The following is a 113928-nucleotide window of genomic DNA, read 5'->3' as shown; positions in this document are numbered from 1 at the left end:
CCTGGGCCAATCTCACCACCGACTACCCCGGCCTGATTCAGGCCGTCCAGGCGCTTAATCAGACCACCAAGTCGTTGGCGTTGCCGCGCAAACGGCTGCTTGATGCAGCGCGATTTCAAGAGCGAAACGCCACTTTGCAAACCACCGTCTCCAAGACCACTTGCATCGAGATTGCGCCCATCCGCCAATCAACATCTTCGCTTTCTTGATTCATCTGCTCGATTGATGGTGTGGGCTACTTTGCCAAGGAGTCGATGTGAAGTTCGGCTTCGTGGCGAAGCACCGAGGGGTCTGGCCGGTGAACCTGATGTGCAAGCCGCTCGGTGTCTCGCCAAGCGGCTGCTGCGCGTGGTTGGTCCGTCCCAGGAGTCAGCGCAGCCTGGACGACGAAGTGCTGGGCACGCTGATGCGCCAGAGTTTCGTCGGCAGTGACCGCACGTATGGCGCACGCCGGGTGTGGCATGACATGCTCGAACTCGGTCTTCGCTGCGGCCCCTGCCCCGCATCGTCGGCTGATCGATGCAGGCCAGCATGACCTCGCAGCTCGTAGCCGATGCGCTGATCGATGATGAACCAACCCGCGCAGGGCTGCCACGCAAAGAAGAAGCGCCGACGTGGCGAAGCGGATGGTTCGGACGCTGGCTTGGTCCGCGCACCCGGCCCGGGTCCGACGAGACGGCCGATCACCTGCTGGTCAGCCTGCTCAACATGGCATGGTTTGTCGAAGCACGCGATCCGCATACCGGTGGCCATTTGTGGCGCGTTTCCCGCTATGCACGCATGCTTGCCGCTGCGGCGGGGCTGGATGCAGTAGAGGTCGCGCGCGTCAGCCTGGGTGGGTTTTTGCACGATCTGGGCAAGATTGGTGTGCCCGATGCCATCCTGTGCAAATCAACCCCACTCATCGACGCGGAGTGGGCGGTCATGCGCACCCCTCCGGACATCGGGATGCGTTCGCTCGCGGCGCATTCCCACACCAGTCAGCGACTGGATCTCATTCCAACCGGATGATGCGCTCGGCCTGCCGCAAGCGTGGCATTTGACATGGGCGCAAGAGTCACTAACATATGAATCGATATTCATATAAACAACGATTCATTTGATGCCATGGCACTCTCCAACTCCGAGCAAACCCGCTTGGTTGCCGCGTTCAAGGTGCTGGGCGAACCGACCCGCCTGCGCATCTTGTGTGGATTGGGTTTGGAATGCCGTCCGGTCACAGACATCATCCAGGCCACCGGCATGGGCCAGACTCATGTCTCCTTTCATCTGCGCATGCTGCGAGAAGCCGGCTTGGTGCGCGCCGAGCGCCGTGGCCCATTCATCTATTACTGCCTTGCTGACCCTTCCCTGCCGGGCATCCTGCGTGAACTCGCGAATTGGCTGGATGCTCGCCAGATTCCACCAACCAAAGGCGCGTCTCGGCCTGGCCGGCCCGGCGCCGCGACGGCAACAACGACTCTGGAGGTGAGATCATGATGGGGTTCAACGGACCGTGGGGCGGATTTCCCTGGATGTGGATTTTTCCGCTGATTTTTCTGGTCATTCTGTTGATCTTTTTGTTCCGCGGCACCGGTGGACCGATGTGCGGCGGCTCCGGCATGCACCGACGCGGGCCAGGCGGTGAGTCGACCGCGCGGGACATCCTCGATCAGCGATATGCGCGCGGAGCAATCAGCGCCGATGACTACCAGCGCATGAAGAAGGATCTCGAAGCATGATGCAGGAACGTTTGTTTCCCGCCACCGCGATGCCCGATCAGGATTGGTGGCAGGCCTTGTGGCCCGAGCCTGACGGCTTGATCGCGACCTTGCGCATTGAGCCGGGCATGCATGTGGTCGATCTGGGCTGCGGAGACGGCTATTTCACCGCGGCGATTGCACGACGTGTCGGCGCGGGCCGCGTCATCGGCTTCGACCTGGACCCCATCCTGCTGGAGCAAGCTCGGGCCGTCTGTGTGCCCTATGGCCATTGCGATTGGGTGCTTGGGGATGCCATGGAGCTGAGTCGGTTGATCCCCGCGCCGGTGGACTATGTCCTCATCGCCAACACCTTCCATGGCGTGCCAGACCCGACGGCATTGGCCCGGGAAATCGCCGCCGTTCTCAAACCGCCCGGGCGGTTCGCCATCGTCAACTGGCACCCCATCGCGCGCGAACAGACCCCCGTTCTGAGTCAACCACGGGGGCCGCGCACCGAACTGCGCATGTCTGCCGCGCAGACCCAAGCCGTGGTTGAGCCAGCGGGCTTTGCCCTGGAAACACAGGTCGAATTGCCGCCTTACCACTATGCGGCCATCTTCACCCGCACCCATGGAACCGACCCAGGAGAACGTCATGCCCGCGCAACATGAACCGATCATCGAGCAGGGCAACCATTTTCATGCAGCGGTCTATGGCCCGGAGGGGGCATTGGACCGCAAGACACGCCGCCTCATCGGTCTCGGTGCGGCGCTGGTGACAAACCACCCGTAACGCCGAGACGATCAACGGCATCATCCACCAGGAGATTGACATGGAAGCGAAAGATCAAGACAGCAAGACAGGCAGCGAATCACAGCCTGAATCGGGCGGTGGTGCCAACCCGATGATGACGGGTATGGGCATGATGAGGAAAATGATGGCCCAAATGGGCTCGGGCGGCGAGGGTCCGATGGCCATGATGCAAAAGATGATGGGACAGATGCGCAATCAGCAGGCGGGCGAGGCTCCCAACCCGATGCAAAACATGATGAGCATGTGCATGGGCATGCAAGCCGAGATGCTCAGTGCGTTGCACACAACGACGTCGATGGCAGCGTTTGCCACGCCGGAGCTGCATGCGCTGTTTGCCACCTGGATGGAGAGTCTGGAGGGTGAGGCGCTTGCGGCGCTGGCCCAACAGGGCGAGGTCGATACCGCTGCGCTGGCTTCACAACTCAAGATCAGCGAGGCCAGTGCGATCCATCTCGTGGCGCAGCTTGCCACAAAGGGCAAGATCCATTTGCGCGCCCAGGCATCCGCCGCTCCGGCGAACTGAAGTTCGTCGGTCACCCGACATTGAAGGTGTCTGGTTGCCGATCGACCGTTGATGCTTCGGGCCGGTAGGGGCTAACGATTGAGCGCGAGCCCCAAGATCCCGGTGATGACGAGCACACCGAGGGCATAAAGCGTCGCGCTGCGCCGTCCCATGGCGCGCGCGACGGGGCCAAGTGTCGAGACGTTGCTGCCCACTCCGGCAACCAGCAGGATCATGGCATTGCCGGGACCCATGCCTTTTTCCAGCAAGGCATGGACAAAGGGCAGCGAGCCGAGGCTGTCCGTGTACACGATACCGGCGAACACGAGGGCGAAACCGACACCCGCGATCCCTTCGCCGCTGAGGTATCGGCTGACCCAATCCGCCGGCAGGTACACCTTGGCCGCTGCGCCAAGCAGGATGCCCGCACCGATCCAAGGCGCCAGCTCGCGAAACAGCGCGATGGCCGTACCCAAAGCCGCGCGCAGTTTCCGCGCTGGCTCGTGGAAGTCGAACCAACCGGATCCTTCTGCGGAGACCAACTCGCCAGAGTCACAACCGCAGCGTTCGGTCGCACAGGATGATTCGGCAGGCGCACAGGTGGCCGACGCCTCGGCGATGCCCTCCCTGCCAAGCGCCGGCGAGGCGGGCGCAACGCGGCTTGACCGCAGGGCCCACCCATCAACCAGCATTCCGGTTCCCCACCCTGTGAGCACGGCGGCTGCCGCGACGGCCACGCCGTTTCGAGGTCCCAGAAATATGATCAGCGCGCTCAAGCCATACCAATTGAACCAGGGGGTGGCGATGAGGAAGGCGCAGGCGGGGCCGGCACGCTGGGTCTGCCTGAACAAACTCATGGCCGTCGGAATGGCGGTACAGCAGCACAAAGGGGTCGCGAACCCGATCAATGCTCCCGCCAGATTGGCGCGTACGACACCGCCGCTGACCAGCCGCTGCAGGGCCTGCGCGCGCACGAATTGCTGAAGCAACCCAGCCACCAGAAAGCCAAAAACGGCCACCTCCGCGAACTCGACCGCATAGTCGAGTGCGGTGTGGAGCAATACAACCCAGGTTGGATTCATGACAGTTCGCGATCAGGTCTCGCTCGGTCGTGATGTTGCGCGGATCCGGAGAAATTGCGGATGCGTGCGCCATCGTCAGAACGCACCGTCTTCCATCATGGCACTGGGCTCGAACCGTGCATAGCGCAGAGCCAGACTCGGCAGCACCAGAAGGTTCAAGATCGTCGACGTCAGCAGCCCTCCCAGAATCACGGTCGCCATCGGCCCCTCGATCTCATTGCCCGGCGCACCACTCGTGAGCATCCCAAGCCCCTGGGGGCGCCCGGCGTTCGCGAAGAAACGATCTTTGGGCTACAAGGTGAACGGCAGTGCCGAGATGACCGACAAGTCATTGGTGCGAGCCTGCGGCGTTGTAGGACGCCGTGAGGTGAGCCCGCTCGTGAGCATGGTCCGGGAATCGTCGGCGACAGTGGTGAGCACAGCGATGTGCATCCCGTTTGAGAGATCGAGTCGAATTCGACGACTCCCATGGCGCTGCCGTTCGTTGACAATCTTGGAGCAAACGATGGCGATGCGCAAGCGAGATGATGATCTGGTCTTCCCCAACGCGGCGGGTATCGACGTAGGAGGGTCGAGCCACTGGGTGGCGGTACCCCGGCAAGCCTGCGACGAACCGGTGCGCGAGTTCGGTGCGATGACCGACGATCTGCACGCCATGGCCGACTGGCTGCTCGCGTGTGGGGTCGACACCGTGGCGCTGGAGTCCACCGGGGTGTACTGGATCCCGGTGTTCGAGGTGCTGGAGCAACGCGGCTTGACGGTGTTTTTGGTCGATGCGCGGCAGATGAAGTATGTGCCTGGGCGCAAGAGCGATGTGCAGGACTGCCAGTGGTTGCAGAAGTTGATGAGCCTGGGGTTCTTGCGCGCGGCGTTCCGCCCGACCGATGAGGTCTGTGTGGTGCGTGCCGTGGCCCGTCAGCGCGACGTGCTCTTGGCCGAGCAGGCCAGTTGGGTGCAGCGCATGCAAAAGGCGCTGGTGCAGATGAACATCCAGCTCACCGAGGTTCTGACCGATGTCATGGGACTGACGGGACAAGCCATCATCCGCGCCATCGTCGCTGGCGAGCGCGACCCCAAGACGCTGGCCCGGTATCGCAACGCTCGTGTCAAGGCCAGTGAGACGGAGATTGCCAAGGCCTTGACGGGCAATTGGCGCGATGAGCACCTGTTCGTGCTGCGCCAGGCGCTGGCGATGTATGACGACATTGCCCGGCACCTGGGCGAATGCGACGCCAAGCTGCAAGGACTGCTGAGCCAGCTTGGCGCGGCCAAGGTCGATCTGGGCAAGACGCCTCGTGCAGGCAGCAAGCTGCGCGCGCAGTTCGACGCACGCCAGATTCTGGCCAACTGGGCCGGCGTCGATCTCACGCGCATCAACGGCCTGGGTCTGGCTGCGGTGATGAAGATCCTCTCGGAGGTCGGCCCCAACCTGAGTCGCTTTGCCAACGTCAAGCACTTCTGTTCTTGGTTGGGGCTGTGTCCGGGCACGAAGATCAGCGGCGGCAAGGTGCTGTCAGCCAAGACCCGGCGATCCGCCAATCGGGTCAGGCAGGCGCTGAAGATGGCCGCGATGAGCCTGTCGCACAGCGACTCGGCCCTCGGCGCGTTCTACCGCCGCTTGTCGGGCCGCATGGACAAGCCGCGTGCCAATACCGCCACCGCGCACAAGCTGGCGCGCATGGTGTATTTCATGCTGACGCGTGGCGAGGCGTTCGTCGATCAAGGCCAGCAGCGCTATGAAGATCAGCAGCGCGAGCGCTCAATCGTCGCCCTCAAGCGCCGCGCCGCTGCCCTTGGCTTCCAGATCCATCCAAACCCGGTGCCAGCATGAAACCGGCCTTCAACCCATTTTGTTTCTTGAGAGATGCTTGGCCAAGGCCGAGCGTGGCGACGGGTGGCAATGGCGCGCTGCCGTCCAAGGGCTGCTGCACAGCATCTTCAAGGCGCCCCAACGCGCGTTCGCTCTCCGCCTGCGCCGTCAGGCGATGCAGCCTCGCAACAACCGTCTGGAGTTGAGCGCGGACCGTGGCCAGCCGGTCGACCTCCCCAGCCGCGAACTGGGCGGAGATCTGCTGCGCATCCTGCTGCTGCTCTGCCACGATGTTGTTCGTCGCATTCCAGATCTGTACGGAGCTTTGATAAGCGGCCAAGCCACGCTCGACTTGCGTCAAAACGTGAAGCTGCAGGACCTGGAAGCGGGCTGCCACCTCGGCACGCCGCGCATTGGCCTCGGCAATTTGTCCCTGATTTTGATTGAACACCGGCAGGCTCAGCGACAGTCCCAGCGACCAGCGCTGGTCGCCTTGGTCCCATTCATAGCCCGGGCCAAGCTGGAATTGCGCGTATTGCCTGGCCATCTCCCGGCGCAAGCCGGCCTCGGCTGCGGAATACTGATCCAGTGCAGCGCGGACATCCAAGCGGTCAAGCAATGCCGCGCGCTGCACGGCGGGGGAAGGCAACCGCTTGCGCGTAGGCGGGTCTTGAATGCCTGAAAAATCAATCCGCAGATGGGCCAGGGCATCCAGCGGTAGCCCGAGGGCGCCAGCCAGGGCTGCGCGCTGATCGGCAACCTGACCTTGCGCGCTCAGCACTCCCGCTTGGGCCTGCTGCTCCTGGATGCGTGCCATGGACAATGTGCTGGCGGTGATGGCTCCCAGCACGTCTTGCTGCTGCAGCAATTCCAGCGCTCTCTTGCGAAGGGCGAGTTCCAACTTCAGCACATGAACGCGCTGCAGCGCCGCATCGAGTCCTACGAATCGCACCCTGACTGCGCTTCGAATCGGCCAGGCAGCCGCCGCCAGTTCGAGATCGGCCGCGTCTGCCAGCGCATCGGCTTGGGCGACACGCGCTTGACGCAGTTCTGTGCTCTGCCAAGGGATTCCCAGCGCGAGGCCATAGGACCAAGGCGAGAGGCCTGCCGGTGCCAAGCTGTGGTGTTGCTCGAAAAGGTGAAGGGATGGGTTGGGCAACTGCGCTGCAGTTTCCGTTCCAGCGCGAGCCCGTTGCCATTGCGCGCGAGCGACCTTGAATTGGGGGTTGTCGTACAGAGCCAGCAGAGTCAGGCTGCTCAGATCCCAAGAAGGCAGTGGCCATGGCGTCACGGTTTGGCCATGGGCTGCCAGGAAAGCCCGCAACCCCGCTGCATTCACGTCTCGTGCTTGAAGTGCGGCGGCATCCTGCGCTGGGATGAGAGGCTGGGGTTGGTAACTCGCACAGCCGCCGAGCAGCAGAGCGAACAGCAATGCGCCACCCCAACCCCTTCGAAACTGGGCACAGGACGACGCTTTGGTTCTTCGAAGCTGGTCGCCGGCTGTGGCACGCATGGAGGGCATGGGGTTGATGGGATCCGTTCGCCACGCATGCTATGCGCGTATATGGGCAATTACGCATATTAGAAAGTAAAAAAGTTATACGATGCCGTAGCCCAACGTACAGCGACCCGCTGTTCGCATGTCTAACCGCGTTTGAAGTCGAGCCGCATCCGCAGTGAGCAACTGCGCATCCAGGTCATGGGCTTGGGCGGTTTGCAGCACCGCCTTGATCAGGGCGGCATGCTCGGGGGCAAGGCGGTAGTAGATCCAGGTTCCATCACGCCGTTCCACCACCCATCCTCCCTTGCGCAATCCAGCGAGATGGCGTGAGACCGTGTACTGAGGAGTCTGCACCGCATCCACGAGCTCACACACGCAACATTCATCCAGCGTTAACAAGTGGAGAATCCGGTAGCGCGTTGGATCGGCGAAGAGCTTGAAGAAATTGGCTGCTTTGGACATATGCGCATAGAAGCACATAGAAGCTGGCAAGTCAAAGGTTAGCGACCCACGCCGCGAGTGCATGCCTGTCGTTTCACCGGTTTGTTGCTTTCAGATGGCCAAAGCCGGCACCCAGGCGTAATAGCCGTTGAGCAGATAGACCCCGAACAGAATCAACGTGATGCCGCCAGCGGCTTCGAACAGGCGTCGGTAGGCGCCCAAGCGCCGGAGGTTTCAGCGTGAGCGCCGTTTCCGCGGCCGCAACTCCGCCATCACCATGCGCTCGAATGCTTCCAGAGCCGCCACGGCGTCAAGCTCCATCTCCTGCTCCGCCCACTGTTCCTGCCGACGCATCCAGGCCTTGAGCGCCTTGGGATTGTCGGCGCGGGCGAGCAGGTCTTCGATCTCCTGGCGGGCCTCGTCGAGGCCAAGCAGTGAAGCTTCGAATGCGCGCTGGATGCGCTGGGGATGGATCGCGCCATCGTCCAGCTCGGGAAAGGCATTGCGGATGCCGAACTCGATCTCCTTGATCTTGTGCTCGACCTCACGCAACTGGCGCTTGAGCGCAGCGGAAAACACCTTGAACTGCGCCTCGGCCATGCTGGCAAGCTGGGCCGGATCGATCATGGCGATTTCGAGTTGCAGGCTCAACAAGGTGTGCAAGTCCTGCTCGGCATGGGCCTTGTTCGCGCGCTGCAGCAACGTGGTCTTGTGCGCCTTGCGCGCTGCGTCCGTCTCGCGATCGGGGTGCAAGGCGCTGGCGAGTTTGCGATAGATGCTGCGAACGGTCTGCGCTTGCTGCGTATCCTGGCGCGGTGCGCGTGCGGGATGGGCGATCTGCTCCTTGGCGGCCGACGCCGCAGCTTCCTGGAACTGCCGAAACAGCGCTTCCTCGTCGACATCCGCGCCGGGCTGTGGCGGGAGATCGTCGAAGCCAAAGAGATCATCGGTCGAATCGTGCTGCGCCGGGCGTTCAGGCGGCGCGTAGCGCTGCATGAGAGCGCGAACCATTGCATCGTCTTCAGCCAGCAGGATATCGGCCCCGATGTCCTGCACGATCTCACGGATGCGGCGGCGATCGGTGGGGTTGAACCGGGCATCGCCATAGGCGGTGTCGAGCTTGTGGAGCAGTGCCTTGCGCACGGCGTTGAAGGCCTGCAGTCTGGGAGACTGCGCCTGAAGACAGTTGGCCTGGAACTCGGGCATGAATTGCTCCCACTGCGCCAGAGTCTTCCGGGCGCGTTCGAGCTTGCGCACGAGGGTGTTGAAGGCGCGCTGGTTTTTGCTCAGGGGCGCTTGGCTGGACGGGGGTGACAGGACCAGTTTGGACGGACGGGGTGGCATGAAAGGCAAACTTGCGGCGGAGGAGACAGCGCCATTTTGCGTGAAGGGGCAAATGGGTGAATGAGCCATGATGCACCACGTCGGCGGACTCGGAGTTTGACCCGGTACCCGATCTGCATTCGAACCCAAGCACTACAGCAAGGATCTACGACCGCGCAAAAGGAGGTTCGACGGAAGGGTCTGTGAAGCCGTTTCGGAACCTCAAAATTCCCACAGTGGGAATTTTCGTGCACCCGCAAAGCAAAACAGGCCCGCAAATGGCCTGCAAGCTATTGATTTCTTTGGGGTGGCTGATGGGACTCGAACCCACGACAACAGGAATCACAAAACGGAAACGTCCATCCAGCATCAAAGAAATCAATAACTTGCGTTGCTCCAACAAGCGGAAATCGGCTTGATTGAGGAACAAATATGGAACAACGCAAGACACCCCCGCGCAGCCTCGCCGCAGGCATCAGGACACTATCCGATCGCGCAGCTTTCCGCCTCCTGCTTGCAGGACGATGTCTGCGTCTGCGCCACCACAAGATCGAAACCCAGCCTGGCGAGACCTACCCCATGGCTGTGCTGCGCTTCGTCAAGGCCATGCCTGCGGACGCCCACGACAGCCTGCGCGGAGAAATCGACTTTCTCGAATCGCTCGGCGCCGATGGCGCCCCGAGCGAAACGATACGCGAGCGCTGGGCAGGTCGCGCCCTTCCTTTCGACAGCCCAAAGCTGCCTTTTGACAGCCCAAAGACCGAAGCGCCGGCAGGCGCGGAACACGCTGCAGTGACCAGCCCCGGCAGGGGCGGCGCAACGTCGCGCTGAATCCCATCAATAGCCGCGCATTCGCGGCAGGANTTCATTTTGCTTACAGGCGGGACACCAATTTTGATGACGAAAATTTCACGATGTGGAAATTTGTGATGCGTGCTTACGCGCCATGTCACAAGAACAGTTCTCATTTGTCCCCTCGCAAAACCCGCAGCAAGGATTTGGCCTTCGCGCCGATTTCACCGATCAGCATGAAAAGACGCGCCCGCACAGCGACGGCAAAAAACAGCAATGCATGCGAACAGCGCCCGCCTGAGGCGGGCGAGGGCCGGCACGGCCCAAGGGCCGCGCCGGGTTGTCGGGTCCGTGGTTCGCACCAGCCCTGTGCGGGGTTCTGCCGTTTGGAGCCGGGGCGACTTCCCGCGCCTTTCGGGGACAGCAACGGTCGCGCCATGCTCGCTGCGCTGCGCGTGGCACGCCCGTCGCAACCCCTCATGCCGCTGCGCGGCACCGGCTTGGAAGCTCGGCCTGTGACCCGGCTCCAAACGGCAGAACCCAACCACCACAGGAGAGCAGCCATGCGCGACACCACGACCCCGACAACCAACGAATCCCTCCGGGGGGACCCTCACCAAACGGCAGGGGTGAACAGCGTTCAGCAACGAGACGAAATCCGGGCATTGCTAGAGGCGAAAGGCTACCACCCCAGCAGCCCCTGGATCAGCATCCTGACCATGGACCCTAACGACTTGGACCCTAACGGCACCAACGGGGCCGCAGCGCGCGAAAGATTCATCCTCTGCATCCGCTGCCAGTTGGACGACCGCCGACGTGGCCGAGCGCCGAGCGCGGGATTGGACCTCGAAACTAGTCGCAGCCTCAGGTCCCTCGGCGGCCTGCTGCGCGCCTGGTGAGGCGCCCGGCGCTGAACGGCAGAACTCAACCACATCAGGAGAAGCACGATGACCGACACCCTGCAATTCCAGGACCACGGCCCCATCAACGATGCCGTCGAAATCATTGGCGAACGCCGTGGCTGGGGTATCGCCTGTGGAATCCTCCAGGCACACCTGGAACTGCTCGCCGAAGGGAAGGAAACGATCGGCGAGGCAATCGAGCGACTCGGCCAGTTCGCCAGCAGCCTGTGACCAGGAGCAAAACCATGAAGAAACGCATTCTCACCCTCGCCGCACTCGCGGCCATCATCACGACGCCAGCGCACGCCACGGGCATGATCGCCGGGGCCACGTTCCCCGAGCAGATCGTGCAGGAACTGACGCTGGTCGAGCAATACGCCACGCAGGCGCAGCAGCTCCAGGCGCAGTTCCAGATGGTGTTCAACCAGGCGCGCAACCTGCAGAACATGCCGCAGCAGCTCTGGACCAACGCGGCGGCTCCGCTTCAGCAACTGGTCCAGCTCGTCGGCAATGCCCAGGGGCTGAGCTACGCGTCGCAAAACACCGTGGCCGCAATCCAGCAGCAGTACGGAGCGCCGAACGCCGTGCTCGCCAACTATGCGCAGAGCCTGTCGCAGTGGACGGACAACCTCGATCATCAGATTGCCGGCACGCTGCAGCAATACCAGCTCAGCAGCGCGAATTTCCAGACCACCCAGTCTGCCCTACAGGCGATCCAGAACGCCAGCCAGTCGGCATCAGGGCGCATGCAGGTGCTGCAGGCCGGCAACCAGATTTCCGGGCTGATGGTCAACCAGATGCAGAGCCTGCAGGCGGACATCGACGCGGGCAACCAGGCGCAGCTCAATGCACTGAGCCTCATTGCCCATAGCAAGAACGATCCAACGCAAGGCGCAGCCGCAACCCTCAACGCCCCCATCCAACCTGGCGGATTCTGAGTCGTCGCCACGTCCCTCATCCATAGGAGCTTCTGATGAAACCCACCTTCCGCCTGTTCGCCTGCTTGCTGTCTCTGTCCGCCCTGGGTGCGTGCTCGCACGGCTCCGGTTCCACCGGCCCGAGCCCTTATTCCGGGCACGACAAGGCATGGTTCAGCGCGCACCTCAAAGAGCGCGCCGCCGAAGTGAAGTGGTGCAACAACAACGAGGGATACATCAATCCCTATCAGCCGCCACACCGGGCCGATCAGGCCAAGACGTGGGATCCCGCCTGCGATGCCGCATCGAACTCCTTCTACGACGAACAAAACAGTGCCAAACCCGGCCCTGGGGCTTTCTGATCGGGGGTTGCCATGAGAAAAACATCCATCAAGTGGGGCGGCGTGCTCGTCCTGCTGCTTGCAGGCGCGACGGCGCACGCGGCACCGGCGAACAGCGCTGGCTACCTCGACGCCATCGCCACGAACTTCCAGACCGCCTCGGGCGGATGGATGACCACGGCGCAGGGCTACGCCTTCAGCATCTTTACGGGCCTGGCCGGCCTCGATCTGGCCTGGTGGGGCATCAAGAATGTCCTCAAGAAGAACGACCTGTCCGACTTCTTCGCCGGCATGACGCTCAAGGTGTCTTCCCTGGCGTTCTTCTACACGATCATCAAGGAGGCGCCGACCTGGATGCCGATGATCCTGCAGAGCTTCACCAAAATGGGGCAAGGAATCGGGGGCGCGAGTGCGGCGGCGATGACCCCCTCGGGAATCATCGGACAAGCCTTCTCCGTGATCGACAAGCTTTGGGCCGCGTTCGAGGCGCAGCCGGGCGGGATCCTGCACGTGGGGAGCAACTTTCTGCTGGCAATGATCGTCGCCCTGACGTCGGTCATGGCGCTGATCGGTTTCAGCCTGGTCGCGTTGCAGCTTTTGATGACGCTGATCGAAAGTTACCTCGTTGGCGGCGCAGGTCTTGTGCTGCTGGGATTCACTGGATCGGGACTGACCAGCACCTTCGGAGAGACGTACATCGGCTACATGGTCAGCGTAGGAATCAAGCTGCTGATCATCTATGCCATCGCGGGGCTTGGTGGAAACCTCATCAGCAATGAGATCGCCTACATCAACCATTGGATGACGAGCAAAAAATCCCTGCCGCCGATGGATTTGCTCTCGGTCGGCACGGCGATGCTGATCTACGGCGTGATGGGCATGCAGGTTCCGGGGCTGGCTGCATCCATGATGAATGGCAGTCCGAGCATGACGCTGGGCAACGTCGCGGGTGGTGCGGCTGGCGTCGCCGCCGGCGTGGCTGGTGCCGGAGCTGCAGCCGTTGCAGGCTACGCCGGCGCCGTTGGCGCCGCGCAGGGCGGATTGAACAAGCTGGCCGGGCTCGTGGGCGCGGGCTCCGGTGGTTCGGGCGCCGCTGCTGGTGGGATTGGTGGTGCCGACAAGCTCGCGTCTCTCGGGGCCATGACCGGCGCTGGCGGCGGCTCACCAGGCGGCATCGGCGGATCGAAGCCAGGCGCTCGTTCGATGGGCAGCGTTGGCGGAGCAGGGAGCGCACCGGGCGGACCTGCTCCTGCCTCTGGTGCGCCTTCCAAAGGCGTTGCGGACGCAGGGCGCATGGGCAATTCAGGCGCTGGGGCGAGCAAAGGCACTGTGACGCCAAACACTGCAACGACCGGCACGAAAGCGCAATCCATGATGACCGACAAGCTCACGCAAGGGCAGTTGCAGACTGGCCCCGCCAGTCCGCTGTCTGCGCGGCTCAAACAGGATGGGCAAAGCGGCGCAGGCGCTTCAGCGGCTTCTTCCGGTGCCAGTCCGACGGCTCCTGCAACTGGTGGCGCGGACGCGCTCGGTGCACCGAACTTGCCGACTGGATCGGGAGCCAGTGACGCAGGAACGCATGCAGGCGAGAAGGGGGACGAAGGGAAATCCCCATGGAACGTGATGAAAGACGGGCTCGGACGCGCTGCAGGGACCAAGGACGACATTGCGCGCCACGAAGGCGGTGGCGGCGGTATCCAGATTCGAATCGGTCATTCGGAGTAAGCCATGAGAAATCAGATGCGCGATGAGTTGCTTGCTGAGTTCAGAAGTCGCTTGGCGTGGAACATCAAGCACGACAAGAAAGCTGTCTTGATCGGTCTGATCAAGCTGGTCAATGCCGCATGGATTGCAGGGCTTTGGCAGATCGGCTTCCCAACGGGAATTCCGCTGATTCTGTGGCTCGGATTCTTTGCGTCAACCATGGCGTTTGCTTGGCATCTTGAGCAACTCAGGGCACATGAGACGCTTGGCAACGCTGCCGATTCTGCACCCTGATGCAACCGCAAGCAGACAACAAGATATGAGCGAACGGACTGTGGATGTTTTGGTTGTACAGGGTATGCCATTGGCAGCCAAACGCGATCTGCGATCACGTTTCTCTGTCATTGGCGCGCTGGTCAGGCTGCGCCCGACACCCGCACGGCAAGCCGTGTTGTTTGCCTCTCCGCACCGTTGGTTTGTCGCAGCAATTTGAGCGTGGCGCCGCCACCGAAAGGATCTAAACATGAGCACCCAGAACCCTGACAACACCCCGGGGGATAAGCGCCTCAAGAAGCTGGTTGCCGCCGATGCGGTACTCGAATCCCTACTGGGTCGAGAGAAAGGGAGTGTCGTCCTGCAATACGTCAAGTCCCATGCGGGCGAGATCCAGAGACTTCTCGCGCACGGACTGTCTGCAAGCCGCATCTCCGAACTATTGGCAGCTCCGTTGGACGCACGCCCTTCTACTGTTCTGGCAGCGCTCCACGAGACTGGTCTGGTGCAAAAAAGGCCTAAGAAAAACGGGGGACGTGTCGCTGCTGCTCCCCTTGTCGAATCGCCCTCCGCGTCCACGCGCAAACAACCTTCGCCAGGCGATCACGTCGCCTCCGACTTGGCGACGAATGGCACCGATCCGAGGCCATCAGCACGCGGCAAGTTCATCGGCGAAAACACCTGAATCACACCACCACCCTGAAAGGAAACACCATGCTGAAAACTTTCCTCATTGACGGCGACAAAGGCGGCGTAGGCAAGACGCTGACCGCCCGCGCCTTGCTGTCCTATTTCTATGCCGCGCGTGAAGATGTGCGCATCGCGGCCATCGATGCAGACCAGTCAAACCCGGACGTTTGTGGGAAGGGCGGCGTCGAACGCGATCACCGCGTGTGTCTGAGCGAACTCGTTGCACTCGGGGAGAAAGACGGCTGGCTCGATCTTGCGCAATCAATGGACCCTTTGCTGGGTTTCAAGGATGACGTGCGTTGCGTCATCAACCTGCCGGCGCAGATTGGCATGCGCGCATTTATCGCCGGGGAAAGCTTGGCGGATGAGTACGCGGAGCCATACAACATGATTCCGGTCTGGGTCATCGGCCCCCGCCCAGAGAGCATCGCCGCGCTCGACTACCGCGTCAAAAATTTCCCCACGTTGTTCCGTCGCGGGGCCGTTGTTCGCAATCAGCACCTTGGCAGCCCCGATGACTTTGCCGCATGGGATGCAAGCCCGCTGCGCCAACGCCTGACGGCCGCTGGTTGGGTCGATGTGGCGCTGCCCACGATGAGCCCGCGCCTTGTCGAGATGTTGGGCAGGAAGCTACCCATTGCTGGGATGGCGAGCTCGACCGGATCGGGTGAAGTTGGCCCATTCTCGAACAGTCCCTGGAACGGTTGGCTGCCCTGGGGGTACAGACTGGCCCTCACTGCCTGGCTTCGGAAAAGCGATGCTTCCATGAGCCAGATCGAGGCGCTTGGCGATGCGTGACGGAGGCAGTCGATTCACGGTGCGCTTTCGCCCGGACGATGCGAATGCGGTTCGGCTCATGGCCGACGCATCCTTATTGACTGTTGCGGAATTTCTGCGTGGTCGCGCACTGGCCGAAGACATGCAAGTGCGCCGCCTCGCAGCGTTGCACGCCGAGCTGCGCAAGCTGGGCGGTCTGCAGAAGCATCTCGTGATGCAGCGCACCTGGTCAGTCAGCGACCGCGATCAGTTCGAATCGGTCATGCGGGCTTTCATCGTCGCGGCAAAGTCCATTCAGGACGTTCTGGATGCTCGGTAAAGTCATCCGCAAGACGAGCGCCGGAAGTGGGAAAGGCTTCGGCGACGTGGTGCGCTACGTCGCCCGGGACCGCGACGATCAGGTCGCATTGCGTGAGCGCTTTGGCGCACCGGACATGGGCACGATCAATCTGGATTGCCCACTCGACGCGCACGAGGATCGCATGAGCGCCATTGCCATCCTCGACAGCACGGCGGCAGCCGTGCAGGCCAGGCGGCAGACTGGACACCCGGCGTATCACATCGAGTTCTCGTGGAAAGAGGGTGAGCACCCCACACGCCAGCAGGTTGCGCAGGCCGCAGACCACGTGATGCGATCCGTGGGCATGGCCGAGCATCAAGCCATCTGGGCCATTCACAAGGACACCGACAACGACCATGTGCACCTGGTCGTCAACCGGGTGCATCCCGACACGCACCGCATCCAGAAGGTGCCGGGTTGGGACTGGCTCAAGCTGGACAAGGCCATGCGGGAGATCGAGGGCGTGCAAGGCTGGCGGCACGACAACGGGCCGTGGATCGCCGTGCAGCGTGAAGGACCCGGCCAGAAGCCGGAACTGGACATTGTCCGCATGAGCCGCACTGAGCGGGCGCAGCGCGGTCTTCTCAAAGACTCCGACATGCGGGTCAGCGACAAGGCGCACCGCGCCGAGCAAAACATCGGGGCCGACGCGTTCCAGCGATGGGTCGCAGGCAGCCCCGGCAGAGCGATCAAGGCAACGCTGGCCAACCCTGGCGCAACGTGGGACACCATCCACCAAGCCGCGGCGCAGTATGGCTGCATCATCCAGCCCAAAGGCTCCGGGATGATCGTCACAACGACGCTGGACGATGGCCGCGTGCTGGCCGCCAAGGCGTCACAGCTTGGACGCTGGGCAAGCAAGGCAGAGCTGGAAAGGAAGCTGGGGCCGTACCGGCCACCCGACGCAACTCAGACCGAACCAAGCCTGACCTATCAACGCGTGCTCGATGGCGGCAAGGGGCAGCTCCACGGCCCGAGCGTGCGCGGGGATCGCGCAGACAGGACAGACCGGCGACTTGAGCGTCAGGCCGCGCGCAAGGAGCTGGCCGAGCGGTTCAAGCATGAGCAAGCTGCATTGCGGGCAAGGCGCCCCGCCCTGCGCAAAGCGCTGACCGAACGGCACCGGGCCGAGCGGCAAATGCTGACAGCGGAATTGCGCCGGATGCGCGCGACGGCCATTGCCGAACACAAGCGCGACGGCATGCTCCCACAGGTGGCAATTGCTTATCAGGCGGGGGTGGCTGCGGCACGGCGCGAGGAACTGCAGAAGCGCCAGGCCGCAGAGCGCAAAGAGATCGCGGCCAAGGTCCCGCGCGCCCAGGTCTGGCGCACGTGGCTTGAGCAGCAGGCCGAGCAGGGCGACGAAGCCGCCCAGGCTGCGCTGCGCGGGATCCGTTACCGCGAGCAGCGCAAGAGCAAGGCGTATCCGCAACAAGATGGCATCGAGGGCGAAGAACTCGACCCATTGCGCAATCTCACCGTGGCCGCACTGCACGCCGAGATCGACCACAAGCGTCAACTGGTGATCTATCGGGGAAAGGATGATCGGGAGAAGTTCACCGACACCGGGCCGCGCATCGTCATGCACGACAAGGCGGACGACAGCCTGGAAGCTGCACTGCGCATCGCCGCGCAGAAGTATGGCGGCAAGGTCGCCATTACCGGCAGCAGCGAGTTCCGCGAACGCGCCGCCCGCCAGGCGGTGCGGCTCGGCATCACCGTGACCGATGACGATCTGCAGGCGATCGTTGCCGATGCGCAAGCCAAGCAGAAGCTGGCTGCGGTCAAGCCTTCCGTCTCCGCCTCGGAGCGACATGCTTCTCGACCCGCGTCGATCTCACCCATGGCTGGCCAAGGCATTTTGGGACGCTTGTCCGGCGAAGGCTGGCGGGCGCTTGAAGCGGCTGGGCGCGGGACACCACTCTCGGCCAAAGAGCGGGCCGTGCTCACCGATCCCGCTCGGACGGTGCTTATCGATGAGCGCGACAAGCTGACAGAGCTAGGGCGGGCCGCGTATGAATCAATGCAAGAAATGTTGGCTCGGGAGCGCGGGCACCAAAGCGGCGCAAGCGTATCCACAAAACCTGTGGGCAACTCCGCGCCGGCCCCGACCCAAGCCGCACCGGAGCAAGCGCGGCCTGCGGCGCCCGAAAAACAAGCAACTGCGCCTGCATCGACCAGCCACGCGCAAGCGATGGAACAAGCGATGGAACATTGGTTGGACGGCGACTGCAGCAGCGGGCCGGTCAAGGCGTTTATTGCGGCGCATGACCGGGCCACGCGCCAAGGAGTCAATGGGCACACGCTGATTGCCGAAGTCGTGGATCGAGTCGTCACCCGTCGCGGCGACGGTGTGGCCGCCGGCCTCGGCGGTTTCATGGCCTCGATCGAGAGACAGCGCAAGCGGGAGCAAGGGATGGGGCGGTGAACACAGTTTGACGTCGATCGAGCAGCGATTGCGCAGGCCCAAGCAAGTGATCGGCAACGTGGCCGGGGACGCTAACGCGGGGCCGCGCTTGGGAAGCCGAGAAAAACTATCGCAAGCACAATCAATCACTTGCGAACGCTCGAGAACGACCGCCCCGATGTGCTTACGGGCAGCTCGTTCATTGATCGCCGTTGTGCCATCTCCTGTGATCCGCTCGAACACGCTGTCGGGTGCGCACCACCGAGCCCCTGCCCCGTGAACGCCAGGCCTACGGCTGGTTCACGTTGCGGCAACGAAAGCGGGGCTGTGCAGAACACGCCCCGCCAGCGCCAAGTACACTACACTCATTTCGCACGAAATTTCGTACGAATACGACAATAGGAGTCCGCCCCATGCTACATAGCTACGCGGCAACCAATTTCCAGTCGTTCCTGGATCGCGTGGAGGTCGATCTTGCCGTCAACCAGCGCGCGCCCGACACGGACTGGATGGCGACCAGCGCATCCGGTCAACGTGTGTCCAAAGTATTGGGCGTCATCGGCGCGAACGCTTCGGGCAAGACTGCATTGCTCAAACCTTTGGCGTTTCTGGGCTGGTTTCTGAGTGCCTCGTTCCAGCAAACGCAGCCGGGAACGCCCATCCCGGTGTCGCCGCATTTCGCCAACAGCGCCGAGCCGGTGGAGCTGGAATGTACAGCCGAGATCGACGGTGAATTGTGGCGCTACGCGCTGCGCTGCACACCCCAACGTGTCCTGCACGAAGCGCTGTACCGCAAACATGACCGCTTTCGTTATGTGTTCATCCGAGATTGGCATGAGGACAAAGCTGCATACAGCGTGCGACAACAAGAATTTGGCCTCGACCCGAGCAAGGCGGTGGAAGCGCGGCCAAATGTCTCACTGATTGCCTGGGCTGCGCAGTACGGCGTGCCAATGGCGCTCAAACTCGCCACGCCCATCGTCAGCAGCAACGTGAACATGGTGGGCCGTGTCCAGACGGGCGATCTGGCCGTGCTGCAGGCCGGTAAGAGCTTTTACGAGAACCCGCCCCTACGCGAGCAGATGGAGCGCCTGCTCTGCACCTGGGATCTGGGTCTGTCGGGCCTGAGTATCCGCGAGTCCGAAGTCGCGCAGAACCTTTTGAACCCCGACATCAAGCAAAAGGTGTGGATGCCCTATGGCCGCCATGCCAGCCACGGTCAGAATTTCGAGCTGCCTTTTTTCCTGGAATCCAACGGCACCAAGAGTGCATTCTCCTTGCTCTCTTTCTTGCTGCCCACGTTGAGCAAGGGCGGTTTGGCCGTGATTGATGAATTCGAGAGTGACTTGCACCCTCACATGCTGGCGGCGATTCTCGATCTGTTTGCCAGCCGGCGAACCAATCCGCACAACGCCCAGTTAGTGTTCACCAGCCACGCCATCGAGGTGTTGAACTTACTGGACAAGCAGCAGATCATGCTGGTGGAGAAGAATCCCGATTGTGAAAGCGCTGCCTCGCGGCTCGATCAGATCAGCGGCGTGCGCAGTGATGTCAGTTTGTACGCCAAATACATGGCCGGTGCGTTTGGCGCGGTGCCCAATCTGTGATGGCGCCGCGGCATCCAATTCGCCCGCAATACCGTACCCTACTCCTTGTCGGTGAGGGCGAAACCGAACAGGCCTTTCTGCAACACGTCAAGGCGCTGTATGTGCAGCGCGGCAGCGGCTTGCGGGTGACCGTGCGTTGCGCACATGGCAAAGGCGCGGGGCATGTGGTGGACTACGCCATCCGCCAGCGCATTCATCAGTTCGATCATGTTGCCGCGCTGCTTGATACCGATGCCGGATGGAGCGCGGCAGTGCAAAAGCGTGCACGGGAAAAGCGCATTCAGGTGTTGAAGTCAGAGCCTTGCTTTGAGGCCATGCTGCTGCGCGCCATCGGCCAATCCGCAAACGGCTTGACCAAAGACTTGAAGACCCGGCTGTCGCCATTCGTCCAGGGTGATGCGCTCAATCCGCACAATTACGCGACGCACTTCGGTGTTGATGCTCTGTATGCCGGGCGAGGCATCGAGCCAACACTTGATGAATTGCTGCGCTTGCTCGCAGCGTAAGCATCGGCGACCACGCGTCAACCCAACACAAGACAACACTCCATGCCTTTTCTCGATTGGGTCAACAAAAACCAAGCCAAGGAAACGTCGCGCGACGTGCCCTATCACCTGCTTCACCAGGAACAGACCTACGGCGACGCTGCCGACAACCTGCTGATCCAGGGCGACAACCTTCTGGCCCTCAAGGCGATGATCCCGTTCTACGCGGGTCAGGTCAAGTGCATCTTCATCGACCCGCCGTACAACACCCAGAGCGCGTTCGAGCATTACGACGACAAGCTGGAGCACAGCCAGTGGCTATCGATGATGTATCCGCGCTTGGTGCTGCTGCGCGATCTGCTGGCCGAGGACGGCTCGATCTGGGTGACCATCGACGACAACGAGGCGCACTACCTCAAGGTGTTAATGGATGAGGTGTTCGGGCGCGGGAATTTTGTAGCCTCAGTGATCTGGCGAAAGAACTATGCGCCGAAGTCCAGTGCTCGGCATTTTTCGGTTGATCACGATTACATCCTGGTCTATGCCAAGGCAGCTGCCGAATGGATTCCCAATCCGATGTCACGTAGTGCGGACCAGGATGTGGTTTACAAGAATCCAGACAGCGATCCTCGGGGAAGGTGGCGGCCAGACAACTTGTCAGCACGTAATCCGTACAGCCTCGGTACGTATGCGGTAACTACTCCGGGTGGGCGAGTGATTGCGGGGCCTCCGCCCGGACGCTATTGGGCTATCTCGCATGAAAAGTTGGTCGCTCTCGACGCGGACGGTCGGATTTGGTGGGGCAAGGATGGGATGAATGTGCCCGCCCTCAAACGGTTCTTAAATGAGGTCAAACAGGGCCGAGTCCCGCAAACTTACTGGGCATGGGAAGATGTCGGACACACCCAAGATGCCAAAAAAGAAGCTGTGCTGCTCTTGCCGGATGACCCGTTCGGTACGCCAAAGCCTGAAAGATTGTTGCAAAGAATTCTGGAAATCGCATCCAACCAAGATGACTTGATTTTGGATAGCTTTCTTGGTGGGGGCACCACCTCCGCTGTAGCCCACAAGATGGGACGTCGCTGGATCGGCATCGAAATGGGCGAGCATGCCCGCACCCATTGCATCCCGCGCCTGCAAAAGGTCATCGACGGCGAGCAAGGTGGCATCAGCGAAGCCGTGAACTGGAAAGGCGGCGGCGGTTTCCGTTTCTACAGCCTGGGTGAAACCGCCTTCGACGCCCACGGTCACATCAACGCTGGAGTTCGCTTTGCGACGCTCGCCGCCTATGTCTGGCATCTCGAAGTGGGCGAGCCGGGTGCACATGCCTTCGACTCGCCCTTGCTGGGCATCCACAATGGCACGGCCTTCTACTTGCTCTACAACGGCATTCTGGGCGACCGCAGGCCCGCAGGCGGCAATGTGCTCACCCAGCCCGTTCTGCAGCATCTGAATGTGTTGGCCGCGCATGCCGGCCCGAAGGTCATCTACGGCGAAAGCAGCCGCCTCGGCCCGGCGCGGCTCGCGGCAGAGGGCATCACCTTCAAGCAGATTCCCTACGACATCAAGATGCGCTGACCGTCATGCTCGCCCTCAAGACCTACCAGCAGCAAACCCTTGATGCGCTCACCGCGTTTTTGCAGCGCTGCCGCAGCCAGCCCGTGGCCACGGCATTCGCCGCCACCCTGGCCGGACAAGAGCGTGCCGTTCCTTACCAGCCGATCTTCGGCGACACCCCCGCCGTGTGCCTGCGCATCCCGACCGGCGGCGGCAAAACCCTGCTGGCCGCGCACTGCATCGCCGCGACATCGCGCACCCTGCTCGACACTGACGCGCCCGTGGCGCTGTGGCTCACCCCCTCCGACACCATCCGCACCCAGGCGCTGGACGCCCTGGCCAACGTGCGGCACCCATACCGCCAGGCGCTCGCCCATTCCTTCGGCGACCGCGTCCAGGTGTGCGACCTTGACAGCCTGCAGACCATCAGCCCACAGGACGTGGGAAAAGCGGCCATCGTGGTGGTGGCCACCATTCAGTCCTTCAACGTCAGCAATACCGCCCAACGCAACGTCTACGCCTTCTTCGAGGAACTGGCGCCGCACTTCGACAACCTGCCGGCGCACCTCACGCAGGGGCTGGAGAAGGTGACCGCCGCCGACCTGGTGAGCCAGCCCTACCTGACCGAGAAAGACGTTGGGCGGGTGAAGTACTCCGTGGCGAACTGGCTGCACCTGCAGTGCCCGGTGGTCATTGTGGACGAGGCGCACAACAACCGGACTGAGCGCTTCTTCCAGACGCTGGGGCGGGTGAATCCAAGCTGCATCATCGAACTCACTGCCACCCCCGTTCCCGGCAACAACGTGCTGCACCACGTCAGCGCCCAAGAACTGAAGGCCGAGCAGATGATCAAGCTGCCCATCGTGCTGGCCGAACATCCGCAGGGCTGGCGCGACTGTGTGGCCGATGCCATCCGCACCCGTGATCAGCTGGAGACCACCGCGCAGACGGAGCCCGACTACATCCGCCCCATCGTCCTGATCCAGGCAGCGCCCAGGGGCAACGAGGCCACGGTCGACGTGGTGCGCCAATACCTGCTTGATGACCAGCACATCCCCGAGGACCAGATTGCCGTGGCCACCGGCGCGCAAAAGGAACTCGACGGCATCGACCTGTTCGACCGCGCGTGTCAGATTCGGTACGTCATCACGGTGGAAGCGCTCAAGGAAGGCTGGGATTGCTCCTTTGCTTATGTGCTGGCTTCCCTGCAATCCGTGAACTCGGCCAAGGACGTGGAACAGTTGCTCGGGCGCGTGCTGCGCATGCCCTATGCCCGTTCCCGGCAGCAGGAGGCCTTGAACAAGGCCTATGCCCACATCATTGCCGAGAACTTCGCCCAGGCTGCGTCCACGCTCAAGGACCGCATGGTGCAGAACATGGGCTTCGAGCGTTTCGAGGCCGCAGCGGCCTTGCTGCCGCAGGGCTGGCTCGATTTGCAAGGGGGACAAGGCCGGGTTCCGCAGGCAATTCCCGACTTCACCTTCCAGGTTTCGCAAGTCCCGGACACCCAGCACTGGCCCGAACAGGTACGGCAAGCCGTGGAGATCCGCCCGACCACACAGGGGGTGACCGTCATCCTGCGTGGTGATGTCAGCGCCGACACCTTGGCCCAGACGCAAGCCTTCGTCGAGAACACCGTGTCCGCCAAGGAACGGGACAAGGTGCGCGATCAGTTCGACGACTTCCGCGCCATGCGCCAGGCAATGCGCGCCCCGGCACAACTGGGTGAGACCTTCGTCCCCATCCCGCAGCTCTGCCTGAACCTGGACGGCCACCTGGAAACCGTGGAGCGGGAGACACTGACCGGGCTGGGCGACTGGAACCTGTCCAACCAGGCCGCGCAACTGGCCGGGTTCAACATCGTCGAGACGGTGAACACCTTCCAGATCGACGTGAACGCCGCCCGCGTCGAATACCGCAAGATCGACACCGCGCAGTTGCATCTTGACGATGCGCCCAGCCATGTGTCCGAGCAGGACCTGGTGGCGTGGTTGGATCGGGAATTACGCCAGCCCGATGTATCCCAGCCGCAACTGCAGACCTATCTGCTGCGCATGGTGCAGCACCTGCTCCACGACCGGAGCATGACCCTGACCGCCCTGGTGCGGGCGCGGTTCCAGCTTGCGCAAGCGATTGAGCGCGAGATCGAGCGGCTTCGCCAACACGCGGTGGCGCAGGGATTCCAGCTTCGGCTGCCGGAGATGAGCGTGCCGCCGGCGGAACAAGCGGCGCCGCACAGTTTTCGCTTCGAGGCCGGTCAATATCCCGCAAGGAACGTCTACCGGGGCAGCTACCAATTCGAGAAGCACTTCTACCCGGTGATCCATGATCTTCGGGAGAAGACCCCCAGCGGACGGGACTCCGAAGAGTTCCAATGCGCCCGGCTGATCGACGCCCATCCGCAGGTGAGATACTGGGTGCGCAACATCGAGCGCCAACCCAGGTGTTCGTTCTGGTTCCCAACCGCCACGGACTACTTCTACCCGGACTTCGTGACCGAGCTGCAGGATGGCCGCGTGCTGATCGTCGAGTACAAGGGCGAGCCCTACGAGACCAACGATGACTCGCGCGAGAAAAAGCAGGCCGGTGACCAGTGGGAGCGCAGCAGCGGTGGTCGCTGCCTGTTCCTGTTCGCTGTGAAGCGTGATGAACAGGGGCGGGATGTGGCCGGGCAACTCGCTGCAAAGATTGGTGGCTGATGATGGCACGCCGCCGCAAGTCCAAGAGCCTCGGCGAGATGGGGTTGACGCTACTCGCCATCGGCGTGGGGGTGCTGGTTGCGCTGACCTTTCTTCGGAGCAGCCCGCTGACGATCATGTTCGAGGTCTTCCGCCCTTGGGCGTGGCTGGCTGTTGCCCTCGGGGCGTTCTTCTTGGGCCTGCACGTCCTGCCGTCCAACCGGGGCAAGGGTTTGGACTGGACGCCTGTGGAACCGGTCTTTGGAAGCCGTCGGACCGCGCCACCACGCCCTGCCGATCAGCCTAGCGGCGTGCTGATCGACGACGACATTCGCAACCGCTGGCGTCCAGCCGAGCGCACACCCGACACACCTGCACGTCCCATCGTCTGGTCACACGCTGTGTTCGACCTGATCGAGTGGCGGTGCTTTGAAACCCTGTGCGAAGCTTTGTTGCAACACGAAGGACACATCACGTCGTCGCAAGCGTTTGGCGCCGATGGTGGCATCGATATTCGACTCTACAGCGATGCATCCAAGGCGCAGTTGACCGGCATCGTGCAGTGCAAGAACTGGTCGGGGAAGAAAGTTGGTGAAGTGCAGATTCGCGAGTTCCTCGGTCTGAAAACAGATCATCGAGTCGCTACGGCCATTTACTTCACCTCGTCTACGTTCATGCCGGCAGCACAAGAGTTGGCCAGCAGGCACGACCTCACGTTGTTCGACGGAGCCCGTTTGCTTCGTCACATTCAGACCCAACCCGCCGAGGTGCAGCAGCATCTGCTGGCCGTTGCAACGGAAGGCGACTTCTGGCGTGCCACCTGTGTGAACTGCGGTTCCAAGATGACCCTGAAAACGAACTCCACCAACGGAACCCGTTTCTGGGCCTGCGGGCGCTGCCGCCACACCATGCCTGCACGCCAGAACGAAGGGGTGGCATGAAGCGCATTCCGTGGGCCGCGGCCATCGAGGTTGGTTTGCGAGCAAATGGCGCTGTGCCAGGGAGTAGAAATGCCTACGATTGAAAGAATGGTTCTATCGAACTTCAAGAAGTTCGATAACGTTGAGCTCGAGTTTGATCCTGACCTGAACCTCCTGATTGGGGACAATGAAGCCGGCAAGAGTTCCATACTGCTTGCGCTCGAGCTCGTGATGAGCGCAAGCCGCAGCAAGGTTGAGACCGTTGGCATCGAGACGCTGCTCAACGCAGGTGGAGTGAAGGCATTCCAAGCCGGCGCGCGCACTATCGAGCGCCTGCCAGAGCTATTCGTCGAGGTCTACCTGTCGGCAGGTGTAAGACCAGAGCTGAACGGGAAGAACAACTCGAAGCGCCTCGAGCGAGATGGTCTGAAGATGACCTTCAAGCCAATGGACGAGTTCAGCAAGGAGATCGCCGAGGCCCTGGCGGAGGACCCGACGAACTTCCCCTACGAGTACTACGGCGTGCACTTCATGACGTTCGCCGGCGACGCCTATTCGAGCGTCAAGCGGCATGTGCGACACTTGGCCATCGACAGCTCCAGAATCGACAGCGACTATGCTGCACGCGAGTACACCCGGTCTGTCTTCGCTCTCCAGGCGGACGTGGCCCACCGAAGCAAGCTCGAGAACGCTTATCGGCAGAACAAGGGCGCGTTCCGAACTACCCATCTTGCCGAACTGAACGACAAACTTGACGACTATAAGTTCGCAGTGCGCACGAGCGCCAAGTCAAACCTTGAAGCCGATCTGGTAATCACGGAAGACGACATTCCGATTGAGAGCAAAGGCAAGGGACGCCAGTGCTTCATCAAGACCGAGTTCGCGCTGCGCAAGCGTGGTGGAGACAGCCGCTTGGATGTGCTGCTGCTGGAGGAGCCGGAGAACCATCTCAGCCACGTGACGATGAACAAGCTCATCGAGCGCATCGCTCAGTCGTCGAACAAGCAGCTGTTCATCGCGACACACAGCAGCCTCATCTCGTCACGCCTGGACTTGCGCAAGGCGGTCCTGCTGGGTGCCGGCGGCAAACACGCCAGGCTGAACAAGCTTCCCGAGGACACCGCCAAATTCTTTATGAAGGCGCCGGACAACAGTGTGCTGGAATTTTCGTTGTCCAAGAAGGTGATATTAGTCGAGGGTGACGCCGAGTTCATTCTCCTGGACGCCCTCTATACGAAGCACTCGGGTTCCTCGCTGAAGCGTGACGGCGTGCACGTAATTTCCGTTGGCGGGACAAGCTTCAAGCGCTACCTTGACCTTGCCAAGCTGCTGCACGTGAGAACGGCCGTCATTCGCGACAACGACGGCGATTATCAGAAGAACTGCGTTGACAACTATGCAGAGCACGTAACGGAGACCGCGAGGGTCTTCGCCGATCGCGATGCAACTCGACGCAAGACGTTTGAAATCTGTCTCTACGATGACAACAAGGCGCTCTGCGACGATGCCTTCGCTACACCTCGGCGCAAGCTAACTGCGCTTGATTACATGCTGGCTAATAAGGCAGATGCCGCGTTCGAGCTTCTGCAGAAGAAGGAAGCCGAGCTCGTGGCGCCCGCCTATATTCAAGAGGCCATTAAATGGATAAACGAGTAGTTTTCGCGGTGGCGGGCTCGGGCAAGACCACCAGCTTGGTCAATGAGCTCGACCTCCAAAAGCGAGTGCTACTGATTACGTACACCGAAAACAACTGCGTGGAAATCCGTCGCCGGGTGATTGCGAAATTTGGCTACATCCCTGAGAACATCACGGTCAATACCTATTTCACTTTCTTGAGCTCGTTCTGCTATCGGCCGCTGCTGCTGGAAGAGATGAAGACGAAAGGCATTTGCTTCGAGCGGCCCGCTGATCACACCTCGCGGCTGAAGCTCACCAACCCGGCTCGCTACGTGACCTCAAGAGGTCGCGTCTATCACGCTCGCATGGCAAAGCTGCTCGACGTCAAAGGCTGTATAACTGTACTGCAACGCCGCATCGCGCGGTACTACGACAAGGTCTTTGTCGACGAGGTGCAGGACTTCGGAGGCCACGATTTCAATTTGCTAAAGCAGATCGTCGCAGCTGACGTGGAAGTTCTTCTAGTTGGAGATTTCTTCCAGCATACCTACTCAACAAGCGTTGACGGCGCCGTTAACAAGGGACTCCACGACAGCTACGAGCGCTTCAAAGTCAGCCTACGCGGTGCTGGGCTCACGATCGATACAACATCACTTCTGAACAGTCATCGCTGCAGCTCGACGGTCTGTGAGTTCATCAGGACACAAATTGGTGTGGACATTCATCCCGCGATAGATCGCGCCACGTCTGTGTCCATCGTCCGCGACGCGAACACGGCCGCACAGCTGTATGCCAGCAGCGACACCGTGAAGCTTTTCTTCAAGGAGCAAGAGAAGTACTCGTGCCATTCGCAAACGTGGGGTGCATCCAAGGGGCAGGATCACTATCAAGACGTCTGCGTTGTCATGACGATGGTGGCCTGGAGGAAATACGAAGAGGGAGGGCTTGCGAGCCTAGCCGCGCTGTCGAGAAACAAGCTGTACGTCGCCTGTTCGCGAGCCCGCGGGGACCTCCACCTTATGCCGGAGTCGCTGCTCAAGAGGTTCATTGAGACCGCTGGGGTGCGCCATCCGGTGACTGCGTGAGCTGCGAGTGCTGAAACCGATGCTATCGGCGACCGCTGGCTGTGGCATACCGGCCGTCGCCACAAGCTGCCCCAACGGCGGCAAAGGCCGAAGATGTGACGTTCGGGGCGAGTCACTGATGCTCCGAGGCGAGACGGATTGAACACAAAGAGTCACGGCTCGGGCGCTCCCGCGACCACCTCCCCGACCGATTACACGCTGCCTCGCACCCGAATCAGCCCGCAACACCGCTTGACACCCCGCGCCCATTGCCGAATACTTGCGCCATCTCGAAAGAGATACGGGTTTGACAGCCCGGAAAACACAGAGGCGCAAGCAGCAGGCCGCGCCGTCCATGCGATGATCGCGGCCTTTGTTTTGCGCGTCAGGTAGCTCCCTTATGGGGCGGGCCTGGCGGGGAGCCGCAAGGCTCGCCGGTTCCTCTGTGCCGGTCTGTCAACCCGTCAGGTTCCGCCCCACCCGTTTGACAGCGGGCGGCGGTTCGACACCGCACAGAGGAGTTTCACCATGACGCACCCTGCAGAGGCCCGCAATGGGTCTTCTTCGGCCCGCCACCAGGCGGCCAGCAGCAACATCCCCTCACCCGATTTTTCGGACAGCTTCGCGATCAAGCGCGATGGTCTGACGGCCAGCGTGTACCGCGCCCCATCCGGGCAATGGGCCTGGCGCCTGACCGACTCACTCGATGAGGAGATCGGCGGGGGGAGCGGGTACAACGACGAAGGCGAGGCGGCCAGCGATGCAAACGCCGAACTCGACCGCCGCGATCGCCCCTTGGAGACCCGGCAGCCCAAAGGCCATGACGCCGCCCGCCTGGCGCGGACGATCACCGAGATCGATGCGATCGTACAGAGCGAAGCGGAGAGTCTGTCCGCGACGGCGAAGCTGGCGCGACGGGCGGTCATTGCTGCGCGAGAGCAGGCCAGTGGAGAGCTTTGGGGCCTGCTTGGCGATCTGGCGAGTGTGCTCAACACGCTGAGCTACCAGGCCGGGAGTCTGGCGGACACGGTTAACGGCGAGGTGAATGCCGTGGCTTGCAACCACGCCCAGCTTTTTGCTCTGTTCGCTGACTGTGGCGAGGAGCAGGCGTCATGACCGACAAGATTCTGGTCACTGCCGTGGAAGGCGCCGGCATGCTGTCGATGGGCCGTTCCACGTTCTGGCGCGCTGTCGGCGCCGGCGTGCTGCCCCCACCCGTGCGGATCGGCGGGCTCACCCGCTGGCGAGTGGCGGATCTGATGCGTGCCATCGATCCCGCCAGTCCGCCCGTCAGTCCATCGACTGCCGGCGCGCAGCGCGAATAGAGCCCCCACGAGCGCGGCAGTGCTTGCAGCTTGCGCCTCGCGCATCGCTGCGCGCGCCCGTTCCAGTCAAACACATCACGCCAGTTGCGCCAACCTCGTGCAACACGCGCCCGAATCTGGGAAGGCACGCCGATTGCGGCCTTCTACCTGAAAGGAATTTTTATGCCAATGCATACCCAAACCGCCTCGTCGAATGCATCGACCGGCACCGCACGCGGCGCAGCGCGCCGGGCCAAGCTGCCCGAGGGTTTCGATCCGCTGATGCGCTTCACTGCTGTATGCGCAGCCACCGCCCTGAGCCGCACGACGATTTACAAGCTTGTACGCGAGGGCAAATTCCCCATGCCCCTGCACCTGGGGCAGCGCGGCCAAGGCTTCGAGATGGCCTGGCCGGAGTCGGAAATACGGGCCTGGATCGACTCCCGCAAGGCCGAGCGCGACGAACGCGCTCGCCAGTTGCTCGCGTCGGCAGCGATCGCTGACGCGCAGGGGGTGTGACATGGCCCAACGCGTCACATTCGCCGAAGCGGCAGTACCGCCCCACCTGGACTTTGTGCTCCCCGGCATGCTCGCGGGCACCGTTGGCCTCATCGTCGGGCAAGGCGCGGTCGGCAAAAGCTTTCTGGCCCTGCATATCGGCATCTCTGTCGCACTGGGCAAGGCCGCTTGTACGGGCATGGGCGATGCGCTCTGGCCGGCCCCGGCCAGTGGTCCTGTTGCCATCGTCATGGGCGAAGACATTCCCAAGGTGGTCCAGTATCGATTGAACGAGTTACGGGCGGCGCTGAGCCTCGACGATCTCGCGCAAATCGATGCAGAGCTCGACGTGCAGAGCTGGACCGACGAGCAGGATGACCTGCGAGTGATCCAGCGGCAGCCCGGCGGAGTTATCGGGCATGGGCCGTTCTACGCCAAGCTGCGGGCCCTCGCTGAGGGGCGCCGGCTGGTCATTCTCGATCCCCTGGCGTTCTTGCACGACTGCGACGAGAACAACAACGGCGACATGACGACGCTCATGCGCGCCCTGGGCGGCATCGCGCGGGCCACGGGATGCGCCATCCTGGTTCTGCACCACATCGGCAAATCCAAGGACGGGGACGACTGGGAGCGGTCGCGCGGGGCGTCCAGCCTGACCACCGCGGTGCGCCTGCAGCTCAACCTGACCGTCATGAGCGCGTCGGAGGCGGACGAGTACGGCATTGCCGACGACCTCGAACGGCGTTTTTACATCCGTCTGGCGCAGGTCAAGGCCAACAACGGTAAGCCGATCGACTCCAAGTGGCTCAGAAAGCAGCCCGGCGGGCGGCTCATGGCCTATGCGCTGCAAAAACCGGGCATCGCGGACCACCGAGCTATGAAGGAGCGGCGCAATGGCGCGATCTGACCTCTCACCAGCAGCGCGCCGGGCGATGGATGCGCGTGCGGGCATTGCGCGGCAGGACATGCCGTTAGGTTTGTCGGGGCTGGTCAAGCCAGTCGTCCGCCTCAAGAAGGGCAAGGACGGCAAGCCGGCGCGTAGGGGGTACATCGAGAACCTGCGTCAATCCTGGAACGGCGGCGAGATCATTCTCAACGGCCCGGAGATCGACGCGCAGGATCTGGGCGTGCTGCTGGCGTGCGCGGCCCTGGCCCTGCGCGACGCGGACCGGCATGCCGATTTGAAACAGAGCGTGGACATCGAGGACCTGCTTGCCACTCCCCCTAAAAATCAGCCAAACGCCGCCGCCGACAAACTCACGTTTACCCTGGAAACGACCTTGGCGGCCCTTTGCCGGGAGATCGGGCGCGACCCGGAAGACGGACGGGCGCACCAGATGATCCGGGACAGCTTCGTGCGCTTGTCCAGCATCGTCACCACCGCCACAAGCGGCGCGTGCGGCGCGTTCACCCACCTGATTAAAGGCGGCGCCTGGGAAGGCCGCAACGCGGTCAGCGTGACCCTGAACTACAGACTCACGCGGGCCATGCTCGGTGAGGGTTCGTTCGGCCGCGTGCGCATGCAGGTCTTCCGCAATCTGTCGCCAGTCGGCCAGGTGCTGTACCACTGGCTCGCCTGCTGGCGCCCCGGGTACGGCACCTGCCCCCCGATTGGGCTGGACACGCTCGCAAGGCACGTCTGGGGCGAGGACGCAAAAGGGGCGACAGCAAGGGAGCGCCGCCAGCAGTTGCGCAAGGCGCTGGCCGAGCTACCGACGGACGAGTGGAGCGTCGGAATCGACCGCCAGCTTGTACGCATTGAGCGAAAAAACATTGAATTCAGCCCGGAACCCGTGTTCTTGGCTACGCCAACCCGTGTTCTTGACTACGCCTCTCCCTCGGAAAACCGGGGGCGTATAAAGCTCCCCCATGAAAGGGGGGAGAGAGAGCCGGGCTGCGCTGATGGCTCGCCCGCCTCTCCGACACACCCAACCCCTGCACCGAACCCGCCCCTGCCGGGGCTGGTCACCGCAGCATGCCCCGCACCTGCCGGCGCTCTGGCTTTTGGCCGACAACACGATGGCGATCAGACATCCGTTGCTGAAACTGGCACTGTTGCTGGCGACGAGGAAAATCGCCCGCACATCTTCGCTGGCTCCATATGCGGAAGGCCAACGTCGAAGAACAGCCTCCTGACGGGGTTGATTGCGCGGACTGTCACCTCGACACTACCGACGACTCGAAAATCCTCCACAGACGAGTCTGACGCGTATGCGGGGCATTCAAGCACCTGGGTAACGCATGGCTAACACGCTCACCTTGATCCAGGCCGCCGAAATGCTGCACATCTGCCCCGAAACTGTGGTGAACCACATCCGCCATCACGGTCTGCCGGCGGCAAAGCTGGGGCGCAGCTACACGTTGATCGATGATGACGTGATCGAATGGGTTCGCACACAATATCTCAACGGGAAAAAGCAGGAGAACGCACCATGCGTGTCTATCGGCGTGGACAGAGCCTTACTTGGTACATCGACATCACCGTCGATGGCGAGCGCATTAAGCGAAGCGCTGGCACCACAGAAAGAGCGCAGGCGGAGGAATATGCCGCCCAGGTTGCGAGTGACCTCTGGCGGGTCAAGCGACTTGGACAAGCCCCGTCCGTAACCTGGGATGCTGCCGTCGTGGCCTGGCTGCAGGAGTTCGGCCATCGGCGCTCCATCGAGGACATCAAGCTCAAGTTGACGTGGCTGACCTACCAGGGCGGACTCCAGGGCGTGGCGCTCAAGGACATCGACGCGCAGCGCGTGCGGCAGATCATGGCCGCGCGCCGCGACTGTCCGGTGAACCGGCGTGCCATCGAGCGTGCCATCGCCGCAGGCGAGAAACCGCCTGCGCCCAAGCCAGCGGCGGCCGGCACCGTCAACCTGCACATGGCCGAGCTGTCCAAAATCCTGCACTACGCGCACAAGCGGGGATGGATCGACCGCGTGCCGCCGATCATCAAGCAACCGCAGCCCGCCAAACGCATGACCTGGCTCACGCCTGAGCAGGCCGACATCTTGCTGGCCGAGCTGCCCGCGCATCTGCGCCAGATGGCCCGCTTCGCCCTGTCAACAGGCCTGCGTGAAACCAACGTGCGCATGCTGACCTGGACTCAGGTCGACATGGAGCGCGGCACGGCCTGGATTCACGCCGACCAGGCCAAGGCCGGTAAGAACATTCCGGTGCCGCTAAACGCCGATGCGTTGGACGTTCTCCGCGAGCAGAGAGGCCAGCACCGGCGCTGGGTGTTTCCGGTCTACCGCCGCGACACGAAAACGGCCGATGCGCCCACGGGGAAGATCTGCAATCACGCCTGGCGCAAGGCATGCATCAGGGCGGGAGTGCCCGAGCTACGCTTCCACGATCTGCGCCATACTTGGGCAAGTTGGCACACGATGGCGGGCACACCTGCCATGGTGCTGAAGGAACTTGGGGGATGGGCCAGTCTGGCGATGGTGGAGCGTTACACCCACCTGAGTCCCGGTCATCTGGCCGCCTGGGCCGACCGGGTCTCTGTCTCAAATCTGGAACAAGTGCCAGAACTTGGCGCAGAATCAACGCAGCGCGATGTTGGTAAGTCCGCGCAAGTTCAGAAGAAATCTTTGGGGTGGCTGATGGGACTCGAACCCACGACAACAGGAATCACAATCCTGGACTCTACCAACTGAGCTACAGCCACCGCAGAACAACTTGTCATTATAGGCAGGACATGGATGCGACCGTGCCCTCGCGAAGCTGTTTCAGGAATTGGCCAGAGGCGGAACTTTGTACAGCATCTCGACGCCGTAGCGTTTTTTCAGACTGTCGATATAGGCCTCGGTCACGCCTTGGGACAGCAACTGACTCATGGCGCCTTGCTGCGCGCGCAGTTGCTCGGCATCAGGTTTGGCCTTGCTCACACTGTCGACCGAGACGATGGCGTAGCCAGCCTGCCCCGGCAGCGTCAGGCCTGTCAATGCCGGCAGCTTTGCCACTGGAAGCTGGAAGGCTGCCGCGACCGCCGCAGCGGGGACACCGGCCGTGGCCGGTGTTTGGGATTGGGAAATTTCAACCGGCGCACCCCATGCCGGCATGGCCTTGCCTTGTCGGGCGGCAGCCAGTGCCTGTTCGCCGGCCTTGACGGCCAATGCGGCGGCCTGCTGTGCGACCAGTAAAGCGCGCACCTTGTCCTGCGCCTGGGCGAACGTCAGCGTGCTTGCCGGCTGATATTTCAAGATACGGGCCGAGGCCAGGGTGTTGGGCGCTATCTCGACCGCAGAGATGTTGCGTTTGTCGCGGATGCTGTTGCTGCTGAAGACGGCCTTGAGGAAGGCGGCATTGGCGAGCGGATCGGTCCTGCTGTCGCCTGACGCCTTGGGCGTTGGGCTGACACCCTCGGCAGTCTGCACCTCGAGGTGATACTTTGCGGCGACCTGAGCAAAACTGCGACTGTCTTCGTAAACGAGACTGCTGAACTTGTCGGCCATCTCGGGAAAACGCTTCTGTGCCTCCTGATTCTGCAATTGCGCCTGAATGCTGCTTTGAACCTGTGCAAACGGCTTTTGCTCGGCCGGCTTGATGCCCGTCAGCTCGATGATGTGAAAGCCGTATGGGGACAGCACAGGCCCAACAATGTCACCCACCTTCTTCATGGCGAACACGGCGTCAGCGAAGGACTTGACCATGGCGTTTTGCGTGAAATAACCGAGGTTGCCGCCTTGCGCCGAGGAGCCAGGGTCTTGCGAGTCGCGCTTGGCAATTTCGGCGAACTGGGCAGGATCCTTGCGTACCTCGGCCAGGATGGCCTCCGCTTTCGTCTTGGCCGCCTGCACCTGCGCCGGAGTGGGGTTGGGCGGCAGCGTGATCAGGATGTGGCTGGCCTTGCGCTCCTGCGGTGTACTGAACTCGGCGATGTGCTGGGTGTAATAAGCCTGCGCCTGCGCCGGGGTGATGACGATGCCCTGGCGCACGGCGTTCAGGCTCAGCACCACATACTGAATGTCGGCACTTTGCGGCGACTGGAACAGCGCGGTGTGGTCCTTGTAAAACGCTTCGATTTGCGCGGCGCTTGGCTGCACCTGGGATGTGTAATCCTGCGTGTTGAACAGCGCCAGACGCACCTGGCGCTTCTGGTTTTGCCAGTCGTAAAGCTGGCCGGCGATGGTTTTGCTTTCAATCACCGGCTCGGCGATGCCGTCCACGGCCTGCTGCTGCAGCAGTTGCTCGCGCACCTGGCCTTCGAACTGCGCCGTGGTCATGCCTTGCGCCGCGATGAGTTGCCGATAAGCCTCCTCGTCAAAGCTGCCATCGGGTTTGCGCAGCGCGGCGATCTGGGGAATTTGCAGAATGGCCTGCTGCACCTGGCTGTCGCTCACCGCCAGGTGCTGTTTGCGCACAGCCACCTGCAGCAAGGTCTGCCGGATCAGGCCGTCGAGGGTGCGCAGCTTGGCCTCGGGCGTGTCCAGGCTCTTGATGTCGGCCGACGCGCCCAGCGTCTGCTGCATGCGCGCAATCTCGCTGCGCTGGGCGTTGTCGAGTTGCTGCATGCTGATGGGAATGCCATCGACCTTGGCCGCGAGACTGCCGTTGTTGTTGAAGCTGTCATAGCCCTGGATGCCGAACAACACGAAGGACGGGAAGATGAGCAGGAACAAAAGAACCTGCAGCAGCTTGGTGTGCTTGCGGACGAAATCAAACATGGGGTGGCTCGTCGTGTGCGATCAACTCGCAGCTATGAATGGGAACGTCAAAAAAGAAAAGGCGAACAACCGTTGTTCGCCTTGGTATGCCGATCAAACTGCGTGACAGGCCAGCTCGATCTGGTGGGTGCTGAGGGGTTCGAACCCCCGACCTACGCCTTGTAAGGGCGCCGCTCTACCAACTGAGCTAAGCACCCGAAACCTTGGCAGCCAAGCGGCTGGTGGGCTGCATGACCGCGTTCAGCGAACATGGCTTGCCAATCCACGGTTCAGTTCAACGCGTCCTTCAAGCCCTTGCCCGGACGGAACTTCGGAACCTTGGCGGCCTTGATCTTGATGGCTGCGCCGGTGCGCGGATTACGACCGGTACGAGCCGGACGCTTGGTGACGGCAAAGGTGCCGAAACCGATGAGGGTGACCGTGCCACCTTTTTTGAGCGTGACCTTCACACCCTCGATCATCGAGTCAAGCGCGCGCGTGGCAGCGGCCTTGGAGATGTCGGATTTTTTGGCGATGTGTTCGATCAATTCTGTTTTATTCACTCTAGCCCCCTCGGAAGGATGGTTCAAAGACAGGATGTGCCGGCTTTCGAAACGGCGCAAGCCGACGCTGTAAGCGCAAGGCGCACGCAGGCGCAATGGTGATGGGTGATCGCTGGGTTAGCAGCCGCCGTGATTTTAAGAGCAGCCGCCGATTGCATTAGAACGATGCCACTCCACCGTGTCAATTCAGATTAACTGCAGCGCACGGCCTGCGCAATGGCATTGCCCAGATCCTGCGTCCTGTTCTTGCCCCCGAGGTCTGGCGTAAGCGGCGCACCGCTGCCGGGCGCGAGCACGGCTTCAATGGCGGCAACAATGGCGGCAGCGGCCTCGGGATGGTCGAGAAAATCGAGCATCAGCGCCGCGCTCCAGATCTGGCCAATGGGGTTGGCGATGCCTCGCCCGGCGATGTCCGGAGCCGAGCCATGCACCGGCTCGAACAGCGATGGAAATTTGCGCTCGGGATTGAGATTGGCCGAAGGCGCGATGCCGAGCGTGCCGCACAGCGCCGGGGCGAGGTCGCTCAGGATGTCGCCGAACAAATTGCTGCCGACGATGACGTCGAAGTCCTGCGGACGCTGCACCAGGCGGGCGCACAGCGCGTCGATGTGGAACTGGTTCCAGCGCACCAGCGTGTGTTCGGCCGCCACCGCATGCACGCGCTCGTCCCAGAAGGGCATGGTGATGGAGATGCCGTTGGACTTGGTGGCCGAGGTCAACAGCCGGCGCGGGCGCTTTGCCGCCTGCTCGAAGGCGAAGTGCAGCACGCGGTCCACACCGTGACGCGTCATCACGGTTTCCTGCAACGCCATTTCGCGCGCGGTGCCGGCGAACATGCGCCCGCCGGCATTGGAGTATTCGCCCTCGGTGTTCTCGCGCACGATGAGCAGGTCGACATCGCCCGGCGCCAAACCCGCGAGTGGCGAGCGCAGGCCGGGCATGAGACGCGCCGGGCGCAGGTTGACGTACTGATCGAATTCGCGGCGGAATTGCAGCAGTGAACCCCACAGGGAGACATGGTCTGGCACCTTTTCGGGGCAGCCCACAGCGCCGAAAAAGATGGCATCGAAGCTGGTGAGTTGTTCCTTCCAGTCGTCCGGCAGCATGCGGCCGTGGCGCAGGTAGTAGTCGCACGAGGCGAAGTCGAAATGGCGCAAGTCCAGCTTGAGATCAAAACGCTGCGCTGCGGCTGCGAGCACCCGCAGCCCCTCGGGAATCACCTCCAGACCAATGCCATCGCCGGGAATCACGGCAATGCGCAAGGGTTTCGATGGCTGCTTGTGTTGTGCATCGGACGGCATGGATCAATCTCCTCGGTCAAATCGTGAATGACGTCCGCGACATGCGGCGTCACGCCCTGGAACGCGTCACCGCCAGCACCCCGGCGGCCACCAGCGCCATGCCGGTCCAGGTGGTTGGCCCCAGGCGCTCGTCGAACAACCACCAGCTCATGAGCGCCGTGACGGGTGGCACCCAGTAGATGAGGCTGGTGACCTGCACCGCCGCACCGCGCTGAATCAACAGGTAAAGCAGGGAACTCGCGCCCAGCGTGAGGGCCAGCACCGACCAGGCCAGGGCACCGATGAGTTGCATATTGAACACCACCGGCTCGGCCTCAAGCCCCGCGAACGGCAGGCTGACCAACAAGGCCGCGCCAATCTGCACCGCAGCCGCCGTCCACACCGGCGTGGTGACTACATAGCGCTTTTGCCACAGGGTTCCGGCGCTGATGCAGCACAGGGCGAACAGTGCCAGCCCCAGATTGGTGCCCGAGAGTGTGCCCTGCTCCAGTTGCCGCGCCACCACCAGGCCCAGCCCGGCGAAGCCCAGCAACAGGCCGAACCACTGCAGCGCCCGCACCCTGTGACCGGCCAGCGACACGAGCAGGGCCGTGAGCAAGGGCTGCAGGCCGACGATCAGCGCCACCGTCCCAGGACCGATGCCATGCTTGACAGCCGCCCAGACCCCGCCGAGGTAGCCGGCCTGCATCAGCAAACCCACGATGGCCAGATGCAGCCACTGGCGGCGCGACTGTGGCCAGCGCACGCGCAGACCCGAAGCCACGAGCAGCAACAGGGCCAGCGAGGCGCCGTAGCGCAGGCAGAGAAATTTCAGCGGCGGGGCATACGGCATGCCATAGCGCGCGACGATGAAGCCGGTGCTCCAGATGACGACGAAGACCCAGGGCATGAGGCGCAGGGCAAAGCTTGCCCACGGCGCGGCTGCATCCCGAGGCGGGATGTCCAGTACGGCTTTCATTCCGACAGCTTGATGCCGGCGAGCGCCAGCTTGAAGTAATACAGCATGGACCAGAGCGTGAGCGCCGCGGCAATGTCCAGCAGCCAGGTTCCCCACACGGACGTGGGAATGAGGCCGAACAGGCGGCCGTCGTAGAGCAGGAATGGAATGGCCACCATCTGCGTGGCCGTCTTCACCTTGCCCAGCCAGTTCACCGCCACCTTGCGCGACTGGCCGATGCGCGCCATCCATTCGCGCAGCGCGGAGATGGCGATTTCGCGGCCGATGATGATGAGCGCCACCAGCGCACCGATGCGCGAGAGTTCCAGCAGCACCAGCAGCGTGGCCGACACCATCAGCTTGTCGGCCACCGGGTCGAGGAAGGCGCCGAAGGCGGAAGTCTGGTTCCAGCGGCGTGCGAGGAAGCCGTCGAACCAGTCGGTGATGGCGCTCAGGATGAAGAGCACCGTGGCGATCAGGTTGCGGTCCGGCGGCGCCAGCCAGCCATGCGGCAGCGCATACACACCGAGGATGAGCGGAATGGCTGCCACCCGCAGCCAGGTCAGGAAGGTCGGCACTGTCATGGTGCAAGCATTATTCCACCGGGCTCATGGATGAGCCCGGTGGGTGGCTGCAAACCCGCGAAACCTGCACCTTGACGGCGGCGTCGGCATTGTCAAGCGGACTGAAGGCCGGCGGGGTCTTGCCTCCAGACCGAGCCGGATGCGCAACCCTTGTCGAGGCTTTGGAGAATGGCCGCGTGGGCTTGCAACTCGGTGTCGTCGGCCAGTTGCACGGGAAGGACAAAGCCGCTTAGGTCGACCGGATCGGACTCGGCAAGCAGCTCGGGGCCGTCGAGTTCCATCACGAGGCTGTCCTGGCCTCGCGTGAGCCAGACATAAACCTCGGCCAGAAGCTCGGCGTCCAGCAAGGCTCCGTGCAAGGTCCGCCTGGTGTTGTCCACGCCGAAACGCTTGCACAGGGCGTCGAGACTGTTGAATTTGCCGGGGAATTGGGTGCGCGCCAAGGTGAGCGAATCGGTGATGCTGCCGCAATGCTGGGCGAAGGGCGGCAGGCCCAGGCGATCGAACTCGGCGTCGAGAAAACCGACGTCGAAGGCGGCGTTGTGGATGATGACTTCGGCGTCGCGCACGAAGTCGAGCAGATCGGCCACCACCTGCCCGAACAGGGGCTTGTCCGCCAGAAATTCCTCGGTCAGACCATGCACGCGCAAGGCGTCCGGATGGCTGGGGCGCTGCGGGTTGACGTAGCGCTGGAAATGCGCCCCGGACCTGCGGCGCTTGAACAGTTCGACCGCCGCCACCTCGATGATGCGGTCGCCGGATGCCGGATTGAGCCCGGTGGTTTCGGTGTCGAGAACGATTTGACGTGTCATGGCGGGTCCTTGAAAGAGCGAGCGATCAGGGCCGTTTCAGGCCGCGCGTAACACGCTGTCCACACCCCGATTGGCCAAGGCGTCGGCGGCTTCGTTACCCGCGTCGCCGTTGTGCCCACGCACCCAGACCCACTGCACGGTATGCGGCGCCAGCGCCTGCTCCAGCCGCTGCCAGAGATCGACATTTTTCACCGGCTTGCGGTCCGCCGTTTTCCAGCCGCGCGCCTTCCAGCCCGGCAGCCATTCGGTCATGCCCTTGAGCACATATTGCGAATCGGTGAACAACTGCACCTCGCAGGGTTTGCGCAGCGACTCGAGTGCCATGATGGCGGCCATCAATTCCATGCGGTTGTTCGTGGTCAGCGCCTCGCCGCCGAACAGCTCCTTGCGGGCGCCCGCGGCTTGCAGCAGCACACCCCAGCCACCCGGACCCGGGTTGCCTTTGCAGGCGCCATCGGTATAGGCATGGACGGTTTTGTCAGAGGATGTGCTCATGGTGTCGGGGGGTTGATTCAGGATGCTGGAGCGAACCCAGCGCGTCGCGTCCATGCGCAACGGGTTGCGTGGCGCGAGCCTTTTCGCGCGGCGACTTCCACACCTTGCCGACCAGGCGCATGGAGCGCACGCGCTTGGTGGCCACGAGCATGTACACCGCGCCCAGCATGGGCCACCAGCGGTCGCCGGCCTTCTCCATGAAGCGCCAGCGGTCCAGCCAGGGCTGGGTGCAGGCAGCGGGGCGGTAGCAGCCGTAACGCCCCGCCGTGACCTCGAAGCTGAGCAGGCGCAGCCAGTCGCGCACGCGTCGTGGCGAGATGAATTCGCCCTGCTGCGGCAGGTAGAGCGGGCCGCCGAGGCGGCCAAGGGCCTGGCGTGCGCCCCACAGGCTCAAGGCATTGAAGCCGGTAATCACGACTTGCCCGCCGGCGACCATCACGCGGTCGACTTCGCGCAGGCAGGCGTGCGGGTCGGAGACCACTTCAAGCGCATGCGGCAGCACGACCAGATCCAGGCTTTGCGTGGCGAATGGCAGGTCGGTGAATTCGCACACCAGGGCCTCGGTCCTGCGACCGGCAGGCACCACTTGCGCCAGCTCGGCCGCAGCCTGGCCGGGTCCGGGCTGTGCCGCGGCAGCCGTGATGAATTGCGGATCGGTGTAGATGGGCGATGGCTCGGCCTGGAGCAAATCCTGGCAGAGCAGCGGCCTGTTGCGAAGCAACTGCTGGCCGTTGGGTGCCCCCTGAACCAGCCAGCGATGCGGCATGCGGTTGTGGGACAGCGCATGCAGCGGAGCCAACCCGAGCTGCACCGCATGAAAGCCGAAGATGTCTGCCACGACGCGGTCCAGCTGCCCCTGCTCCCAGCTCAGCGCATAGCGCCCGCTCGGGGTTTTCAACCACGAGTCGAGACTTATACTCGCGCTGACTTCGGGATTCACATGCATATCGTCGCGCTGCCAGCCTTTCGGGATAACTACATCTGGATGATCCACGACACGCATCGCGCGCTGGTGGTGGACCCGGGCGATGCCGGCCCGGTCGAGGCGGCCTGCAAGGCGCAAGGGTTGGAACTCGCTGGCATTCTAGTCACCCACCACCATGCGGATCACACCGGCGGCATCGTCGATCTGCTGCGCGCCAGGCAGCTTCCGGTGTGGGGTCCGGCAGCCGAAACCATCCCCGGCATGACCCACCCGCTGCACGATGGCGACCGCATCGCCCCGCCTGGTTTTCATCTCGAGTTCGAGATCCTGCAGGTGCCGGGGCACACCCTCGGGCACGTCGCCTACTTCGCCGATGGTGGTCCGGGCAAGCGTTTGCTGTTCTGTGGCGACACCCTGTTTTCGGCCGGATGCGGCCGCTTGTTCGAGGGCACGCCCAGCCAGATGCTGCATTCGCTCGACCGTCTGAGCAGCCTGCCCGCCGATAGCCGCGTGTTCTGCAGCCATGAATACACCCTGGGCAACTTACAATTCGCGCGGCACGTCGAGCCCGGCAATACGGCGATGCAGGATTACACGCAGTGGTGCCTCAGGCAGCGCGCAGAACACCAACCGACCCTGCCCAGCACGCTGGAGCGGGAATTGCATGTCAACCCCTTCTTGCGCGTCAGCGAGCCCGAAGTCCAGGCCCAGCTCACGGCGCATGCTGGGCACAAGCCGGCCGACCGCATCGAAGCTTTCACACTGATGCGGCAGTGGAAAAACGATTTCTGAGGACGACAGGATGCACCGATTGAGACGACTGAAATTCTGGGCCCTGGCTGCCGTGGTTGTGATGGCAGCCGGTTGCGCCGCCGTCCCGCCATCATCCAATTCCTCAGCCTCCTCTTCCTGGTCGACCGACGCCTCGGCCACGGCACTCGGACAAAACCCCTCCGCCATCCAGCAAGCACCGCTGGCCACGCCGCCGGACGTGGCGCAAATCGCCCGCGACGATGCGATGGAAATGCAGGCCGCCAAACAGGCAGCCGACCATGCCGATGTGCTCTACACCAACATCTGGCAGCGCATTCGCGCCGGCTTCGCCATTCCCGACATGGACGGCCCGGCCATGGTCCCCTACGTCAACCAGGCCGTGCAGTGGTACAGCACCCGGCCCGACTATGTCGCCCGCATGACCGAGCGCTCGCGCAAATACCTCTACTACATCGTGCAGGAAGTCGAGCGCCGTCACTTGCCCACCGAGCTTGCACTGCTGCCTTTCGTCGAAAGCGCCTTCAACCCCGATGCCATGTCCTCGGCCCAGGCCTCGGGCATGTGGCAGTTCATCCCCTCCACGGGCAAGCATTTCAAGCTGAAGCAAACCCTGTTCCAGGACGATCGGCGCGACGTCATGGCCTCGACCAAGGCCGCGCTGGACTACCTCACCAAGTTGCACACCATGTTCGGCAACTGGCAACTCGCTCTGGCGGCCTACAACTGGGGCGAAGGTGGGGTGCAGCGCGCCATGACCTACAACCAGGCCAAGGGCCTTCCGGTGAGTTATGGCGCGCTGAACATGCCGATCGAGACGCGCAACTATTACCCGAAGTTGCAAGCGGTGAAAGACATCATCGCCGACCCGGCGAAGTACGGCATCACCCTGCCGGACGTGCCCGATCACCCCTATTTCAAACCCGTCATCATCACCCAGGACATCGACGTGGATCTGGCGGCCAAACTCGCCAACATGACAGTGCGCGAATTCCGCTCGCTCAACCCTTCCTACAACAAGCCCGTGATCCTGGCCGCGACCAAGCCGAAGATTCTGCTGCCCTACGACAACGCCACGGCGTTCGAGCAGGCAGTTGCCGATTACCAGGGTCCGCTGTCCACCTGGACCACCTATGTCGTGCGCTCCACCGCCACCCCGTTCCAGTTGGCACGCAACCTGCGCCTGACCGAGGCCACGCTGCGCGATGTCAACAACATTCCGCTGCGCACGCTGGTGAAGGCGGGCTCGACGCTGCTGATTCCAAAACCGCCGCAGGACGACCAGAACGTCAGCAAGCATGCGGTGGAAAACGCCGTGCTGGCCTTGGCGCCGGACATTCCCCCAGGGCGCAGGCAGCGCCTGATCGCCGGACCGAACGACACGCCCTTCACCGTGGCGCACCGCTATGGCTTGAGCCCGGCCGAGGTGGCGCAGTGGAACCACATTGCCGAAGGCGGGCGGTTTCGGCCACGCTCCATCATCGTGGTGTATTCGCGCCGGCCGGTGTTCAAGCAGCATGAGATCATTCTGGCGCAGCGTGACAAACGCCGCATCGTGCGGGTGGCCGATCGACGCAAAATCACACACACGACCAAGCGCTCGCTGCGCTACTCCATCCACACCTCGTTCCGGCATGACTTGAAGGTGGCGCAGCGCTAAGCGCCGCCTCCGGCTCCGCTCTGCAGCCGCGCCTCTTGCGCGGCAGGTTGGGCCTGTCTTCAGCCCCCGGCTGTGCCGAAACCCCCGCCTCCGGGGGTTTCGATGACGAACACGTCCCCCGCTTGCATCTCCACGCTGGCCGTGGGCCCCAGCCGCTGTATCAGCCCGCCCGCCCGCTCGACGCGGTTGATGCCCAGGGCCCCTGGCTGACCGCCCGCCATGCCGAAAGCCGCCACCTCCCGGCCATTCGACAGGATGGAAGCGGTCATCGGCTCCAGGAAGCGGATGCGCCGCACGCCGCCGTCTCCGCCCCTCCAGCGCCCCGCGCCGCCCGAACCCTCGCGGATGGTGAAGCTCTCCAATCGCACCGGATAGCGGAACTCCAGCACCTCGGGGTCGGTCAGGCGCGAGTTGGTCATATGGGTCTGCACCACCGCCGTGCCGTCGAAGCCGCCCGTGAGCCGGCCCTGGGCGTCGAACACGCCGCCGGCGCCGGAGCCGCCGGCGATGGTTTCGTAATACTGGTGGCGGGCGTTGCCGAAGGTGAAGTTGTTCATCGTGCACTGGCTGGCTGCCTGCACGCCGAGGGCGCCGAACAGGGCGTTGGTGATGCACATCGAGGTTTCCACATTGCCGGCCACGACCGAGGCCGGTGATGCGGGCGCCAGCATCGAGCCCTCGGGAATGAGGACCTGCAGCGGCTTGAGGCAACCGGCGTTGAGCGGAATGTCGTCGTCCACCAGGCAACGGAAGACGTAGAGCACCGCCGCCATGGTCACGGCCCTTGGTGCGTTGAAGTTGTTGGCCTGCTGCGGCGAGGTGCCGGTGAAATCGATGACGGCGCTGCGCGCTGCCTGGTCCACGCGTATCGCCACCGCGATGCGCGCGCCGTTGTCCAGATCGAGCGCGAAGCTGCCGTCGTGCAAGGCGCCGATCACGCGGCGCACGGCCTGCTCGGCGTTGTCCTGCACATGGCGCATATAGGCCTGCACCACCGCCAGGCCGTAGTCCGCCACCAGTTGCTGCAGCTCCTGCGCGCCTTTCGCATTGGCCGCGATCTGCGCCTTGAGGTCGGCGAGGTTCTGCTGCGGATTGCGCGCCGGGTTGTTGCCGCTCGCCAGCAAGGCCAGGATCTCGGCTTCACGCAAGCGCCCTTGCGCCACCAGCTTGAAGTTGTCGATCACCACGCCCTCCTCCTCGATGCTGCGGGAGAACGGCGGCATGGAGCCGGGGGTGGTGCCGCCGATGTCGGCGTGGTGACCACGCGAGGCGACGAAGAACAGCACGCTGCGGCCAGTGGCATCGAACACCGGCGTGACCACGGTCACATCGGGCAGATGCGTGCCGCCGTGGTAGGGGTCGTTGAGCATGAACACATCGCCGGGTCGCAGGCTGCCGGCGTTGCGCTGGATCACGGTGCGTATGCTCTCGCCCATGGACCCCAGGTGCACCGGCATGTGCGGCGCGTTGGCGATGAGGTTGCCTTCGGCGTCGAACAACGCGCAGGAAAAGTCCAGCCGCTCCTTGATGTTCACCGACACCGCCGTGTTCTGCAGTTGCGCACCCATCTGTTCGGCGATGTTCATGAACAGGTTGTTGAAGACTTCCAGTTGCACCGGATCGGCCTCGGTCTCCAGGCGGCGGGAGCTGGGCCGCGGCTCGCTGCGCTGCAGTTCGAGATGGTTCAAGGCCGTGATGCGCGCGCGCCAACCTGGTTCGATCACCGTGGTGGTGTTGGCCTCGGCAACGATGGCCGGACCATGGATGACCTGCCCGGCGCGGCAGGCCATGCGCATCACCAGCGCCGCCTCGTGCCAGGAGCCGCCGCTGTAGAACCGCAGCTTGCCCTGTGCAGGCGCATCGCCAGTCGGCAGCGCCGCTTGTTGGTACGTTGTTCCGTGCGTCGTCTCGTTCGCTGCCTCGCGGGGCATAGGGAGCCCCGTTTCGTCCACCGGCTCGCCTCCACCCACCGCTTCGGCCGACACGGCCTCGACCACCAGCGCGCGCCGGGGCATGGTGTGGGCGAATTGCCGGCCGTAAGCCTGCTCGAACGCGGCATGCATGGCTTGCGGCGTGTCGAAGTCCACCAGAATGGCCGAGTCCGTGCCCTGGTAGCGCAGATGCACGCGCTGCAGCAGGCGCATGGCCTGGAGGGCGACGCCCTGTTCCGCCAACTGCGTCTGCGCGGCTGCGGCCAGTTCGGCCAGAACGCCGCGGATGGCGGGCATTGCGGCTTCGCCCAGCATCACTTCGACACTGCGTTCGCGCATCACCGTTTGCTCTGCCAGGCCCATGCCGTAAGCCGAGAGCACGCCAGCCAGAGGATGGATGAACACGCGCTCCATGCCCAAGGCATCGGCCACGCGGCAGGCGTGCTGCGCCCCGGCGCCGCCAAAGCATTGCAGGGTGTAGCGCGTGACGTCGTGCCCGCGCGCCACCGAAATGCGCTTGATCGCCCCCGCCATGGCCTGCACCGCAATGTCCACATAGCCTTCGGCCACGCCCTCCGGGGTCTGCACGATGCCCGTCTGGCGGGCGATGTCCGCAGCCAGCTCGGCAAAGCGCGCCCGCACCACGTCGGCGTCCAGCGGGGCATCGCCGTGGGGGCCGAATACGGCGGGGAAATGCGCCGGGCTGATCTTGCCCAGCATCAGGTTGGCGTCGGTGATGGTCAGCGGGCCGCCGCGGCGGTAGCAGGCTGGGCCGGGATTGGCACCGGCCGAGTCCGGGCCCACGCGCATGCGTGCGCCATCGAAGTGCAGCACCGAGCCGCCTCCTGCCGCCACCGTGTGGATGCTGAGCATGGGCGCACGCATGCGCACACCCGCCACCTGGGTCTCGAAGGCGCGCTCGAAGCCGCCGGCGTAATGCGACACATCGGTGGAGGTGCCGCCCATGTCGAAGCCGATCACCCGTTGGTGGCCTGCCATTTCCGCCGTGCGCGCCATGCCGACGATGCCGCCCGCCGGCCCCGACAGGATGGCGTCCTTGCCGCGAAACGCATGCGCCTCGGTCAGACCGCCGCTGGACTGCATGAACAGCAGCCGCACCCCCGGCATCTCGACCGCGACCCGGTCCACGTAGCGCCGCAGGATGGGCGAGAGATAGGCGTCCACCATGGTGGTGTCGCCGCGCGAGACGAACTTCATCAGCGGGCTGGTTTCATGCGACGTGCTGATCTGGGTGAAGCCGACATCTCGCGCCAGGCGCGCTGCCGCCTGCTCGTGCGCCACATAGCGCCAGCCATGCATGAACACGATGGCCGCCGCGCGCAAGCCGGCGTCGTACGCCGCCTGCAGTTGTTCGCGCAGCGCTGGCTCGTCGAGTGCTTGCAGCACCTCGCCACCTGCGCCCACGCGCTCGTGCACTTCGATCACGCGCTGATAGAGCAACTCGGGCAGCACGATGCGGCGGTCGAACAAACGGGGCCGGTTCTGGTAGGCGATGCGCAACGCATCGCGAAAGCCCCGCGTCGTCACCAGCGCCACCGGCTCGCCCTTGCGTTCCAGCAGCGCGTTCGTCGCCACGGTCGTGCCCATCTTCACGCACTCCACCCGATCCGGCGTGATCGGCGCATCGGACGCCAGGCTCAGCAGTTGCCGGATGCCCGCCACGGCCGCATCGCGGTACTGCTCCGGGTTCTCCGACAGCAGCTTGTGGGCGAGAAGAGTCCCATCAGGCTTGCGCGCCACGATATCGGTGAAGGTGCCGCCACGGTCGACCCAGAATTGCCAACGCTCGGATGTGCTCATGTGGTTGTCATTCATGATTGCCTAAGGGATGTTGTCTCTGATTGATGTTGTCTATTTGGTGGCGTGCATCGCGACGCTCTATGCCGCACAGCTTCAGAGTGAACTCGCAGCGCGCGCCGCTTGGTCATAGAGGCCGCTCATGGTCCGGAGCATGCGCGCGGCTTCACCGAGATCCTGGTTCATCTGCACATCCAGGTTGGCGATCAAACACTGCTCCCGCACCTCTCGGTATTTGTTCACAGCATCTTCGCCCGCAGATGTCGGGCTGTAGAACACCTCCTTGCCGATCTTCTCGGTCTGTGCAAGGCCGGCGGCAACCAACTTCTTAAGGGCGTAGGCCACCACATGGACGTCCTCATAGTTGAGGACAAAGCAGATGTCGGCCAACTTCTTGTTGCGGGCGCGGTGGTTGATGTGATGCAGCAGCAATACGTCCGTGATGGTGAGATCGCGATAGCCTGCAGCCGCCATACAGCGGACCACCCAGCGCGAAAACGCATTCCAGCTAACGATCAGGCCGAACTCGAATTCGGAGGCAGCCAGGCCACGTGGAGAAGCCAGATGGGACGACGAGACGATCCCAGTGNGCGCTGTGATGCGCGCCCGCCAACCGGGTTCAACGGCAATCGTGGTATTGGCATCGGCAATGACCGCTGGCCCATCAATTCGCTGGCCGGGCGCACCGATGTTGCGCAATACGAGCGCGGCGTCATGCCAAACGCCGCCACTGTAGAGCTGGATACGATCCCGGATCGGCATCGCATCCTCTACGGCATCTTCGAGCTGACTCTCGCGTATGACGTCGCCGCCGCCAGCGGCTTCCACCGATACTGACTCCACCACAAGCGGACGCGAAGGCAGCAGGTGTGCGAAGCGCTGTTGATAGCTTTGTTCGAAGCGCTGCGTGATTTCTTTGAGACTGCCCGCGTCAACCGCCAGCACGGAATCTGTGCCCTGGTAGCGCACATGCACGCGCTGCAGTACATGGATGCGATCGAGTGCTACCCCCTGCCCGAGTAACTGCTCGCGGGCTGCGACGGACAAGCCCCGGAGCGCTTCGTCGATGTGCGCTCCCGCTTCAGCATCGAGTTCAACCTCCACGCTGCGCTCCAGTATCACCGTTTGTTCGGCCAGCCCCATGCCGTAGGCCGACAGCACACCGGCCAGGGGATGGATGAACACGCGCTCCATGCCCAACGCATCGGCCACACGGCAGGCGTGCTGCGCCCCGGCGCCGCCAAAGCATTGCAGGGTGTAGCGCGTGACGTCGTGCCCGCGCGCCACCGAGATGCGCTTGATGGCCCCCGCCATGGCCTGCACCGCAATGTTCACGAAGCCCTCGGCCACGCCCTCGGGCGTCTGGGCGCGGCCCGTGTCTCGCGCGATCCGCGCCGCAAGTTCGGTGAAGTGGCGGTGCACGGTCTCGGCATCCAGCGGCTGATTGCCCTGCGGACCGAACACGGAGGGGAAATGCGCCGGCTGGATGGTGCCCAGCATCACATTGGCGTCGGTCACGGTGAGGGGTCCTCCGCGCCGGTAGCAGGCCGGCCCGGGGTTGGCCCCAGCCGAATCGGGCCCCACGCGCATACGCGCGCCGTCGAAGTGCGGCATCGAGCCCCCGCCAGCCGCCACCGTGTGGATGCTCATCATGGGCGCGCGCACGCGCACCCCGGCCACCTGGGTCTCGAAGGCGCGCTCGAAGCTACCGGCGTAATGCGACACATCGGTGGAGGTGCCGCCCATGTCGAAGCCGATCACCCGTTGGTGGCCTGCCATTTCCGCCGTGCGCGCCATGCCGACGATGCCGCCCGCCGGCCCCGACAGGATGGCGTCCTTGCCGCGAAACGCATGCGCCTCGGTCAGACCGCCGCTGGACTGCATGAACAGCAGCCGCACCCCCGGCATCTCGGCCGCGACCTGGTCCACATAGCGCCGCAGGATGGGCGAGAGATAGGCGTCCACCACGGTGGTGTCGCCGCGCGAGACAAACTTCATCAGCGGGTTGGTTTCGTGCGAGGTGCTGACTTGTGTGAACCCGATGTCGCGGGAGATCTTCCCTGCCACCTGCTCATGGACAGCGTAGCGATAGCCATGCATGAATACGATGGCCACCGCGCGCAAGCCGGCGTCGAACGCCTCTTGCAACCGCGTGCGCAGGTCCCCTTCATCCAGCGCGCGCACGACCTCGCCGTCAGCACCCAGGCGTTCGTCAGCCTCGATGACGTGCTGGTACAGCAACTCGGGCAGCACGATATGGCGGTCGAATAGCCGCGGCCGGTTCTGGTAGGCGATGCGCAAGGCATCGCGAAAGCCCCGCGTCGTCACCAGCGCCACCGGCTCGCCCTTGCGTTCCAGCAGCGCGTTGGTCGCCACGGTCGTGCCCATCTTCACGCACTCCACCCGATCCGGCGTGATCGACGCATCAGGCGCCAGGCCCAGCAGTTGCCGGATGCCCGCCACTGCTGCGTCGCGGTACTGCTCCGGATTCTCCGAAAGCAGCTTGTGGGCGAGAAGAGTCCCATCAGGCTTGCGCGCCACGATATCGGTGAAGGTGCCGCCACGGTCGACCCAGAATTGCCAGCGCCCGGATGTGCTCAGGTTGTTGTCTTGCATGTTGCTCATCGGAATGTTGATGGTTTTGGTAGGGAGTATCGAGTGACTCTCTCAAGTAAGTCGCTGGAGATGCGCAGTGTTTCCTGGTCCCAAGGGACGGACTTCGCTGCGACGTCCAAGGTGCCCACTCAACTAAAACTGCATCAGAGTGAACTAGCAGCGCGCGCCGCTTGGTCATAAAGGCCGCTCATGGTCCGGAGCATGCGCGCGACTTCTCCGAGATCCTGGTTCATCTGCGCATCAAGATTGGCGATCAGACACTGCTCCCGCACCTCTCGGTATTTGTACACGGCCTCTTCGCCCGCAGATGTCGGGCTGTAGAACACCTCCTTGCCGATCTTCTCGGTCTGTGCAAGGCCGGCGGCAACCAACTTCTTAAGGGCGTAGGCCACCACATGGACGTCCTCATAGTTGAGGACAAAGCAGATGTCGGCCAACTTCTTGTTGCGGGCGCGGTGGTTGATGTGATGCAGCAGCAATACGTCCGTGATGGTGAGATCGCGATAGCCTGCAGCCGCCATACAGCGGACCACCCAGCGCGAAAACGCATTCCAGCTAACGATCAGGCCGAACTCGAATTCGGAGGCAGCCAGGCCACGTGGAGAAGCCAGATGGGACGACGAGACGATCCCAGTGCTTTGCCCACTTACCGTTCCAGGGGGAGTGCTCATGAGGGTTTCCACCTATTGCGCGGGAAATTTAGGAGAACACAATGAGTTTTCGATGGCGTTTCATTGATATTTTATCGACATTTCGTTGCAAGTGCAAACGGCGCCAGACGATCGGGTTTAGCCTAAATCCATCAATAGAAGCGGCTCTTCATCTGATGCTGTGCTGTCGTGCGCCCTCCAACACAGTGGTAAAAAATCCGGGCGATGTAATCGTAGCTTTGTGCCCGGATACTCAGAATTTGAAAAGCAAAAAAACCAATAATCGCCGAGTTCGATTTATGCCTTGGAGGCAGAACAAGCCAATAAACCCCCTCTAAGGTTGCCTATTAATGCAATGCAGAATAGCTTTACCCGGGGTTTTTTATAAATAAAATCGCCTCTACTCTAGGTCGATTTATTTTGACTTTCGCAAATTGGAGAAGTAATGATGAGCGACAATTCCACGACGATGCCCATGGATCCCGTAGCAAGTAGCAGCCTTTCAAGCTTCTACAGAAACATGACTACTACAGAGCGACGTACATTCTGGGCCTGCGCTGGAGGGTGGGGTCTTGATGGATTGGATTTCATGATCTATCCGTTAATCATTGTTACGATTATGCATCAGTGGTCAGTCGGTGCGGGGCAGGCCGGATTTGCAGCAACTCTGACATTACTTGCTTCAGCCGTTGGCGGTTGGGCCGCAGGCTTGCTTTCTGACCGCATCGGACGTGTGAAGACGCTCCAGATCACCATTCTATGGTTTTCACTCTTCAGCTTTCTATGTGCATTTGCACAAAACTTCGATCAACTCATGGTGCTGAGAGCCTTGCTTGGATTTGGATTTGGCGGAGAATGGGCTGCTGGCGCAGTTCTGATGGGAGAAACAATTCGGCCCCAATTCCGCGGTCGGGCCGTGGGTAGTGTCCAATCCGCCTGGGCTATTGGATGGGGTATCGCTGTTATTGCGCAAGCAATCATCTATTCAGCATTGCCAGCAGAAACTGCGTGGCGAGCAATGTTTGCCATCGGAGTTATTCCAGCACTGATGGTTCTATTTATTCGGAGAAACGTGCCTGAACCAGAAATTGCAGTTGCGGCGCGCAAAAAGGCTGTGCGCCCAAGCATTCTTGCCATCTTTGATCCTGCCGTATTACGGACAACGATCCTGGCCTCTCTTCTCTCCGTTGGCGCACAGGGCGGCTATTATGCAGTTATTTTTTGGCTGCCAGCATTTCTTCACGCTGATAAGCATCTCAGCGTCGTCGGCAGCACCCCATACCTTGCCATCCTCATCATCGGCAGCTTTATTGGCTATTTGAGTGGCGCTTGGTTAGCCGACAGGCTTGGCCGTCGCATGTTGTTCCTCCTTTTTTCCCTTGGGGCCATTGCCACCATTCTTGCTTACACGCAACTCCCCATCCCCAATGAAGTAACTTTTATTTTGGGATTCCCACTGGGCTTCTTTGCGAGTGGATATTTTTCAGGAATGGGCCCGTTCTTAACAGAGCTTTTTCCAACAAGTATTCGCGGCTCAGGGCAAGGGTTCACGTATAATTTTGGCCGTGCCATTGGTGCACTATTCCCGGCACTCATCGGCTACATCAAGTATTCGGTAGGATTTGGGAATGCCATTGCGATATTCGCTGTTGGCGCCTATGCACTCTTCTTCATTGCCGCATTTGCTCTGCCCGAAACGAAAGACCGCGTGTTGACAGCTTGAATTAGAGGTTTGCTGATCTTCAGGGATTGCAGGCCGTTGAGATGGGACTGGCTCAGTGTGGAAGTACTAACTATTGCGCTGTTGCGTCCCCCAATGCATCGGTTGGATGCGGTTGAGTTGTGCCCAGGCACTCTCGGGGGGATTGCTTGGCATTGGCGGCGGGCTTCAGGCACATGCGCATGCATGATGCGGTACAGCATCCGATCGAAGAAACAGATCAGCGCATGAGCCTGGATGCGGTTGGATAGACGCTGCGGCCATTGGGATCATTGGCTACGGTGACTTTTGGGGGATTTTGCTGCGCAAATGAGGGCGGCGGCTGTTCACCCCAGGTGGGAGAAATACGGTCCTTCCGTACCGTGGTTCGAATCCCACCCTTTCCGCCAAGTCATGAAATCAAGCTGTCTCGTGCGGCTTGATTCTGGTCCGTAAGTTGTTGAATGAACGGAAATTTATAGGATTTCTCGTCTCGCATGGATCCGGTGCGTTTTGCGGCGCTGTCCCGAACCCTGTTGAAAGTGGCCAGGTGACGGCTCCCGGTTGGAGAGGCTACGCGGCCTTGGCTTTTGCTCCGGAATCGACTTCGGCCGGCCACTCCGCATGAGCTTGCAAGACGGCGCGCAGGAGTTGCATGTCGCGGTACCCGCGCAGCTTTCGGAAACGATCCTTGGCGTCGCTCCATGCTGCGGCCACCCGGCGCATCAACATCTGCCCGTCGCGCCAGCGCTGGACGTTGCGCGTGAAGGTGGCGATGTGGCCGTTGAGATTCTCGATCGGATGGGTCGTATGCAGCGTGCGGTACAGCGCCCCGGGGATCCCCAAACGCTGCACCGTGAGTGTTGCATCGAGCCCCTCGCGCAAGCTGGTGGCTGCTCCCGGATGCTTGGCTTGCAAGGACGCCGCCAGGCGCTGCAGTTGCCGTCTGGTCAACTCGGCATGGCGACTGTCCCAGGTGTCGCGCAGCGCACGGCCTACGCTGGCATGCGGCGCCTCGGGCAGACCTGGTTGCTCGTCGCCCTGGCATTGTTCTACATCGTGCTGGGCATGTTCCTCGACGGTATTTCCATGGTGGTGCTCACGATCGGCGTGATCCTGCCAACCGTGCAGCATGCCAACATCGACCTCATCTGGTTTGGTATTTTCATCGTGTTGGTGGTCGAGATGGCGCAGATCACCCCGCCGGTCGGATTCAACCTGTTCGTGCTGCAAGGCATGACCGGGCGCGAACTCCCCTGGCTTGCCCGCAAGGCCCTTCCCATGTTCTTTCTGATGATCCTCGCGCTGGCCATGCTGTACGTTTTCCCCGGTCTCGCGACCTGGCTCCCGCAGAATATGTGAGCCGGCCGCAGCGCGACCCATCTGGGCGCCTGACGGATATCGTCACGTCTGTTGGACAATTCGACATCCCCCATCGAATTGGCGCCCATGCACACCGAAGTTCGCAACTACCTGCTCGACCTGCAATCCCGCATCCTTCACGCCCTCGAAGCGCTGGATGGCAAGAGCTTTCGGCGCGACGCCTGGACCCGCCCAGCCGGTGGGCCGCTGGAAGGCGATGGGGCGACGAGCCTGATCGAGGACGGCGGGCTGTTCGAGCGTGGTGGCTGCAACTTCTCGCATGTGCGCGGCGCGAAGCTGCCGCCATCGGCCACGCAGCATCGGCCCGAGCTGGCGGGGGCGCCGTTCGAGGCCATGGGGGTGTCGCTGGTGCTGCACCCGCGCAACCCCTATGTGCCCACCGTGCACATGAACGTGCGCATGCTGGTGGCGCAGCCCGCGGGCAAGCCGGAGGTGGCCTGGTTCGGCGGCGGCATGGACCTGACGCCCTACTACGGCTTCGAGGACGATGCGATGCACTTTCACCAGACCTGCAAGCAGGCGCTGGACGCGCTCGACCCAGGCTATTTCCCGCGCTTCAAAACCTGGTGCGACGACTATTTTTTCCTCAAGCACCGCAATGAGCCACGCGGCGTCGGCGGGGTGTTTTTCGACGACTTTGCCGACGGCGGCTTCGACCGCGGCTTCGCCCTCATGCGTGCGGTGGGCGATGCCTTTCTCGGCGCCTATCTGCCCATCGTCGAACGCCGTCGCGCGCTTGCGTACGGCGAGCGCGAGCGCGACTTCCAGGCTTACCGGCGCGGACGCTATGTCGAGTTCAATCTGGTGTGGGACCGCGGCACCCTGTTCGGCCTGCAATCGGGCGGGCGCACCGAGTCCATCCTCATGTCCATGCCGCCCATCGTGAAGTGGCGCTACGACTGGCACCCCGCACCCGGCACACCCGAAGCGCGGCTGTACGAGGTGTTCCTCAAGCCACGCGACTGGGCCGCGGCGTGAGCGACGCCACCATCGCCACCGTGGCAAAGCCACCGCGCATCGGCCTGCTTGGCGGCAGCTTCGACCCCATCCACACCGCCCACCTGCAACTGGCCCTCAGCGCCCGGCGCGAACTTGCGCTCGACACCGTGTGGCTCATTCCCGCCGGCCAGCCCTGGCAGCGCGACCCGCTGGCCGCCAGCCAGGCCGACCGCTGGGCCATGCTCGATCTCGCCATCGCCGGCCACGCCGGGCTGCGCGGCTGCGACATCGAACTCAAACGCCAGGGCCCCAGCTACACCATCGACACCCTGCGCGCCTTGCAAACCGCACACCCCGACACCGCCTTCACCTTCATCCTCGGCGCCGACCAGTTGCGTAACCTGACGAGCTGGAACGGCTGGGAAGACATCGCCGCCTGCGTCGATCTGGCCGTGGCCCGCCGCCCGGGCCATTCCGACGCCGCTCCGCCCGAGCTGCTGCACGCCCTGGCCCGTGCCGGCCATGTGCTGCACCGACTCGCCATGGACGAAATCGACCTCTCCGCCACCCGCGTGCGCGAATGCGTTGCGCGCGGCGTGCCGCTCGGCGCGCTCATGCCCGCGCCCGTGGCGCGCTATATTGAAGACCACCATCTTTACTCCACACCCACCCCGCATGGACATTCGTAAGCTGCAGCGCACCATCGTCGACGCCCTGGAAGACGTCAAGGCGCAAGACATCCAGGTCTTCAACACCGAGGCCCTGACCAGCCTGTTCGACCGCGTCATCGTCGCCAGCGGCAGCTCCAACCGGCAGACCCGGGCCCTGGCCGCCAGCGTGCGCGATCAGGTCCGCGCCGCCGGTGGCGCCGTGAAAAACCCGGAAGGTGAAGGCAGCGGCGAATGGGTGCTGGTGGACTGCGGCGATGCCGTAGTCCACATCATGCAGCCCGTCATCCGCGCCTATTACAAGCTGGAAGACATCTGGGGTGGCAAGAGCGTGCATCTCAAAGCCAAGCAGGACGCAGCGGCCATCGCCGCCACCACGGCTGCGCGCAGCGCCAGCCCTGGCGCGGCACGCAGCACCAAAGCCAGTTCCGCCGCGGCTGCGAAGCGCGTAGCTCCCGCCAAAAAACCTGCGGCCAAACGCGCTGGCGCAAACCCCGCACCCACCCGCAACGCGGCAAGCAAGGTGCCCGCCAAGCGCAGCCCCTGGCCCGGCAAGACCAAGGCCGACACCGGCTACACCACGGACGCTGCGCCAGCAGCCAAACCACGCGCCAAAAGCCCGGCCAAGACCGCCGGCAGCTCGGGGGCCAAGCCCCGGGCAACGAGCAAGACGGTTGCCAGCGCCACGCCCGCGCCGCGCAAGCGTGCTGCGAGTCGTGCCACCAGCGGCGCCATCAGCGGCAGCAAAAGCAGCGCGACAATCAGCTCAGCCTCGGCCAGCTCAACGGCGCGCAATGCGAGCAAACCGGCGGTGACGCGCCGCACCGCCGCGAAAAAAACGCCAAGCTGAAAGCCTGGCCCGCAGCACGACAAGGCTCGGTCCGCTTCACGCTTCACCTGTCTGTCCATGACCACGCACGGCGCCGCATGACAAACGCATGGCCGCCCCATGTTTTCTCGCCCCCACCGAAGGGCCGCAGCCGCAAGGCGGCAGCCTGAGGTCAGCGCCCCCAGCAGTCCGCAAACGGATTCCCCCGAGGAGGTCAAGACAACTCGGGAGCGGCCCTGCGTTTCCTTGAGAGCCCCATGAAAATCTGGTTGCTGGCGGTCGGGCAGCGCATGCCGCATTGGGTGGATGAAGCCTATGCGGACTACGCCAAGCGCCTGCCCGCCGAAACCCCGCTGGTGCTCAAGGAGATTCGCGCCGAGGCGCGCAGCTCCAGCCTCAGCGCCGAGGCGGTGATGGAGCGCGAAGCGCAGCGCATCGAGGCCGCGCTGCCGCAAAGCTGCCGCCTCATCGCCCTGGACGAGCATGGCCAGCACCACACCACGGCCAGCCTGGCCACCGAACTGCAACGCTGGCGTCAGGAAGGGCGCGACGTCGCCCTGCTCATCGGCGGTGCCGACGGCCTGGCGCCGCGCATCAAGCAACGTGCCGACGCCCTGCTGCGCCTGTCCGACCTCACCCTGCCCCACGGCCTGGCCCGCGTGCTGCTGGCCGAGCAAATCTATCGCGCCCACAGCCTGCTGTCCGGGCATCCCTACCACCGGGCTTGACGCCGCTCACCCTCAAGCCAGTGTCGTCATGCACCGCGCCACGGCCGCCGCTCGGCTGGCCCGTCAGTTGCTCGGCCTGTTGGGGCCGCGCCCTGTTCCGTGCTGGGCCTGCTGCTCGTGCTGCCAGCCTGTGCCCTGGGCATTTCTCCTGTCTGCTGGGATATGCAGCAAGGAAGATACCGCCTCTGCGTCGGGTAGACTGCCTGTAAGAATCTCCGAACGGCCTGCGCTACAGGGCCCCCACGCGAACATGGACAACTGCAATGATGGCCGGTAGCTGGTTCGCGACCTTAGGCGCGTTGGTTGGCGGGTTCATCGGCTTCCTCATGAGACCATCGGTGCCGCTCATCGGCCAACTCCCCTTCAGGGACGTGATATCGAGGGGCGCCGATCTGCAAGGCCTGGATGCGGTACTTCTTCGCAATGTGGCCCAGCAGTCATTCAACTATGTTTTGGCCGGTGCGATTGTCGGCGCTGTGGGCGGCTACGTTCTGTACCTGATCAGCAAAAAGAACTGAATCGGGCTCATCATTGGACTGTGCACGTCGCAGCATCTCGGGCACGACGATGTTCTGGAGATCTCACGCAATCGTTCGTTCGCTTCGGCAGTCGTGAAAAAACGGACGGAGCCTCCGGGGAACCCCATGCTCGGACGGCGTCAGCCGCGTGGCGGGGCGCCATCGCCGATCTTGAACACTGATGGATCGACACGTCGATACACCCGCTCAAACCGCGCCCCTTCCACCACCCCATAATCCCCCGGCGCGTATTGCAGCAGCCAGTCGCCCGCTTTGCCGTGCAGCAGGTCGCCGCCGACGCTGCGGGCGATGCGGAATGGGGTTGGCATTTGCCGGGCCAGCACGGGCAGGGGTTTGTTGATGTAGAGGCTGTCTTGCCCATCTCGTGTTGGGGCGACGGTCTGGTAGCGAGCGTCGAAGCGATCGCGGGACACGCTCCAGCGATCGCCGGTGGAGCCGGTGATGAGGGCGTCGCCCACGGTGTAGCGGTTGGGGCCTTCACGGCTGATGAGTTCGCCCGGCGCGGTGGCGAATTGCACCTGCACGGTTTCATGTTTGACGTATTGCGCGGCTTGCGGGTCGGTGCGCAGGTCGATGTTGTCGAGGGGTTCGGAGGCTTGCATCGCCGAGGGCGTGGGTTGGGTCATGGGGCTTCCAGGGCTTCCCAGCGTTCGAGGGCCTGGAGCAGCTCGTCCTCGATCTGGGCGAAGCGTTGCTGCATCGCGCTCAGCCGCTCTGGTGCGGACTTGTAGGTTTCCGAGTCAGCCAATTGCTCGGACAGTGCTTTTTGCTCGACCTCCAGCGCGGCGATGCGGCCGGGCAGATCCTGTAGTTCGCGCTGTTCCTTGTAGCTGAGCTTGCGCCGTGGCGTGGCGCCCGCGCCCGCATGCGCTGGCTGGCCCCCGAGAGCGCCGCCCCCGACTTGGGATGATGCAGCGGCGGTGGTGGGCTTGGGCTGCGCGGGCCCCGCGGCGCTGCTGCGCTCTGCACGGTCTGCCCGTTTCGCCGCAGCCGGAGTGCCGGCCTGCTGCAGGCTGCGGGCGCGCTGCGATTGCGTCAGCCAATCGCTCACGCCGCCTTCGTATTCGCGCCAGCGACCGGGGTGGCCGGGGGCGGATTCGGCGACGATGGTGCTGGTGACGACATTGTCGAGAAAGCGGCGGTCGTGGCTGACGAGGAACACGGTGCCGTCGAACTCCTGCAGCAGTTGTTCCAGCAACTCCAGCGTGTCGATGTCGAGGTCGTTGGTGGGCTCGTCCAGCACCAGCACGTTGGCGGGTCGGGCGAACAGGCGCGCGAGCAACAGGCGGTTGCGCTCGCCGCCCGAAAGCGACTTCACCGGTGAATTGGCCCGCGCCGGGGCGAACAGGAAGTCGCCCAGATAGCTCATCACATGTTTGCGGGAGCCGCCGATTTCAATCCACTCGCTCCCCGGGCTGATGGTGTCGGCCAGCGTGGCCTCGGGGTCGAGCGCGGTGCGCATCTGGTCGAAGTAGGCCACGGTGAGGCGCGTGCCCTGGCGCACGCTGCCGCTGTCGGGCGCCAGTTCGCCGAGGATCAATTTCAGCAGCGTGGTCTTGCCGGCGCCATTGGGGCCGATGATGCCGACCTTGTCGCCGCGCAGGATGGTGGCGGAAAAATCCTGCACCACGATGCGCTCGCCAAAGCGCTTGCCCACCACCTCCAGCGCGGCGACGATGCGCCCGCTGGATTGGCCCCCGTCCACCTCCAGCTTCACGCGCCCCAGGGTTTCGCGCCGCGCCTGGCGCTGCGCGCGCAAGGCTTCCAGGCGGTTGATGCGGCTGACGCTGCGGGTGCGCCGCGCCTCCACGCCCTTGCGGATCCACACCTCTTCCTGCGCCAGCAGCTTGTCGGCACGGGCTGCGGACACGGTCTCGTCGGCCAGCTCCTGCGCCTTGCGCGCCTCGTAGGCGCTGAAGTTGCCGGGGTAGCTGCGCAACTGGCCGCGGTCGAGTTCGACGATGCGGGTGGCGACGTTGTCGAGAAAGCTGCGGTCGTGGGTGATGAGCACGACGCTGCCGCGAAAGCCGATGAGCAGGCCTTCGAGCCAGGTGATGGCGTCGAGGTCGAGATGGTTGGTGGGCTCGTCGAGCAGCAGCACGTCGGGCGCGGCCACCAGCGCCTGCGCCAGCGCCACGCGCTTTTGCATGCCGCCGGACAGGCTGCCGATGCGCGCCTCGGCCTGCAGTTCCAGGCGCTGCAGGGTCTGGTCCACGCGCTGCTCCCAGGTCCAGCCGTCGAGCAGTTCGATGCGCGTCTGGATCGCGTCCAGGTCATCGTCCGGCGAGTGCGCCTCGTAGCGCGCCCGCAGGTCGCGCGCTTCGGCCACGCCATGGGCCACGGTGTCGAACACCGTGGCCTCGGCCGGAAACGCTGCTTCCTGCGGCACATACACCTGACGCAAACCCTGCTGCACCTGCACCAGGCCGTCATCGGGCTGCTCCAGGCCGGCGATGATTTTCAGCAGCGACGATTTGCCGGTGCCGTTGCGGCCGATGAGGCCGACACGCTCGCCCGCCTCCAGCGCCATGGCGGCATGGTCGAGCAGGGGAACGTGGCCGAAAGCCAGGCTGAGGTCGGAGATGGAGAGAACGGCCATGGGGAGCGATGAAGGCCGGCGGAATGACGGCGCGCGGGCATTGTGCCACCGGGCTGCGCGGCGCTGCTCGCGGTGGCCATGCCCGGTATGATCGGCCGTCCCCAACCCCTGGCTCGCCAGTGCCGCAGACGCACTCCGCAATGCACGCTCCCAAGCACGCCAAGCCCTTCGTCTACCTCGCCTCCGCCAGCCCCAGACGGCAGGAATTGCTGCGCCAGATCGGGGTGGACTTCGTGCTGCTGGCCCCCGACGCCAAGGAGGATGCCGAGACGCTGGAACGGGTGCGGCCAGGCGAGTCGGCCCGCGCCTATGTGACGCGCGTCACGCGGCTCAAGCTGCAGGCCGCGGTCGCGCGCCTGGCGCATCGCGGCCTGCCGCCAGCGCCCATTCTGTGTGCCGACACCACCGTGGCGCTGGGCCGGCGAATCGTCGGCAAACCGTCCGATGCCGCCGAGGCCGCGGCCATGCTCAAGCTGCTGGCCGGCCACACCCACCGGGTGCTGACGGCCGTGGCGCCGCAATGGGCCGATGCGCCAAGCTCGCAGACCTCGGGCCCGCACAAGGCGGGCTCACACAGACGCGAAGCGCTGAGCACCAGCCGAGTGCAATTCGCAGCGCTGTCCGACGCGCAGCTCGCGGCCTATGTGGCCAGCGGCGAGCCCTTCGGCAAGGCTGGCGCCTACGGCGTGCAGGGCCGGGCGGCGGCGTTCATTCAACACATCGGCGGCAGCTACTCGGGCATCATGGGGCTGCCGCTGTTCGAAACCACCCAATTGCTGCGACAAGCTGGAATCCCGCTATGAACAACCCCGGTCTGCAGGAAGACTTGCTGATCAACATCACGCCGCAGGAAACCCGCGTGGCCCTCATCGCCCACGCGGCGGTGCAAGAGCTTCACATCGAGCGCACGCTGGAGCGCGGCCTGGCCGGCAATGTCTATCTGGGCCGCGTGGTGCGGGTGCTGCCAGGCATGCAGTCGGCCTTCATCGACATCGGCCTGGAACGCGCCGCTTTCCTGCATGTGGCCGACCTGTGGCAGCGCATGCTGGGCAGCAACGGCGAGGGGCGGCAGAACGCGCCGCCGGTTCCCATCGAGAAACTGGTGTTCGAAGGCCAGTCGCTGCTGGTGCAGGTGATCAAGGACCCGATCGGCGCCAAGGGCGCGAGACTGTCCTCGCAGATCAGCCTGGCCGGGCGGCTGCTGGTGCATTTGCCGCAAGACGAACATATTGGCATTTCGCAAAAAATCGAGGACCCCGCGCTGCGCGACGCGCTGCGTCAGCGCCTGACCGCGCAGGCCCAGGCGCACGACCCCAACGCCAGCCTGGGCTTCATCGTGCGCACCAACGCCGAGGATGCGAGCGACGCCGAGCTGCTCGACGACATCAGCTATCTGCGCAAGACCTGGAGCACGATCGACGCCCGCATGCGTCAGGCGCAATCCCCCGCCCTGCTCTACCAGGAACTGAGCCTGGCGCAGCGCGTGCTGCGCGACCTCGTCACCGACGCCACGCGCAGCATTCAAATCGACTCGCGCGAGAACTTCGAGCGCCTGCAGGCTTTCGCCGCGGAGTACATGCCGCGTGTGGCCGGCCTGCTGCAGCTCTACCGCGGCGAGCGCCCGCTGTTCGAGCTGTACAACGTGGACGCCGAAATCGAAAAAGCCCTGGGCCGGCGCGTGGACCTCAAATCCGGCGGCTATCTCATCATCGACCAGACCGAGGCCATGACCACGGTGGACGTGAACACCGGCGGCTTCGTCGGCGCGCGCAACTTCGACGACACCATTTTCAAGACCAATCTGGAAGCCGCGCAGGCCATCGCCCGGCAACTGCGCCTGCGCAATCTGGGCGGCATCATCCTGCTCGACTTCATCGACATGGGCAGCGCCCAGCACCGCGCCGCCGTGCTCGACGAGCTGAAAAAATCGCTGGCGCGCGACCGCGTGAAAGTGTCGGTCAACGGCTTCTCGCAACTCGGCCTGGTGGAAATGACGCGCAAGCGCACCCGCGAATCCCTCGCCCACCAGCTGTGCGAACCCTGCCCCATCTGCGCCGGCCAGGGCCAGGTGAAAACCGCACGCACCGCCTGCTACGACATCCTGCGCGAAATCCTGCGCGAGGCCAAGCAGTTCAGCCCGCGCGAATTCCGCATCGTCGCCTCCAACGCCGTGGTCGATCTCTTCCTCGAAGAGGAAAGCGCCCACCTCGCCGAACTGTCCGACTTCATCGGCAAACCCATCGCCCTGCAAGTCGAACCCGGCTACGTCCAGCACCAGTTCGACATCGTGCTGCTGTAGGGCCCATCAAGGGGTTCGGGGCACCCGCCCCAGCATGTAGAACTCGGCGTTGGGCATCATGCCGGTGAGTCCGGCCATGCGGTTGGAAAGTGCGAAGAAGGCTGCGATGGCGCCGATGTCCCAGATGTCTTCCTGGCTGAAGCCTGCGGCATAGAGGGCCTCGTCATCGGCCGCGTCCACCGTGTTGGCCTGCTGCGCCACCTTCAGGGCGAACGCCAGCATCGCGCGCTGGCGCGCAGTGAGCGCAGCCCGGGTCCAGTCGGTCGCGAGTTGGTCGGCAAGCAGCGGCGCTTTCTCGTGGATGCGCAAAATCGCACCATGGGCGACGACGCAATACAGGCAGTGGTTGGCGGCGCTGGTGGCGACGACGATCATCTCGCGTTCACCCTTGCTCAGACCCGAGGGCTTGAGCATCAAGGCGTCGTGATAAGCGAAGAAAGCGCGAAATTCATCGGGCCGATGCGCCAGGGCGAGAAACACGCTGGGCACGAAGCCGCTGCGCTCCTGCACGGCGAGAATGCGCTGGCGGATATCGTCCGGCAGGTCGGCGAGTTCGGGGACGGGGAAACGGCTGATGCGCTCGGTCATGACGGGACTCAGGTCTGAGGAAATCTTGATTGAAGCCCTTGCGCCGGCTGAACGCAAGGGCTCTGCAGACGCAAAAAAGCCCGCACGAAGCGGGCTTTTCGGTGCCTGAAATCAGACCGCCGCTTATTGCGCCAAGCTGGTCTGCGTGGCTCCGGCCGGACAGGTTGCCGCGTCGCCAGCGACCTTGCCGACATTGAGCAGGAAGCTCTCGAACGGTTTGATCGCACGCATGGCCACCAACTTCGGGCCCTGGAACTCGAGCTTGCCGCTCATCATGGCCCACATGGGCCCCGGGTCGCCTTTGCCCATGGCTTCCCAGTTCTTGGTGCTGGCGTGCATCAAAAAGTCCACGTCGAAGTTGGCCGGTGTGTTGGGGACGCCGCCGTAGGTGCAAAAGGCCTTGCCATCCTTCGGCACGATCTTGAGTTCCACCATCGAGCCTTTGCCGCAATCGGTCCGGTACAACTCCACCACCTTGTAGCCACGGCCCTTGTCATCGCGCAGCCATTCGCCGGCCAGGCCCTCGGTGAGTTGGGTGGTCTGGTTCCAGGTCTGGCAGAAGTTGGCCGTCCATTGCGGTGACATGAGCACGGGAGCGGCAGCCTGGGCTGCCACGGTGGCGGTCGTGAACAGGGTGGCCAGGGCCAAGCGCACCAGGGTTTGACGGTGGTTTGCAGTGATGCGATGCATGGGTATTGTCTCCTCGGTTGTGAAACGGGCGCAATGGCCCGGGCAAAAAGGGGATGCAGGCAGACGGCTTGATTCAGCCCAAGGCGGAATCAGCCTGAATGGAAGGTTCAGCCCTGCGCCGAAAATCGGTGGTTCTTTTCATCGGTGAACAAGCCAACGCTCATCACCGCAACGACCGCCGCATTGATGAAAAACGGCGGGTCGATTTCCACGCCCATGCTGACTCCTCCAGGTTGTCCATTTAGTTCCGGGAGTATGCAGTTGTCAGCGCATCTTGCCACTGGGGACTTTCCAGAATAAGCACGGGATGGATGACCGTGAAACCACGGCTGTTGACGCCATGCCCCCTCTTGGGCGCACGGCTGGCCACGCCCTGCAGCAAGGCAAGGCATGACGCCTGCGGCAGGACCACACCGCAGGGCGCTGGCGTCGCCCATGCCGGGCGCACCAACCCGGTGGTATCGCCCCGAGACTCTTGCGTCAGGCGTATTGCGCCAGGGTTTGGCGCATTTTTTTCATGGCCTGAACTTCGATCTGGCGAATGCGCTCGGCCGACACGCTGAACTCGGCGGCCAGGTCGTGCAGGGTCTTGCCGCCGGTGCCGTCGTCGTTCACCGCCAGCCAGCGTTGCTCGACGATGCGGCGGCTGCGTGCATCCAGGGTTTCCAGAGCCTGCTCCAGGCCTTGCACCTGCAGGCGCTCGCGGCTGCGAGCTTCCAGCACGGCATCGGGTTCGTGGCTGCGGTCCGAGAGGTAGGCGCCGGGGCCGAATGACTCTTCGCCATCGTCACCCACGGGCTGCAGTGAGACTTCGCTGCCGCCCATGCGTTGCTCCATCTCGATGACGTCGGAGCGCTTGACCTGCAAGGTCTTTGCCACCGCATCGATCTCGGCGTCGTGAAAGCTCTCGAAGCCCTGCTTCATCGAGCGCAGGTTGAAGAACAGCTTGCGCTGCGCCTTGGTGGTGGCCACCTTGACCAAGCGCCAGTTGCGCAGGATGTATTCGTGGATTTCCGCCTTGATCCAGTGCAGCGCGTAGCTGACCAGACGCACGCCTTGCGACGGGTCGAAGCGGCGAACCGCTTTCATCAGGCCGATATTGCCTTCCTGGATCAGGTCGGCATGCGGCAGGCCGTAACCGAGATAGTGGCGGGCGACCGAGACCACCACACGCAGGTGCGACATCACCAGTTTCCCGGCGGCGTCGCGGTCTTCGCGCTCACGCCAGGCCAGCGCCAGCGAGCGCTCTTCTTCAAGGCTCAGCATGGGCATGCGGTTGGCGGCGGCGATGTAGGACTCCAGATTGCCCAAGCTGGGCACCTGGGCGGGAAATCCGACGGCGAAAGAGGCCCCCGCCACAGGGGCCATCCCCCGTGTAGGTTGCAGGGCAAGGGCATTGGTGCGGGCCATATGCATACTCCTCTGTCTATTCAGGATTGGAATTTTAGCACTCAGGCCATCAGAGTGCTAAGCGCCTGCCGGAGTTCCGCATCAGGCCCCGCACTGGGCCATCATCAAACCTGCGCGGCTGCAGGATGGGACGACGCGAGCGCCGGCTGGGTGAGCGTGCCCAGGGCCTGGCGCTGCCGGCCTTGGGCATCGAAATTGGCGGCATCCAGCCATTGGACATAAGCCCGCCGCAGGGCTGGCCATTCGCGGTCGAGCATGGCGTACCAGGCGGTATCGCGGTTGCGCCCTTTGACCACCGCCGCTTGACGGAACAAACCCTCGAAGCTGAAGCCCAGGCGCTGCGCCGCCCGGCGCGAGGGGGCATTGAGGGCATTGCACTTCCACTCCACGCGCCGGTATCCCAGCGCAAAAGCGTGGTCGAGCATGAGGAACAGCGCCTCGGTGGCGACCGGGGTGCGCTGCAGGCGCGGCGCGAAGGCCAGATGGCCGATCTCGATGCAGCCGTTGTTCGGGTCGATGCGCAAGTAGGCGGCCACGCCCGAAGCCTGGCCGGTTGCGGCCGCGACGATGGCGAAGAAGAGCGGATCGCGCGAGGCCTGGCTTTCCCGCACCCAGTCGGCGTAGGCCGCGGCGTCGGCAAACGGGCCGTAGGGTAGATAGATCCACATCCGCCCAGCGCTGTCTTCGGCGTTGGCCGCGTGCAAGGAAACGGCGTGGTCTGCCATGTCCAAGGGCTCCAGCCTTGCGCGCAGGCCGGCAAGTGGCGTGTGTGCGGGCGACGGCGGCGGCTTCCAAGCCGACACCACGGGGCCAAGCGGCAAGTCTGGCGCATCGGCCACGGTGCTGGATGGGCTGGTGTGCGGGGCGGTCTGCATGGTCGTGAAGGATGGCTGCGCGCGATTCGGGGAAGAAAAGAGCAGTCGGGGCGAGGCAGCCGCCTCAACCCACCAGCGCCTGGGCAAAGGCGCGGGCGTCGAAAGGCTGCAGGTCGTCGAGCGATTCGCCCACGCCGATGAAGTAGATGGGCACCGGGCGCTCGCGCGCGATGGCCGCGATCACCCCGCCCTTGGCGCTGCCATCGAGCTTGGTGAGGATGATGCCGCTCAGTCCCAGGGTCTCGTCGAAGGCGCGGAGTTGCGCCAGCGCGTTCTGGCCGTTGGTGGCGTCGATCACCAGAATGGCTTCGTGCGGCGCACCCTCCATCGCTTTGGCCGTCACGCGCTTGACCTTCTTCAACTCGTCCATCAGGTGCAACTGCGTGGGCAGGCGGCCGGCGGTATCGACGATGACCACGTCCATGCCGCGCGCGCGGCCGGCGGTCACGGCGTCGAAAGCCACCGCAGCCGGATCGCCGCCCTGCTGGGCGATGACCTGCACCGCGTTGCGCTCGCCCCAGGCTGCGAGTTGTTCGCGCGCGGCGGCGCGGAAGGTGTCGCCCGCCGCCAGCAGAACCTTGCAGCCGGCCTGCTGCAAATGCCGCGTGAGCTTGCCGATGGTGGTGGTCTTGCCCGCACCGTTCACGCCCACGAGCATGATGACCGTGGGCGTTGTTTTGCCGATGTCGAGCGGCCGCTCCAGTGGCTGAAGCAACTCGGCCAGCACATCGCGCAGCAGCTCCTTGACCTGCAGCGGCGTCTCGGCGCGCGCGGTGCGCACCTTCTTGCGCAACTGTTCCAGCACGAACTGCGTCGCCGGCATGCCGGCGTCAGCCAGGATCAGCGCCGTCTCCAGTTCCTCGTACAGCGCCTCGTCGACGCGACTGCCGCCGAACAGGACGGAAATGCCCGAACCGGTCTTGCGCAAGCCCTGGCGCAAACGCGAAAACCAGCCGGACGCAGCCTCGGCGTCGGCACCGCCTCCCGCTGGACCGATCAACTCCGGGGCAGGCTGGGCCGCGCCCGGGTTCGCTTCATCGTCGCGCCTGACGGCGCCCTGCTCCACCCTGCTTGCGGACAAGGGGCCTTCGACCACGGGAACGGGCGCTGCAGCTGGCGCGGCCAGCTGCGCTTCCTGCGGATGGGCCTGGGCGGATTCGGGCGCTGCGGGCTTGCGTTTGAAAAAACGGAACATGGACGAAGAAGGTTCGGTGGTGGCATGCGCCCGCATGCGGGCGCATGCGGTGGGCCTTATTGTCGCCTGCCACCGTCAGCCCGTGCCAACCCCGAGCGCATGCGGCTATGCTCCCCGGCGCCAACCTTTGTTCGGACACACCGCCATGCCCGGAAAACCTTCATCTGCACCCAAACCCCGCAGCCCGCAGCCCAACCGTGGGCCGGGTGAGGTCCGCATCATTGGCGGCCGCCTCAAGCGCAGCAAGCTGGTGGTCGCCCATCACCCCGGGCTGCGCCCCACGCCCGACCGCGTGCGCGAAACCCTGTTCAATTGGCTGGGCCAGGATCTCACCGGGCTGCGTTGCCTCGATCTGTTCGCCGGCAGCGGCGCGCTGGGCCTGGAGGCGGCGTCGCGCGGCGCGGCCTGGGTCGATCTGGTCGAGCGCGATGCCCAGCTCGCCAAGGCCTTGACCGGGGCCTGCGCCCGGCTCGGCGTGGCCGCGGCTCGCGTCCATGCACAAGACGCGCTGCAGTTCGCCGCGCGCTGCGCCAGGGGCAGCTATGACATCGTGTTCATCGACCCGCCGTTCGCGCTGGCCGCCAGCGGCCTGCACGCCGCCGCGCTGGCTGCTGCTTCGCGCCTGCTGCCCGCTGGCGGCATGGCCTACATCGAAGCGCCTGATGCGCGCCAGCTGGCCGCCTGGACCGACGGCGGCGTCTGGAGCGTGTACCGCCAGGACCGCGCCGGTCAGGTGCATTACGCCGTGCTGCAGCGCAAGGCCGAAGCCGGCGCCGCGGAATAAACTGCCGCCGTGCACCAACCCTGGAGTTCACCATGCTGACGGCCGTCTACCCCGGCACTTTCGACCCCTTCACCCGTGGGCATGAAGACCTGGTGCGTCGCGCCAGCAAACTCTGCGACCGGCTGATCGTCGCCGTGGCTGGCGGACACCACAAGAACCCGCTCTTCAGCCTGGACGAACGCCTGGACTTGGCGCGCGCCATCCTCACGCCCTACAAGAACGTGGAGATCGAGGGCTTCTCCGGCCTGCTGCGCAACTTCGTGCTGGAGCGTGAAGCCGGGGTGGTGATACGCGGCCTGCGCGCGGTCAGCGACTTCGAGTACGAGTTCCAGATGGCGGGCATGAACCGCCAACTCATGCCCGACGTGGAAACCATCTTCATGACCCCCGCCGATCAGTACCAGTTCGTATCCGGGACGTTCGTGCGGGAAATTGCCGTGCTCGGTGGCGACGTGAGCAAATTCGTGGTCCCCTTGGTGACCGAGCGCCTGGCCGTGAAGCTAGCCGGGCGTTTGCCGAACTGAGGTCTCTGCCATGGCTTTGTGGATCACCGACGAGTGCATCAACTGCGATGTCTGCGAGCCCGAGTGCCCGAATCAGGCCATTTCGATGGGACCGGACATCTACGAAATCAACCCCGACCGCTGCACCGAATGCGTCGGGCATTTCGACACCCCGCAATGCGTGCAAGTATGCCCGGTCGATTGCATCCCCGTTCGCCCCGACCGCGTGGAAAGCCGCGACGTGCTGATGGTGAGGTACCGCAGCCTGGTGGGGCTTCAGCCGCCGCGAACCGTGGCGGCCGAAGCAGGCGTCTCAAGCCCGCAGACCGACTGACCCGAACTTGCGGCCATGGCGGCGCAAACTCGCTTTCAGCTGCCGATTTGACGCCTCAGGACGCGGAAATGCCGCTCACCGCCTTGCGCGTGTCGTGTTTGCGCGCCGCCTTGCGAGCGCGCTCCTGCCGGAGCCAGGCACGATGCTGGGCAAGCGCGTGTTTGCGAGCCTGCAGGGCTTCCTGCTTCAAGGCCTTGCGCCGCGCCGCTTCACGTTCGGCGTTTTCACGGTGGAGTTGGTCGGCAAGACGCTGGTCGCGCGCGGTCTGGGCGCGTGCCTGCTCGACTTGGGCGGGCTCGCGCGGGTCGGCCACATCGACTGGCTTGCCCTGGGGACACGGGGCATGGGAATAGGTGCTGCCGCAGCGATACACCGACTGCGCGAAGGCCGCGCCACCCTGCTGCAGCATCCAGGCGAAGAGCGGCAGCAACAGCGCCATACGAGCCAGGTGAAAGCCGGTGATGATCATCATGACAACTCCTTGTTTGCGCCCTTCGGTGGCACTGGACTCGGCCCAGGCGGTGGCGCATTGCCGCGATGCAGGTGCATCATCGCCGCCTCGAATTCGCCGCGCAAAAGCCGCGGCAGTTCGTCCAGGCCGCGCTGCAGGGTCTGTTCGATGCGATCGAGCTCGCTGCGCGGCGGCCGGCCCAGGACGAAGCCGATGACCTCGGAGCGGTCGCCCGGATGGCCAATACCGATGCGCAAGCGCCAGAACTGCGGCGTGCCGAGCTGCGCGGCGATGTCGCGCAAGCCGTTGTGCCCGGCATGGCCGCCAGCCAGCTTGAGCTTGATCTGCCCCGGCGGCAAGTCGAGTTCGTCGTGCGCCACCAGAATGTCCTCGGGCGGAATTTTGTAGAACCGCGCCATGGCGGCAACGGCGTGGCCCGAGCGGTTCATATAGGTGGTCGGCTCCAGCAGCCAGACGTCGCCTTCCGGGCCGCGCAGGCGGGCGATGTCGCCGAAAAAACCGCGCTCCGCCCGCAGGCTCAGACCCTCGCGCTGCACGATCTGATCGAGCCACCAGAAGCCGGCGTTGTGACGCTGCTGCGCATGTTCCGGCCCGGGGTTGCCAAGGCCAACGATGAGCCGGATCACGCCTGCGCTCCGGGCTTGGTCGGCATCTCGACCGTGGGCGCAGACGTGGCCCCAGCCTCGGGCTGCGGCTCGCGCGCCAGCAGGGTGCGCAGCGCATCCGTCGCGCTGCAGCGCCCACCGAGCAAATCGGCCACGGCCGCGGTGATGGGCATGGCCACACCTCGGCTGTGTGCCAGCTCCAGCACGGTTTGCGCGGTGGGCACGCCTTCGGCGACATGCCCGAGTTCGGCCACGATTCTGTCCAGCGTCTTGCCCGCCGCCAATTGCAGTCCGACACGACGGTTGCGCGACAACTCCCCGGTGCAGGTGAGCACCAGGTCACCCAGGCCGCTCAGGCCCATGAAGGTTTCCATCTGCGCTCCCAGTGCCAGACCCAGGCGGGACATTTCTGCCAGGCCACGGGTGATGAGCGCGGCGCGGGCGTTGTGCCCCTGGCCCAGGCCGTCGCTCACGCCGCAGGCGATGGCCAGCACGTTCTTCACCGCCCCACCCACTTCCACGCCGATCAAGTCGCCGCTGGCGTAAATGCGCATGCCACCACCATGCAGGGCCTGCACGGCATGGTGCATGAGACCGGCATCGGCGCTGGCAACGGTAAGCGCCACCGGCAGGCCGCGCGCCACTTCCTGGGCGAAGCTCGGGCCGGAGAGCACGCCAATGGCCGGCCGGCCCGCCCAGCCTGCGAACATCTGCTCCAGCACCGCATGGGGCAGCAGGCCGCTGCCCCGCTCGAAGCCCTTGGCCAGGATCAACACCTGTTCGACGCCGCCCGCAACCGGATGCACGGCTGCGGCGTTTGCCTGCGCATGCTCGCGCATGGCCTGCGCCACGCTGCGCAAGCCGGCCACCGGCGTGGCCAGCACCAACAGCCCTGAACCTCCTGGAGCGCCGGCATGCGCCAAGGCTGCCCCCAGGTCGGACGTGAGGCCCAGCGTCTCGGGCAAGGCGATACCGGGCAGATAGCGGGTGTTCTCGCCGCGCGTGCGCAAGCCTTGCATCAGCACCGCGTCGCGCCCCCAGAGTTGCACGACATGGCGACTTGCCGCGTGGCAGGCCAGGGCTGTGCCCCAGGCGCCGGCACCGAGAATGGTGATGTTCATACGCATGCAGGACGGGCCGGGACCGGGCGGGTCAGCGAGCCCCGGAAAACGCTGGGCCGATCATGGCAGACACCGTGGCAGCAACGCCTGCCAGGCGATTCGAAAAGGCGACGAGGCTCAGTTCAGCGCCGAGCCGTCGGGCGCGATCAGGCCGCTCGGGGCCTGGCCGGCTTGCTGGGCTTGCTGGCTTTCGTACATCGCCTGGAAGTTGATTTCGGCCAGGTGCACCGGCGGAAAACCGGCGCGGGTGATGGTGTCGGCCAGGTTGGCGCGCAGGTAGGGGTAAACCGTTTGCGGGCAGGCGATGCCCAGCAACAAGTCGGCGTGTTCCTGCGGGATGTTGCGCAGCTCGAAAATACCGGCCTGCTTGCCCTCGACCAGGAACAGGGTCTGGTCGTTGACGCGGGCGGTGATGGTCGCGGTGATGGCCACTTCGAAAATGCCCTCGACCACGGCCTGCGATTCCACGTTCATCTGCACATCCACCGTCGGCTGGGCCTGCTCCAGCAGGATTTTCGGCGCATTGGGCTGCTCCAGCGACAGGTCTTTGAGGTAGCAGCGCTGCAACATGAAGACCGGCGACTGATCGGCAACCGCGTTATTCGAGGGGGTGCTCATGCAAAAAGGCTCCAGAGGGTGGGCCCGCCTCAATGGGCGGATGAAAGCAAGGACGGAAACAGGAATCCGGCATTGTAGGAGCCGCCCGCTCACGCTTGAGCCGAAGCGAGCCGCATCAGCCCACGGCTTGCAGCAGCGCCGCCAACCCTCCGCGGGTATCGAGCGCGTACAGGTCGTCGTAGCCGCCCACATGGGTCTGGCCAATGAAGATTTGCGGCACGGTGCGCCGGCCGGTGCTCTCCATCATGTGCAGACGGGCCTGGTGGTCGAGATCGACCCGGATTTCCTCGATATGCTGCACGCCGCGCTTGAGCAACAAGGCTTTGGCGCGAACGCAGTAGGGGCACACCGCGGTGGTGTACATGCGAACCTGAGACATGAAAACTCCAGAAACTTGGCCGAGTCATCCACCGACGAGCCCAGGCCAGGACGCGGCGCAACCCCAACAAACAGGATGGCGTTCGCGATCGACAACAACAACAACGATAGGGCAGCGAAGCGCGCCCCGGCCCGCGCTGAAGCAGCCCCGAATCAACGCGAACTCAGCCTTTTTCCACCGGCAAGCCAGCGTCACGCCAGGCACGCAGGCCGCCAGCAACCGCCGTGGCACGGGTATAGCCCAGCTTGCGCAGGGTGTTGGCAGCGCGACTGGCACGCGTGCCGCTCTGGCACATCAGCAAAACCGGGGTTTCCTTGTTCTTGGGCAGGTCGGACAAGCGCTGTTCGAGCTGGCCAAGCGGCACGTTGCGCGAACCGACGCTGTGGCCGGCCGCATGCTCCTGCGGCTCGCAGACATCAATCAAGACACCTTTCTCGCGGTTGACCAGGCGCACAGCCTCGGCGGCAGTCACGCCACCGCCACCACTGCCCGAAAAGGTGGTCCACAGCAACATGCCGCCGGAAACCAGGGCAATGGCGATGAGTGACAGGTTTTCCATGACGAACTTCAAAATGCCAACTCCCAATCGGATGAAGCCGCAATTTTAGGAACATCAGCCGGAATGAATATTGCTGCGCCCGCAAGCGATTGAATGCGCAGGGTTATTACGGCCCTCGGCGCGGGTCCGTCGCACCCCTGCAACGGCAGGTTGGCATCATGATCGTGTTATCAGGCTCCACTACGATAAGGGTTCGATTCAACTGTTGAACCCCACTCCCAAGCGCAATCGACGCCCCACCATGCACAAGCTCGTACTGATTCGCCATGGCGAATCCACCTGGAACCAGGAAAACCGCTTCACCGGCTGGGTCGACGTGGACCTGACCGACAAGGGCGTGGCCGAAGCCAGGCAAGCCGGCCAGTTGCTCAAAGCGCATGGGCTGGACTTCGACATCACCTACACCTCGGTGCTCAAGCGCGCGGTGCGCACCCTGTGGCTGACGCTGGACGAGTTGGATCGCATGTGGCTGCCCACGGTGCATAGCTGGCGGCTCAACGAGCGCCACTACGGTGCGCTGCAGGGCCTGAACAAGGCTGAAACCGCCGTCAAGTACGGCGACGAGCAAGTGCTCATCTGGCGCCGCAGCTACGACGTGCCGCCGCCGCCGATGGACGAGTCGCATCGCCACGAACTGGCGGCCGACCCGCGCTACAGCCGGGTCAATGCCCAAGACCTGCCGCTGACCGAATGCCTGAAAGACACGGTGCGCCGCGTGTTGCCGCTGTGGGAAGAATCGCTGGCACCGGCCATCCGTGCCGGCAAGCGGGTGCTGGCGGTGTCGCATGGCAATTCCATGCGCGCCATCATCAAACATCTCGACGGCATTTCCGACACCGACATCGTCGGCCTGAACATCCCCAACGGCGCGCCGCTGGTGTACGAACTGGATGCGGCGCTCAAACCCATGCGCCGCTACTACCTCGACGCCCCAACTGCCGCCGCAGCCTGATCGCTCTCGCGTGGGTTGCTGGAGCCAGCGACGCGGCCAGATGGCCGGCAGGCTGGCTCCTCCGCAGCCCAACAGACCCGCGCGCCCTGGGGGCGATGTCCCGAATCTATACTGTTCCCTCTTCGAGGAATCACGCATGGCTGGCAAATTCAAAATCGCGGCTTGGGTCACGGCCGGTGTGCTCACCGGCGCCCTGGCAACCCTGCAATTGCAGGCCATGGCGCGCAGCGCCGTGTCGCCGCTGCCGCTGGAAGAACTGCAGCAATTCGCTGCGGTTTACGGCCTGATCAAGGCTGACTTTTTCGAGCCGGTCGAGGGCAAGAAACTGGTCGAAAATGCCATCAACGGCATGGTGAACAACCTCGACCCGCATTCGGAATATCTGGACAAGAAGAACTTCAAGGAATTCCGCGAAAGCACCAGTGGCAAGTTCGTCGGCGTGGGCATTGAAATCTCGGCCGAAGACGGGCTGGTGAAAGTGGTCTCCCCGATCGAGGGCTCGCCCGCGGCGCGTGCCGGCATTCAGGCCGGCGACCTCATCACCCGCATCGACGACACCCCGGTGAAGGGCCTGCCGCTGAGCCAGGCGGTCAAGCTCATGCGTGGCAAGCCCGGCACCAAGGTCGTGCTCACCATCCTGCGCAAGAGCGAGAACCGCACCTTCAACGTGACGGTCACGCGCGAGGAAATCCATGTGCAGAGCGTGCGCGGCAAGATCGTCGCTCCCGGCTATGCCTGGGTGCGCATCACCCAGTTCCAGTCCGACACCCTGGCCGACTTCATGAAGAAGATCGACGAGTTCTACAAGCAGGATCCCAAGCTCAAAGGCATGGTGCTCGACTTGCGCAACGACCCCGGCGGCCTGCTGGAAAGCGCCGTGGGCGTGGCCTCGGTGTTCCTGCCGCCGGATGTCGTCATCGTCTCCACCCGCGGCCAGATTCCCGAAGCCAATGTGAGCTACCGCAACACCCCGAGCGACTACTCCCGCATCCCCGGTGACAACCCCCTGTCCAGCCTGCCGGCCGCGGTCAAAACGCTGCCCCTCGTCGTCTTGGTCAACGGCGGGTCGGCCTCGGCCTCGGAGATCGTCACCGGCGCCTTGAAGGACTACAAGCGAGCGGTGGTGATGGGCACCCAGACCTTCGGCAAGGGCTCGGTGCAGACCGTGCTGCCGCTGGGTCCGGACACGGCGCTCAAGCTCACCACGGCGCGCTACTACACGCCCAACGGCGAGTCCATCCAGGCCAAGGGCATCACGCCCAACTACTTCGTCGATCCGCTGCCCACCGGCGACCCCTACGCCGCGCTGCGCATGCGCGAGGTGGATTACAAGAACCAGATCGGCACGGGCGTCGAATCGGCCGATTCCACCGGCATCAAGGACGAGTTGCGCAAGCAGGAGGATGCCCGCCGCTTGCTGGAAGCTGAAATCGAGAAAGACCCGAACAAATTCCCGAAATTGCCCGAGTACGGCAGCAAGGATGACTGGCAGCTCGAACAGGCGTTGAACGAACTGCAGGGCAAGCCCGTCGTGACAACCAAGCTTCTGGCCAAGGCTGACGAAAAATCCGCCAGACCCACTCCCACCGCACCAACTTCGGCCACCGTCCCTGCGTCCAAGCCCGCGAACTCCTTGGTGCCGGCCAAGAAATGAACAGGGCTTCCAGGAGCCGCAGGGCATGACCTGCCGCCCCCGGACGCCAAGGCCCGCACCCGTTGCGGGCCTTGGCGTCCGGGGGCGGCGCCGAGCCGTTGCGTTTCGCGTGGCCGGCATGCCAGGCGCTGGGATCAGAAATCGTGCTCGACCATCAACCAAGTCGACCATTGCGGCTGCGACTGGCCTTGCTGGATGGCAGCCTGCTCGCCGATGGCCAACAGCCACTGCTGCGTCAGGTGATAGGCGAATTGCGGCATCACACTGCCTTCGATCCCGCGGTGTCCGTCATCCAGAGTGCGTTGGTTGTCCACTTCGACTTCCAACTGCACGGCATCAGCCGCGCCAAGGGCATGGCCCAGACTGGCGTTGACGAACCAGCCGCTGGTGACTCCTGAGCGCCCCCACGGTCGGCTCGCCGACCCGCCCCCCGTGGGGGTCAAGGAAATTTGGGGCGGCCCTGCGTTTCCTTGAGAGCCGATGCGCCGGGTGTAGCCCGCCTCCCCCTGCGTGAACCAGGGATACCAGAGCTGCGCCCACATCACCTGGGCCGTCACCGCATTGCCCTCCCCCGGCAGCACGCTCGGGCGCGGATGAGCCCAGTACTGGCCTTCCACCTCCACAGTCAGCAGGCTGACGCGGCCTTCGCTCAGATTGCAGGTGTGCAGGGCGGCGAACTTCAAGCCCGCCGCCACGGGGCCGAAGGCGCCCTGCCCTTGCCCGAGAGGTTCGTTGGCGGTGTAGGCGGGAAGGCCCAGTTCCATGCCGAGACGCTCGCTGAACTTGCCCTCGAACTCGGGCGAGAGTGTCAGCGAACGCGGCGAGCCGTTGTTGTCGGCCTGGGCGAACCAATAGGCTGCGTTTTCCAGCCAGGGCTCCTCGATGCCGATGGCCTTGGTGATGTAGTCGTCCACATCGCAGGGCTGCACTGGCCATGGTTGAGCTTGCGCCTGCGTTCCAAACAGCATGCCGGCGAAACCTGTCGTGGCCATGATCCAACGCTTGATTCGCATCATTTCTCCAAATACGAATCATTCTTATTGATATTTGTCGGATGGGCAAGCGAGTCCATGTATCCATGCGTAACGCTGCCTTGCCGGCGCCCATGGATCTGCACGCAAGCCGATGGTGTGCGCAGCGGGCACGCCGCTTATATTTGATGCCATGAACGATGCCGAATTGCTGCGCTACTCCCGCCACATCCTGCTCGACGACATCGGCGTCGAAGGTCAGGAGCGCATCGCGGCGAGCCATGCTCTGGTGCTGGGCGCGGGCGGGCTGGGTTCGCCGGTGGCGCTCTATCTGGCCAGCGCCGGGGTGGGCCGCATCACTTTGGTGGACGACGATGTCGTCGACCTCACCAATCTGCAACGCCAGATTGCGCACACCGAGGCGCGCGTGGGTCAGTTGAAGGTCGAGTCGGCGCGTGAGGCCATGCTCCAGATCAACCCTCGGGCACAGGTGGACATGGTGCCGCACCGTGCCGACGCCGCGCTGCTGGGCGCGCTGGTCGCGCAGGCCACGGTGGCCATCGACTGCAGCGACAACTTCGCCACCCGCCATGCGCTCAACGCGGCCTGCGTGCGTCACGACATGCCGCTGGTGAGCGGTGCGGCCATCCGTTTCGACGGCCAGGTGAGCGTGTTCGACCCGCGTGCGCGCGCTGACGGTGAGCGCGCGCCCTGCTACGCCTGTCTGTTCCCGCCGGATGTGCCGGTGGAGGAAGTGCGCTGCGCCGTGATGGGCGTGTTCGCGCCGCTGGTGGGCATCGTCGGCAGCCTGCAAGCCGCCGAGGCGCTCAAGCTCATGGCCGGCGCCGGCCGCAGCCTGGCGGGCCGCCTGCTGCTGATCGACGCGCTCGACATGGACATCCACACCATCCGCATCGCCCGCAACCCGCAATGCCCGGTGTGCGGCGATGCCGCGCGGGCCCAGGGCTCGGCGGCCTCATCCTTGACCACCGCTGGCGGCTGCGGCGCCAGCCCGCAGCGCAGTTGAAGCCGCGCCGGCGCCGCCGTGACGGCAACGCCGGGCGCCCTCAAACCTCGCGCATCATCCAACCCGCCAGCGCCGTCACCACCGGGCGCGGGGTGAAGCGCACGCTGGCCGCCAGCATGCGGTTGAGCAGGCCATACACCGCCACACGCTGGCCGCGCTCCATCGCCAACACGCCGTAACGTGCCACATCGCGCGCCGTCGCCATGCGCCCGTGAAACAGAGCTGAACGCTGCTCGCCCTGGGCGCGCGCGCCGAAACCGGTTTCGGTCGCCCCCGGGCACAGCGCGGTGACGCTGATGCCGCGCCAGCGCAACTCCGCGTCCAGCGCCTCGCTGAGCGACAGCACATAGGCCTTGCTGGCGAAATACACCGCCATGCCCGGGCCGGGTTGGAAGGCCGCAGTACTCGCCACGTTGAGGATGCGGCCACGGCCTTGCCGCAGCATCGCAGGCAGCAGCAGCGCCGTCAGCCGCGTGAGCGCGCTGATGTTGAGGTCGATCATGCCCTGGGTCTGCGCGACGTCCGCCTCGGCGAAACGGCCGTAGACCCCGAAGCCGGCGTTGTTCACCAGCACCGTGGGCTCCACGCCCGCCTCGGCGACGCGCCGCGTCAGCGTCTCCGGCCCGTCTGCTGCCCCAAGGTCCAGCGCCATGCACAGGCAGCGTGTGCCATGCTGCGCTCGCAACTCCTCGGCCAAGGTCTGCAGCTTGTCATCGCTGCGCGCGCTCAGCACGAGCGCATAACCCGTCGCGGCCAACTCGCGTGCGATCTCCAGGCCGATGCCGCCCGAAGCGCCCGTGACCAATGCCCACTTGTCCATGAATGGCTCTCCTGTTGAAGGATGGGTTGAGATGGATGGATGGCGTCATTCAAGCCCCAACCGCGCGAAACCGCCAGCTAGCGCAGTGCGCAGATGCTCCACCACCAGTTGCACCGCGCGGGGCGCGCTTGGGCTCCAGGGGCGGATGGCGTAGATGCTGTCGCCGAAAAACCCCACCGGCTTCCAGTCAGGCAGGACCTGTTGGAGCCGCTGCATGTTGCGCGGCTTGGCCACGCTGAAGTCGGGAACCAGGGCGATGCCCAGGCCGGCCAGCAGGGCCTCGCGCAGAACCTCGGTGGTGTTGGCGCGCAGCGACCCACGCACCGTGACGCGCACCCGCTCGGGCGGCCGTTCGGGCTGCCCCTCGGTTTGTGATGTGCCACCGGCTTCGTTCGTGCGCTCGAACATCCACACCGCCGCGCCCGGTCGCAGATAGGTGAGGCAATCATGCCCGGCCAGATCGTCCGGATGTTGCGGCGTGCCGCGCCTGCGCAAATAGCCGTTCGCGGCCACCAGCAGCGAGCGCGTGGCGCACAGCTTCCAGGCCACGGTGCTGTCGGGCGGCGCGGCGACATGGCGGATCGCCAGATCGAAGCCCTCTTGCGGCAGGTTGACCAGCCGGTCCGACAGTTCCAGCTCGACGCGAATGTCGGGATAGCGCCGCAGGAAGTCCAGCAGATGCGGGGCGATATGCTGCCGCCCCAGCGCCACCGGGGCGGTCACGCGTACCAGCCCGCGCGGCGCCTGCGCCAGTTCGTGCGCCGCGGCCACGCCATGGGCGATCTGCGCGAAGGCTGGCACGGTGTCGTCCACCAGGCCCTGGCCGGCTTCGGTCAGGCGCAGGGCGCGGGTGGTGCGCCGCACCAACGGCACCCCCACCCGGCGCTCCAGCAGGGCGAGATGCTGGCTCACGGCGGCCTTGGACACGCCCAGGCGCTGCGCCGCCGCCGTCAGGCTGCCGGCGCTGGCAATGACGCCAAGCCAATGCACCTGCTGCCACAGCAGGTCGTCGCGGGGAGGAATGGGAGAGGTCATCGGCCCATGGATGCAGTCATCGGCCCATTGTTCACGAATTTGAACAATGTTGTCACTCCATATGGCTGTTCAGGCTCGGAGCCGAGGCCTACGATTGGCTGATTGCAAATTCAGTCCAGGAGACTCGCATGGGTGCCCCAGAAGCCTTTACCGCCACGGCCACGGTCGGCCATTTCATTCAGGGCCACGCCACGACGGGCGCCAGCGGCCGCAGCCAGCCGATCTACAACCCGGCCACCGGCCAGGTGGCGCGCCAGGTCGCCCTGGCCGATGCCAGCGATGTCGGCACCGCGGTGGCCGCTGCGCAAGCGGCGTTTCCGAAGTGGGCCGACACCCCGCCGCTGCGCCGCGCGCGGGTGCTGTTCAAGTTTCTGGAGCTGATGAACCAGCACCGCGACACCCTCGCGGCGATGATCACCGCCGAGCATGGCAAGGTGTTCACCGACGCCCAGGGCGAGGTCACGCGCGGCATCGAAATCATCGAGTTCGCCTGCGGCATTCCGCAACTGCTCAAGGGCGACTACACCGAGCAAGTGTCCACCGGCATCGACAACTGGACCATGCGCCAGCCGCTGGGCGTGGTCGCCGGGGTCACGCCGTTCAACTTCCCCTGCATGGTGCCGTGCTGGATGTTCCCGGTGGCCATCGCCGCGGGCAACACCTTCGTGCTCAAGCCCAGCCCGCTCGACCCCTCCCCCAGCCTGCTCATGGCCGAGCTGTTCAAGCAGGCTGGCCTGCCCGACGGCGTGTTCAACGTGGTGCAGGGCGACAAGGCGGCGGTGGATGCGCTGCTGGAGCACCCGGACGTGCGCGCCATCAGTTTCGTCGGCTCCACGCCGGTGGCGCATCGCATCGCGCAGGAGGCGGCGCGCTTCGGCAAGCGGGCGCAGGCACTGGGCGGAGCGAAGAACCACATGGTGGTGATGCCCGACGCCGACCTCGACCAGGTGGTCGATGCGCTCATCGGCAGCGCTTTTGGCTCGGCCGGCGAACGCTGCATGGCCATTTCGGTGGGCGTGCTGGTGCGCGGCGTGGCCGACAAGATCATGCCCAGGCTGATCGAGCGCACGCAGCAGCTCAAGGTGAAGAACGGCATGGAACTGGACGCCGAGATGGGCCCCATCGTCACCGCCGCGGCGCGCGAGCGCATCAGCGGCATGATCGCCTCCGGCGTGCAGCAGGGCGCGAAACTGCTGGTCGATGGCCGCAACTTCACCATTGCTGGGCACAAGCCAGCGAACGGGGGCCCAGAATCTCAGGGCTTCTGGCTCGGCGGCACCCTGTTCGACCAGGTCACCCCCGACATGCGCATCTACCAGGACGAAATTTTCGGCCCGGTGCTGAGCTGCGTGCGCGTGCCCGACTTCACCGCCGCGCTCGATCTGGTGAACGCCCACGCCTTCGGCAACGGCGTGGCCTGCTTCACCCGCGACGGCCATGTGGCGCGCGAATTCGCCCGCCGCGTCCAGGTGGGCATGGTGGGCATCAACGTGCCCATTCCGGTGCCCATGGCCTGGCATGGCTTCGGCGGCTGGAAGGCCAGCCTGTTCGGCGACATGCACGCCTACGGCGAAGAAGGCGTGCGCTTCTACACCAAGCAAAAAAGCATCATGCAGCGCTGGCCGGAGAGCACGCCCAAGGGCGCCGAGTTCGCCATGCCGACGGCGAAGTAAAGCAAGCGCCGAACAGTACCTCCCCCAGTCCCCCACCCCAGCCCTCCCCACTCGTGGGGAGGGCGTGTTCTCACCTCCCCCGCGCGATGGGGGAGGTCGGGAGGGCGATGGTGGCGAGGGGGCTCGACCCAAAGGCTCCTCGAGCATTGCGCGACAAGCCTTGATGGCATGCGATGATGTTGACCACCATGCGCGACACCACCTTCGATTTCATCGTCATCGGCGCCGGCACCGCAGGCAGCCTGCTCGCCAACCGGCTGAGCGCCGACCCGAGCAAAAGCGTGCTGCTGATCGAGGCCGGCGGCAAGGACGACTACCACTGGATTCACATTCCGGTGGGCTATCTCTATTGCATCGGCAACCCGCGCACCGACTGGCTCTACCGGACCGAGCCGGACGCGGGCCTGAACGGCCGCACCCTGCGCTACCCGCGCGGCAAAGTGCTGGGCGGGTGCAGCAGCATCAACGGCATGATCTACATGCGCGGCCAGGCGCGCGACTACGACGCCTGGGCGCAGCAACTCGGCGACGAGTCCTGGAACTGGAACGCCTGCCTGCCCGACTTCATCGCCCACGAAAATCACTGGCGCGGCGACGACCCGGCCGAGGCCGACCCCGACTTCGCCCGATGGCACGGCCACGGCGGCGAATGGCGCGTGGAGCAGCAGCGCCTGCGCTGGGACGTTCTCGACGCCTTCGCCCGGGCCGCGCAGCAAGCCGGCATTCCCGCCACCGACGACTTCAACCGCGGCACGAACGAGGGCGTGAGCTACTTCGAGGTCAACCAGAAGGCGGGCTGGCGCTGGAACGCCGCCAAGGCGTTTCTGCGCCCCACCTGCTACGGCCGGCCCAACTTCGAGCTGTGGACCTCGGCGCAGGTTTCGCGCCTGCGCATCGACACCCAGCCCGACGGCAGCCTGCGTTGCAGCGGCGTGGAGGTGTGGACCGGCCAGGAGATGGTGACGGCGCACGCCAAGGGCGAAGTCATCCTCAGCGCCGGGGCGATCGGCTCGCCGCAAATCCTGCAACTCTCGGGCATCGGCCCGGCCGCCCTGCTGCGGCAGCATGGCATTGCGCCCGTGGCCGATCTGCCCGGGGTGGGCGCCAATCTGCAAGACCATCTGCAGATTCGCGCCGTGTTCAAGGTGCAGGGCACGCGCACCCTCAACACCCGCGCCGCCAGCGCCTGGGGCAAGGCCGCCATCGCGCTGGAATACGCGCTCAAGCGCAGCGGGCCGATGAGCATGGCGCCCAGCCAGCTCGGCGTGTTCACCCGCAGCAGCGCGCAGTACACGCACCCCAACATCCAGTATCACGTCCAGCCGCTGAGCCTGGATGCCTTCGGTGAACCGCTCCACGGCTTCGACGCCTTCACCGCCAGCGTCTGCAACCTCAACCCCGGCAGCCGCGGCACGGTGCGCATCACCAGTCCGCGCTTCGAAGACGCCCCGGCCATCGCGCCCAACTACCTGAGCACCGAGGCCGACCGGCAAGTGGCCGCCGACAGCCTGCGCCTCACCCGCCGCATCGTCGCCCAGCCGGCGCTGGCGCAGTACCAGCCGGAGGAATTCAAGCCCGGGGTTCAGTTCCGGACGGACGAAGAACTGGCGCGCCTGGCCGGCGACATCGCCACCACCATCTTCCACCCCGCCGGCACCACCGCGATGGGCCGCTTGGACGATCCGCAAGCCGTGGTCGACACCCGCCTGCGTCTGCGCGACGGACGCGGGAGCACCATCGAAGGCCTGCGCGTGGTGGATGCGGGCGTGATGCCCGTCATTCCCAGCGGCAACATCAACAGCCCGACGCTGATGATTGCGGAAAAGGCTGCGCGGTGGATCCGGGTCGCGTCATCCGGGACCTGACCCGGTTGTCGCGCAAATGCCAAACACGGCTTTCAACAAGGCGCTGTCACCCAATCGTGCTGGTGACCGGCATGCCGATGGCTTCGAGCAAGCGTTGGCTCGGGCTTGCGATCTCAGTGCACGGGCATCGACAACGATTCAGACCAGGACCACAACGTCGCTGTGCTTGGCCAGCATCGCGTCGACAGTGACCAACCTGAGCGGCTCGACCCGTGCTTGGGCCATCAGGAGCCGGTCGAATGGGTCGTTGTGGTGAAGCGCAAGCTGGGCCACGCCGGCAGCATGCGTCGCTCTGACGGGAAGTTCCAGGAACCCGCTCGCCTCGATGGCTGCCGCCAACGCGTGCGGGTCTGTCTCGATCTTTCCCAGGCGGGCCTTGATGGCGACCTCCCAGATGGAGGCTGCCGAGACGTAGACCTCGTCGGCGGACTCGATGAGGCGGCGGGCTGGGGCTTTGAGCAGCGGTGACCCCGCAACGGCCCACAAGAAGATGTGCGTGTCCAGCAGCAGGCGCATCAGCGTCCCTCGAAGCCGGCCAGCACATCGTCGGGCAAAGGCGCGTCGAAGTCTGTCGGGACGGTCAGCTTGCCCTTCAGGAGGCCAAACTTGATGCGACGCTTCGGCTCTTGCAGCCGAGTGATGCGGACCAGGGGCTTGCCGTTGCGGCAGACCACCACATCCTCTCCCGAGGCGGCCTTGTCGACCAGTTGGGACAGCCGGGTCTTGGCGTCGTAGATGTTCACGGTTTGCACGGCAGGAGCCTCCACTCGGGATTGCATTCAGACCAAGTCTAGTCTAAGGCGACGCTGAACAAGTTCCCGTGATGCAGCGCGCCGCGCATCGGGGTGGGATGCAAGGCGCAAACCACAGCCATAGCCCAAGCTATGGCGCGGATTTGCAACGCCGCAGACCGCCCGAGGCGCGGATGCGATGCGCACGAGGGACTTGTTCAGCGTCGCCCTAACAGTATTTTCTAATTCAGGAATGAGCCTGAAGCCAGGTTGAGTTGGGTTCTTTGAAGTCGGGTTGATCGAAGTTGAAAGGGTCAGTGTAAAGAGGGTTGGGTTGTGGCTTGGACCTTTGATTGGAAGGCCCCTGCCAGGCCGCCGGAGGCCCCCCTCCAGTCTTGCTGCAAGCACTGCCCACGCGCGCCGTCTTTTCTGTTTGGATCTGAGCGGGTTGGGATGGATCCGTTCCCCGCGGCGCAGAGTGGCCCCCTGTCAGGCCTGTTGCCGTGGCGCGTTGAACCGCGCAAAGAGCGCCGCCTTGGCCTGCTGCATGGCCTGAGCGGCGGCCAGATCGGTTTGCGCAGCCGCCTGAGCCTGCAAAGCGTCTAGCGTGATGCCTGCCTTGAAGCGCACCAAGCCCTGCGCACTGAGCTGCGCCAGGCAAGCCAGGGGCGTCTTCACATCGGCGTGGGCGTAGCGCTTGACGATCTTGCCCTTGGGGCTGGTGATCTCCGTGGCAAACAAGCACGGACGATGCCCATTGAGCCAAGGGTTGAAGACCGTTTGGTAGAAGGCATTGATCCTCTGGGCATACTGCTGCGGGATGTGGCTGTACCCCATGTGTTTGCGCACCACGCTGGCGTTCTTGCTCTCGGCCAGCGCGTTATCGTTGCTGTGGCGGGAGCGGGACTTGGTCTGCTCGATCCGCAGCTTCTCCAGCATCTTGGTCACGCGGGCGTTGATGTATTCCGAGCCGTTGTCCGAATGAAAGCCTGCGATCTCGAAAGGAAACTGGGCGATGACCAGGGCCAGCACGGGCAACAGATACGCCTCGCTGATGCCCTGCACGCAAGCCTGCACCTGCCATTGGCTGACCGCATCCACGCAGGTGATGTGATACACCCCCTTGATGCCGTCCTGGTCGCCCTGGTGCACGGTATCGNGAGACGGAAAGGTCGAGCACGCTAAGGTTTGAATACCCGCGGTCAAGCAAGTCGTCCACGAGCGTGGAGGCACCCCCGCCGACATCGATGATTGATGCGGCAAATGGAACACCGGACGCCTGGATGAGCCAAACCGACTGCTCGGCATGCTCTTGGAACCAACTGACCGTGTTGGTCGGTTTTGTTGCGTAAACGTGCTCCCAGTGTTTCTTGAGTTCCATGGTGATTCCTCATTCGGTGGTGGAGGGTCAACTCGTGTTGTGGGGGGCGCCACGCCTTGTCACCCTAATCTGGCGGCAAGGGCGCCATAAAACCAGACCAATTGCGCCATTCGGCCTGGTTTTTCGGATTCCGCTCCGGGCTGGGAGGCGCTCGTGGTGAGCTTATCGAGTTTTCACGACGTTGGGTGCCACGCGGCGCCACCCTTCCACGCAGGGTTCAGTCTGGAGCTTTCTTGCGGATGCCTTCGCGCCCCAGCGTGCGACGGCATAGCCATCACGCCCCACAAACAGAACCGTTCCGCTCACTCGAGGGGTGTGGCGGAGTATTTTCTAATTCAGGAATGAGCCTGAAGCCAGGTTGAGTTGGGTTCTTTGAAGTCGGGTTGATCGAAGTTGAAAGGGTCAGTGTAAAGAGGGTTGGGTTGTGGCTTGGACCTTTGATTGGAAGGCCCCTGCCAGGCCGCCGGAGGCCCCCCTCCAGTCTTGCTGCAAGCACTGCCCACGCGCGCCGTCTTTTCTGTTTGGATCTGAGCGGGTTGGGATGGATCCGTTCCCCGCGGCGCAGAGTGGCCCCCTGTCAGGCCTGTTGCCGTGGCGCGTTGAACCGCGCAAAGAGCGCCGCCTTGGCCTGCTGCATGGCCTGAGCGGCGGCCAGATCGGTTTGCGCAGCCGCCTGAGCCTGCAAAGCGTCTAGCGTGATGCCTGCCTTGAAGCGCACCAAGCCCTGCGCACTGAGCTGCGCCAGGCAAGCCAGGGGCGTCTTCACATCGGCGTGGGCGTAGCGCTTGACGATCTTGCCCTTGGGGCTGGTGATCTCCGTGGCAAACAAGCACGGACGATGCCCATTGAGCCAAGGGTTGAAGACCGTTTGGTAGAAGGCATTGATCCTCTGGGCATACTGCTGCGGGATGTGGCTGTACCCCATGTGTTTGCGCACCACGCTGGCGTTCTTGCTCTCGGCCAGCGCGTTATCGTTGCTGTGGCGGGAGCGGGACTTGGTCTGCTCGATCCGCAGCTTCTCCAGCATCTTGGTCACGCGGGCGTTGATGTATTCCGAGCCGTTGTCCGAATGAAAGCCTGCGATCTCGAAAGGAAACTGGGCGATGACCAGGGCCAGCACGGGCAACAGATACGCCTCGCTGATGCCCTGCACGCAAGCCTGCACCTGCCATTGGCTGACCGCATCCACGCAGGTGATGTGATACACCCCCTTGATGCCGTCCTGGTCGCCCTGGTGCACGGTATCGATGCGCACAAAGCCTGCGCGTCCCTGGGGTTGCGGTGCGCGCCGCGTGCCAATGGGGTTGTTCACCGGGCGGGTCTTGGTGACATGCAGGCGCTGGGCGCGGTAGCCAGCGCTCTTGCGCAGGTTGTACAGGTGCGAGACTGACAGCGTGGCCAGGCGGGCATAGCGCGCGTCGCCATAGACGTGGTAGGCCCGCTGCAGCAGGTGCGCGATGGCCGGGCCGCAGACATCCTCATGGGCGCGGTCCATCTCCACGAGCAGCGTCACATCGCCGGGCGTGAACTTGCGGGCAAAGGGGGCTGCCGGGGCGCCGTAACGCTTGACCAGCGGCTCTGCGGCCAGGCGGTTGGCCTGCCACCGGCGCACCAGGCGCGTGAGTTGCGCGCGGCTGTAACCGCTGGTGTGACGCAAATAGGCCAGCACCACCCCGCGTTCACACTTGGTGCGTCGGGGGTAGTCAAGCCGCCGCAGAACCCGACTGATGTGGGCGTAGCGCTGCGCATCGTCGCCGTGCGGTGAAAACGCAACTTGTGCATTGGCGCTGAGAAATTGCTCGAGTTGCGCGATTGTGGTCAGTCGCGTGTCGTCCATGTTGATCACCATCCTGTGGATGATCAACCCGCTTGAAACTCAGACCCGAACCCGCCTTCAGGCTCATCCCTCGATGGAAAGACGCGCCTCGCTCAGGCTCATTCCACGTTGGACAAGGCTCTAACTTGACTGGACGGGCCACTCCATTTAATCTTGCGCACAAGCGGCTGCGTGGCGTCCAGCTCCAGAGCCTGCAGATGGGCACGGGCGGCGGCGGACAGGTTGGGACGCGGCGCCGTTTCGCCCAGCAAGGTGGCGCGCAACAGCATGGGAATGCCGCGTGCCACTGTCTTGCAGGTTGAGGCCGGTGGCAAGGTGGGTGAGGTAAGCCGGCTCGGGAATGCCCTTGCGCCTGCGCCCGGTGGTGAACAGCCAGAGGTTGCCCTCGAACACCTGCTCCACCAGGTCGCTGCGCTTCTCGGCCAGCAGCTTGGTCTGTGCATGCCAATACACCCAGCGGTGATCGAAGGTGCGGTAGGCGTAGCGCAGCAGGCGGCCGCTGGCGGTAACCCAAGGGGAGCAAGGTGGCGCGGATGGTGGCGACGTCGACCTGGTTGAGGGCAGTGTCGTAGGAGGCCTCGTCCACCCCGCCGGCGCTGTCGCGCACGTGACGGGCAGCGATGAGAAAGTCGGCCAGCCGTCGGGTCATGGGGCGTGAGCGCTGAGCTGGGAGATGCGCTTCAGAGGGCTTCGGCGCTGTAGCGCACCGCCAGGACGTGGGCCTCGCCGGGCTGCAGGGTGAGCGCGTTGTCGGCGGCGTTGGCGGATTCCACGCACAGCATGCTGCGCCAGCCCTCGGCGGTGTAGTCGCCCATCGCCGCGGCCTTCTGGCCCCAAGGCGTCCACACCACGGTGGAGGCGGAGCCTTGCTTGGCGATGTGGATGCGGCGGCGCAGGCGGGCGTCGTCGATCATGCAGGTGGACCGGGTGTCGACATACACGCGATCGGTCTCGGCGGCGAAGCGCAGCGGACCGCTCTGCTGCTTGCGCGCGAAGGCTTCGGTCTTGTCGAGGTAGGCGCAGCCGTCGAGGCCTCGGAGTTCGACCTCGGCGATGTCGCCAACGTGGAAATAGCTGTGCAGCGCCTCGCCGAGCGGCACGGGCGCTTCGCCGGCGTTGAGGGTGGTGAGTTCCAGGTCCAGCGCATCGGCCACGCTGATGCGCAGTTCCACCGGGGTATCGTGCGGCCACTGCGCGTGCGTGGCGTCGCTGAACACCAGGCGCAGGGTGATGGTGGTGGCGCCATCGGCGCTGCCGCTGTCCACCACCTCCCAGGGCACGGTGCGGGCGAAGCCGTGCGCGGGGAAGGTGGGTTCGCTGGCGTGCGGCCCGAACCACGGCCAGCACACCGGCACGCCGCCGCGTATGGACTTGCCCGCCGCAAAGCGTGCCTTCTCCGACAGCCACACCACCGGCTCGCGCTGGGCCTTGGGCCGAAAGCTGGTGAGATGCGCGCCCTGCAGGGCGATGCTCGCGCTGCCGTCGGGGTTGTCGATGTCGGCGAACACCAGACCACCTGGGCCAGCGCGAAAGCTCAGTTGGCCGGGGATGGCGAAGGCGCGGAGGGAGGAGAGGTCTTGCATGGCGCGAGGCGGAAGGTCGATGACCGCGCCATTCTGCCAGCCGAACTCGCCCGGAAACGGGGAGCGATCTCCGGGCTTGGTGCCCGAGGTCACAACTCCACGCGCGGCACGCGGGTGGACGCCCACGCGGCGACGAGCGTGAGCACGCCGGCGGCGATGAAGGCGAGGTGGAAGGCATGCGTGACTTGCAGCGTGGCCGCCTCGCTGCCGCCGTGCAACGCGGCTTGCAACTCGGCGCTGGACGCCAGGCCGAACACCAGTGCACCGAACACGGCCGTGCCGACCGAGGCGCCGATGGAGCGGGCCAGCGACACGGTGGCCGCAGCCGCACCCAGCCGGGTGCGCCCGGCCACGGTCTGGATGACGAGCTGGGACGTGGGCGTGACGGTGCCGAAACCCAGGCCGGCGAGCACACCCAGCAGCCCCACCGTCCAGCTCCCGCCGGGCAGCAGCCCGAGCAGCATCAACGCCAGTGCCGCCAGCGTCAGCCCATAGCGCGGCGGCTGGTCGGGCCGCCCGGTTTTGGCCACCAGGCGGCCGGTGAGGTTGGAACCGAGCACCAGCCCGCCGGTGAGTGGCAACAGCAGCAGCCCGGCATGCGCGGCATCGCCGTGGTTGCCCAGTTGCAGATACACCGGCAGGAAGAACACCAGCGCGAACATGCTGGCGGCGAACAGCGTGACGGTGAGGCCGGTCCAGGCAATCGCCGGCAGGCGCAGCAGTTCCAGCGGCAGGAAGGGATGCTCCTGGGCGCGCTCGCGCCGCGCCAGCAACACCCCCAGCAGCAGGGCCGTGCCGGCCATGGCCAGGCTGGGGATGGACAGCCAGGCGAAGCGGTGGCCAGCCAGGGTCAGCCACAGCAGGGCCAGCCCGGCCATGGCGGCGAACAGCAGCACGCCGGGGACGTCGTGGCTTTGGCCCTGGGCGGCATGGCGCGGGCTTTCGGACAGGCGCAGCACGCGCCACGCGGCAATCGCCGCCAGCGGCAGGTTGACGATGAACAGCCAGCGCCAGTTGAAGCTGCTGACCACCAGCCCGCCCATGACCGGGCCGGTGACGCTGGCGAGCACGAACACCACGCCGAAATAGGCCTGGAAGCGCGGGCGCTGGCGCGGCGGCACGACCTCGCCGATGAGGGCCTGGCTCATCACCATCAAGCCGCCGCCGCCCAGCCCTTGCAGCATGCGCGCGGCGATCAGCCACCACATGCCTTGGGCTGCGGCGCAGGCGGCCGAGCCGAGGGCGAACAGGCCGAGCGCCGCGACCAGCGCGTCGCGCCGGCCGTAGCGGTCGCCCAGCCGTCCGTACAGCGGCGCCATGATGGTGGAGGCGAGCAGATAGCCCACGGCGATCCAGGCGCTGTCGCGCAGGTCGCCGAGGTCGCGGGCGATGGCCGGCGTGGCGGTGGCCAGCAGGGTCTGGTCGATGGCCGCGAGAAAGATGGGCAGCATCACCGCGGTGAACAACTGCACGAAGCGGCCGAAGGGAACCGGACCGTCGGGCGCATGGGCTGCGGCTGGCGGCGCGGCGGCAGCCGCAGGAGGGGATGGCTCGGGGAGTTCCATGCCGAATCAGTTTAGGTTGGCCGGGCGCGGAACGACGCGGGATCACCAAGAAACCTGACAGCGCCCTTTGGCGGTTGGCGCCCTGCCCTGCGCTCAATCCCCCGCAGCGGAAGCCGGCAGCGGGCCGATGGCGGTTTGGCCCGTCTCGCCCCAGCCGCCGCCCAGTGCCTGGATCAGCGCCACGCTGGCGGCGTAGCGGCGGTTCAGCAGGGTGAGTTCAGCGTTGCGTGCGCTGGTGGCGGTGGTCTGCGCGGTGATGACGTTGAGGTAGGGCGCGATGCCGGCCTTGTACTGGTTTTCGGCCAGGCGCAACGACACCTCGGCGGCCTGCACCACGGCGGCCTGCTGCTGCGCCTCTTGCGCCAGGATGGACTGGGCGGCGAGGTTGTCCTGCACCTGCTGCAGGGCGGTGAGCACGTCTTGCCGGTAGTTGGCCACGGTCTGGCGGTAGGCGGCCTTGCTGGACTCGACCTGGGCGCGGCGCAGACCGCCGTCGAACAAGGTGGCGGCGAGGCTGGGGCCGATGGACCAGAACAGCGAAGGCGCGGTGAACAACTCGGCAATGCGCGTGGCCTGGCTCCCGCCCTGCGCCGACAGCGTGAGGTTGGGCAGCCAGGCGGTTTGGGCCACGCCGATCTGCGCATTGGCCGCCTGCACCTGCGCGGCGGCGGCGGCCAGGTCGGGCCGGCGCTGCAGCAACTGCACGGGAATGCCGGGCGGTATGGCAGGCACCGTGGGCAGTGCGTTCACCGCCGGCAGTGTGAAGTCGCCGGGGGCCTGGCCCACCAGCACGGCAATGGCGTTTTGCAACTGCACCCGGGTCACGCCCAGATCGGTGGCGCTGGTCTGCGCCTGCAGCAACTGGGTGCGGGCCTGGGCCACGCCGGCGGCGGTATCGACCCCGGCCTTGTAGCGGTTCTCGGTGAGTTGCAAGGCACGCGCGTAGGCCGCCACCGTGTCTTGCGCCAGGAGCACTTGCGCATCCACCGTGCGCAGTTGCAAATAGCTCTGCGCCAGCGTGCCTTGCAGGCTGAGCTGGGTGAATCGCAGGGTGGCGGCGCTGGCCGCGGCGCTGGCCTCGCCAGCCCGCACCTGCAGGCGCACCTTGCCCCACAGGTCGGGCGCCCAGCTGGCGCTGACCGAGGTGCTGACGCTGTTGAAAATGCGCCCTGGCTGCGCCACGCTGGTGCTGGCCGAGGCTGATTTGGAACGCGTCGCCGAAGCGCCCGCCGACAGCGTCGGGTAGTACGCCGCCTGGGCCTGGGCAATGGCCGCCTCGGCCTGCTCGTAGGCGGCGAGTTGCGCGGCCAGAGTCTGGTTGTGTTGCGCCACCCGGCCTTCCAGACCGCTCAGCACCGGGTCGTCGAACACGCTCCACCAGGGCCCGGCGGGCATCGCGGCGGCGCTTTGCAGCGGCGTCCAGCCCTGGCCGGCATGGGCATAGTCGAGCGGCAGCGCCACCTTGAGCGGCGGCTCGGGTGGCTGCGCGGCGCAAGCGCCGAGCAGCAGCGCCAGCGAAGCCATGATCAAGATTCGAGGCGATGGGTTTGGGGTCATGGTGTTCAGGCCGGAGTGTCGAGCGGAACCGGATTGCCGCTGCGGCCGAATTTGCGCAGGGTCCATTGCCGCAGGCGGTCGAGTTCGAGGTAGATGACCGGGGTGGTGTAGAGCGTCAGCGCCTGGCTGACGACGAGCCCGCCGGCGATGGAGATGCCCAGCGGCTGGCGCAGCTCGGCGCCGTTGCCGCTGATGAAGGCCAGCGGCAGCGCGGTGAACAGCGCCGCCAGCGTGGTCATGAGGATGGGGCGCAGGCGCAGGGTGGCAGCCTGGAAGATGGCGTCGCGCGGTCCGGCGCCATGCTCGCGCTCGGCCTGCAGGGCGAAGTCCACCATCAGGATGGCGTTCTTTTTGACGATGCCGATGAGCAGGAACACGCCGATCAGGGCGATGATGGAAAACTCGGTGTGGGTGATCAAAAGCGCCAGCACCGCGCCCACGCCCGCGGGGGGCAGGGTGGAGAGAATGGTGAGCGGGTGCAGCGTGCTTTCGTACAGGATGCCGAGCACGATGTAGATGGCGAAGATGGCCGCCATGATGAACAGCGGCTGGTTTTTCAGCGTGTCGGAGAACAGCTTGGCGGTGCCCTGGAACCCGCCGTGAACCTCGGACGGCAGGCCGATCTCGGCCATGGCCTGGTCGATCTTGCCCTGCATCTGCCCGAGTGCAATGCCCTTGTCGAGATTGAAGGAAAGGGTGGCCGAGACGAACAGCCCCTGGTGGTTCACCGCCAGCGGAGTGTTCGTCAGCTCGTAATGCGCCAGGGCCGCGAGCGGCACGCGCTGGCCCTTGCTGCCCACCAGGAAAAGATCTTGCAGCGCCGAGGCGCTTTGCTGGTACTGCTGCGCCGCCTCCATCACCACGCGGTACTGGTTGAGCGGGGCGTAGATGGTGGAGACCAGGCGCTGGCCGAAGGCGTCGTTCAGGGTCTGGTCGATGGTGGCTATGGAAATGCCGTAGCGCGCCGCGGCCGCGCGGTCGAGCACCAGGGAGAGCTGCAGGCCGCTGGCCTGCTGGTCGGTGTTGACATCGTTCATGCCGGGAATGCGCTTGAACGCCGCCAGCACCTTGGGCTCCCAGGTGCGCAGGGTGTCCAGGTCGGAGGCCTGCAGGGTGTACTCGTACAGCGCCGCCGAGGGCCGGCCGCCGGCGCGAATGTCCTGCACCGGAAACATGAAGGTCTGCGCCCCCGGCACGCTCGAGAGCGCCTTGCGCAATTGCGCGATGATGGTCTGCACCCCCCGGCGCTGGTCCAGCGGCTTGAGCTGCATGAACATGAAGCCGCTGTTGGCGGTGCTCCCGCCGGTGAACGCCAGCACGTTCTGCACGCCTTCGTTCTTGCGCACGATGGCGACGATCTGCTCCAGCTTCTTGCTCATGCCCTGAAAGGAAATGGACTGATCGGCCTGCACCGAACCGACCAACAAGCCGGTGTCCTGCGTCGGGAAAAAACCCTTGGGGACGATGGCGTAGAGATACACGCTCAGACCGATGGTGGCGAAGAACAGCAGCAGCATGAGCGTGGGATGCGCCAGCGCCCCGCGCAGGCTGCGGGCGTAGCCGCCGTGAATGGCGTTCCACACGCGCTCCAGACGCGACACGCGGGCAACACTCCCCCTCCCGGCCTCCCCCACGGGTGGGGGAGGTGAAGTCACTCCCTCCCCACTGATGGGGAGGGTTGGGGCGGGGAGGGGTTTCGCGCGCAGCCAGCGCGACGCGAGCATGGGCGTGACGGTGAGGGAGACCAGCAGCGAAATGCCGATGGCCACCGACAGCGTGACGGCGAACTCGTGGAACAGCCGGCCGACGATGCCGCCCATGAACAGCACCGGCAGGAACACGGCCACCAGCGACAGGCTCATGGACAGCACGGTGAAGCCCACTTCGCGCGCACCCTTGAGCGCCGCGTCCAGCGGCGCCATGCCGGCCTCGACATGGCGCATGATGTTTTCGAGCACGACGATGGCGTCGTCCACGACGAAGCCGGTGGCGACGATCAGCGCCATCAGCGACAGGTTGTCGAGGCTGTAGCCCAGCAGCCACATGGCGGCGAAGGTACCCACCAGCGACAGCGGCACGGCCAGTGCCGGAATGAGGGTGGCGCGCCAGTCGCGCAGGAACAGCCAGACCACGCCGATGACCAGCATGACGGCGAGCAGCAGGGTGTTCTCCACCTCTTGCAGCGAGGCGCGGATGGTGGAGGTACGGTCGGACATGATGCGCACGTCGATGCCTGCCGGAATGGAGGCTTCGAGCTGCGGCAGCGCCGCCTTCACGCCTTCCACGGCGCTGATGATGTTGGCCCCGGGCTGGCGAAAAATGATGAGCAGCACCGCCGGCTCGCCGTTCGCCAGGCCCATGTGCTGGTCGTTCTGCAGCCCTTCCCGGACCTGCGCCACTTCATCCAGCCGGATGGGCGCGCCGTTCTTGTAGCCCACGACGATGCGCCGGTACTGCGCCGGCGTGGTCATCTGGTCGTTGGCGCCCACCTGCCAGCGGCGGTCCGCGCTGTCCACCGCGCCTTTCGGCGTGTCCACATTGGCGCTGGCGATGGCCTGGCGAATCTGCTCCAGCCCCAGGCCCATGCCGTTGATGCGCGGCAGGTCCAGTTCCACCCGCACCGCCGGCAGCGCGGAGCCGCCCACGGTGACCGAGCCGATGCCGGCGACCTGCGAGATCTTCTGCGCCAGGATGGTGGAGGCGGCGTCGTACATCTGCCCGCGCGTCAGGCTCTTGGAGGTGAGCGCGAGGATCATGATCGGCGCATCCGCCGGGTTCACCTTGCGGTAGGTCGGGTTGCCGGTGAGCCCCGTGGGCAGCAGCGGCCGCGCGGCGTTGATGGCGGCCTGCACCTGGCGCGCGGCGCTGTTGATGTCCTTGCTCAGATCGAACTGAAGAATGATGCGGCTGGACCCCTGCGTGCTGCTGGAGGTCATTTGCGAAATGCCGGCAATCGTCCCCAGGCTGCGCTCCAGCGGCGTGGCCACCGTGGCGGCCATCACCGCCGGGCTGGCGCCGGCCATATTGGCCTGCACCGTGATGGTCGGAAAATCCACCTGCGGCAGCGGCGCCACCGGCAGCAGGCGAAAGGCCATGACGCCCGCCAGCAGCACCGCCAGCGCCAGCAACGTGGTGCCCACCGGGCGACGAATGAAGGGGGCGGAAAGATTCACGGCTTCCCCTCCCCGTCCGTGGAGGATGTCGGCGGGGGCACGCCTGAAGATCGCGCGGCGCCGCCCCCACCTGTGGGGGCGGCTGGGAGAGGGAGGTTCCGCCCGCCCCCCGGACCGGAACCGAAGGTGCGCGTCCGCCATGCCGCGGCGCGCGTGGCCAGGCGGTCGAAGGCGAGATAAATGACGGGCGTGGTGAACAGCGTGAGCAGCTGCGACAGCAGCAGCCCGCCCACCATGGTGATGCCCAGCGGCTGGCGCAGCTCGGCGCCCATGCCGCCGCCCACCACCAGCGGCACGGCGCCGAACAGCGCGGCGAACGTCGTCATCAAAATCGGGCGCAAGCGCAGGCGCGCGGCTTGCAGCATGGCGGCCTCGGGCGCAAGCCCCTGGTGGCGCTGGGCGTCGAGGGCGAAGTCCACCATCAGGATGGCGTTCTTCTGCACGATGCCGATGAGCAGGACGATGCCGATGATGGCGATGACGGTGAGGTTGTGCCCCGTGCCCATCAGCGCCAGCAAGGCGCCGATGCCGGCCGATGGCAGCGTGGACAAAATGGTGATGGGGTGGATGTAGCTCTCGTACAGCACGCCCAGCACGATGTACATGGTGGCCACCGCCGCCAGCAGCAGCCAGAGCTGGTTGGAGAGCGCCGCCTGGAAGGCGCTGGCCGCGCCCTGGAAGGCGATGACCACCGAAGGCGGCAGCGCGGCGTCCGCGGCCACCTGCTGAATGGCATCGACCGCCGCGCCGAGCGAGGCGCCAGGGGCGAGCTGGAAGGAAATGAGCGCCGCCGGGAACTGGCCGAGATGATCCACCGCCAGCGGCGTGGCGCGTTGCTCGACATGGGCGATGGCCGACAGCGGCACCGGCCGCCCGCTGCTGCTGGCGAGGTAGATGTTGTCGAACGCCGCCAGCCCCCCGCCACCGCCGGGCCGCCCCAAGGCGGCAGGCACCCCCTCGGACAGCAGCGAAGGCGATGCCGTTGAAGCGTGGGGATTCTGCGCCCCACCGCCGGTCGTGCTGACCCCCAGCACCACGCGGTACTGCGCCGACTGGGTGAAGATGGTGGACACCAGGCGCTGGCCGAAGGCGCTGTAGAGCGCGCTATCCACCGCGCTCATGGTGATGCCCAGACGCGAGGCGGCGCTGCGGTCCACGTCCACATAGGCCTGCAGGCCCTGGTCCTGCAGGTCGCTGGTGACGCCGGCGAGCTGCGGCAGGGTCTTGAGCTTGGCCATCAGCGCCGCGTTGGCGCTGGAAAGCTCGGCCTGGCTGGTGGCCGAGAGGCTGAACTGGTAGGGATAGCGGCTGGCGATGTCGTCGATGGTCAGGTCCTGCACCGGCTGCAGGAAGGCGCGTATGCCTTCGACCTTCGCGGCGCGCGCGTCGAGCCGAGAAATGACCGGCTGCACCCGCAGCACGCGTGCGCTCAAGGGCTTGAGGCTGATGAGCAGGCGCCCGGTGTTCATCGTCGTGTTGGTGCCGTCGATGCCGACCACCGAAGACACACTGGCCACCGCCGGGTCTTGCAGCAGCGCGTCGACCAGCGTCTGTTGCCGCTGGCTCATCGCGGCGAACGACACGTCCTGCGGCGCCACGGTGGTGGCCTGAATCAGGCCGGTGTCCTGCACCGGAAAGAAGCCCTTGGGAATGGCGATGTAGAGAAACACCGTGAGCACCAGCGTCGCCAGCGCCGCCAGCAGCACCAGCGGCTGGTGGCGCAGCACCCAGCCGAGCGCCCGGGTGTAGCCCTCGGTCAGGCGCTCGAAGGCATGGCCGGTGGCGCGGAACAGGCGGCCCTGTTCGTGCTCGGGCACATGGCGCAGCAGCCGCGCCGACAGCATGGGGGTGAAGGTGAGCGACACCGCCGCCGAAATGACGATGGCCACCGCCAGGGTGATGGCGAATTCGCGGAACAGCCGCCCCACCACATCGCCCATGAACAGCAGCGGGATGAGCACGGCGATGAGCGAGAAGGTGAGCGAGATGATGGTGAAGCCGATCTGCGCCGCGCCCTTGAGCGCCGCTTGCAGCGGCGGCTCGCCGGCCTCGATGTAGCGGGAGATGTTCTCGATCATGACGATGGCGTCGTCCACCACGAAGCCGGTGGCAATCGTCAGCGCCATGAGCGTGAGGGTGTTGATGGAAAAGCCGAACAGATACATCGCGCCGAAGGTTCCCACCAGCGCCAGCGGCACGGCCGTGGCGGGAATGAAGGTGGCGCGCGCGCTGCGCAAGAAGACGAAGATGACCAGCACCACCAGGGCCACGGCGAGCAGGAGTTCGAACTTGACGTCGCTGATGGCGGCGCGAATGGTGACGGTGCGGTCCGACAGCACCGAGAGCCGCGCCGCGGCGGGCAGTTGCTGCTGCAGGCTGGGCAGCAGCTGCTGAATGCTGTCGACCACGGCGATGACGTTGGCGCCAGGCTGGCGCTGCACGTTGATGACGATGCCAGGTTTGCCATTGACCAGGGCCGCCTGCCAGGCGTTCTCGGGGCCGGTGTCGATGGTGGCGACATCGCCCAGGCGCACCGGCGCGCCGTTGTTGTAGGCGATGATCATCTGCCGGTATTGCTCGGGCGACTGCAACTGGTCGTTGGCGTCGATGGTGAAGGATTGCCGGCTTCCGCTGATGCTGCCCTTGGGGCTGTTGACGTTGGCCCCGGTGATGGCGGTGCGAATGCTGTCCAGGCTCAAGCCCAGCGCCGCCAGGGCCTGCGCGTTGACCGTGACGCGCACGGCAGGCTTGTGGCCGCCGGACAGCGTGACCAGGCCCACGCCCGAGACCTGCGAGAGCTTCTGGCTCAAGCGCGTGTCGGCCAGGTCGTAGAGCGTGGTGAGGGGCAGCGAGTCCGAGGTCAGCCCCAGGGTGATGACGGGCGCGTCCGCCGGGTTGACCTTGGCGTAGATGGGCGGCTGCGGCAGGTCGGTGGGCAGCAGGCTGCCGGCGGCGTTGATCGCCGCCTGCACCTCCTGCTCGGCCACGTCGAGCGACAGCGACAAATCGAAACGCAGGGTGATGACCGACGCCCCGCCGGAGCTCACCGACCACATTTGCGCCAGCCCCGGCATCTGCCCGAACTGCTGCTCAAGCGGCGCGGTGACGGAGGATGTCATCACATTCGGGCTGGCCCCGGGGTAGAGGGTGGTGACCTGGATGGTGGGGTAGTCCACCTCCGGCAGCGCCGCCTGCGGCAGCAGCTTGTAGCCGACGAAACCGGCCACCAGCACCGCGATCATCAGCAGCGTGGTGGCGATGGGCCGCAGGATGAACAGCCGCGACGGACTGGGGCGGTCGGCGCCAGCCCCCCCCTCCCGGCCTCCCCCTCCAGTGGGGGAGGTGAAAGCTGCGCTGCGCGAAGCTTCTGGATGCCCCTCCCCGCCTTCCCCGCGCTGTGTGGGAGGGGTTGGCTCCCTCCCCGCCTGCGATGAGGGCTGGGGTGGGGAGTCGTCGGTCTGCTGCCCGCTCATGCTCAGCGCGCTCCGCTGGCCGCAGCCTTGGCATGCTCGCCCGGCTTTGTCTTTCCCTTTTGCGACGTCGGCGAAGCCTCCGCAGTGCGCGCCTGCACCACCTTCACTTCACGGCCATCGCGCAGGCGGTCCAGACCATCGGTGACGACCCGTTCACCGGGCTTCAGGCCGGAGACGATTTGCGTCAGGTCGCCGTCGGTCGCCCCCGTCGTCACCTTGCGCAACATCACCTTGTCGCCAGCGCCGATCACATACACATAGGTGCCAGGCGCCCCCACGGCCACGGCGGTGGTCGGCACCACCACCGCATCGGGAATGGTGCGCACCAGCAGACGAACGTTGACGAACTGGTTGGGAAACAGCGCCAGGTTCTTGTTGTCGAACTCGGCGCGCAGGTTGAGCGTGCCGGTCGCGGTGTTGATCTGGTTGTCGGCCGCCACCAGCTTGCCGCTCGCCAGCAGCCGGGTGTTGCGCGCGTCCCAGGCCTGGGCTTCGAGCTGCTTGCCGGACATGCGAGCCGTGCCGGGGCGCCCCAGGCGTGTGCCTCCCCCTTGGGGGACAAAATCCGCTTGCGGATTTGCCGGGGCACCCAGCAACCGCCCGACCACCTCGCCGATCTGCTGCTGCGGCAAGGCGAAGGTCACGTCCACCGGCTGCACCTGGGCGATGGTGGCGATCGGCGTCACGCTGCCGCCTGTGGTGCTGCTGGAACCGTTGCCCGCGCCCACCGCGCCCGAGGTGGTCACCATATTGCCCGCATCCACCGGCCGCAGGCCGGCCAGGCCGGCCACCGGGGCGGTGATGCGGGTCCAGCTGAGTTGCAGTTTGGCGTTGTCGAGCGCGGCCTTGTTGGCGTCGAGCGTGGCCTTGTACTGCGCCACGGTGGCGCGCTGGTCCGACACCTGCTGCGCGGAAATCGAGTCCTGCTTGAGCAGGGTTTCATAACGCACCAGGTCGCTCTGCGCCCCGCTCAGTTGCGCCCGGGTCTGCTCGACCTGGGCTTGCGTCTGCTCCACCGCGATCTGGAACGGACGCGGGTCGATCTGCGCCAGCAACTGCCCGGCCCTGACCATCTGCCCCTGCTTGTAATCCACGCTTTGCAGCAGGCCCGCCACGCGCGGCATGACGTTCACCAGGCTGCGCGGCGTCACCGTGCCCAGGGCACTGAGCCACACCGGTAACGGCTGCGCGCGGGCGACGGCCGCCGTCACCGGCTGCGGTGGCTGCTTGCCGGACATGCCGGGCGGACCTTTCTGGGTGTTGCTCACATCGCCCACGCGCCACCACAGCATGGCTCCTGCCGCCAGGATGGCCAACGGCAGCAACCAGGGCCAGCGACGCCCGGCCGGCCGGGCAACGGAGGTCGGAGCAGGATCGGGGCGTGGGCCGGATGGGGTCATGGGCAGGGTTCGGATGAAAGGCGAGACACAAGCAAGGCATGGTGGCCGGCCAAGGCATGGTGGCCGGCTGACCGCAGCGCGGTTGGCGCATTGTCCAATCGTTCCCGGCCCGCATGCCTCCTGGGGGTATGTGCAGACCACATTGTGAACAGGCCGCATCATGCCCGAGCCGCATGAACGCCGCGTGAGGCGTTTGTGTTGAAGTTTTGCTGGCAGGAAACCACCAGCCAAGTGGTCACGCCATGCGGCAAGAGCCGGACCTACTCGATTGATGTTTCCCCGGTCCGTGGCCGTCCGAATTCATCCCCTCCCCAACCCTCCCCACGCATGGGGAGGGGGCGGGCTCCTCCCCCGCGAGGTGGCGGAGGCCAGGAGGGGCATCCAGAAGCTTCGCGCAGCGCAGCTTTCACCTCCCCCACTGGTGGGGGAGGCCAGGAGGGAAAGCTCGGTGCGCTGCTTCGAGTCTCTCGCCTGTTCTGGAAAGCTCACTAGGAGGCTGTCGGACTTGAACCCGAGCGAATCCGATTGATCAGTGCGACGCGTTTTTTTTGACAGCGGCGCGCTGATCGAACGCTCTCGATGGTTGGCGAGACACTGTGAGGGCACATGGGGCGGCCTGGGGACTCGGTTTTGGCGTGGTCGGGGCGCACTATTGCCCTCACGCGGCTCGCAGGACGTGCATGCGCTTGATGTTCCAAGCCATGGTCACCAAGCTCCATTCGCCTTGTGCCTTGGCCAGCCCGCGCATGCTCATCTGGCGCCAACCCATCACTTGCTTGATGATGCCGAACACCGGCTCCACTGTCTGCTTGCGCAGGCCGTACAGGGCTCGGCCTGCTTGCGTGCCCAGGCGGTGTGCCATCTGCACGAGCGGATCCGTCGTCTGGGGCTCGGGCACATCGGGTGCAAAGCGCCCCATCACCGGCGTGTGATGCGACTCCCGCTTGAGCGCCAGCAGCGGCTCGATACCCGCGTCGTTGCACGCGATCACGTTGGCTTGGCTGAAGAAGCCGTTGTCCGTGATGAGCGTGTGCACCTCGCCCAGCACCGCGGGTAACGCTTGGATCTGCTGCAGCGTAGGCACAACTTCGCGCTTGTCGTTGGATGCCTGGCTCACATGCTGGGTGATCACCATCATCGTCGCGATGTCCACGCCGGCTTGTGCGTTGTAGCTTTGCTCGAAGCCCCCACCCGACACGGGCATGATGCGCGACTCTTCATCCGTGAGGTTGACCTGATCGCTGCTCCGGGGGCCGGCCTCTGGCGGCTCAGGGTCCTTGCCGCGCGGCTTCTTGCCCGCCTCGCGCTGGGCTTGGCGCTTGGCGGTCTTGGCCTCGTACTCCTGCTGCTCGACCTGATGGCGTTCGCTGGCGCGCTGCTCGATCTTGGCCTTGGCCTGCGCGATTGCGCTCAAGCGATCTGCACGCAGGGCGATCTCCGCCGGCACATCCATGCCGTCGGGTACCGTCGCGCGGTCGCTGTTCTCTGCCAGCGCCAGCAGCGTTTGTACTTCCTGGCGCAGCTGCGCCTCGATCTTGTTGGCATGAGCCCACGACAAGGCCTTGTGCTTGCTGGCGTTGGCGTCGATCTTGGTGCCATCCAGCGCGATGTGTCCGAGCTTGAGCAGCTTCATCTCGCGCGCCAGAACCAGCACCTGCACGAACAGTGCCTCCACCTCCTTCAAGAAGCGGCGGCGGAACGTCGCCAGCGTGTCGTGATCGGGGTGGGTATTGGCCGCAACAAAGCGGAACGCCACCGAGTCGTAGGTCGCCCGCTCGATCTTGCGGCTGGAGTGCACGCCGTTGGCGTAGCCGTAGATCAGCAGGCCCAGCAGCACCGCCGGATGGTGCGCCGCCGAGCCCCGGCCTGCGTACTGTCGGGCCAGATCGCCCAGATCAAGCTGCTCGATGACTTCGACCACGAAGCGCGCCAAGTGATCAGTGGGCAGCCATTCGTCCACCGACGGTGGCAACAGATATGCGGTGTCTCGGTCAACAGGGACGAAGCGGCTCATCGGCTCGGGCTCTCGGTTGTGCAGCAGCAATTGTCTCGGATAGCGTCTTCATCCGGAAGACCGCAAAGTCCGACAGTCTCCTAGGGCCTGGCCTTGCGTTCGTGTTTCCAGTACACCTCGGTGCTGCCTTCGGCTCCGGCGCGGTTGAGGCTGCGCGCCAGCACGAACAACAGGTCCGACAAGCGGTTGAGGTATTGCAAGGGGCGGGCGAGGTCGGCAAGCGCCGCTGGCGTGGCCGTGGCAGCGCCAGCCTGCGGCTGGACAGCGCGCATCACCGCCACCACCGCCCGCTCGGCGCGCCGCGCCACGGTGCGGCACACATGGGCGAGGCTGGCGGCGCGCGTGCCGCCGGGCAGGATGAATTCCTTCAGCGGCGGCAGCAGCGGGTTGTAGCGCGCCAGCGCCGCGTCCAGGCGCCGCACATGGGCGTCCTGCACCAGGGTCATGCCCGGCACCGCGAGTTCGCCGCCGAGGTCGAACAAGTCGTGCTGCACCTGCAGCAGCAGTTCGCGAATCGCGTCGTCCATCGGCTCGGTGAGCAGCAGGCCGATGTGGGAGTTCAGTTCATCCACCTCGCCCAGGGCGTGGATGCGGTCGTCGGCCTTGGAGCGTCGGCTGCCGTCGCCCAGGCCGGTGGTGCCGGCGTCGCCGGTGCGGGTGGTGATGGCGGTGAGGCGGTGTCCCATGGTTGCTTCCCTTTCAAGTCGGCGCCGCTGACGGCAACAGCGTATTCTTGTCCAAGGTGACGTTGAATGCGTCGTCGTGAGTACGCGGGCCTCGGTTTGGAATGCCATGCAGGGCGTCCAAACCAGGCAGACACGGATGCGTGCGGCGCGAGGAACCCGTTCGGCGTTGCCCTCGACAATCAGACTGCCTCGAAGGAGACCATGATGAACGCACCGGCTACGTCCCAAACGCTCACCCGCCCCACCCCACCCGCCCTGCTCGACGCCCTGGCCATGCGTTTCGGTGCGCAACTCTCCACCGCGCTGGCCGTGCGCGAGCAGCATGGGCGCGACGAGTCGCCCTTCGACGTGCCGCCGCCTTCCGCCGTGGTGTTCTGCGAAAGCACCGCCGACGCGGCCGACGCGGTGAAGCTCGCCGCCGCGCACGGCGTGCCGGTCATCGCCTTCGGCGCGGGCTCCTCGCTCGAAGGCCAGTTGCTCGCGGTGCAGGGCGGCATCAGCCTCGACCTCACCAGCATGAACCGCGTGCTCGATGTCGCCGCCGCCGACATGCTGGTCAAGGTGCAGGCCGGGGTGACGCGCATGCAGTTGAACGAGGAGTTGCGCCACACCGGGCTGTTCTTCCCCATCGACCCCGGTGCCGACGCGACCCTGGGCGGCATGACCGCGACGCGCGCCTCGGGCACCAACGCCGTGCGCTACGGCACCATGCGCGAGAACGTGCTGGCGCTCACCGTGGTGCTGGCCGATGGCCGCGTGGTGCGCACCGGCACGCTGGCGCGCAAGAGCAGCGCGGGCTACGACCTCACGCGCCTGTTCGTCGGCAGCGAGGGCACGCTGGGCATCGTCACCGAGGTCACGCTGCGGCTGTATCCCCAGCCCGAGGCCGTGGCCGCCGCCGTGTGCTCCTTCCCCGACGTGGCGCAGGCGGTGGACTGCACCATCGCCATCATCCAGGCCGGCATCCCCATCGCCCGCGTCGAGCTGATGGACCCCGGCGCGGTGCGCGCCGTCAACGCCCACGACCACCTCGGCCTGCCCGAGCAACCCTTGCTGCTGATGGAATTCCACGGCTCGCCCGCAGGCGTGCGCGAGCAGGCCCAGAGCGTGCAGGGCATCGCCGCGGATTATGGCGGCTCCGACTTCGCCTGGGCCGACACGCCGGAAGAACGCACCCGCTTGTGGAAGGCGCGGCATCACGCCTACTTCTCCGCGTTGCAAACCAAGCCCGGCTGCCGCTGCGTCACCACCGACACCTGCGTGCCCATCTCGCGCCTGGCCGAGAGCATCAACGCCACCATCGCCGAGGCCGAAGCAGCTGGCCTGCCCTACTTCGTCGTCGGCCATGTGGGCGACGGCAACTACCACATCGGCTACCTGCTCGACCCGGCCAAACCCGAAGAACGCGAATTGGCCGAACGCCTCAATGCGCAGTTGGTGCGCCGGGCGCTGAAACTCGGCGGCACCTGCAGCGGCGAACACGGCATCGGCCTGCACAAACAGGAGTTCCTGCGCGAAGAAGCGGGCGACGACGCGCTGGACGTGATGCGCGCCATCAAGCAGGCCCTCGACCCGAATGGCATCTTGAATCCGGGGAAGATTTTTGCGTGAGCAACCACCACGATCAACCCTGGTCAGACCGAAGAACGTTTTTACTGCTTCGGCAAAGTTGGCAGTGGCATCCTCACCCGGTGCGGTTCACCCACCGCAACCATGTCATTCGCATCATTGGCGCTGGTGTTATTGGCGCAAAGGAAAAGCTCTTTATGCGCAGGAAAATTCATTGCACCGATGAGCCTCTCGGCGAGGTGCGGATCATTCCTGATTTTTTGCCACCGCCCGCGCAACTTGGCCTGCGTGACGAAGGCGTCAAAGTCACCCTGGCCCTGAGCAAGAAGAGTGTGGAGTTCTTCAAACTTGAAGCGCCCCGAAATCACACGCAGTATCAACGCATGATCCGCCACTTGCTCGACGCCTATGTCGATCGGCACAGCGCAGCCATCCCCACGCAGTCACCACGCAAGAGCATGGCGAAAAGCGGCGCAGTGAAATCCAACTGATTGCACCCCATGTTCACCTACCTCATGCTCGGCACCAACGATCTGGCCCGGGCCGTGCGCTTCTACGATCCGGTGATGGCTGCGCTCGGCCATGCGCGTTGTGACACGGGGAACGATGCGTCCGATGACGAAGCCGGTTGGGGCACCTATCTCGACGACGGGCGGCAGGAACTGGCGTTGTGGCTGTGCCAGCCCTTCAACGGCCAGCCCGCGAGCGCCGGCAACGGCACCATGGTGGCGCTGGCCGCGCGCACGCGGGCGCAGGTGGATGCCTTTCACGCCGCAGCCCTCGCCCAAGGCGGCACGAACGAAGGCGCGCCCGGCCTGCGCCCGCATTACGGCCCCGACTTCTACGCCGCCTACGTGCGCGACCCCGACGGCAACAAGCTCGCCGCCGTGTGCCGCGCGGCGCCGAGCGCGTCGGGGCTTGGGGCGTAAGCAGCCAGGGCCGGCCCGCTTCGACACCACCCGATGTCCATGTCCCTGTCCTGCACGGCCCAAGCCACCCTGCCCTGCAGCGCCGAGGCCGCGTTCGATCTCTCGGCCGACCCGGTGCGTTTTCCACCCCTGTTTCGCGGCTACGGGCTGATTCCGTCCATCCGCTCCATCACCCTGCTGTCGCCACTGGCCCTGGGGTGCGAGCGGCGCGTTGCCAACAGCGACGGCTCGGTGCTCACCGAACGCGTCACCGCCCTGCAACGCCCTCACCTGCATGCCTACACCCTGAGCGGCTTTCGCCCGCCCTTCTCCTGGCTGGTGCGCCAAGGCGTTGCCAGCTGGACCTTCGCCCACACCACCGATGCCACCGGCGCCGCCCGCGGCTGCGCGGTGGAATGGCGCTACACCTTCACCCCGCGCGCGGCGCTGTCACAGCCCTTCGTTGCCTTGCTGCTGCGCTGCTGCATGCAGCCCGCCATGCAGCGCAGCCTGGATGCGATGGCGCGTGCATGCGCCGCAAGTCTCGCCACCACGCCGGTTTAGAGCCGAACTCAACACCGCATGGACAACCCCATCCTGCTCTTGCTCGGCCCGGTCTTCCTCGGCTTCATCGCCTGGGAAGCCTGGCATTTCAGGCGCATGGGCCGCAGCAACTACACCTGGGCGGACACCACCTCCAACGCCGCCCTGGCGCTGATGCACCAGGCCTCGGACGCGGTGGCCTGGCTGCTCACCTTCGGCCTGTTCGTCGGGCTCTGGCAGCATCGTCTGTTCAACATTCCCGCCACCTGGTGGAGTGTGGTTTTGCTCGTCGTCGCCCAGGACTTTTTCTACTATTGGTTTCACCGCACCAGCCACCGCGTGCGCTGGCTGTGGGCCTCGCATGTCACTCACCATTCGTCGGAGCGGCTCAACCTCTCCACCGCGTTCCGCCAGAGCCTCGCCTACCCCATCTCGGGCATGTGGCTGTTCTGGCTGCCGCTGGCGTGGATCGGCTTCGCCCCTGCGCACATCGTCGCCGTGGTCGCCATCAATCTGGCCTTCCAGTTCTTCGTCCACACCGAGGCGGTGGGCCAGCTCGGCTGGCTGGAGCATGTGTTCAACACCCCTTCGCACCACCGCGTGCACCACGCCCGCAACCCGCAATACCTCGACCGCAACTACGCGGGCGTGTTCATCGTGTGGGACAAGCTGTTCGGCAGCTTCACGCCGGAAGATCCGGCCCATCCCTGCGTCTACGGCATCGTCCATCCGATCCGCAGCCATAACCCCATCACCCTCACCTTTCACGAATGGATCGCCATGCTGCGCGACGCTGCACGCGCACGCGGGCTGCGCCAGCGGCTGGTGCAACTGTTCGGTCCACCCGACCGGGCGCTGGCGGATCAGGAGTCTGCGCCTTTGCCACGATCGAACAGCATCGGCACGACCATGCAGCCCCCTCCATAGCGCCCCCAGCAGCCCGCAAGCGGCCCCCCCGGGGAGGGGTCAAGAAAACTCGGGAACCGCCCTTCGTTGCCTTGGGAGCGGAGAGTTGGGCAGGACGTTTGCCTCGCGGTGTTGGCGGATGTCCGTCGAAGGCCTGTCAGGGCGATGCCATGGCGCCCCCGGCATCCACAGGGCTCACGCCTCGGTGCCGAGGTCGGGAATGCGGTTGAAGGCGATGCGCATGGGCGCGCTGTCGCGGGCGCGGTGGGCGCTGCCGCAATAGACGGTGTGCTTGCCATAGCGCAGGTTCAGCGCATCCACCGCCTGCCACAGGCCGCTGCGGCGGCTGTCGTCATCGAACAGGCCGGCGCTGCTTTGCGCCAGCGGCAGCAAGTCGTGCAGCACCATGCCGACCTTGAATGGCGGCGGCAGCCGCGGCGGCAAACCCGCCCAGAGCGCGGCCAGGGTGTGCAGCAGGGTCTGGGTGTCCTGCGTGTGCGCCATGCGTGCGGCCTGTTCCCAACGCTGCGATGCCTGGCCGCGGGCGGCGCAGCGCAGGCCCACGCTCATGGCGCCGGCCACCAGGCCTTCGCGGCGCAGGCGCATGGCGGCTTTTTGCGTCAGTCGGTCGAGCACGGCGCAGGCGTCGTCGCGGTTGCGCTGCTCGGGTGGCAGCACGTGGCTGTGGCTCAGGGTGCGGCGCGGGCTGGCCAGGCGTTGCACCGGCAGGCCGTGGAGCTGGTCGTGGAAGTCGTCGCCACCGACACCGCCCCAGATGGTGTGGAGTTGCTCGCGCCGCGCGCGCCACAGCTGCGCCACCGTGGTCAGCCCATGCGCGTGCAGCCGCGCCAGCATGCCGCGGTTGATGCCGGTGAGGTCGTCGAGCTTCATGCGCAACAGCGGGCCGGGCAGGTCGGTGTCGTCCAGCACCACCAGGCCGTCGGGCTTTTGCAGGTTCGACGCCTGTTTCGCCAGGAATACATTGGGCGCAATGCCCACCGACACGCGCAGGCATTCACCCAGCGCCTCGCGCAGCCCGGCCTTGATGCGCAGCGCCAGCGCGGTGGCGCGCTCGCGGCTGCTCCAGCCCATGGGCAGGCCGCAGGCCATCTCGTCGATGGACAGCACCCGCTCCACCGGCGCCACCCGGTCCACCGCGGCGATGGCGCGGTGGTGGAACTCCACGTACAGCGCATGCCGCGCCTCGACGAACACCATGCCGGGGCAGAGCTTGCGCGCCTCGGTCACCTGGGTGCCGGTCTTCACGCCGAAGGCCTTGGCCTCGTAGCTGGCGGCGATGCAGCAGGTGGTGTCGGCCATCATCGGCACCACCCCCACCGGCCGCCCGCGCAGCTCCGGCCGCGCCTGCTGCTCCACCGAGGCGAAGTAGGCATTGAAATCGACGAGCAGACAACGCAACATGGCCAGCACCCCAAACCCCGGCGCACCTGCCACGGCCCGCCATGGGCGTGGCGTTGAGCAGCCGGAAGGCCATGTTAACTGTTTTTATATACAGTCTTTAGCGGGTGCCCTGCCTCTTTGAGCGCCCCCAGGGTCGGCTCGCCGATCACGCCCCACGTAGGGGTCAAGGAAACTTGGGGCGGCCCTGCGTTTCCTTGAGAGGCCGCATCAACCATGCGCGGTGGAATTTCGCGTCCCAAAGCCCGACAAATGGCACCGTGGAGCCTGCCTTGCAGTCCGTTCATGCTCCGGCGGCGTCAGCAGAGCGGTCAGGCCGTCGCGGTTGGCGATGCGGACCTGGCGCTGCATCACCTCCAGGAGCCCATCGCGATGGAGGTGCGTCATCAACCTGCTGACCGTCTCCAGCTTCAAACCCAGATAGCTGGCGATGTCTTGCCGCGTCATGCTCAACACGAAGGCATCGGGCGAGAGCCCGCGCGCCCTGTAGCGTTGGGACAGATCGAGAAGGAAGCGCACCAGCCGCTCCTCGGCATGCATGCTGCCCAGGGCGAACTGGTTTTGCTGGGCGTTCGCCAGCCGGTTGCCGATCAGGCGATGAATCTGGTGCTGCAGGGCCGGCGATGAGGCGGCGTGCCGTTCCAGGATGCCGACATCGATTTCGCAGGCCTCGCTGTCTTCCAGCGCCACGCCATCGGTCGCGAAGGTTTTCATGGCGAAGCTCTCCAGCCCCATCAACTCTCCCGCGACGTGAAAGCCAACGATCTGTTGGCGTCCATCGGGGCTGCTGACCACCGGCTTGAACGAGCCCGCATGCACCGAGTAGAGTTTGTTGACCGGCTGGCCCGCCTTGAACAGCGCCTCGCCCTTGTGCATGCGCACCGTGGCTTGCATGATGTCGCGCATGCATGCCGATTCATCTTGAGGCAGTGCGATGGGCAGACAGAACCGGCTCTGGAAGCACTGCTCGCAAGGATGCGCTGCCGCGTTGCGACGACTGGGCGCAGGCATGATTTTCATCGGTGGCTCCCTGGCTGGACGGGAACGAACATCGCACAACTTGAATGTGATGTCCATCGTCGCCCATCCAGAAAGGACCGTGACGTCGGGCTGAACCATGGCGAATCCGCCGGCGCACGGTGTCCTATTCGCGCATCGTCGCCGTCGCCATGTCAGGCACTACGGCTTACAGCCCTTCGGGCCGGCGGCCGCATCGCACTTTCTTGGTTCTGCCTCACTTTGGCGTGGCCGAATCGCAGCCACCCGTCCCGCGCGATGCCCGCGGCACTCATTTGATCAACGCGAACGCCACCGTCGGCCATGCAACGCCCAGGCCGATGAAGATTCCGGCCAGCACATCGGTCGGATAGTGGTGGCCCGCGATGATCCGGCATACCGCGAGCAGCGCGACACCCAAGGTTGCCAGCGGCCACAGCCACGGCGCGTTGTGAACGATCGGCACAACGACGCAGGTCAGCGTCATGCAATGACCACTTGGAAACGCATAGCGGCCGAGTACACGCGTTCGCGCCGCAAGCGCCGGGTCGCGGTCGAAGGGGCGCGGGCGTTTCAGTCCGTGCTTCAGCAGGACATGCACGATGTGCGCAAGCAGCGTCGCCAAAACCGCTTGGCCGATCATCTGCCAGGCATTCCCACGCGCCAGCAGGTAGACCGCCACCGCGATCGGGAGATAGATCCAACCGTCGGCCAAGACGTTGACCATGCCGACGCCGAACCGCACCCAGCGCCATCGCCCCAGCGCAGCGAAGCGCCTGACGACCGGCAGTTCAAGGGTGTCGAGACGGTTCCAGCGTGGAGGCAATAAATAAGCATTCATGTTGGCGCGCACCCATGCTAGTTGAACCCAACCCATCGGCGCGGCCGCTGGAAAGCTATCCGTTCACACCCTTGATGTCACCGCCAGGTTGGGGCTCAATCAGAAACGTCCAGTGATTCGATGAACGGCTGCGCAGTGCGCCGTCAAGGACCGGCATTGCTTGACATGGGGGGGAAGCCCTTGTAGTTCAAGCAACCGGACCTGCGCGGCTTTTCGCGCAGGTCCGGTTGACCGTAGGGTTGGGCACCATCGGCACCTCACAACCGTAGATGGTCGCCATTTTTCAATCCATTGCGGACGACTGGCTCCCATTGTTTCTCGTTTCGTCTGCTTGCGGCGGAGATTGCAAAGGGCACAAGGTTCTTGAACAGAGGGAAGGGATCTGGGGTATTCATGACTTGGAAATGAAGATGAGGCTGAAGTGAAGACCCCGAATTTCCAACTTTGCCCAAAAGATCACCGTTGCGCGCGATGTCGCCGGGACGTACGCAGACGGAACCTTTCTTCAGATGTGCATAGAGCGGGTAGACGTCGCCGCATTTCAGAATGACGTAATTTCCTCCCAAGGCTGAGAATGGTGGAACCATTTTCGGACCAAATAGCATGAGCCGAAACAAGTCTCTGACCATACTGATGCGCTCCCTATCCGGTGCGCCATCGCTTGCCGCGACTACAGTTCCGTCCATGACCGAGAAAACAGGTTGATCCCATGCCAGAGTATTCTCGACTGTAATGGTGGAGGTAACGTGGCGGAGCAGACTCACATCTTTGTACGGCGACTTATTGTCATCAACAGCCAAGAAGTCAAACGCGAGTTTCGCGTGGCCTGGTGGGTTCATTATTGCCCATTGTCCATGCACAGGAGGATTGAGGACAAGAGACTGGCGCATCTTATGGTGTCCGACGTTCAAATTGAGGGACGCGCCGCTTTTGGCGCGTCCCTCTCGAATGCACGGTTAGCCGCCGCCATGACGAAAGCAGAAAAAATAACGATGTCCTGCAAGAAATGGATGAACCATGCCCAAAAAATACCATTTGTTTCGATCATCGACTTTGCCAGCAACCAGCCAAGAAACCCCGCCATTAATGCACCAACTATACCGTTAGGCATGCCACGAAGGTGCGGCGCGCCAAAGGCCGCAGCCGAAAAGAGGAGAATGTAGTTGGTATCAACGGAACCAACGAGCGGAACAATAATTCCGAGACGGTAAACCACCTCTTCCGAGAATGAATTAGTGAGGGAAAACAGTAGAACCCACGGCAGATAGGGAAGGGCTTGTTTTAGACCTTCTCCAGATTTACGGAACTGCAAATAGACGAAGGTCGATGTAGCGAGAGTGATAAAAAACGAGAGACTGGCTCCTACGCTAGCCCATGACTGATTATCCGAGATTCCCAGCCATGGCACTCCCTTGGCAGGTGCGGCAATTTTACCCGGTGTAAGGAACGACCAAAGATTTGCAGCATTCACGGAATAGAGGCAAAACAAAACCACCCCAGCCACGCTCAATAGTAGAGCTTGATATTTAGATTGGGTATTGATGTATTCCAGGACGCTTACAGAATATGGCGACTTGTTCGCGAAACGACCGAGGTTGAGGATAACTGCTGTAGCCCCAAGGACAATAACAGACGCAAGGGTGACTTCCATCCTTTTCTTCCTCCCTAGCGGCTAACGAATGAAAGGGACTTCCCCGTCCCGAACTGGGCGCCTTGCGGCAACCGGCAACTGAGTGCCACGATGGGAAGCGCTGTTTCTCATCAACGCATCCGGAAGGGGAAGACCATGGTGATTCTGAGCGTTGGCATTGATCTTGCCAAGTCTGTTTTTGCGGTGCACGGGGTCAACGAGGCTGGCAAAGCCGAACTACTGCGTCCGGCCGTGCCGCGCGACAAGCTGCATGAGCTGATCGCGGCGCTGCCGCCTTGCGTGATTGGCATGGAAGCCTGCTCGGGCGCGCACCACTGGGCCCGGCTGTTTCAGGCGTCGGGCCACACCGTGCGTCTGATCGCGCCGAAGTTCGTCACGCCCTACCGCATGAGCGGCAAGCGGGGCAAGAACGATGCGGCCGATGCTGCGGCGATCTGCGAAGCTGTGCGGCGCCCGCACATGCGCTTTGTGCCGATCAAGACCCTGGAACAGCAGTCTCTGCTGATGGTGCACCGGGCCCGGCAAGGCTTTGTCGAGCAGCGCACAGCCACACTCAACCGCATTCGCGGCTGCTTGAGCGAGTTCGGCATCGTGCTGCCGCTCAAGGCCGCCACCGTGCGCCGGCGTGCCTGCGACTGTCTGGAGGACCTGCCGGGTTACGCCAACATCGTCATTGGCGATCTCCTCAGCGAGGTCACCCGACTGGACGAGCGCATCACGCAGTACGACCAACACATCAAGGCCATGGCCAAGGAGGACGTGCGGGCCAAGCGCCTGATGCAACTCAGCGGTGTAGGCGAGACCACGGCAACCTGCATGTTGGCCATGATCGGCAACGGGCACGACTTCGATTGCGGTCGGCAGTTCGCCGCCTGGCTGGGTTTGGCGCCGGGCCAATACAGCTCGGGAGGCAAGACCCGGCTGGGGCGCATCACCAAAGCGGCGGACAGCGACTTGCGCATGCTGCTGATCCTGGGGGCTAGAGCCATGCTGGCGGCGGCCAAGAACAAGACCGATGCCACCAGCCGATGGGCTGTGGCCCTGGAGGCACGACGCGGCTACTGGAAGGCGGTGGTGGCCATTGCGGCGAAGAACGCACGCATGGCCTGGGCGGTGTTGCGTCAGGGCGAAGGCTTCGCGCTGCCGTCTTGAGCGCCGGGCCAGACAACGTGTCACGATGACATCAACTTCAGGAGAATTGCTTTCGACCGCCGCGTGACGGCAGGCGTTGATGACAACAGGTTTGGACCTGCGCGGGGCGTGACCGATGAACTCAAGGGCGGCCAGATTGCCGACTAACGAATGGGTCCCCCGCGTGCGGTTCTCATCAGGGTCCGTGGCAAATGACATGCCACACGAATGACCGTTTGTAGTTTGGCCAGTCCGCACCTTGTTGTTCCTCTTCGTCCCCTATGCCCGGCTGGTTGGCTTTGAATCAAGATGGAAAGATGGCCCGCTGCGCGGGCCACACCTCAACTTTTGCTTGACGTATGGGGAAGCCCTTGTAGTTTGATGCTAATCGTGCTCGGCTGGCTTTGAGCGCATCGAACGCGGTGTTTGCTGGCGATTTTTGTATCGAACTGTTTCGCGCCAGGCATGGGCTTCCCGCGATGCATGCGGCGTTTTTGCCGCGCCCGCACCGCCGCGCCACGCGCTTTACCCCCATCCCGATCAAGACAGCTTTGCCCGGCGTTCACGCCTGCGTCGGGTTTGTCCCTCATGCACTGCAACATGGGCTGCGCTATGGTTTGAAACAATCCATAAAACCAACTTGCGTTCACAAGCCCGCAACCATGAATGCCCCCATCCCCCAAGACCTCGCCGCGCGCGCGAGGCGCCAAGCCGAGGTGGTGGCCGCCCTGACGGACGTGCTGCCTGCCTCCTGCCTGCTGTGGCAGCGCGAGGATGTAACCCCCTACGAATGCGACGGCCTGTCCGTCTACCGGCAGAAGCCGATGGTCGTGGCGCTGCCGGAGACCGAGGCCCAGGTGGCCGCGGTGTTGCGCGTTTGCCACCACCTGCACGTGCCCGTGGTGGCGCGCGGCGCGGGCACCGGGCTGTCGGGCGGGGCGCTGCCGCATGCCGAGGGCGTGCTGCTGGCGCTCTCGCGCTTCAACCGCATCAAGGCCATCGACAAGCTGGCGCGCACGGCCACGGTGGAATGCGGCGTGCGCAACCTGGCCATTTCCGAAGCCGCCGCGCCCCACGGCCTGTACTATGCGCCCGACCCCTCCAGCCAGATCGCCTGCACCATCGGTGGCAACGTGGCGGAGAACTCCGGCGGCGTGCATTGCCTGAAATACGGCCTCACCGTGCACAACGTGCTGCAAGTGCGCGGCTACACCGTGGAGGGCGAGCCCATCACGGTGGGCAATCTGGCCGGCGACTGCGCGGGGCCGGATCTTCTGGCCGTGGTCATCGGCAGCGAGGGCATGCTGATGGTCGTCACCGAAGTCACCGTCAAGCTCATTCCGAAGCCTGTGCTGGCGCGCTGCATCATGGCCAGCTTCGACGATCTGCGCAAGGCCGGCGACGCCGTGGCCAGCCTGATCGCCGACGGCATCATCCCGGCCGGGCTGGAGATGATGGACAAGCCCATGACGGCGGCGGTCGAGTCCTTCGTCCACGCCGGCTACGACCTGGACGCCGCCGCCATTCTGCTGTGCGAGTCCGACGGCACGCCGGAGGAGGTGGAGGAGGAAATCGGCCGCATGCTCGCCGTGCTGCAAGGCTGCGGCGCCACGGCCCTGACCATCAGCCGCGACGAGGCCGAGCGCCTGCGCTTCTGGAGCGGGCGCAAGAACGCCTTCCCCGCCTCGGGCCGCATCTCGCCCGACTACTACTGCATGGACGGCACCATCCCGCGCAAGCGCATCGCCGACATGTTGCTGGCCATCCAGGGCATGGAGCGCGAGTTCGCGCTGCGCTGCGTCAACGTGTTCCATGCCGGCGACGGCAATTTGCACCCGCTGATCTTGTTCGACGCCAACCAGACCGGCGAACTGGAGCGCGCCGAGGCCTTCGGCGCGAAAATCCTGGAGGCCTGCGTCGAGATGGGCGGCTCCATCACCGGCGAGCATGGCGTGGGGCTGGAAAAAATCAACTCCATGTGCGTGCAGTTCAGCCCCGAGGAACTCGAACAGTTCCTGG

General features: G+C 64.6%; 108 protein-coding genes, 2 tRNA genes and 6 pseudogenes (2 of these 116 running past the window's edge). 61 read left to right on the top strand and 55 right to left on the bottom strand.

Annotated elements, in window-relative coordinates:
* The 8 genes and pseudogenes from THIX_RS08490 to THIX_RS08465 all read left to right on the top strand — a co-directional run.
* Nucleotides 1–209: the final stretch of a spherulation-specific family 4 protein gene (locus THIX_RS08490; RefSeq protein ID WP_112485889.1), read on the top strand. 826 nt of this gene lie to the left of the window's left edge; 209 of the gene's 1035 nt are visible here — the last part of the coding sequence; the start codon falls outside the window, past its left edge; it ends in the stop codon at nucleotides 207–209.
* Between the two features lie 26 nt (nucleotides 210–235).
* A pseudogene (locus THIX_RS22950) lies at nucleotides 236–493 on the top strand (IS3 family transposase); the annotation flags it as partial.
* Between the two features lie 38 nt (nucleotides 494–531).
* Nucleotides 532–1011: an HD-GYP domain-containing protein gene (locus THIX_RS23755; protein ID WP_199195254.1), complete on the top strand. Its 480-nt coding sequence runs from the start codon at nucleotides 532–534 to the stop codon at nucleotides 1009–1011.
* Between the two features lie 96 nt (nucleotides 1012–1107).
* Nucleotides 1108–1479: a helix-turn-helix transcriptional regulator gene (locus tag THIX_RS08480; RefSeq protein ID WP_112485888.1), complete on the top strand. Its 372-nt coding sequence runs from the start codon at nucleotides 1108–1110 to the stop codon at nucleotides 1477–1479.
* Nucleotides 1476–1721 (top strand): SHOCT domain-containing protein, encoded by a 246-nt coding sequence (locus THIX_RS08475; RefSeq protein ID WP_112485887.1) that lies wholly within the window; start codon nucleotides 1476–1478, stop codon nucleotides 1719–1721. Before THIX_RS08480 ends, THIX_RS08475 begins: the two co-directional genes overlap by 4 nt.
* Nucleotides 1718–2353, top strand: a complete 636-nt coding sequence (locus THIX_RS08470) for a class I SAM-dependent methyltransferase (protein ID WP_199195253.1) — start codon at nucleotides 1718–1720, stop codon at nucleotides 2351–2353. The genes THIX_RS08475 and THIX_RS08470 overlap by 4 nt, the downstream gene beginning before the upstream one ends.
* On the top strand, nucleotides 2337–2474 hold the full coding sequence (locus THIX_RS23360) for a hypothetical protein (RefSeq protein ID WP_158540836.1): 138 nt from the start codon (nucleotides 2337–2339) through the stop codon (nucleotides 2472–2474). The genes THIX_RS08470 and THIX_RS23360 overlap by 17 nt, the downstream gene beginning before the upstream one ends.
* 40 nt (nucleotides 2475–2514) lie before the next feature.
* A complete protein-coding gene (locus tag THIX_RS08465; protein ID WP_199195252.1) occupies nucleotides 2515–3018 on the top strand; it encodes a hypothetical protein in 504 nt (167 codons plus the stop codon).
* A gap of 71 nt (nucleotides 3019–3089) precedes the next feature.
* Here THIX_RS08465 and THIX_RS08460 read toward each other — a convergent pair whose 3' ends face one another.
* On the bottom strand, nucleotides 3090–4079 hold the full coding sequence (locus tag THIX_RS08460) for a permease (protein WP_112485886.1): 990 nt from the start codon (nucleotides 4077–4079) through the stop codon (nucleotides 3090–3092).
* 75 nt (nucleotides 4080–4154) lie between these two features.
* Complete coding sequence (locus THIX_RS24575) at nucleotides 4155–4280, bottom strand: hypothetical protein (RefSeq protein ID WP_256359971.1); 126 nt, start codon at nucleotides 4278–4280, stop codon at nucleotides 4155–4157.
* A 304-nt stretch (nucleotides 4281–4584) separates the two neighbouring features.
* On the opposite strand from THIX_RS24575, the gene THIX_RS08455 reads away from it, so the two are divergent.
* Nucleotides 4585–5910 carry an IS110-like element ISCARN20 family transposase gene (locus THIX_RS08455; RefSeq protein ID WP_086558138.1) on the top strand — a complete coding sequence of 442 codons (1326 nt, stop codon included), beginning with the start codon at nucleotides 4585–4587 and terminating at the stop codon, nucleotides 5908–5910.
* Here the strand turns inward: THIX_RS08455 and THIX_RS08450 are convergent.
* From THIX_RS08450 to THIX_RS08435, 3 genes are all read right to left on the bottom strand, one after another.
* Nucleotides 5852–7402, bottom strand: a complete 1551-nt coding sequence (locus tag THIX_RS08450) for a TolC family protein (protein ID WP_233224465.1) — start codon at nucleotides 7400–7402, stop codon at nucleotides 5852–5854. The two genes, THIX_RS08455 and THIX_RS08450, sit on opposite strands and share 59 nt — an antisense overlap.
* An 84-nt stretch (nucleotides 7403–7486) precedes the next feature.
* Nucleotides 7487–7852 carry a metalloregulator ArsR/SmtB family transcription factor gene (locus THIX_RS08445; RefSeq protein ID WP_158540833.1) on the bottom strand — a complete coding sequence of 122 codons (366 nt, stop codon included), beginning with the start codon at nucleotides 7850–7852 and terminating at the stop codon, nucleotides 7487–7489.
* A gap of 213 nt (nucleotides 7853–8065) precedes the next feature.
* Nucleotides 8066–9175: a hypothetical protein gene (locus THIX_RS08435; protein WP_146748481.1), complete on the bottom strand. Its 1110-nt coding sequence runs from the start codon at nucleotides 9173–9175 to the stop codon at nucleotides 8066–8068.
* A gap of 411 nt (nucleotides 9176–9586) precedes the next feature.
* Between THIX_RS08435 and THIX_RS08430 the strand changes: the two genes are divergently transcribed.
* The 25 genes and pseudogenes from THIX_RS08430 to THIX_RS24805 form a co-directional block, all read left to right on the top strand.
* Nucleotides 9587–9985, top strand: coding sequence for a hypothetical protein (locus THIX_RS08430; protein ID WP_112485882.1), 399 nt, complete (start codon nucleotides 9587–9589; stop codon nucleotides 9983–9985).
* A gap of 115 nt (nucleotides 9986–10100) precedes the next feature.
* Complete coding sequence (locus THIX_RS23350; RefSeq protein WP_158540832.1) at nucleotides 10101–10247, top strand: hypothetical protein; 147 nt, start codon at nucleotides 10101–10103, stop codon at nucleotides 10245–10247.
* A gap of 262 nt (nucleotides 10248–10509) precedes the next feature.
* The gene (locus tag THIX_RS08425) at nucleotides 10510–10845 is read left to right on the top strand and encodes a hypothetical protein (protein ID WP_146748480.1); all 336 of its coding nucleotides are present in this window, start codon (nucleotides 10510–10512) and stop codon (nucleotides 10843–10845) included.
* Nucleotides 10846–10893: 48 nt separating this feature from the next.
* Nucleotides 10894–11079 carry a hypothetical protein gene (locus tag THIX_RS08420; RefSeq protein ID WP_112485880.1) on the top strand — a complete coding sequence of 62 codons (186 nt, stop codon included), beginning with the start codon at nucleotides 10894–10896 and terminating at the stop codon, nucleotides 11077–11079.
* Nucleotides 11080–11093: 14 nt separating this feature from the next.
* Nucleotides 11094–11786: a P-type conjugative transfer protein TrbJ gene (gene trbJ, locus THIX_RS08415; RefSeq protein WP_112485879.1), complete on the top strand. Its 693-nt coding sequence runs from the start codon at nucleotides 11094–11096 to the stop codon at nucleotides 11784–11786.
* Between the two features lie 35 nt (nucleotides 11787–11821).
* Entirely contained in the window at nucleotides 11822–12127 is a 306-nt protein-coding gene (locus THIX_RS08410) for a hypothetical protein (protein ID WP_112485878.1), read from the top strand.
* Between the two features lie 12 nt (nucleotides 12128–12139).
* Nucleotides 12140–13831: a P-type conjugative transfer protein TrbL gene (gene trbL, locus THIX_RS08405; protein ID WP_112485877.1), complete on the top strand. Its 1692-nt coding sequence runs from the start codon at nucleotides 12140–12142 to the stop codon at nucleotides 13829–13831.
* Nucleotides 13832–13834: 3 nt separating this feature from the next.
* Nucleotides 13835–14104: a hypothetical protein gene (locus tag THIX_RS08400; RefSeq protein WP_146748479.1), complete on the top strand. Its 270-nt coding sequence runs from the start codon at nucleotides 13835–13837 to the stop codon at nucleotides 14102–14104.
* 229 nt (nucleotides 14105–14333) lie between these two features.
* Entirely contained in the window at nucleotides 14334–14768 is a 435-nt protein-coding gene (locus tag THIX_RS22945; protein ID WP_146748478.1) for a hypothetical protein, read from the top strand.
* 29 nt (nucleotides 14769–14797) lie between these two features.
* Nucleotides 14798–15571, top strand: a complete 774-nt coding sequence (locus tag THIX_RS08395) for a hypothetical protein (protein ID WP_112485875.1) — start codon at nucleotides 14798–14800, stop codon at nucleotides 15569–15571.
* Nucleotides 15564–15869: a hypothetical protein gene (locus tag THIX_RS08390; protein WP_112485874.1), complete on the top strand. Its 306-nt coding sequence runs from the start codon at nucleotides 15564–15566 to the stop codon at nucleotides 15867–15869. Before THIX_RS08395 ends, THIX_RS08390 begins: the two co-directional genes overlap by 8 nt.
* Complete coding sequence (traI, locus tag THIX_RS08385) at nucleotides 15859–18318, top strand: TraI/MobA(P) family conjugative relaxase (RefSeq protein ID WP_112485873.1); 2460 nt, start codon at nucleotides 15859–15861, stop codon at nucleotides 18316–18318. Before THIX_RS08390 ends, traI begins: the two co-directional genes overlap by 11 nt.
* Nucleotides 18319–18548: 230 nt before the next feature.
* The gene (locus THIX_RS08380; RefSeq protein ID WP_233224464.1) at nucleotides 18549–19904 is read left to right on the top strand and encodes an ATP/GTP-binding protein; all 1356 of its coding nucleotides are present in this window, start codon (nucleotides 18549–18551) and stop codon (nucleotides 19902–19904) included.
* A 101-nt stretch (nucleotides 19905–20005) separates the two neighbouring features.
* Complete coding sequence (locus tag THIX_RS08375) at nucleotides 20006–20410, top strand: hypothetical protein (protein ID WP_233224727.1); 405 nt, start codon at nucleotides 20006–20008, stop codon at nucleotides 20408–20410.
* Between the two features lie 42 nt (nucleotides 20411–20452).
* Nucleotides 20453–21967, top strand: a complete 1515-nt coding sequence (locus THIX_RS08370; protein WP_112485870.1) for a site-specific DNA-methyltransferase — start codon at nucleotides 20453–20455, stop codon at nucleotides 21965–21967.
* A 5-nt stretch (nucleotides 21968–21972) separates the two neighbouring features.
* Complete coding sequence (locus tag THIX_RS08365) at nucleotides 21973–24645, top strand: DEAD/DEAH box helicase (protein WP_112485869.1); 2673 nt, start codon at nucleotides 21973–21975, stop codon at nucleotides 24643–24645.
* Complete coding sequence (locus tag THIX_RS08360) at nucleotides 24645–25565, top strand: restriction endonuclease (protein ID WP_112485868.1); 921 nt, start codon at nucleotides 24645–24647, stop codon at nucleotides 25563–25565. The genes THIX_RS08365 and THIX_RS08360 overlap by 1 nt, the downstream gene beginning before the upstream one ends.
* A gap of 87 nt (nucleotides 25566–25652) precedes the next feature.
* Complete coding sequence (locus THIX_RS08355; protein WP_233224463.1) at nucleotides 25653–27200, top strand: ATP-dependent endonuclease; 1548 nt, start codon at nucleotides 25653–25655, stop codon at nucleotides 27198–27200.
* Complete coding sequence (locus THIX_RS08350; RefSeq protein ID WP_112485867.1) at nucleotides 27185–28246, top strand: AAA family ATPase; 1062 nt, start codon at nucleotides 27185–27187, stop codon at nucleotides 28244–28246. Before THIX_RS08355 ends, THIX_RS08350 begins: the two co-directional genes overlap by 16 nt.
* Before the next feature lie 507 nt (nucleotides 28247–28753).
* Nucleotides 28754–29341 carry a hypothetical protein gene (locus THIX_RS08345; protein WP_112485866.1) on the top strand — a complete coding sequence of 196 codons (588 nt, stop codon included), beginning with the start codon at nucleotides 28754–28756 and terminating at the stop codon, nucleotides 29339–29341.
* On the top strand, nucleotides 29338–29550 hold the full coding sequence (locus THIX_RS08340; RefSeq protein WP_112485865.1) for an AlpA family transcriptional regulator: 213 nt from the start codon (nucleotides 29338–29340) through the stop codon (nucleotides 29548–29550). The genes THIX_RS08345 and THIX_RS08340 overlap by 4 nt, the downstream gene beginning before the upstream one ends.
* Nucleotides 29551–29712: 162 nt before the next feature.
* A complete protein-coding gene (locus tag THIX_RS08335; protein WP_233224462.1) occupies nucleotides 29713–30048 on the top strand; it encodes an AlpA family transcriptional regulator in 336 nt (111 codons plus the stop codon).
* A gap of 1 nt (nucleotide 30049) precedes the next feature.
* Nucleotides 30050–30934, top strand: a complete 885-nt coding sequence (locus tag THIX_RS08330) for an AAA family ATPase (RefSeq protein ID WP_112485864.1) — start codon at nucleotides 30050–30052, stop codon at nucleotides 30932–30934.
* The gene (gene repC / locus THIX_RS08325; RefSeq protein WP_112485863.1) at nucleotides 30921–32276 is read left to right on the top strand and encodes a replication protein C, IncQ-type; all 1356 of its coding nucleotides are present in this window, start codon (nucleotides 30921–30923) and stop codon (nucleotides 32274–32276) included. The genes THIX_RS08330 and repC overlap by 14 nt, the downstream gene beginning before the upstream one ends.
* Nucleotides 32269–32367, top strand: a pseudogene (locus THIX_RS24805) (helix-turn-helix domain-containing protein); the annotation flags it as partial. The gene repC and the pseudogene THIX_RS24805, both read left to right, overlap by 8 nt.
* Before the next feature lie 14 nt (nucleotides 32368–32381).
* Here THIX_RS24805 and THIX_RS24080 read toward each other — a convergent pair.
* A complete protein-coding gene (locus tag THIX_RS24080) occupies nucleotides 32382–33053 on the bottom strand; it encodes a hypothetical protein (RefSeq protein ID WP_233224461.1) in 672 nt (223 codons plus the stop codon).
* On the opposite strand from THIX_RS24080, the pseudogene THIX_RS24800 reads away from it, so the two are divergent.
* A pseudogene (locus tag THIX_RS24800) lies at nucleotides 32997–33434 on the top strand (site-specific integrase); the annotation flags it as partial. The gene THIX_RS24080 and the pseudogene THIX_RS24800 sit on opposite strands and share 57 nt — an antisense overlap.
* 181 nt (nucleotides 33435–33615) lie before the next feature.
* Here THIX_RS24800 and THIX_RS08310 read toward each other — a convergent pair.
* The 10 genes from THIX_RS08310 to THIX_RS08265 form a co-directional block, all read right to left on the bottom strand.
* Nucleotides 33616–33691, bottom strand: a tRNA-His gene (locus THIX_RS08310).
* A gap of 61 nt (nucleotides 33692–33752) precedes the next feature.
* Nucleotides 33753–35690, bottom strand: coding sequence for a SurA N-terminal domain-containing protein (locus THIX_RS08305; protein ID WP_112485861.1), 1938 nt, complete (start codon nucleotides 35688–35690; stop codon nucleotides 33753–33755).
* A gap of 121 nt (nucleotides 35691–35811) precedes the next feature.
* Nucleotides 35812–35887 (bottom strand) — tRNA-Val (locus THIX_RS08300).
* A gap of 72 nt (nucleotides 35888–35959) precedes the next feature.
* A complete protein-coding gene (locus THIX_RS08295; protein ID WP_112485860.1) occupies nucleotides 35960–36232 on the bottom strand; it encodes an HU family DNA-binding protein in 273 nt (90 codons plus the stop codon).
* Between the two features lie 191 nt (nucleotides 36233–36423).
* Nucleotides 36424–37533 carry a tartrate dehydrogenase gene (locus tag THIX_RS08290; RefSeq protein WP_112485859.1) on the bottom strand — a complete coding sequence of 370 codons (1110 nt, stop codon included), beginning with the start codon at nucleotides 37531–37533 and terminating at the stop codon, nucleotides 36424–36426.
* Between the two features lie 49 nt (nucleotides 37534–37582).
* Nucleotides 37583–38491 (bottom strand): DMT family transporter, encoded by a 909-nt coding sequence (locus tag THIX_RS08285; RefSeq protein WP_112485858.1) that lies wholly within the window; start codon nucleotides 38489–38491, stop codon nucleotides 37583–37585.
* Nucleotides 38488–39054, bottom strand: a complete 567-nt coding sequence (gene pgsA, locus THIX_RS08280; RefSeq protein ID WP_112485857.1) for a CDP-diacylglycerol--glycerol-3-phosphate 3-phosphatidyltransferase — start codon at nucleotides 39052–39054, stop codon at nucleotides 38488–38490. The genes THIX_RS08285 and pgsA overlap by 4 nt, the downstream gene beginning before the upstream one ends.
* Nucleotides 39055–39146: 92 nt before the next feature.
* Nucleotides 39147–39866: a DNA polymerase III subunit epsilon gene (gene dnaQ / locus THIX_RS08275; protein WP_112485856.1), complete on the bottom strand. Its 720-nt coding sequence runs from the start codon at nucleotides 39864–39866 to the stop codon at nucleotides 39147–39149.
* A gap of 36 nt (nucleotides 39867–39902) precedes the next feature.
* Nucleotides 39903–40361, bottom strand: a complete 459-nt coding sequence (gene rnhA, locus THIX_RS08270; RefSeq protein WP_112485855.1) for a ribonuclease HI — start codon at nucleotides 40359–40361, stop codon at nucleotides 39903–39905.
* Nucleotides 40345–41301 (bottom strand): class I SAM-dependent methyltransferase, encoded by a 957-nt coding sequence (locus tag THIX_RS08265; protein ID WP_233224460.1) that lies wholly within the window; start codon nucleotides 41299–41301, stop codon nucleotides 40345–40347. Before THIX_RS08265 ends, rnhA begins: the two co-directional genes overlap by 17 nt.
* Between THIX_RS08265 and gloB the strand changes: the two genes are divergently transcribed.
* A complete protein-coding gene (gene gloB, locus THIX_RS08260; protein ID WP_112485854.1) occupies nucleotides 41302–42078 on the top strand; it encodes a hydroxyacylglutathione hydrolase in 777 nt (258 codons plus the stop codon). It abuts the gene before it with no gap.
* Nucleotides 42079–42097: 19 nt separating this feature from the next.
* Complete coding sequence (locus THIX_RS08255; protein ID WP_233224459.1) at nucleotides 42098–43717, top strand: transglycosylase SLT domain-containing protein; 1620 nt, start codon at nucleotides 42098–42100, stop codon at nucleotides 43715–43717.
* 59 nt (nucleotides 43718–43776) lie between these two features.
* Here the strand turns inward: THIX_RS08255 and THIX_RS08250 are convergent, their stop codons facing one another.
* From THIX_RS08250 to THIX_RS08240, 4 genes and pseudogenes are all read right to left on the bottom strand, one after another.
* A complete protein-coding gene (locus tag THIX_RS08250; RefSeq protein WP_112485853.1) occupies nucleotides 43777–47484 on the bottom strand; it encodes a hydantoinase B/oxoprolinase family protein in 3708 nt (1235 codons plus the stop codon).
* A 78-nt stretch (nucleotides 47485–47562) separates the two neighbouring features.
* Complete coding sequence (locus THIX_RS24075) at nucleotides 47563–47940, bottom strand: winged helix DNA-binding protein (protein ID WP_233224726.1); 378 nt, start codon at nucleotides 47938–47940, stop codon at nucleotides 47563–47565.
* Between the two features lie 102 nt (nucleotides 47941–48042).
* Nucleotides 48043–50082, bottom strand: a pseudogene (locus THIX_RS08245) (hydantoinase/oxoprolinase family protein); the annotation flags it as partial.
* Between the two features lie 143 nt (nucleotides 50083–50225).
* Entirely contained in the window at nucleotides 50226–50753 is a 528-nt protein-coding gene (locus THIX_RS08240; protein ID WP_112485851.1) for a winged helix DNA-binding protein, read from the bottom strand.
* 424 nt (nucleotides 50754–51177) lie between these two features.
* Here THIX_RS08240 and THIX_RS08235 point away from each other — a divergent pair, with 424 nt between their 5' ends.
* Nucleotides 51178–52455: an MFS transporter gene (locus tag THIX_RS08235; protein WP_371412887.1), complete on the top strand. Its 1278-nt coding sequence runs from the start codon at nucleotides 51178–51180 to the stop codon at nucleotides 52453–52455.
* A 549-nt stretch (nucleotides 52456–53004) separates the two neighbouring features.
* Here THIX_RS08235 and THIX_RS24070 read toward each other — a convergent pair.
* Entirely contained in the window at nucleotides 53005–53385 is a 381-nt protein-coding gene (locus THIX_RS24070; protein WP_371412886.1) for a transposase, read from the bottom strand.
* On the opposite strand from THIX_RS24070, the pseudogene THIX_RS24065 reads away from it, so the two are divergent.
* The 6 genes and pseudogenes from THIX_RS24065 to THIX_RS08205 form a co-directional block, all read left to right on the top strand.
* Nucleotides 53359–53793 (top strand): annotated as a pseudogene (locus tag THIX_RS24065) (TRAP transporter large permease subunit); the annotation flags it as partial. The gene THIX_RS24070 and the pseudogene THIX_RS24065 overlap by 27 nt on opposite strands.
* Before the next feature lie 87 nt (nucleotides 53794–53880).
* On the top strand, nucleotides 53881–54792 hold the full coding sequence (hemF, locus tag THIX_RS08225) for an oxygen-dependent coproporphyrinogen oxidase (RefSeq protein ID WP_112485849.1): 912 nt from the start codon (nucleotides 53881–53883) through the stop codon (nucleotides 54790–54792).
* Entirely contained in the window at nucleotides 54789–55442 is a 654-nt protein-coding gene (gene nadD, locus THIX_RS08220; RefSeq protein ID WP_233224457.1) for a nicotinate-nucleotide adenylyltransferase, read from the top strand. Before hemF ends, nadD begins: the two co-directional genes overlap by 4 nt.
* A complete protein-coding gene (gene rsfS / locus THIX_RS08215; RefSeq protein WP_112485848.1) occupies nucleotides 55429–56271 on the top strand; it encodes a ribosome silencing factor in 843 nt (280 codons plus the stop codon). The genes nadD and rsfS overlap by 14 nt, the downstream gene beginning before the upstream one ends.
* A gap of 236 nt (nucleotides 56272–56507) precedes the next feature.
* Nucleotides 56508–56978, top strand: a complete 471-nt coding sequence (gene rlmH, locus THIX_RS08210; RefSeq protein ID WP_112485847.1) for a 23S rRNA (pseudouridine(1915)-N(3))-methyltransferase RlmH — start codon at nucleotides 56508–56510, stop codon at nucleotides 56976–56978.
* A gap of 263 nt (nucleotides 56979–57241) precedes the next feature.
* Nucleotides 57242–57496 carry a hypothetical protein gene (locus tag THIX_RS08205; RefSeq protein WP_112485846.1) on the top strand — a complete coding sequence of 85 codons (255 nt, stop codon included), beginning with the start codon at nucleotides 57242–57244 and terminating at the stop codon, nucleotides 57494–57496.
* A gap of 140 nt (nucleotides 57497–57636) precedes the next feature.
* Here THIX_RS08205 and THIX_RS08200 read toward each other — a convergent pair whose 3' ends face one another.
* Together THIX_RS08200 and THIX_RS08195 are read right to left on the bottom strand one after the other, a co-directional pair.
* Nucleotides 57637–58143, bottom strand: coding sequence for a PGDYG domain-containing protein (locus tag THIX_RS08200; RefSeq protein WP_112485845.1), 507 nt, complete (start codon nucleotides 58141–58143; stop codon nucleotides 57637–57639).
* Entirely contained in the window at nucleotides 58140–60116 is a 1977-nt protein-coding gene (locus THIX_RS08195) for an ATP-binding cassette domain-containing protein (RefSeq protein WP_112485844.1), read from the bottom strand. Before THIX_RS08195 ends, THIX_RS08200 begins: the two co-directional genes overlap by 4 nt.
* A gap of 140 nt (nucleotides 60117–60256) precedes the next feature.
* On the opposite strand from THIX_RS08195, the gene THIX_RS08190 reads away from it, so the two are divergent.
* Together THIX_RS08190 and rng are read left to right on the top strand one after the other, a co-directional pair.
* Nucleotides 60257–60919, top strand: coding sequence for a nucleoside triphosphate pyrophosphatase (locus THIX_RS08190; protein WP_112485843.1), 663 nt, complete (start codon nucleotides 60257–60259; stop codon nucleotides 60917–60919).
* An 11-nt stretch (nucleotides 60920–60930) separates the two neighbouring features.
* Complete coding sequence (gene rng, locus THIX_RS08185) at nucleotides 60931–62415, top strand: ribonuclease G (RefSeq protein ID WP_112488258.1); 1485 nt, start codon at nucleotides 60931–60933, stop codon at nucleotides 62413–62415.
* Nucleotides 62416–62421: 6 nt separating this feature from the next.
* Here the strand turns inward: rng and THIX_RS08180 are convergent, their stop codons facing one another.
* The 5 genes from THIX_RS08180 to ftsY form a co-directional block, all read right to left on the bottom strand.
* Entirely contained in the window at nucleotides 62422–63003 is a 582-nt protein-coding gene (locus tag THIX_RS08180) for a peroxidase-related enzyme (protein WP_112485842.1), read from the bottom strand.
* A 123-nt stretch (nucleotides 63004–63126) separates the two neighbouring features.
* Nucleotides 63127–63693 carry an SCP2 sterol-binding domain-containing protein gene (locus THIX_RS08175; protein ID WP_112485841.1) on the bottom strand — a complete coding sequence of 189 codons (567 nt, stop codon included), beginning with the start codon at nucleotides 63691–63693 and terminating at the stop codon, nucleotides 63127–63129.
* A gap of 480 nt (nucleotides 63694–64173) precedes the next feature.
* Nucleotides 64174–65109: an RNA polymerase sigma factor RpoH gene (rpoH, locus tag THIX_RS08170; protein WP_162497979.1), complete on the bottom strand. Its 936-nt coding sequence runs from the start codon at nucleotides 65107–65109 to the stop codon at nucleotides 64174–64176.
* A gap of 98 nt (nucleotides 65110–65207) precedes the next feature.
* Nucleotides 65208–65978, bottom strand: coding sequence for a GNAT family N-acetyltransferase (locus THIX_RS08165; RefSeq protein WP_112485839.1), 771 nt, complete (start codon nucleotides 65976–65978; stop codon nucleotides 65208–65210).
* Between the two features lie 64 nt (nucleotides 65979–66042).
* Complete coding sequence (gene ftsY, locus THIX_RS08160; protein ID WP_112485838.1) at nucleotides 66043–67173, bottom strand: signal recognition particle-docking protein FtsY; 1131 nt, start codon at nucleotides 67171–67173, stop codon at nucleotides 66043–66045.
* Between the two features lie 145 nt (nucleotides 67174–67318).
* Between ftsY and rsmD the strand changes: the two genes are divergently transcribed.
* Genes rsmD through THIX_RS08145 form a run of 3 tightly spaced genes read left to right on the top strand, consistent with a single transcriptional unit; the run spans nucleotide 67319 to nucleotide 68794 of the window.
* Complete coding sequence (gene rsmD, locus THIX_RS08155; protein ID WP_112488257.1) at nucleotides 67319–67957, top strand: 16S rRNA (guanine(966)-N(2))-methyltransferase RsmD; 639 nt, start codon at nucleotides 67319–67321, stop codon at nucleotides 67955–67957.
* 32 nt (nucleotides 67958–67989) lie between these two features.
* The gene (coaD, locus tag THIX_RS08150) at nucleotides 67990–68481 is read left to right on the top strand and encodes a pantetheine-phosphate adenylyltransferase (protein WP_112485837.1); all 492 of its coding nucleotides are present in this window, start codon (nucleotides 67990–67992) and stop codon (nucleotides 68479–68481) included.
* Nucleotides 68482–68491: 10 nt separating this feature from the next.
* The gene (locus THIX_RS08145; protein ID WP_112485836.1) at nucleotides 68492–68794 is read left to right on the top strand and encodes a YfhL family 4Fe-4S dicluster ferredoxin; all 303 of its coding nucleotides are present in this window, start codon (nucleotides 68492–68494) and stop codon (nucleotides 68792–68794) included.
* 55 nt (nucleotides 68795–68849) lie between these two features.
* Here THIX_RS08145 and THIX_RS08140 read toward each other — a convergent pair whose 3' ends face one another.
* The 6 genes from THIX_RS08140 to THIX_RS08115 all read right to left on the bottom strand — a co-directional run bounded on the left by THIX_RS08140 (nucleotide 68850) and on the right by THIX_RS08115 (nucleotide 72560).
* Nucleotides 68850–69266: a hypothetical protein gene (locus THIX_RS08140; RefSeq protein WP_146748476.1), complete on the bottom strand. Its 417-nt coding sequence runs from the start codon at nucleotides 69264–69266 to the stop codon at nucleotides 68850–68852.
* Nucleotides 69263–69892, bottom strand: a complete 630-nt coding sequence (gene pth, locus THIX_RS08135; RefSeq protein ID WP_112485834.1) for an aminoacyl-tRNA hydrolase — start codon at nucleotides 69890–69892, stop codon at nucleotides 69263–69265. Before pth ends, THIX_RS08140 begins: the two co-directional genes overlap by 4 nt.
* Nucleotides 69889–70992, bottom strand: a complete 1104-nt coding sequence (locus THIX_RS08130) for an NAD(P)H-dependent glycerol-3-phosphate dehydrogenase (RefSeq protein WP_112485833.1) — start codon at nucleotides 70990–70992, stop codon at nucleotides 69889–69891. Before THIX_RS08130 ends, pth begins: the two co-directional genes overlap by 4 nt.
* Nucleotides 70993–71109: 117 nt before the next feature.
* A complete protein-coding gene (gene secB / locus THIX_RS08125) occupies nucleotides 71110–71610 on the bottom strand; it encodes a protein-export chaperone SecB (RefSeq protein WP_112485832.1) in 501 nt (166 codons plus the stop codon).
* A gap of 115 nt (nucleotides 71611–71725) precedes the next feature.
* A complete protein-coding gene (gene grxC, locus THIX_RS08120; RefSeq protein WP_112485831.1) occupies nucleotides 71726–71989 on the bottom strand; it encodes a glutaredoxin 3 in 264 nt (87 codons plus the stop codon).
* Nucleotides 71990–72152: 163 nt separating this feature from the next.
* A complete protein-coding gene (locus THIX_RS08115; RefSeq protein ID WP_112485830.1) occupies nucleotides 72153–72560 on the bottom strand; it encodes a rhodanese-like domain-containing protein in 408 nt (135 codons plus the stop codon).
* 229 nt (nucleotides 72561–72789) lie between these two features.
* Between THIX_RS08115 and gpmA the strand changes: the two genes are divergently transcribed.
* Both gpmA and THIX_RS08105 read left to right on the top strand, forming a co-directional pair.
* Complete coding sequence (gene gpmA / locus THIX_RS08110) at nucleotides 72790–73500, top strand: 2,3-diphosphoglycerate-dependent phosphoglycerate mutase (RefSeq protein ID WP_112485829.1); 711 nt, start codon at nucleotides 72790–72792, stop codon at nucleotides 73498–73500.
* Nucleotides 73501–73636: 136 nt separating this feature from the next.
* Nucleotides 73637–75154 carry a S41 family peptidase gene (locus THIX_RS08105; RefSeq protein ID WP_112485828.1) on the top strand — a complete coding sequence of 506 codons (1518 nt, stop codon included), beginning with the start codon at nucleotides 73637–73639 and terminating at the stop codon, nucleotides 75152–75154.
* Nucleotides 75155–75288: 134 nt separating this feature from the next.
* On the opposite strand, the gene THIX_RS08100 is transcribed toward THIX_RS08105, so the two are convergent.
* Nucleotides 75289–76167, bottom strand: coding sequence for a hypothetical protein (locus tag THIX_RS08100; protein WP_158540830.1), 879 nt, complete (start codon nucleotides 76165–76167; stop codon nucleotides 75289–75291).
* 151 nt (nucleotides 76168–76318) lie between these two features.
* Here THIX_RS08100 and THIX_RS08095 point away from each other — a divergent pair, with 151 nt between their 5' ends.
* Nucleotides 76319–77152: a molybdopterin-synthase adenylyltransferase MoeB gene (locus THIX_RS08095; RefSeq protein WP_112485826.1), complete on the top strand. Its 834-nt coding sequence runs from the start codon at nucleotides 76319–76321 to the stop codon at nucleotides 77150–77152.
* Between the two features lie 40 nt (nucleotides 77153–77192).
* Here the strand turns inward: THIX_RS08095 and THIX_RS08090 are convergent, their stop codons facing one another.
* The gene (locus THIX_RS08090; RefSeq protein WP_112485825.1) at nucleotides 77193–77972 is read right to left on the bottom strand and encodes an SDR family oxidoreductase; all 780 of its coding nucleotides are present in this window, start codon (nucleotides 77970–77972) and stop codon (nucleotides 77193–77195) included.
* 45 nt (nucleotides 77973–78017) lie between these two features.
* On the bottom strand, nucleotides 78018–79007 hold the full coding sequence (locus THIX_RS08085; protein ID WP_112485824.1) for a LysR family transcriptional regulator: 990 nt from the start codon (nucleotides 79005–79007) through the stop codon (nucleotides 78018–78020).
* A gap of 128 nt (nucleotides 79008–79135) precedes the next feature.
* On the opposite strand from THIX_RS08085, the gene THIX_RS08080 reads away from it, so the two are divergent.
* Both THIX_RS08080 and THIX_RS08075 read left to right on the top strand, forming a co-directional pair.
* Nucleotides 79136–80680, top strand: coding sequence for a CoA-acylating methylmalonate-semialdehyde dehydrogenase (locus THIX_RS08080; protein WP_112485823.1), 1545 nt, complete (start codon nucleotides 79136–79138; stop codon nucleotides 80678–80680).
* 188 nt (nucleotides 80681–80868) lie between these two features.
* A complete protein-coding gene (locus THIX_RS08075) occupies nucleotides 80869–82545 on the top strand; it encodes a GMC family oxidoreductase (RefSeq protein WP_112488256.1) in 1677 nt (558 codons plus the stop codon).
* Between the two features lie 138 nt (nucleotides 82546–82683).
* On the opposite strand, the gene THIX_RS08070 is transcribed toward THIX_RS08075, so the two are convergent.
* The 13 genes and pseudogenes from THIX_RS08070 to THIX_RS08010 form a co-directional block, all read right to left on the bottom strand.
* Nucleotides 82684–83061 carry a type II toxin-antitoxin system VapC family toxin gene (locus THIX_RS08070; RefSeq protein WP_112485822.1) on the bottom strand — a complete coding sequence of 126 codons (378 nt, stop codon included), beginning with the start codon at nucleotides 83059–83061 and terminating at the stop codon, nucleotides 82684–82686.
* Nucleotides 83061–83288, bottom strand: coding sequence for a type II toxin-antitoxin system Phd/YefM family antitoxin (locus THIX_RS08065; RefSeq protein WP_371412884.1), 228 nt, complete (start codon nucleotides 83286–83288; stop codon nucleotides 83061–83063). Before THIX_RS08065 ends, THIX_RS08070 begins: the two co-directional genes overlap by 1 nt.
* Nucleotides 83289–83765: 477 nt before the next feature.
* Entirely contained in the window at nucleotides 83766–84428 is a 663-nt protein-coding gene (locus tag THIX_RS08060; RefSeq protein WP_233224456.1) for a hypothetical protein, read from the bottom strand.
* Between the two features lie 806 nt (nucleotides 84429–85234).
* On the bottom strand, nucleotides 85235–86494 hold the full coding sequence (locus THIX_RS08055) for a DDE-type integrase/transposase/recombinase (protein ID WP_112487438.1): 1260 nt from the start codon (nucleotides 86492–86494) through the stop codon (nucleotides 85235–85237).
* Between the two features lie 147 nt (nucleotides 86495–86641).
* Nucleotides 86642–86947 (bottom strand): hypothetical protein, encoded by a 306-nt coding sequence (locus THIX_RS08050; RefSeq protein WP_112485820.1) that lies wholly within the window; start codon nucleotides 86945–86947, stop codon nucleotides 86642–86644.
* 227 nt (nucleotides 86948–87174) lie between these two features.
* Nucleotides 87175–88077, bottom strand: a complete 903-nt coding sequence (locus THIX_RS08045; protein WP_112488254.1) for a D-hexose-6-phosphate mutarotase — start codon at nucleotides 88075–88077, stop codon at nucleotides 87175–87177.
* 89 nt (nucleotides 88078–88166) lie between these two features.
* A complete protein-coding gene (locus THIX_RS08040) occupies nucleotides 88167–89642 on the bottom strand; it encodes an MFS transporter (RefSeq protein ID WP_112485819.1) in 1476 nt (491 codons plus the stop codon).
* Between the two features lie 93 nt (nucleotides 89643–89735).
* Nucleotides 89736–91199, bottom strand: coding sequence for an efflux transporter outer membrane subunit (locus tag THIX_RS08035; protein WP_112485818.1), 1464 nt, complete (start codon nucleotides 91197–91199; stop codon nucleotides 89736–89738).
* A 5-nt stretch (nucleotides 91200–91204) separates the two neighbouring features.
* Nucleotides 91205–94372, bottom strand: a complete 3168-nt coding sequence (locus tag THIX_RS08030) for an efflux RND transporter permease subunit (RefSeq protein ID WP_112485817.1) — start codon at nucleotides 94370–94372, stop codon at nucleotides 91205–91207.
* Nucleotides 94369–97614, bottom strand: coding sequence for an efflux RND transporter permease subunit (locus THIX_RS08025; protein WP_233224725.1), 3246 nt, complete (start codon nucleotides 97612–97614; stop codon nucleotides 94369–94371). Before THIX_RS08025 ends, THIX_RS08030 begins: the two co-directional genes overlap by 4 nt.
* A gap of 341 nt (nucleotides 97615–97955) precedes the next feature.
* Nucleotides 97956–99083: pseudogene (locus THIX_RS08020) on the bottom strand (efflux RND transporter periplasmic adaptor subunit); the annotation flags it as partial.
* 820 nt (nucleotides 99084–99903) lie between these two features.
* Nucleotides 99904–101259, bottom strand: a complete 1356-nt coding sequence (locus THIX_RS08015) for an IS1182-like element ISThsp16 family transposase (protein ID WP_112484377.1) — start codon at nucleotides 101257–101259, stop codon at nucleotides 99904–99906.
* A gap of 80 nt (nucleotides 101260–101339) precedes the next feature.
* Entirely contained in the window at nucleotides 101340–101945 is a 606-nt protein-coding gene (locus THIX_RS08010; protein WP_112485814.1) for a cob(I)yrinic acid a,c-diamide adenosyltransferase, read from the bottom strand.
* A 204-nt stretch (nucleotides 101946–102149) separates the two neighbouring features.
* On the opposite strand from THIX_RS08010, the gene THIX_RS08005 reads away from it, so the two are divergent.
* From THIX_RS08005 to THIX_RS07985, 5 genes are read left to right on the top strand one after another with little or no spacing between them, the layout of a single operon-like run.
* Nucleotides 102150–103556 (top strand): FAD-binding oxidoreductase, encoded by a 1407-nt coding sequence (locus tag THIX_RS08005; RefSeq protein WP_112488253.1) that lies wholly within the window; start codon nucleotides 102150–102152, stop codon nucleotides 103554–103556.
* Nucleotides 103553–104005 (top strand): hypothetical protein, encoded by a 453-nt coding sequence (locus tag THIX_RS24060; protein ID WP_233224455.1) that lies wholly within the window; start codon nucleotides 103553–103555, stop codon nucleotides 104003–104005. The genes THIX_RS08005 and THIX_RS24060 overlap by 4 nt, the downstream gene beginning before the upstream one ends.
* Before the next feature lie 9 nt (nucleotides 104006–104014).
* A complete protein-coding gene (locus THIX_RS07995; RefSeq protein ID WP_112485813.1) occupies nucleotides 104015–104443 on the top strand; it encodes a VOC family protein in 429 nt (142 codons plus the stop codon).
* Between the two features lie 39 nt (nucleotides 104444–104482).
* The gene (locus tag THIX_RS07990; RefSeq protein ID WP_158540829.1) at nucleotides 104483–104986 is read left to right on the top strand and encodes an SRPBCC family protein; all 504 of its coding nucleotides are present in this window, start codon (nucleotides 104483–104485) and stop codon (nucleotides 104984–104986) included.
* Between the two features lie 18 nt (nucleotides 104987–105004).
* Complete coding sequence (locus tag THIX_RS07985; RefSeq protein WP_112485811.1) at nucleotides 105005–105892, top strand: sterol desaturase family protein; 888 nt, start codon at nucleotides 105005–105007, stop codon at nucleotides 105890–105892.
* 174 nt (nucleotides 105893–106066) lie between these two features.
* Here the strand turns inward: THIX_RS07985 and THIX_RS07980 are convergent, their stop codons facing one another.
* The 5 genes from THIX_RS07980 to THIX_RS07960 form a co-directional block, all read right to left on the bottom strand.
* Nucleotides 106067–107293: a DNA-directed DNA polymerase gene (locus THIX_RS07980; RefSeq protein ID WP_112485810.1), complete on the bottom strand. Its 1227-nt coding sequence runs from the start codon at nucleotides 107291–107293 to the stop codon at nucleotides 106067–106069.
* A gap of 207 nt (nucleotides 107294–107500) precedes the next feature.
* A complete protein-coding gene (locus THIX_RS07975) occupies nucleotides 107501–108196 on the bottom strand; it encodes a helix-turn-helix domain-containing protein (protein ID WP_233224454.1) in 696 nt (231 codons plus the stop codon).
* 382 nt (nucleotides 108197–108578) lie between these two features.
* Nucleotides 108579–109127 (bottom strand): phosphatase PAP2 family protein, encoded by a 549-nt coding sequence (locus THIX_RS07970; protein ID WP_233224453.1) that lies wholly within the window; start codon nucleotides 109125–109127, stop codon nucleotides 108579–108581.
* A gap of 257 nt (nucleotides 109128–109384) precedes the next feature.
* Nucleotides 109385–110017 (bottom strand): M23 family metallopeptidase, encoded by a 633-nt coding sequence (locus THIX_RS07965; protein WP_112485807.1) that lies wholly within the window; start codon nucleotides 110015–110017, stop codon nucleotides 109385–109387.
* A gap of 17 nt (nucleotides 110018–110034) precedes the next feature.
* Nucleotides 110035–110778, bottom strand: a complete 744-nt coding sequence (locus tag THIX_RS07960) for a CPBP family intramembrane glutamic endopeptidase (protein ID WP_112485806.1) — start codon at nucleotides 110776–110778, stop codon at nucleotides 110035–110037.
* A gap of 135 nt (nucleotides 110779–110913) precedes the next feature.
* Between THIX_RS07960 and THIX_RS07955 the strand changes: the two genes are divergently transcribed.
* Both THIX_RS07955 and THIX_RS07950 read left to right on the top strand, forming a co-directional pair.
* A complete protein-coding gene (locus THIX_RS07955) occupies nucleotides 110914–111930 on the top strand; it encodes an IS110 family transposase (protein ID WP_112485805.1) in 1017 nt (338 codons plus the stop codon).
* Nucleotides 111931–112571: 641 nt separating this feature from the next.
* A protein-coding gene (locus THIX_RS07950) for an FAD-linked oxidase C-terminal domain-containing protein (protein WP_112485804.1) crosses the window boundary here: on the top strand, nucleotides 112572–113928 show its 5' portion. It continues 137 nt past the right edge of the window; only the first 1357 of its 1494 coding nucleotides appear in the window; it begins with the start codon at nucleotides 112572–112574; its stop codon lies off the right edge, out of view.

Source organism: Thiomonas sp. X19 (assembly GCF_900089495.1).
Taxonomy (GTDB): domain Bacteria; phylum Pseudomonadota; class Gammaproteobacteria; order Burkholderiales; family Burkholderiaceae_C; genus Thiomonas_A.
This window is presented reverse-complemented; position numbering and strand designations above follow the sequence as displayed.

Coding starts and splice junctions, on each gene's coding strand:
- THIX_RS08130 (WP_112485833.1), bottom strand. CDS start 70,992: ATGAACATCACCATTCTCGGTGCCGGCGCCTGGGGCACAGCCCTGGCC.
- THIX_RS08015 (WP_112484377.1), bottom strand. CDS start 101,259: ATGAGCCGCTTCGTCCCTGTTGACCGAGACACCGCATATCTGTTGCCA.
- rsmD (WP_112488257.1), top strand. CDS start 67,319: ATGCCCGGAAAACCTTCATCTGCACCCAAACCCCGCAGCCCGCAGCCC.
- THIX_RS24575 (WP_256359971.1), bottom strand. CDS start 4,280: ATGGCGACCGTGATTCTGGGAGGGCTGCTGACGTCGACGATCTTGAAC.
- THIX_RS08235 (WP_371412887.1), top strand. CDS start 51,178: ATGATGAGCGACAATTCCACGACGATGCCCATGGATCCCGTAGCAAGT.
- THIX_RS08340 (WP_112485865.1), top strand. CDS start 29,338: ATGACCGACAAGATTCTGGTCACTGCCGTGGAAGGCGCCGGCATGCTG.
- THIX_RS08305 (WP_112485861.1), bottom strand. CDS start 35,690: ATGTTTGATTTCGTCCGCAAGCACACCAAGCTGCTGCAGGTTCTTTTG.
- hemF (WP_112485849.1), top strand. CDS start 53,881: ATGCACACCGAAGTTCGCAACTACCTGCTCGACCTGCAATCCCGCATC.
- THIX_RS08420 (WP_112485880.1), top strand. CDS start 10,894: ATGACCGACACCCTGCAATTCCAGGACCACGGCCCCATCAACGATGCC.
- ftsY (WP_112485838.1), bottom strand. CDS start 67,173: ATGTTCCGTTTTTTCAAACGCAAGCCCGCAGCGCCCGAATCCGCCCAG.
- THIX_RS08465 (WP_199195252.1), top strand. CDS start 2,515: ATGGAAGCGAAAGATCAAGACAGCAAGACAGGCAGCGAATCACAGCCT.
- THIX_RS08075 (WP_112488256.1), top strand. CDS start 80,869: ATGCGCGACACCACCTTCGATTTCATCGTCATCGGCGCCGGCACCGCA.
- pgsA (WP_112485857.1), bottom strand. CDS start 39,054: ATGACAGTGCCGACCTTCCTGACCTGGCTGCGGGTGGCAGCCATTCCG.
- THIX_RS23350 (WP_158540832.1), top strand. CDS start 10,101: ATGTCACAAGAACAGTTCTCATTTGTCCCCTCGCAAAACCCGCAGCAA.
- dnaQ (WP_112485856.1), bottom strand. CDS start 39,866: ATGACACGTCAAATCGTTCTCGACACCGAAACCACCGGGCTCAATCCG.
- THIX_RS08070 (WP_112485822.1), bottom strand. CDS start 83,061: ATGCGCCTGCTGCTGGACACGCACATCTTCTTGTGGGCCGTTGCGGGG.
- THIX_RS08480 (WP_112485888.1), top strand. CDS start 1,108: ATGGCACTCTCCAACTCCGAGCAAACCCGCTTGGTTGCCGCGTTCAAG.
- THIX_RS24075 (WP_233224726.1), bottom strand. CDS start 47,940: ATGGCGGCTGCAGGCTATCGCGATCTCACCATCACGGACGTATTGCTG.
- THIX_RS07970 (WP_233224453.1), bottom strand. CDS start 109,127: ATGAATGCTTATTTATTGCCTCCACGCTGGAACCGTCTCGACACCCTT.
- THIX_RS08140 (WP_146748476.1), bottom strand. CDS start 69,266: ATGATGATCATCACCGGCTTTCACCTGGCTCGTATGGCGCTGTTGCTG.
- rnhA (WP_112485855.1), bottom strand. CDS start 40,361: ATGAGCACATCCTCTGACAAAACCGTCCATGCCTATACCGATGGCGCC.
- THIX_RS08035 (WP_112485818.1), bottom strand. CDS start 91,199: ATGACCCCAAACCCATCGCCTCGAATCTTGATCATGGCTTCGCTGGCG.
- THIX_RS08250 (WP_112485853.1), bottom strand. CDS start 47,484: ATGAATGACAACCACATGAGCACATCCGAGCGTTGGCAATTCTGGGTC.
- THIX_RS08395 (WP_112485875.1), top strand. CDS start 14,798: ATGCTGAAAACTTTCCTCATTGACGGCGACAAAGGCGGCGTAGGCAAG.
- secB (WP_112485832.1), bottom strand. CDS start 71,610: ATGAGCACCCCCTCGAATAACGCGGTTGCCGATCAGTCGCCGGTCTTC.
- THIX_RS08080 (WP_112485823.1), top strand. CDS start 79,136: ATGGGTGCCCCAGAAGCCTTTACCGCCACGGCCACGGTCGGCCATTTC.
- THIX_RS24080 (WP_233224461.1), bottom strand. CDS start 33,053: ATGCGCGGGCAGCTCGGCCAGCAAGATGTCGGCCTGCTCAGGCGTGAG.
- THIX_RS08175 (WP_112485841.1), bottom strand. CDS start 63,693: ATGCATCGCATCACTGCAAACCACCGTCAAACCCTGGTGCGCTTGGCC.
- THIX_RS08425 (WP_146748480.1), top strand. CDS start 10,510: ATGCGCGACACCACGACCCCGACAACCAACGAATCCCTCCGGGGGGAC.
- THIX_RS07960 (WP_112485806.1), bottom strand. CDS start 110,778: ATGGAAGTCACCCTTGCGTCTGTTATTGTCCTTGGGGCTACAGCAGTT.
- THIX_RS08475 (WP_112485887.1), top strand. CDS start 1,476: ATGATGGGGTTCAACGGACCGTGGGGCGGATTTCCCTGGATGTGGATT.
- THIX_RS07995 (WP_112485813.1), top strand. CDS start 104,015: ATGTTCACCTACCTCATGCTCGGCACCAACGATCTGGCCCGGGCCGTG.
- THIX_RS08055 (WP_112487438.1), bottom strand. CDS start 86,494: ATGGACGACACGCGACTGACCACAATCGCGCAACTCGAGCAATTTCTC.
- rlmH (WP_112485847.1), top strand. CDS start 56,508: ATGAAAATCTGGTTGCTGGCGGTCGGGCAGCGCATGCCGCATTGGGTG.
- THIX_RS08095 (WP_112485826.1), top strand. CDS start 76,319: ATGAACGATGCCGAATTGCTGCGCTACTCCCGCCACATCCTGCTCGAC.
- THIX_RS08100 (WP_158540830.1), bottom strand. CDS start 76,167: ATGCGAATCAAGCGTTGGATCATGGCCACGACAGGTTTCGCCGGCATG.
- THIX_RS08435 (WP_146748481.1), bottom strand. CDS start 9,175: ATGCCACCCCGTCCGTCCAAACTGGTCCTGTCACCCCCGTCCAGCCAA.
- THIX_RS08360 (WP_112485868.1), top strand. CDS start 24,645: ATGATGGCACGCCGCCGCAAGTCCAAGAGCCTCGGCGAGATGGGGTTG.
- THIX_RS08470 (WP_199195253.1), top strand. CDS start 1,718: ATGATGCAGGAACGTTTGTTTCCCGCCACCGCGATGCCCGATCAGGAT.
- rsfS (WP_112485848.1), top strand. CDS start 55,429: ATGGACATTCGTAAGCTGCAGCGCACCATCGTCGACGCCCTGGAAGAC.
- THIX_RS22945 (WP_146748478.1), top strand. CDS start 14,334: ATGAGCACCCAGAACCCTGACAACACCCCGGGGGATAAGCGCCTCAAG.
- THIX_RS07965 (WP_112485807.1), bottom strand. CDS start 110,017: ATGCGCCAGTCTCTTGTCCTCAATCCTCCTGTGCATGGACAATGGGCA.
- THIX_RS08205 (WP_112485846.1), top strand. CDS start 57,242: ATGATGGCCGGTAGCTGGTTCGCGACCTTAGGCGCGTTGGTTGGCGGG.
- THIX_RS08400 (WP_146748479.1), top strand. CDS start 13,835: ATGAGAAATCAGATGCGCGATGAGTTGCTTGCTGAGTTCAGAAGTCGC.
- THIX_RS08090 (WP_112485825.1), bottom strand. CDS start 77,972: ATGGACAAGTGGGCATTGGTCACGGGCGCTTCGGGCGGCATCGGCCTG.
- THIX_RS08370 (WP_112485870.1), top strand. CDS start 20,453: ATGCCTTTTCTCGATTGGGTCAACAAAAACCAAGCCAAGGAAACGTCG.
- repC (WP_112485863.1), top strand. CDS start 30,921: ATGGCGCGATCTGACCTCTCACCAGCAGCGCGCCGGGCGATGGATGCG.
- THIX_RS08165 (WP_112485839.1), bottom strand. CDS start 65,978: ATGCAGACCGCCCCGCACACCAGCCCATCCAGCACCGTGGCCGATGCG.
- THIX_RS08445 (WP_158540833.1), bottom strand. CDS start 7,852: ATGTCCAAAGCAGCCAATTTCTTCAAGCTCTTCGCCGATCCAACGCGC.
- THIX_RS07990 (WP_158540829.1), top strand. CDS start 104,483: ATGTCCCTGTCCTGCACGGCCCAAGCCACCCTGCCCTGCAGCGCCGAG.
- THIX_RS07985 (WP_112485811.1), top strand. CDS start 105,005: ATGGACAACCCCATCCTGCTCTTGCTCGGCCCGGTCTTCCTCGGCTTC.
- trbL (WP_112485877.1), top strand. CDS start 12,140: ATGAGAAAAACATCCATCAAGTGGGGCGGCGTGCTCGTCCTGCTGCTT.
- THIX_RS08345 (WP_112485866.1), top strand. CDS start 28,754: ATGACGCACCCTGCAGAGGCCCGCAATGGGTCTTCTTCGGCCCGCCAC.
- THIX_RS08430 (WP_112485882.1), top strand. CDS start 9,587: ATGGAACAACGCAAGACACCCCCGCGCAGCCTCGCCGCAGGCATCAGG.
- THIX_RS08365 (WP_112485869.1), top strand. CDS start 21,973: ATGCTCGCCCTCAAGACCTACCAGCAGCAAACCCTTGATGCGCTCACC.
- THIX_RS08085 (WP_112485824.1), bottom strand. CDS start 79,007: ATGACCTCTCCCATTCCTCCCCGCGACGACCTGCTGTGGCAGCAGGTG.
- traI (WP_112485873.1), top strand. CDS start 15,859: ATGCTCGGTAAAGTCATCCGCAAGACGAGCGCCGGAAGTGGGAAAGGC.
- THIX_RS07975 (WP_233224454.1), bottom strand. CDS start 108,196: ATGCGCGACATCATGCAAGCCACGGTGCGCATGCACAAGGGCGAGGCG.
- THIX_RS08045 (WP_112488254.1), bottom strand. CDS start 88,077: ATGCAAGACCTCTCCTCCCTCCGCGCCTTCGCCATCCCCGGCCAACTG.
- THIX_RS08195 (WP_112485844.1), bottom strand. CDS start 60,116: ATGGCCGTTCTCTCCATCTCCGACCTCAGCCTGGCTTTCGGCCACGTT.
- THIX_RS08180 (WP_112485842.1), bottom strand. CDS start 63,003: ATGACCGAGCGCATCAGCCGTTTCCCCGTCCCCGAACTCGCCGACCTG.
- THIX_RS08285 (WP_112485858.1), bottom strand. CDS start 38,491: ATGAAAGCCGTACTGGACATCCCGCCTCGGGATGCAGCCGCGCCGTGG.
- THIX_RS08330 (WP_112485864.1), top strand. CDS start 30,050: ATGGCCCAACGCGTCACATTCGCCGAAGCGGCAGTACCGCCCCACCTG.
- THIX_RS07955 (WP_112485805.1), top strand. CDS start 110,914: ATGGTGATTCTGAGCGTTGGCATTGATCTTGCCAAGTCTGTTTTTGCG.
- THIX_RS08455 (WP_086558138.1), top strand. CDS start 4,585: ATGGCGATGCGCAAGCGAGATGATGATCTGGTCTTCCCCAACGCGGCG.
- THIX_RS08450 (WP_233224465.1), bottom strand. CDS start 7,402: ATGCGTGCCACAGCCGGCGACCAGCTTCGAAGAACCAAAGCGTCGTCC.
- THIX_RS08145 (WP_112485836.1), top strand. CDS start 68,492: ATGGCTTTGTGGATCACCGACGAGTGCATCAACTGCGATGTCTGCGAG.
- trbJ (WP_112485879.1), top strand. CDS start 11,094: ATGAAGAAACGCATTCTCACCCTCGCCGCACTCGCGGCCATCATCACG.
- THIX_RS23755 (WP_199195254.1), top strand. CDS start 532: ATGACCTCGCAGCTCGTAGCCGATGCGCTGATCGATGATGAACCAACC.
- THIX_RS08105 (WP_112485828.1), top strand. CDS start 73,637: ATGGCTGGCAAATTCAAAATCGCGGCTTGGGTCACGGCCGGTGTGCTC.
- THIX_RS08460 (WP_112485886.1), bottom strand. CDS start 4,079: ATGAATCCAACCTGGGTTGTATTGCTCCACACCGCACTCGACTATGCG.
- THIX_RS08410 (WP_112485878.1), top strand. CDS start 11,822: ATGAAACCCACCTTCCGCCTGTTCGCCTGCTTGCTGTCTCTGTCCGCC.
- THIX_RS08025 (WP_233224725.1), bottom strand. CDS start 97,614: ATGATCGCGGTGCTGGTGGCCGGTTTCGTCGGCTACAAGCTGCTGCCG.
- rpoH (WP_162497979.1), bottom strand. CDS start 65,109: ATGCATATGGCCCGCACCAATGCCCTTGCCCTGCAACCTACACGGGGG.
- THIX_RS23360 (WP_158540836.1), top strand. CDS start 2,337: ATGCCCGCGCAACATGAACCGATCATCGAGCAGGGCAACCATTTTCAT.
- THIX_RS08010 (WP_112485814.1), bottom strand. CDS start 101,945: ATGGGACACCGCCTCACCGCCATCACCACCCGCACCGGCGACGCCGGC.
- THIX_RS07980 (WP_112485810.1), bottom strand. CDS start 107,293: ATGTTGCGTTGTCTGCTCGTCGATTTCAATGCCTACTTCGCCTCGGTG.
- THIX_RS08005 (WP_112488253.1), top strand. CDS start 102,150: ATGAACGCACCGGCTACGTCCCAAACGCTCACCCGCCCCACCCCACCC.
- gloB (WP_112485854.1), top strand. CDS start 41,302: ATGCATATCGTCGCGCTGCCAGCCTTTCGGGATAACTACATCTGGATG.
- gpmA (WP_112485829.1), top strand. CDS start 72,790: ATGCACAAGCTCGTACTGATTCGCCATGGCGAATCCACCTGGAACCAG.
- THIX_RS08190 (WP_112485843.1), top strand. CDS start 60,257: ATGCACGCTCCCAAGCACGCCAAGCCCTTCGTCTACCTCGCCTCCGCC.
- THIX_RS08355 (WP_233224463.1), top strand. CDS start 25,653: ATGGTTCTATCGAACTTCAAGAAGTTCGATAACGTTGAGCTCGAGTTT.
- THIX_RS08200 (WP_112485845.1), bottom strand. CDS start 58,143: ATGACCCAACCCACGCCCTCGGCGATGCAAGCCTCCGAACCCCTCGAC.
- THIX_RS08290 (WP_112485859.1), bottom strand. CDS start 37,533: ATGCCGTCCGATGCACAACACAAGCAGCCATCGAAACCCTTGCGCATT.
- THIX_RS08240 (WP_112485851.1), bottom strand. CDS start 50,753: ATGAGCACTCCCCCTGGAACGGTAAGTGGGCAAAGCACTGGGATCGTC.
- THIX_RS08390 (WP_112485874.1), top strand. CDS start 15,564: ATGCGTGACGGAGGCAGTCGATTCACGGTGCGCTTTCGCCCGGACGAT.
- THIX_RS08350 (WP_112485867.1), top strand. CDS start 27,185: ATGGATAAACGAGTAGTTTTCGCGGTGGCGGGCTCGGGCAAGACCACC.
- grxC (WP_112485831.1), bottom strand. CDS start 71,989: ATGTCTCAGGTTCGCATGTACACCACCGCGGTGTGCCCCTACTGCGTT.
- THIX_RS08335 (WP_233224462.1), top strand. CDS start 29,713: ATGCCAATGCATACCCAAACCGCCTCGTCGAATGCATCGACCGGCACC.
- THIX_RS08040 (WP_112485819.1), bottom strand. CDS start 89,642: ATGGAACTCCCCGAGCCATCCCCTCCTGCGGCTGCCGCCGCGCCGCCA.
- coaD (WP_112485837.1), top strand. CDS start 67,990: ATGCTGACGGCCGTCTACCCCGGCACTTTCGACCCCTTCACCCGTGGG.